Source organism: Mesorhizobium sp. M0894 (genome assembly GCF_040319725.1).
In the GTDB taxonomy this organism is placed as follows: domain Bacteria; phylum Pseudomonadota; class Alphaproteobacteria; order Rhizobiales; family Rhizobiaceae; genus Mesorhizobium.
Genome location: NZ_JAMYOG010000004.1, coordinates 1 through 113,379 on the forward strand (window position 1 = coordinate 1; position 113,379 = coordinate 113,379).

Annotated in this window: 105 protein-coding genes, 1 other RNA gene and 3 pseudogenes; 72 read left to right on the plus strand and 37 right to left on the minus strand. The window is 63.3% G+C overall.

The genetic code is table 11. The features are described from left to right. Positions 1–491, plus strand: a 491-nt coding sequence (locus NKH91_RS09195; RefSeq protein WP_352950966.1) for a FadR/GntR family transcriptional regulator, incomplete at its 5' end; no start/stop codon positions are given. 659 nt (positions 492–1,150) lie between these two features. On the opposite strand, the gene NKH91_RS09200 is transcribed toward NKH91_RS09195, so the two are convergent. Beyond that, positions 1,151–2,089, minus strand: a complete 939-nt coding sequence (locus NKH91_RS09200) for an NAD(P)-dependent oxidoreductase (protein WP_352844552.1) — start codon at positions 2,087–2,089, stop codon at positions 1,151–1,153. Positions 2,090–2,234: 145 nt separating this feature from the next. On the opposite strand from NKH91_RS09200, the gene NKH91_RS09205 reads away from it, so the two are divergent. After that, a complete protein-coding gene (locus NKH91_RS09205; RefSeq protein ID WP_352844551.1) occupies positions 2,235–3,131 on the plus strand; it encodes an NAD-dependent epimerase/dehydratase family protein in 897 nt (298 codons plus the stop codon). Positions 3,132–3,232: 101 nt separating this feature from the next. Here NKH91_RS09205 and NKH91_RS09210 read toward each other — a convergent pair whose 3' ends face one another. Next, a complete protein-coding gene (locus NKH91_RS09210) occupies positions 3,233–3,637 on the minus strand; it encodes a VOC family protein (protein WP_352815684.1) in 405 nt (134 codons plus the stop codon). 108 nt (positions 3,638–3,745) lie between these two features. Between NKH91_RS09210 and NKH91_RS09215 the strand changes: the two genes are divergently transcribed. Then, positions 3,746–4,228: a MarR family winged helix-turn-helix transcriptional regulator gene (locus tag NKH91_RS09215; RefSeq protein ID WP_352815686.1), complete on the plus strand. Its 483-nt coding sequence runs from the start codon at positions 3,746–3,748 to the stop codon at positions 4,226–4,228. Between the two features lie 61 nt (positions 4,229–4,289). Here the strand turns inward: NKH91_RS09215 and NKH91_RS09220 are convergent, their stop codons facing one another. Next, a complete protein-coding gene (locus NKH91_RS09220; protein WP_352815688.1) occupies positions 4,290–4,661 on the minus strand; it encodes a hypothetical protein in 372 nt (123 codons plus the stop codon). 58 nt (positions 4,662–4,719) lie between these two features. On the opposite strand from NKH91_RS09220, the pseudogene NKH91_RS09225 reads away from it, so the two are divergent. Next, positions 4,720–4,824: pseudogene (locus tag NKH91_RS09225) on the plus strand (IS5/IS1182 family transposase); the annotation flags it as partial. 74 nt (positions 4,825–4,898) lie between these two features. On the opposite strand, the gene NKH91_RS09230 reads toward NKH91_RS09225, so the two are convergent. From NKH91_RS09230 to NKH91_RS09240, 3 genes are all read right to left on the minus strand, one after another. After that, the gene (locus NKH91_RS09230) at positions 4,899–5,387 is read right to left on the minus strand and encodes a nucleoside deaminase (protein ID WP_352844550.1); all 489 of its coding nucleotides are present in this window, start codon (positions 5,385–5,387) and stop codon (positions 4,899–4,901) included. A 169-nt stretch (positions 5,388–5,556) separates the two neighbouring features. Further along, positions 5,557–6,414: an EamA family transporter gene (locus NKH91_RS09235; RefSeq protein ID WP_352844549.1), complete on the minus strand. Its 858-nt coding sequence runs from the start codon at positions 6,412–6,414 to the stop codon at positions 5,557–5,559. Beyond that, positions 6,411–7,025, minus strand: coding sequence for a nitroreductase family protein (locus NKH91_RS09240; protein WP_352844548.1), 615 nt, complete (start codon positions 7,023–7,025; stop codon positions 6,411–6,413). The genes NKH91_RS09235 and NKH91_RS09240 overlap by 4 nt, the downstream gene beginning before the upstream one ends. A gap of 110 nt (positions 7,026–7,135) precedes the next feature. Between NKH91_RS09240 and NKH91_RS09245 the strand changes: the two genes are divergently transcribed. After that, positions 7,136–8,137, plus strand: a complete 1,002-nt coding sequence (locus NKH91_RS09245; protein WP_352481571.1) for a LysR family transcriptional regulator — start codon at positions 7,136–7,138, stop codon at positions 8,135–8,137. Between the two features lie 30 nt (positions 8,138–8,167). Next, entirely contained in the window at positions 8,168–8,941 is a 774-nt protein-coding gene (locus tag NKH91_RS09250; protein WP_023721247.1) for a FadR/GntR family transcriptional regulator, read from the plus strand. A gap of 27 nt (positions 8,942–8,968) precedes the next feature. Here the strand turns inward: NKH91_RS09250 and NKH91_RS09255 are convergent, their stop codons facing one another. From NKH91_RS09255 to NKH91_RS09275, 5 genes are all read right to left on the minus strand, one after another. Beyond that, on the minus strand, positions 8,969–10,075 hold the full coding sequence (locus tag NKH91_RS09255; RefSeq protein WP_352844546.1) for a Gfo/Idh/MocA family protein: 1,107 nt from the start codon (positions 10,073–10,075) through the stop codon (positions 8,969–8,971). A gap of 31 nt (positions 10,076–10,106) precedes the next feature. Continuing rightward, on the minus strand, positions 10,107–10,919 hold the full coding sequence (locus NKH91_RS09260) for an ATP-binding cassette domain-containing protein (RefSeq protein WP_352844545.1): 813 nt from the start codon (positions 10,917–10,919) through the stop codon (positions 10,107–10,109). A 32-nt stretch (positions 10,920–10,951) separates the two neighbouring features. Then, on the minus strand, positions 10,952–12,067 hold the full coding sequence (locus NKH91_RS09265; protein ID WP_352547088.1) for an ABC transporter permease: 1,116 nt from the start codon (positions 12,065–12,067) through the stop codon (positions 10,952–10,954). 148 nt (positions 12,068–12,215) lie between these two features. Further along, the gene (locus NKH91_RS09270; protein ID WP_023721243.1) at positions 12,216–13,184 is read right to left on the minus strand and encodes a rhizopine catabolism ABC transporter substrate-binding protein; all 969 of its coding nucleotides are present in this window, start codon (positions 13,182–13,184) and stop codon (positions 12,216–12,218) included. A gap of 67 nt (positions 13,185–13,251) precedes the next feature. Further along, positions 13,252–14,226: a polysaccharide deacetylase family protein gene (locus tag NKH91_RS09275; RefSeq protein WP_352844544.1), complete on the minus strand. Its 975-nt coding sequence runs from the start codon at positions 14,224–14,226 to the stop codon at positions 13,252–13,254. Between the two features lie 364 nt (positions 14,227–14,590). Between NKH91_RS09275 and NKH91_RS09280 the strand changes: the two genes are divergently transcribed. Both NKH91_RS09280 and NKH91_RS09285 read left to right on the plus strand, forming a co-directional pair. After that, positions 14,591–15,835, plus strand: coding sequence for a DegT/DnrJ/EryC1/StrS family aminotransferase (locus NKH91_RS09280; protein ID WP_023721241.1), 1,245 nt, complete (start codon positions 14,591–14,593; stop codon positions 15,833–15,835). A gap of 170 nt (positions 15,836–16,005) precedes the next feature. Continuing rightward, on the plus strand, positions 16,006–16,449 hold the full coding sequence (locus NKH91_RS09285) for an SRPBCC family protein (RefSeq protein WP_352844543.1): 444 nt from the start codon (positions 16,006–16,008) through the stop codon (positions 16,447–16,449). 166 nt (positions 16,450–16,615) lie between these two features. Here NKH91_RS09285 and mocR read toward each other — a convergent pair whose 3' ends face one another. From mocR to NKH91_RS09305, 4 genes are all read right to left on the minus strand, one after another. Further along, positions 16,616–18,082 carry a rhizopine catabolism transcriptional regulator MocR gene (gene mocR, locus NKH91_RS09290; RefSeq protein ID WP_245274662.1) on the minus strand — a complete coding sequence of 489 codons (1,467 nt, stop codon included), beginning with the start codon at positions 18,080–18,082 and terminating at the stop codon, positions 16,616–16,618. Between the two features lie 4 nt (positions 18,083–18,086). Further along, positions 18,087–18,293 carry a LacI family DNA-binding transcriptional regulator gene (locus NKH91_RS09295; RefSeq protein WP_023721239.1) on the minus strand — a complete coding sequence of 69 codons (207 nt, stop codon included), beginning with the start codon at positions 18,291–18,293 and terminating at the stop codon, positions 18,087–18,089. Between the two features lie 200 nt (positions 18,294–18,493). Next, a complete protein-coding gene (gene iolE, locus NKH91_RS09300; RefSeq protein WP_352844542.1) occupies positions 18,494–19,405 on the minus strand; it encodes a myo-inosose-2 dehydratase in 912 nt (303 codons plus the stop codon). A 112-nt stretch (positions 19,406–19,517) separates the two neighbouring features. Continuing rightward, positions 19,518–19,805 (minus strand): DUF3175 domain-containing protein, encoded by a 288-nt coding sequence (locus NKH91_RS09305; RefSeq protein ID WP_352844541.1) that lies wholly within the window; start codon positions 19,803–19,805, stop codon positions 19,518–19,520. A gap of 175 nt (positions 19,806–19,980) precedes the next feature. Here NKH91_RS09305 and NKH91_RS09310 point away from each other — a divergent pair, with 175 nt between their 5' ends. The 7 genes from NKH91_RS09310 (at position 19,981) to NKH91_RS09340 (ending at position 27,974) form a co-directional block, all read left to right on the plus strand. Beyond that, positions 19,981–21,213, plus strand: a complete 1,233-nt coding sequence (locus NKH91_RS09310; protein WP_352844540.1) for an MFS transporter — start codon at positions 19,981–19,983, stop codon at positions 21,211–21,213. Between the two features lie 173 nt (positions 21,214–21,386). Next, the gene (gene gntR, locus NKH91_RS09315) at positions 21,387–22,415 is read left to right on the plus strand and encodes an HTH-type transcriptional regulator GntR (protein ID WP_352844539.1); all 1,029 of its coding nucleotides are present in this window, start codon (positions 21,387–21,389) and stop codon (positions 22,413–22,415) included. Positions 22,416–22,716: 301 nt separating this feature from the next. Then, positions 22,717–23,841 (plus strand): sugar ABC transporter substrate-binding protein, encoded by a 1,125-nt coding sequence (locus NKH91_RS09320; protein ID WP_352481560.1) that lies wholly within the window; start codon positions 22,717–22,719, stop codon positions 23,839–23,841. Between the two features lie 80 nt (positions 23,842–23,921). Beyond that, positions 23,922–25,463 (plus strand): sugar ABC transporter ATP-binding protein, encoded by a 1,542-nt coding sequence (locus NKH91_RS09325; protein WP_352844538.1) that lies wholly within the window; start codon positions 23,922–23,924, stop codon positions 25,461–25,463. Then, positions 25,460–26,440 carry an ABC transporter permease gene (locus NKH91_RS09330; protein ID WP_023721232.1) on the plus strand — a complete coding sequence of 327 codons (981 nt, stop codon included), beginning with the start codon at positions 25,460–25,462 and terminating at the stop codon, positions 26,438–26,440. The genes NKH91_RS09325 and NKH91_RS09330 overlap by 4 nt, the downstream gene beginning before the upstream one ends. After that, positions 26,437–27,423 (plus strand): ABC transporter permease, encoded by a 987-nt coding sequence (locus NKH91_RS09335; protein ID WP_023721231.1) that lies wholly within the window; start codon positions 26,437–26,439, stop codon positions 27,421–27,423. The genes NKH91_RS09330 and NKH91_RS09335 overlap by 4 nt, the downstream gene beginning before the upstream one ends. Positions 27,424–27,428: 5 nt before the next feature. Next, positions 27,429–27,974 (plus strand): gluconokinase, encoded by a 546-nt coding sequence (locus tag NKH91_RS09340; RefSeq protein WP_352844537.1) that lies wholly within the window; start codon positions 27,429–27,431, stop codon positions 27,972–27,974. A 108-nt stretch (positions 27,975–28,082) separates the two neighbouring features. Here the strand turns inward: NKH91_RS09340 and NKH91_RS09345 are convergent, their stop codons facing one another. Further along, the gene (locus tag NKH91_RS09345) at positions 28,083–28,394 is read right to left on the minus strand and encodes a DUF2293 domain-containing protein (protein ID WP_352844536.1); all 312 of its coding nucleotides are present in this window, start codon (positions 28,392–28,394) and stop codon (positions 28,083–28,085) included. Continuing rightward, positions 28,391–28,915: a tRNA (N6-threonylcarbamoyladenosine(37)-N6)-methyltransferase TrmO gene (tsaA, locus tag NKH91_RS09350; RefSeq protein WP_352844535.1), complete on the minus strand. Its 525-nt coding sequence runs from the start codon at positions 28,913–28,915 to the stop codon at positions 28,391–28,393. The genes NKH91_RS09345 and tsaA overlap by 4 nt, the downstream gene beginning before the upstream one ends. A 140-nt stretch (positions 28,916–29,055) precedes the next feature. Between tsaA and NKH91_RS09355 the strand changes: the two genes are divergently transcribed. From NKH91_RS09355 to NKH91_RS09370, 4 genes are all read left to right on the plus strand, one after another. Beyond that, positions 29,056–30,078: an ArsR/SmtB family transcription factor gene (locus NKH91_RS09355; protein WP_352844534.1), complete on the plus strand. Its 1,023-nt coding sequence runs from the start codon at positions 29,056–29,058 to the stop codon at positions 30,076–30,078. Next, positions 30,078–30,995: a methylenetetrahydrofolate reductase [NAD(P)H] gene (metF, locus tag NKH91_RS09360; RefSeq protein WP_023676795.1), complete on the plus strand. Its 918-nt coding sequence runs from the start codon at positions 30,078–30,080 to the stop codon at positions 30,993–30,995. The genes NKH91_RS09355 and metF overlap by 1 nt, the downstream gene beginning before the upstream one ends. Positions 30,996–31,584: 589 nt before the next feature. Next, the gene (locus NKH91_RS09365) at positions 31,585–32,022 is read left to right on the plus strand and encodes an MbcA/ParS/Xre antitoxin family protein (protein WP_023676794.1); all 438 of its coding nucleotides are present in this window, start codon (positions 31,585–31,587) and stop codon (positions 32,020–32,022) included. Continuing rightward, positions 32,023–32,712 (plus strand): RES family NAD+ phosphorylase, encoded by a 690-nt coding sequence (locus NKH91_RS09370; protein WP_352950967.1) that lies wholly within the window; start codon positions 32,023–32,025, stop codon positions 32,710–32,712. It begins immediately after the preceding gene. An 8-nt stretch (positions 32,713–32,720) separates the two neighbouring features. Here NKH91_RS09370 and NKH91_RS09375 read toward each other — a convergent pair. Next, positions 32,721–33,637: pseudogene (locus NKH91_RS09375) on the minus strand (DMT family transporter). A gap of 214 nt (positions 33,638–33,851) precedes the next feature. Between NKH91_RS09375 and NKH91_RS09380 the strand changes: the two are divergent. Next, on the plus strand, positions 33,852–35,072 hold the full coding sequence (locus tag NKH91_RS09380; RefSeq protein ID WP_352884882.1) for an alanine racemase: 1,221 nt from the start codon (positions 33,852–33,854) through the stop codon (positions 35,070–35,072). A 115-nt stretch (positions 35,073–35,187) separates the two neighbouring features. Here NKH91_RS09380 and NKH91_RS09385 read toward each other — a convergent pair whose 3' ends face one another. Next, entirely contained in the window at positions 35,188–35,919 is a 732-nt protein-coding gene (locus NKH91_RS09385) for an SDR family oxidoreductase (protein ID WP_352844532.1), read from the minus strand. 123 nt (positions 35,920–36,042) lie between these two features. On the opposite strand from NKH91_RS09385, the gene NKH91_RS09390 reads away from it, so the two are divergent. Next, the gene (locus NKH91_RS09390; RefSeq protein ID WP_023721221.1) at positions 36,043–36,936 is read left to right on the plus strand and encodes a LysR family transcriptional regulator; all 894 of its coding nucleotides are present in this window, start codon (positions 36,043–36,045) and stop codon (positions 36,934–36,936) included. 87 nt (positions 36,937–37,023) lie between these two features. Here the strand turns inward: NKH91_RS09390 and NKH91_RS09395 are convergent, their stop codons facing one another. Together NKH91_RS09395 and NKH91_RS09400 are read right to left on the minus strand one after the other, a co-directional pair. Next, entirely contained in the window at positions 37,024–38,196 is a 1,173-nt protein-coding gene (locus NKH91_RS09395; protein ID WP_352844531.1) for a lytic murein transglycosylase, read from the minus strand. 80 nt (positions 38,197–38,276) lie between these two features. After that, positions 38,277–39,074: a glycoside hydrolase family 25 protein gene (locus NKH91_RS09400; protein ID WP_352481550.1), complete on the minus strand. Its 798-nt coding sequence runs from the start codon at positions 39,072–39,074 to the stop codon at positions 38,277–38,279. Positions 39,075–39,392: 318 nt separating this feature from the next. On the opposite strand from NKH91_RS09400, the gene NKH91_RS09405 reads away from it, so the two are divergent. Continuing rightward, positions 39,393–40,772 (plus strand): serine hydrolase domain-containing protein, encoded by a 1,380-nt coding sequence (locus NKH91_RS09405; RefSeq protein WP_352844530.1) that lies wholly within the window; start codon positions 39,393–39,395, stop codon positions 40,770–40,772. A gap of 211 nt (positions 40,773–40,983) precedes the next feature. Here the strand turns inward: NKH91_RS09405 and NKH91_RS09410 are convergent, their stop codons facing one another. The 3 genes from NKH91_RS09410 to NKH91_RS09420 all read right to left on the minus strand — a co-directional run bounded on the left by NKH91_RS09410 (position 40,984) and on the right by NKH91_RS09420 (position 46,841). After that, a complete protein-coding gene (locus NKH91_RS09410) occupies positions 40,984–41,649 on the minus strand; it encodes a class I SAM-dependent methyltransferase (protein WP_352844529.1) in 666 nt (221 codons plus the stop codon). Continuing rightward, entirely contained in the window at positions 41,646–42,893 is a 1,248-nt protein-coding gene (locus NKH91_RS09415) for a BtaA family protein (RefSeq protein ID WP_352844528.1), read from the minus strand. The genes NKH91_RS09410 and NKH91_RS09415 overlap by 4 nt, the downstream gene beginning before the upstream one ends. Before the next feature lie 81 nt (positions 42,894–42,974). After that, positions 42,975–46,841 (minus strand): hydantoinase B/oxoprolinase family protein, encoded by a 3,867-nt coding sequence (locus NKH91_RS09420; RefSeq protein WP_352844527.1) that lies wholly within the window; start codon positions 46,839–46,841, stop codon positions 42,975–42,977. A 172-nt stretch (positions 46,842–47,013) separates the two neighbouring features. On the opposite strand from NKH91_RS09420, the gene NKH91_RS09425 reads away from it, so the two are divergent. From NKH91_RS09425 to NKH91_RS09455, 7 genes and pseudogenes are all read left to right on the plus strand, one after another. Continuing rightward, the gene (locus NKH91_RS09425) at positions 47,014–47,220 is read left to right on the plus strand and encodes a hypothetical protein (RefSeq protein ID WP_023721215.1); all 207 of its coding nucleotides are present in this window, start codon (positions 47,014–47,016) and stop codon (positions 47,218–47,220) included. A gap of 319 nt (positions 47,221–47,539) precedes the next feature. Next, positions 47,540–48,259 carry a J domain-containing protein gene (locus tag NKH91_RS09430; protein ID WP_023721214.1) on the plus strand — a complete coding sequence of 240 codons (720 nt, stop codon included), beginning with the start codon at positions 47,540–47,542 and terminating at the stop codon, positions 48,257–48,259. After that, the gene (locus NKH91_RS09435) at positions 48,256–49,023 is read left to right on the plus strand and encodes an N-acetylmuramoyl-L-alanine amidase (RefSeq protein WP_352844526.1); all 768 of its coding nucleotides are present in this window, start codon (positions 48,256–48,258) and stop codon (positions 49,021–49,023) included. The genes NKH91_RS09430 and NKH91_RS09435 overlap by 4 nt, the downstream gene beginning before the upstream one ends. A 185-nt stretch (positions 49,024–49,208) precedes the next feature. Beyond that, a complete protein-coding gene (locus tag NKH91_RS09440; protein WP_352844525.1) occupies positions 49,209–49,958 on the plus strand; it encodes a lytic transglycosylase domain-containing protein in 750 nt (249 codons plus the stop codon). Between the two features lie 59 nt (positions 49,959–50,017). Beyond that, an RNA gene (rnpB, locus tag NKH91_RS09445) (RNase P RNA component class A) lies at positions 50,018–50,416 on the plus strand. Positions 50,417–50,567: 151 nt separating this feature from the next. Beyond that, the gene (locus NKH91_RS09450) at positions 50,568–50,852 is read left to right on the plus strand and encodes a type II toxin-antitoxin system ParD family antitoxin (RefSeq protein ID WP_352481543.1); all 285 of its coding nucleotides are present in this window, start codon (positions 50,568–50,570) and stop codon (positions 50,850–50,852) included. Continuing rightward, a pseudogene (locus tag NKH91_RS09455) lies at positions 50,849–51,141 on the plus strand (type II toxin-antitoxin system RelE/ParE family toxin). Before NKH91_RS09450 ends, NKH91_RS09455 begins: the two are co-directional and overlap by 4 nt. A gap of 9 nt (positions 51,142–51,150) precedes the next feature. Here NKH91_RS09455 and NKH91_RS09460 read toward each other — a convergent pair. Next, positions 51,151–52,266 (minus strand): cystathionine gamma-lyase, encoded by a 1,116-nt coding sequence (locus NKH91_RS09460; RefSeq protein WP_352495118.1) that lies wholly within the window; start codon positions 52,264–52,266, stop codon positions 51,151–51,153. Positions 52,267–52,672: 406 nt separating this feature from the next. Between NKH91_RS09460 and mraZ the strand changes: the two genes are divergently transcribed. The 21 genes from mraZ (at position 52,673) to NKH91_RS09565 (ending at position 78,713) form a co-directional block, all read left to right on the plus strand. After that, complete coding sequence (gene mraZ / locus NKH91_RS09465; protein ID WP_352481541.1) at positions 52,673–53,131, plus strand: division/cell wall cluster transcriptional repressor MraZ; 459 nt, start codon at positions 52,673–52,675, stop codon at positions 53,129–53,131. Further along, a complete protein-coding gene (rsmH, locus tag NKH91_RS09470; protein ID WP_352884650.1) occupies positions 53,128–54,159 on the plus strand; it encodes a 16S rRNA (cytosine(1402)-N(4))-methyltransferase RsmH in 1,032 nt (343 codons plus the stop codon). The genes mraZ and rsmH overlap by 4 nt, the downstream gene beginning before the upstream one ends. Positions 54,160–54,163: 4 nt before the next feature. Beyond that, positions 54,164–54,541 carry a cell division protein FtsL gene (gene ftsL / locus NKH91_RS09475; RefSeq protein ID WP_023676771.1) on the plus strand — a complete coding sequence of 126 codons (378 nt, stop codon included), beginning with the start codon at positions 54,164–54,166 and terminating at the stop codon, positions 54,539–54,541. A 14-nt stretch (positions 54,542–54,555) separates the two neighbouring features. After that, positions 54,556–56,283, plus strand: coding sequence for a peptidoglycan D,D-transpeptidase FtsI family protein (locus NKH91_RS09480; RefSeq protein WP_352481539.1), 1,728 nt, complete (start codon positions 54,556–54,558; stop codon positions 56,281–56,283). Positions 56,284–56,337: 54 nt separating this feature from the next. Continuing rightward, on the plus strand, positions 56,338–57,792 hold the full coding sequence (locus NKH91_RS09485; protein ID WP_023721206.1) for a UDP-N-acetylmuramoyl-L-alanyl-D-glutamate--2,6-diaminopimelate ligase: 1,455 nt from the start codon (positions 56,338–56,340) through the stop codon (positions 57,790–57,792). Further along, complete coding sequence (locus NKH91_RS09490) at positions 57,789–59,222, plus strand: UDP-N-acetylmuramoylalanyl-D-glutamyl-2,6-diaminopimelate--D-alanyl-D-alanine ligase (protein WP_352844522.1); 1,434 nt, start codon at positions 57,789–57,791, stop codon at positions 59,220–59,222. The genes NKH91_RS09485 and NKH91_RS09490 overlap by 4 nt, the downstream gene beginning before the upstream one ends. 24 nt (positions 59,223–59,246) lie before the next feature. Beyond that, on the plus strand, positions 59,247–60,329 hold the full coding sequence (gene mraY / locus NKH91_RS09495; protein WP_023721204.1) for a phospho-N-acetylmuramoyl-pentapeptide-transferase: 1,083 nt from the start codon (positions 59,247–59,249) through the stop codon (positions 60,327–60,329). 8 nt (positions 60,330–60,337) lie between these two features. Continuing rightward, a complete protein-coding gene (gene murD, locus NKH91_RS09500) occupies positions 60,338–61,738 on the plus strand; it encodes a UDP-N-acetylmuramoyl-L-alanine--D-glutamate ligase (protein ID WP_023721203.1) in 1,401 nt (466 codons plus the stop codon). After that, positions 61,738–62,889 carry a putative lipid II flippase FtsW gene (gene ftsW / locus NKH91_RS09505; RefSeq protein ID WP_023721202.1) on the plus strand — a complete coding sequence of 384 codons (1,152 nt, stop codon included), beginning with the start codon at positions 61,738–61,740 and terminating at the stop codon, positions 62,887–62,889. Before murD ends, ftsW begins: the two co-directional genes overlap by 1 nt. A 1-nt stretch (position 62,890) precedes the next feature. Then, positions 62,891–64,015: an undecaprenyldiphospho-muramoylpentapeptide beta-N-acetylglucosaminyltransferase gene (gene murG, locus NKH91_RS09510; RefSeq protein ID WP_023721201.1), complete on the plus strand. Its 1,125-nt coding sequence runs from the start codon at positions 62,891–62,893 to the stop codon at positions 64,013–64,015. Beyond that, positions 64,015–65,421, plus strand: a complete 1,407-nt coding sequence (gene murC, locus NKH91_RS09515; protein ID WP_292664387.1) for a UDP-N-acetylmuramate--L-alanine ligase — start codon at positions 64,015–64,017, stop codon at positions 65,419–65,421. The genes murG and murC overlap by 1 nt, the downstream gene beginning before the upstream one ends. Further along, positions 65,418–66,383: a UDP-N-acetylmuramate dehydrogenase gene (gene murB / locus NKH91_RS09520; protein ID WP_352589864.1), complete on the plus strand. Its 966-nt coding sequence runs from the start codon at positions 65,418–65,420 to the stop codon at positions 66,381–66,383. Before murC ends, murB begins: the two co-directional genes overlap by 4 nt. Positions 66,384–66,698: 315 nt before the next feature. Then, positions 66,699–67,625 carry a D-alanine--D-alanine ligase gene (locus tag NKH91_RS09525; RefSeq protein ID WP_023721198.1) on the plus strand — a complete coding sequence of 309 codons (927 nt, stop codon included), beginning with the start codon at positions 66,699–66,701 and terminating at the stop codon, positions 67,623–67,625. After that, complete coding sequence (locus tag NKH91_RS09530; protein ID WP_023721197.1) at positions 67,613–68,554, plus strand: cell division protein FtsQ/DivIB; 942 nt, start codon at positions 67,613–67,615, stop codon at positions 68,552–68,554. Before NKH91_RS09525 ends, NKH91_RS09530 begins: the two co-directional genes overlap by 13 nt. Continuing rightward, positions 68,551–69,858 (plus strand): cell division protein FtsA, encoded by a 1,308-nt coding sequence (gene ftsA / locus NKH91_RS09535; RefSeq protein ID WP_023721196.1) that lies wholly within the window; start codon positions 68,551–68,553, stop codon positions 69,856–69,858. Before NKH91_RS09530 ends, ftsA begins: the two co-directional genes overlap by 4 nt. A 67-nt stretch (positions 69,859–69,925) precedes the next feature. Next, positions 69,926–71,596, plus strand: coding sequence for a cell division protein FtsZ (ftsZ, locus tag NKH91_RS09540; RefSeq protein ID WP_023721195.1), 1,671 nt, complete (start codon positions 69,926–69,928; stop codon positions 71,594–71,596). A 279-nt stretch (positions 71,597–71,875) separates the two neighbouring features. Further along, positions 71,876–72,823, plus strand: a complete 948-nt coding sequence (lpxC, locus tag NKH91_RS09545) for a UDP-3-O-acyl-N-acetylglucosamine deacetylase (RefSeq protein ID WP_352481535.1) — start codon at positions 71,876–71,878, stop codon at positions 72,821–72,823. A gap of 204 nt (positions 72,824–73,027) precedes the next feature. Further along, the gene (locus NKH91_RS09550) at positions 73,028–73,897 is read left to right on the plus strand and encodes an outer membrane protein assembly factor BamD (protein ID WP_352456160.1); all 870 of its coding nucleotides are present in this window, start codon (positions 73,028–73,030) and stop codon (positions 73,895–73,897) included. Positions 73,898–73,910: 13 nt separating this feature from the next. Then, positions 73,911–75,584 (plus strand): DNA repair protein RecN, encoded by a 1,674-nt coding sequence (recN, locus tag NKH91_RS09555; RefSeq protein ID WP_352547022.1) that lies wholly within the window; start codon positions 73,911–73,913, stop codon positions 75,582–75,584. A 229-nt stretch (positions 75,585–75,813) separates the two neighbouring features. Next, a complete protein-coding gene (gene ligA, locus NKH91_RS09560) occupies positions 75,814–78,021 on the plus strand; it encodes an NAD-dependent DNA ligase LigA (protein WP_352844520.1) in 2,208 nt (735 codons plus the stop codon). Then, a complete protein-coding gene (locus NKH91_RS09565) occupies positions 78,021–78,713 on the plus strand; it encodes a DUF2461 domain-containing protein (RefSeq protein ID WP_352844519.1) in 693 nt (230 codons plus the stop codon). Before ligA ends, NKH91_RS09565 begins: the two co-directional genes overlap by 1 nt. 16 nt (positions 78,714–78,729) lie before the next feature. Here the strand turns inward: NKH91_RS09565 and NKH91_RS09570 are convergent, their stop codons facing one another. Continuing rightward, positions 78,730–79,527, minus strand: coding sequence for a class I SAM-dependent methyltransferase (locus tag NKH91_RS09570; RefSeq protein WP_352481533.1), 798 nt, complete (start codon positions 79,525–79,527; stop codon positions 78,730–78,732). A 242-nt stretch (positions 79,528–79,769) separates the two neighbouring features. On the opposite strand from NKH91_RS09570, the gene NKH91_RS09575 reads away from it, so the two are divergent. Both NKH91_RS09575 and NKH91_RS09580 read left to right on the plus strand, forming a co-directional pair. Beyond that, on the plus strand, positions 79,770–80,498 hold the full coding sequence (locus NKH91_RS09575) for an AzlC family ABC transporter permease (RefSeq protein ID WP_023721188.1): 729 nt from the start codon (positions 79,770–79,772) through the stop codon (positions 80,496–80,498). Continuing rightward, complete coding sequence (locus tag NKH91_RS09580) at positions 80,495–80,791, plus strand: AzlD family protein (RefSeq protein WP_352699262.1); 297 nt, start codon at positions 80,495–80,497, stop codon at positions 80,789–80,791. The genes NKH91_RS09575 and NKH91_RS09580 overlap by 4 nt, the downstream gene beginning before the upstream one ends. 42 nt (positions 80,792–80,833) lie before the next feature. Here the strand turns inward: NKH91_RS09580 and NKH91_RS09585 are convergent, their stop codons facing one another. Beyond that, complete coding sequence (locus NKH91_RS09585; RefSeq protein WP_352844518.1) at positions 80,834–81,637, minus strand: winged helix-turn-helix domain-containing protein; 804 nt, start codon at positions 81,635–81,637, stop codon at positions 80,834–80,836. Positions 81,638–81,963: 326 nt separating this feature from the next. Between NKH91_RS09585 and NKH91_RS09590 the strand changes: the two genes are divergently transcribed. After that, complete coding sequence (locus tag NKH91_RS09590) at positions 81,964–82,926, plus strand: tetratricopeptide repeat protein (RefSeq protein WP_352884646.1); 963 nt, start codon at positions 81,964–81,966, stop codon at positions 82,924–82,926. 141 nt (positions 82,927–83,067) lie between these two features. Here the strand turns inward: NKH91_RS09590 and NKH91_RS09595 are convergent, their stop codons facing one another. Further along, positions 83,068–83,307, minus strand: coding sequence for a hypothetical protein (locus NKH91_RS09595; RefSeq protein WP_352481531.1), 240 nt, complete (start codon positions 83,305–83,307; stop codon positions 83,068–83,070). Positions 83,308–83,421: 114 nt separating this feature from the next. On the opposite strand from NKH91_RS09595, the gene NKH91_RS09600 reads away from it, so the two are divergent. Next, a complete protein-coding gene (locus NKH91_RS09600) occupies positions 83,422–84,312 on the plus strand; it encodes a LysR family transcriptional regulator (protein ID WP_352884644.1) in 891 nt (296 codons plus the stop codon). Here the strand turns inward: NKH91_RS09600 and NKH91_RS09605 are convergent. Continuing rightward, the gene (locus NKH91_RS09605; protein WP_352844515.1) at positions 84,302–86,146 is read right to left on the minus strand and encodes an aminopeptidase P family protein; all 1,845 of its coding nucleotides are present in this window, start codon (positions 86,144–86,146) and stop codon (positions 84,302–84,304) included. The two genes, NKH91_RS09600 and NKH91_RS09605, sit on opposite strands and share 11 nt — an antisense overlap. Positions 86,147–86,182: 36 nt before the next feature. Here NKH91_RS09605 and NKH91_RS09610 point away from each other — a divergent pair, with 36 nt between their 5' ends. After that, a complete protein-coding gene (locus NKH91_RS09610; protein ID WP_348633244.1) occupies positions 86,183–86,527 on the plus strand; it encodes a hypothetical protein in 345 nt (114 codons plus the stop codon). Positions 86,528–86,558: 31 nt separating this feature from the next. On the opposite strand, the gene NKH91_RS09615 is transcribed toward NKH91_RS09610, so the two are convergent. Further along, positions 86,559–87,431, minus strand: coding sequence for a 50S ribosomal protein L11 methyltransferase (locus NKH91_RS09615; RefSeq protein ID WP_023721180.1), 873 nt, complete (start codon positions 87,429–87,431; stop codon positions 86,559–86,561). Between the two features lie 11 nt (positions 87,432–87,442). Beyond that, complete coding sequence (locus NKH91_RS09620; RefSeq protein WP_352844514.1) at positions 87,443–88,021, minus strand: SCO family protein; 579 nt, start codon at positions 88,019–88,021, stop codon at positions 87,443–87,445. A gap of 207 nt (positions 88,022–88,228) precedes the next feature. Here NKH91_RS09620 and NKH91_RS09625 point away from each other — a divergent pair, with 207 nt between their 5' ends. From NKH91_RS09625 to NKH91_RS09635, 3 genes are all read left to right on the plus strand, one after another. Then, positions 88,229–88,717 (plus strand): CreA family protein, encoded by a 489-nt coding sequence (locus NKH91_RS09625; protein WP_023721178.1) that lies wholly within the window; start codon positions 88,229–88,231, stop codon positions 88,715–88,717. A gap of 96 nt (positions 88,718–88,813) precedes the next feature. Beyond that, entirely contained in the window at positions 88,814–89,455 is a 642-nt protein-coding gene (locus tag NKH91_RS09630) for a DapH/DapD/GlmU-related protein (protein WP_352481528.1), read from the plus strand. Positions 89,456–89,542: 87 nt separating this feature from the next. Beyond that, entirely contained in the window at positions 89,543–89,974 is a 432-nt protein-coding gene (locus NKH91_RS09635; RefSeq protein WP_031194582.1) for a low affinity iron permease family protein, read from the plus strand. Between the two features lie 40 nt (positions 89,975–90,014). Here the strand turns inward: NKH91_RS09635 and NKH91_RS09640 are convergent, their stop codons facing one another. Next, positions 90,015–90,878, minus strand: coding sequence for an SDR family NAD(P)-dependent oxidoreductase (locus NKH91_RS09640; RefSeq protein WP_023721175.1), 864 nt, complete (start codon positions 90,876–90,878; stop codon positions 90,015–90,017). 128 nt (positions 90,879–91,006) lie between these two features. Here NKH91_RS09640 and NKH91_RS09645 point away from each other — a divergent pair, with 128 nt between their 5' ends. Then, the gene (locus NKH91_RS09645) at positions 91,007–91,288 is read left to right on the plus strand and encodes a hypothetical protein (protein ID WP_023721174.1); all 282 of its coding nucleotides are present in this window, start codon (positions 91,007–91,009) and stop codon (positions 91,286–91,288) included. A gap of 122 nt (positions 91,289–91,410) precedes the next feature. On the opposite strand, the gene NKH91_RS09650 is transcribed toward NKH91_RS09645, so the two are convergent. Beyond that, on the minus strand, positions 91,411–91,986 hold the full coding sequence (locus NKH91_RS09650) for a TMEM175 family protein (RefSeq protein ID WP_023721173.1): 576 nt from the start codon (positions 91,984–91,986) through the stop codon (positions 91,411–91,413). Positions 91,987–92,140: 154 nt separating this feature from the next. On the opposite strand from NKH91_RS09650, the gene NKH91_RS09655 reads away from it, so the two are divergent. Continuing rightward, entirely contained in the window at positions 92,141–93,349 is a 1,209-nt protein-coding gene (locus tag NKH91_RS09655; protein WP_352844513.1) for an MFS transporter, read from the plus strand. Between the two features lie 9 nt (positions 93,350–93,358). On the opposite strand, the gene NKH91_RS09660 is transcribed toward NKH91_RS09655, so the two are convergent. Next, positions 93,359–94,831, minus strand: a complete 1,473-nt coding sequence (locus tag NKH91_RS09660) for an MATE family efflux transporter (RefSeq protein ID WP_352639763.1) — start codon at positions 94,829–94,831, stop codon at positions 93,359–93,361. Between the two features lie 199 nt (positions 94,832–95,030). Between NKH91_RS09660 and NKH91_RS09665 the strand changes: the two genes are divergently transcribed. Continuing rightward, positions 95,031–95,819 (plus strand): L,D-transpeptidase, encoded by a 789-nt coding sequence (locus tag NKH91_RS09665; protein WP_352481524.1) that lies wholly within the window; start codon positions 95,031–95,033, stop codon positions 95,817–95,819. Positions 95,820–95,966: 147 nt separating this feature from the next. On the opposite strand, the gene NKH91_RS09670 is transcribed toward NKH91_RS09665, so the two are convergent. After that, the gene (locus NKH91_RS09670; RefSeq protein WP_352844512.1) at positions 95,967–97,445 is read right to left on the minus strand and encodes an esterase-like activity of phytase family protein; all 1,479 of its coding nucleotides are present in this window, start codon (positions 97,443–97,445) and stop codon (positions 95,967–95,969) included. Positions 97,446–97,692: 247 nt separating this feature from the next. Between NKH91_RS09670 and NKH91_RS09675 the strand changes: the two genes are divergently transcribed. The 6 genes from NKH91_RS09675 to NKH91_RS09700 are packed head-to-tail and all read left to right on the plus strand — an operon-like array spanning position 97,693 to position 104,159. Next, positions 97,693–98,682 (plus strand): TIM barrel protein, encoded by a 990-nt coding sequence (locus NKH91_RS09675; RefSeq protein WP_352482898.1) that lies wholly within the window; start codon positions 97,693–97,695, stop codon positions 98,680–98,682. A gap of 41 nt (positions 98,683–98,723) precedes the next feature. After that, positions 98,724–99,782 (plus strand): sugar ABC transporter substrate-binding protein, encoded by a 1,059-nt coding sequence (locus NKH91_RS09680; protein WP_352482899.1) that lies wholly within the window; start codon positions 98,724–98,726, stop codon positions 99,780–99,782. A 56-nt stretch (positions 99,783–99,838) separates the two neighbouring features. After that, the gene (locus NKH91_RS09685) at positions 99,839–101,365 is read left to right on the plus strand and encodes a sugar ABC transporter ATP-binding protein (RefSeq protein WP_352844511.1); all 1,527 of its coding nucleotides are present in this window, start codon (positions 99,839–99,841) and stop codon (positions 101,363–101,365) included. A gap of 16 nt (positions 101,366–101,381) precedes the next feature. Next, a complete protein-coding gene (locus NKH91_RS09690; RefSeq protein WP_352844510.1) occupies positions 101,382–102,359 on the plus strand; it encodes an ABC transporter permease in 978 nt (325 codons plus the stop codon). Then, positions 102,356–103,231, plus strand: coding sequence for a MurR/RpiR family transcriptional regulator (locus tag NKH91_RS09695; protein WP_023721163.1), 876 nt, complete (start codon positions 102,356–102,358; stop codon positions 103,229–103,231). The genes NKH91_RS09690 and NKH91_RS09695 overlap by 4 nt, the downstream gene beginning before the upstream one ends. A 31-nt stretch (positions 103,232–103,262) precedes the next feature. Beyond that, complete coding sequence (locus NKH91_RS09700) at positions 103,263–104,159, plus strand: ribokinase (protein WP_352844509.1); 897 nt, start codon at positions 103,263–103,265, stop codon at positions 104,157–104,159. A 31-nt stretch (positions 104,160–104,190) separates the two neighbouring features. Here NKH91_RS09700 and NKH91_RS09705 read toward each other — a convergent pair whose 3' ends face one another. Next, the gene (locus NKH91_RS09705) at positions 104,191–105,216 is read right to left on the minus strand and encodes a LacI family DNA-binding transcriptional regulator (protein WP_352589918.1); all 1,026 of its coding nucleotides are present in this window, start codon (positions 105,214–105,216) and stop codon (positions 104,191–104,193) included. A 195-nt stretch (positions 105,217–105,411) separates the two neighbouring features. Here NKH91_RS09705 and NKH91_RS09710 point away from each other — a divergent pair, with 195 nt between their 5' ends. The 5 genes from NKH91_RS09710 to NKH91_RS09730 all read left to right on the plus strand — a co-directional run bounded on the left by NKH91_RS09710 (position 105,412) and on the right by NKH91_RS09730 (position 110,360). Continuing rightward, positions 105,412–106,446 carry a Gfo/Idh/MocA family protein gene (locus NKH91_RS09710; protein WP_352884638.1) on the plus strand — a complete coding sequence of 345 codons (1,035 nt, stop codon included), beginning with the start codon at positions 105,412–105,414 and terminating at the stop codon, positions 106,444–106,446. Then, positions 106,446–107,351, plus strand: coding sequence for a sugar phosphate isomerase/epimerase family protein (locus NKH91_RS09715; RefSeq protein WP_502898982.1), 906 nt, complete (start codon positions 106,446–106,448; stop codon positions 107,349–107,351). Before NKH91_RS09710 ends, NKH91_RS09715 begins: the two co-directional genes overlap by 1 nt. A 104-nt stretch (positions 107,352–107,455) precedes the next feature. After that, on the plus strand, positions 107,456–108,463 hold the full coding sequence (locus NKH91_RS09720) for a substrate-binding domain-containing protein (protein WP_352482909.1): 1,008 nt from the start codon (positions 107,456–107,458) through the stop codon (positions 108,461–108,463). A gap of 65 nt (positions 108,464–108,528) precedes the next feature. Further along, positions 108,529–109,320, plus strand: coding sequence for an ATP-binding cassette domain-containing protein (locus NKH91_RS09725; RefSeq protein WP_352482911.1), 792 nt, complete (start codon positions 108,529–108,531; stop codon positions 109,318–109,320). Continuing rightward, entirely contained in the window at positions 109,317–110,360 is a 1,044-nt protein-coding gene (locus NKH91_RS09730) for an ABC transporter permease (RefSeq protein ID WP_352844508.1), read from the plus strand. The genes NKH91_RS09725 and NKH91_RS09730 overlap by 4 nt, the downstream gene beginning before the upstream one ends. 9 nt (positions 110,361–110,369) lie before the next feature. Here the strand turns inward: NKH91_RS09730 and NKH91_RS09735 are convergent, their stop codons facing one another. Beyond that, positions 110,370–113,177, minus strand: a complete 2,808-nt coding sequence (locus NKH91_RS09735) for an ATP-dependent helicase (protein ID WP_352482914.1) — start codon at positions 113,175–113,177, stop codon at positions 110,370–110,372. Between the last annotated feature and the right edge of the window lie 202 nt (positions 113,178–113,379).

The following is a 113,379-nucleotide window of genomic DNA, read 5'->3' on the forward strand; positions in this document are numbered from 1 at the left end:
GCTGGGTCGAGCCGAAGGAGCGCTGGAACCTGCTCGATCGCGATGTGCTGGCCTGGTACGCGACCTCGCCGGACCGCGAGGTGTTTCTCAGGACGGTGCAGGAATTCCGCCACATCATCGAGCCGGAGGCCAGCGCCTTTGCCGCGATGCGGCGCACCGACGAGCAGATGGCCGAGATCAGCCAGGCCTGTCGCGAAATGGGCGAAGCGACCAACCTGCAGGAGCGAACGCGCGCCGACACGCGGTTCCACCTCGCCATCCTGCGCGCCTCGGGCAACGATCTGCTGGTGCCGCTCGGCGTGCTGATCGAATCGGCGCTCGATCACCTCTTTGTTTTCGTCACACGCGAAACCAGCGACCAGCGTCGGGCGCAGGCACTCCACGAGGCGATCGAGAAGAACATCCGCCTGCAGCGGCCCGCCGCAGCCCGTGCCGCGGTGCACAGGCTTCTCGCCAACACCGACGATGTTATCGGGCGGTCGCGGCGGTGATGGTTGCACCAGGGCTGGCATTGCTCCGAACGATTGCAAAACTCGGCATTCCTTCGCGCCCCTCTCTGTCCTGCCGGACATCTCCCCCACGAGGGGGGAGATTGGATGCCACTTCGGCTTTCGCTAATCATCAACGTTAGGCAATGAGGGCGGCGACCTCGGATGGGCCAGGGATTCGGACTTTTTTACCGCCGCAGCGTATTTTGTTCTTGCTTTGTGCCGGCAGCTATGCTACTAATTTGGCTATGGTGCTGATTGGCGCCGACGACCCGCCCACCGAGGCGGGTTTTTTGTTTCTGGCTTTGAAATTGCAGTGTTGCCGATCTGAGGTCTGAGGGACAGCACCCCCTCTGCCCTGCCGGGCATCTCCCCCGACAAGGCAGGGCAAATCGCGTAGGGAGTCCCCCTCATCCGGCCGCTTCGCGGCCACCTTCTCCCCGCTGGGGAGAAGAGGCTGACGCCGGCGCTGGCGACCTCCTCTCCCCTTGGGGAGAGGTCGGATTGCCCCGAATTGCCCTTCGCAATTCGGTTGGCTATCCAGGTGAGGGGGCGCTTGCCGGTGTGCGATTGCACTGTCTCAGGGAGGTCGGCAGCTTCGCCGGTGGCGCTTACGCCTCGGAATGAAGTGAGCTTGCGTGGCAGGGAGCTGATCGGCCGCCTCAGATCGTCTGCTTCTTGCCATCCCTGGTCGGCATCAGGTCGACGCCGTTGACCTTGCCGATATGCGTGGCCAGCATCGGCACATATTGGTCGGCGGGGCCGGCCGCGAAGGCGGCGGCGAAGGCGTTTTTGGTGGCGTTGCCGAGTGGGTTGGCGATGCCGGCAGCACCCGCCATCGATTCGAGATAGGTGAGATCCTTGAAGGCGTTGGCGATGCTGAATTTGTGCGCGTCGCGGTCGCCTTCCAGCGTCCAGCGCATGAAGGTCTGGTAGAAGCCGCAATCCATGCGGCCGTTGCGGATGACGCTGTCGAAGCGCGGCGGCGAGATGCCGACCTTCTGCGCCAGCGCCAGCGCCTCGGAATAGATCGCAGCGTAGCCGAGCGAAATGAAGTTGTTGAGCAGCTTCATGCGATGGCCGTCACCGGTGTCGCCGATATGGACGATGCGCCCGGCCCAGGTGTCGAGCACCGGCTTCAGCCGGGCAAAGACCGCGTCGGGCGCGCCGACCATGGCATCGAGCGTGCCTTCCCAGGCCTCCTTCGGGGTGCGGCTGAGCGGGGCATCGACATAGTCGACGCCGAGCGCCTTGAGTTCGGCGGCCAGCGCCACCGTCGAGACAGGATCCGAGGTCGAGCAGTCGACGGCGACCGATCCTGGCTTCAGGCCTTCCTTGAGGCCGCCTGGGCCGCGGATGATGGCTTCGACCTCGCGCGAGCCGGTGACGCAGATGAAGACGATATCGGATGCCGCGGCGACGTCGCGCGAGGTCGCCGCTTCCTTGGCGCCGCGGCCGAGCAGGTCTTCCGCCGGTGCGCGGTTCTTGCGGCCGAGAAACGTCAACGGATAGCCCTTGTCGACGATGTTCTTCGCTATGCCGTGCCCCATCAGGCCCAGCCCGATGAAGCCGATCTTTTCGCTCGCGGCGGTAGTGTTCATGTCGTTTCGTCCTATTTGCAGTGATGGATGACGGCGCTGCACCTTGCCGGCGAATTGTTGAAGCGGGTTTTTGCCGCATGCCGTGGCAGGCGATTGCAGAGTTCGATATTGTCTGACAATACACGTGAATTCCAGGGAGAGCAAAATGACGAAGCGGATCATGTTCACCGGCGGCAGCGGCAAGGCCGGGCGCCACGTCGTGCAGTATCTGGTCGAGCAGGGCTGCCAGGTGCTCAACATCGACACCAAGCCGCTCGACAATCCCAAGGTGCGCACGCTGATCACCGACATCACCGACAGCGGGCAGGTGTTCAACGCGCTGTCGAGCTATATCGGCCTGCATGAATTCGATCCGTCGCTGCGTTCGCAGCCGGTCGATGCCGTGGTGCATTTCGCGGCGATCCCGCGCATCATGATCACGCCCGACAACGAGGTGTTCCGCATCAACGCGCTCGGCACCTACAATGTCATCGAGGCCGCAGTGAAGCTCGGTATCCGCAAGGTGGTGATCGCCTCCAGCGAGACGACCTACGGCCTGGTCTTCGCCAACGAACCGCGCGATCCGACGCATTTTCCGCTCGACGAGGAGTACGACGTCGATCCGATGGACAGCTACGCGCTGTCCAAGGTCGTCAACGAGAAGACCGCGCGGGCGTTTGCACAACGCGATGGCTTCGACATCTATGCCTTGCGCATCGGCAACGTCATCGAGCCGCATGAATATTCGCTGTTTCCGAAATGGTTCGCCGATCCGGGTTTCCGCAAGCGCATTGCCTGGAGCTATATCGACGCGCGCGACCTCGGCCAGATCACGCTGCGCGCCATCGAAAAGGACGGGCTCGGCTATCAGGTGTTCAACGCCGCCAATGACGACACCTCGTCCGACCTGCCGACAGCCGAACTTTTGAAGCGGTTTTACCCCGATGTGCCGGTCAAGGGCGAACTTGGCGAATACGAGACGCTGCTCTCCAACCGCAAGGCGCGCAACATGCTCGGCTTCCGGCCGGAACACAGCTGGCGGAAATATGTCAAGACGAGCTGACGGAGGCAGCTGACGCGGAGCCGGCACTGGGCCAGCCCGCAATTGCTGGTCATGAGGCTGGGCTCAGGACCCGCTACGATCGATGCGCCCACACCCTACGTTCAGGCGTTCGCCGTCTGGTTCATCCAGACTATTTCCCAGACGTAGCCATCTGGGTCTTCAATGTGGCGGTTATACATGAAGCCAAGATCCTGCGCCGGGTTGGGATCGGCGCGACCGCCCGCCGCAACCGCGCTGGTCAGTGTTGCATCGACGGCGTCGCGGTTATCGACAGTGAGGACGATCATTGCCTGGCTGTCGCGCCGTGCGTCGCCGATTGGGCGTGTGGTGAATTCGCGGTAGTGGTCATGGGTCAGCAGCATCACCCCGATCGTGTCCGAGAACATGAGCGAGGTGGATTTTTCGCCAGAAAACTGCGGGTTCACAGTGCCGCCTAGCGCCACGTAGAACGCCGTCGACGCCGACAGGTCACGGACAGGCAGGTTCACGAAAATCATTTTGGGCATCGATTTCTCCTTCTCCAGGGGCGCGCGCTGAGTTATTATCTCGCTGCGATGTAAGTAGATGCAATGTATCTTGATTGCAAGATACATTTTGCCAAGGGAACATTTGCCATGGATCGCGCCGAGGCCGCAGCTAAGGAGTGGGCCCGCGAGCGCCCCGATCTTCCGTTGCTGCCTGTTGAAACGGTAGGTCGTCTGCTTGATGCCGCCGCGCGGGTTATCCGCGATCACATGAACCCGTTGCTCAAAGACGCAGGGCTGAATGTAGGTGAGTTTGATGTGCTCACGCCGCTCAGGCGCGCCGGTGAACCCTATATGCTCTCACCCACTCAGCTCTACGAATCGGCAATGATCTCCTCGGGCGGCATGACGAGCCGCCTGGACCGGCTGGAGCGCGCCGGGCTGGTTGAACGACGCCCCGATCCCGACGACCGGCGCGGCAAGCAAATTGCGCTGACGACTGGCGGCAAGCGCGCGATCGACGATTTGATTGGTCCAATGGTGGCGCTGGAAGAGCAATTAATCTCCGTGCTGACGCCGGCGGAGCAGGAAACTCTTAATGCTCTACTTAAGAAATTGCTCACCGGCCTCTAAGCCGTAAACTCATAAATGCGGTATGACCGTGATGGGTGGGAAGCAGAGTAAAGGGGTTGGCTTAGCCCTTCACGCCCCATTTTAGTTGGCTGGCATCGACGACGTCTGATCCCATATGCTCAACGAAAAAGTCTCGTATCCTCTGGCGATGCCGATCCCACCTGGGAGACATTCGTTCACTTTCATTCTCATATTCAGCTAGAAATACCCACTCCACGAATTGATCCGCTGTAACATCACCGGCTTGAGGAATAAAATCGGTGACATGCATGAACTTGTCGCCGTGCCTTCCTCCACAATAGCCATGACCAACACAGACCGCGTGCATGAGCGAGTCGAATCTATTCTTTGCTTTCATGGAACATGCGCGATGGTGAAGCGGGATGCCTACGCGCGCGGCGGCAACATATCCTTGTTGGGCGTAGGTCCGCAATGGGGTCGTTTTCCGACCGGGACTTTCATATTGCGGAGGAATCTGATTCAGGCTCAGCATGAGCCGATATGATCTGACCGACATCGGATGGCCCGTGATCGAGCCGCTGTTGCCCAACAAGCCGCGAGGGGTGCCGCGCGTCGATGATCGGCGGGTGCTAAACGACATGAGTCTACGTCCTAGGTCGTAGTCCACGTCAGCAGTCGCCTCTGCCTCTGCATCAACGAGTCCTGAACCCTAATTGTCTTTCCAGAATTCGGCCTGGAGTTGCGCCGCTTCATCGGCAAGCAGCGGACCGACGACTTCAGTCGGACGCTGCCCGGCTTCGAAGACGATCCTGCAGGGCAGGTCGAGTGTAGGATTCTCGACATGTGCACCCGTCGATGCCTTGAGGTCATGTTCGCTCTGGCCAAAGACGACCCGTCCGATGCCCGCCCAATAGATTGTGCCGGAGCACATCGCGCAAGGTTCGGCCGAAGTATAGAGTGTGCAGGAGGCCAGCTTTTCGAGACTGAAATTCATCCCTGCCCATGAGGCCAGCAGCCTTTCGGCATGAGCGGTGCGGTCGCCCCCGCCGGCTTTGTAAGCGTTGGGCTGCTCGCGCAAAACATTGCCGTCCTTGTCAGCGAGGAGCGAACCAAAGGGATGTTCGCCGGCATCGCGGGCCTTGCGCGCGACTTCGAACGCCTGACGGAGCAGGCGCCCATCATAGGGGCGTTGTGGCATCGGCGGATCCTCCGGCTATGCCGCTGGACCATAGTGCCGAACAATCCGCCGACACAAGTCGGCGGCCTAAAACGCGTGGCGTTCGACCGGCCTCATGCTACGCGCTTCAGGTTCTTGTTTTGATGCATGTCGTATCGCAAAACCGCTGCACACTTTTGCGCGACATGCATCAGGACTCGTTGCGATTCGGGCGTTGAGCCAGCCAGATGCTGCCGATGACGAAAACGACGCCGGCGATTTGAGGCAAGGTCAGTGTCTGATCCAGGAATACCCATCCAAGCAGCACGGCGGTCACCGGGCTGAGGAAAAGCAGCGATGACACCACTGCGGATTCCAGTCGCGCAATGCCCCGGAACCAGAGGACATAGGTCAGCGCCGCGCCGATCAGGCCGAGCCACGTCAGTCCAAGCAGGTTGGTGCCGGTCGGGAGCGGGATGGAAGGCTCGAAAAGCAGCGCCACCGGAACGAGAAGCAGACCACCGGCAGTCAGCTGCCATGCCGTAAAGGTAAGCAGCGATACTGGCGGTTGCCACCTACGGGCCAATACGCTTCCGAAGGCCATGGAGGCCGCCCCGGCGAGGCCGGCGGCAACGCCGACCGCATCGAGCGTCGCGTTCGGGGTCAGCACCAGCAATGCAACACCGGCGATCCCGACAAGGGCAGCGACGATCGCTAACGGTCGGACAGGGCTGGCAAGCAGGGCAGCGGCAAGGAAAATCACGATCAACGGCTGGACCGACAGCACCGTCGCGGCGACCCCGCCCGGAAGCCGGTAGGCGGCGACAAACAACATGCTCAGGAAGATCGAGATGTTGAGGGCTCCGAGGACGAAACTGCGCAGCCACCAGATGCCCGTTGGCAGTTGCCGAACGATCGCCAGCAGCAGCAATCCGGCGGGCAAGGCACGCAGCATTGCGACCGTCATCGGCGAAAAGTTGGGCAGGAACTGGGTGGTGACGATATAGGTGCTGCCCCATATCGCGGGTGCAATGGCTGTCAGCAACAGATCGAAACGGCGCGTTTTCATAAGATTTCCAGTACTTCGGCAAGAGGGCGGCGCGGCTTTTGCGGCCAGTTGCCGGGCGCGGCGCGGCCGACCGCGATGAGCATCACCGGCACTTCATTCAGTCCAAGGCCAAACTCGCGGGCCACGCCTTCGGCATCGAAGCCTCCCATCGGACCAGCGACGAGCCCCAGCGCTTCGGCTGCAAAAATCAGCGTTGCAGCGCCAAGCGTTGCCGAGCGCACCGCTTCGTCGCGGGCTGCCCGAGGATCGGCATATTGTGCGCGGGCGCCTTCCTGCCAGCCCGAAGCCATATCCGCCGGCATGAAGCCGGCTTGCACGAAAGGATGCAGCCTTGCTGTGAGGGCAGCGTGGTCGGGCAATACGCCGCAGACGATGAAGGTGACCGCTGCTTCCTGCACCTTGGCCTGGCCATGGGCCACGCTGCGCAACCGCGCCTTTGCTTCCGGCGTCCGCACGGCGATGAACCACCAGTTCTGAAGGTTGTAGGCGGTTGGCGCGCGGGTTGCGAGACGTGCCAGTTCCTCGACCTCGGCATCCGTCAATGCGTACGAGGCATCGAACCGATTGGCCGACATGCGTCGCTCGATAAGGGAGATTGTGGGGTTGGTCATCATATCATTCCGAAATTGAGAAAGTTGTTCGGGAAGCAGATATGGAATTTACCAACAGACGATAATATGTGACAATTGAAAGACATTGTTTACTGGGAGAGAATGGTGCAGTGGATCGCCTGACTGCGTTGCAGGTTTTCCGTCATGTGGCGGAACTGAACAGCTTTGCCGAAGCCGGACGGCGGCTCGGTCTCTCGCCTCCCGCGATCAGCAAGAACATCGCCGAGCTGGAGGCGCATCTGGGGGTGCGGCTCATCAACCGGACGACGCGGCGGATGGCCCTGACCGAAGAAGGCAGGATCTATCTGGAGCATGTCACGCAGGGGCTCGATGCGCTGGCCAGGGCCGACCAGGTCCTCGGCCCGATCAAGACGGCGCCGAGCGGCACGTTGCGGGTCAGCGCGCCGATGACTGTCACGTTGACGCGGCTTTCGGCTGCCATTCCCGCGTTTCTATCGCGCTATCCCGATTTGAAACTCGACCTGCATCTTGATGACAGGCGCGTCGATATCGTGCGGGAGGGATTTGACCTTGCCATTCGCGGCAGCGACAATCTCGAGGATTCCAGCCTGGTCGCCAGAAAGCTTGCGGTCATGCCGCACGTGCTTTGTGCAGCTCCTGCCTACTTCGAGCAGCACGGCCGGCCTCAAACGCCTGCCGATTTGAAGGCGGCCAATTGCATCCGGTTCAGCCTCTCGGGGCATGCGGACATATGGGAATTCCGCAAGGACGGCCGCAGCGAGCGGATCGCCATCGACGGACGATATTCGGTCTCCTCGAGCCTTGCCGTGCGCGATGCGCTGCGCGCCGGCTTCGGCGTCAGCCTGATCCCCTATCCCTATGTCGAAAGCGACCTGAAAGCAGGCCGGCTGCAATCGGCTCTGGATGACTGGGACAAGGTCGAAACCACACTCTACGCGGTCTATCCGGCACGGCAGCATCTTGCCCCGAAAATCCGCGTCTTCCTTGATTTCCTGATCGAGGAATTCAGTCGGGACAAAGAGAAGCCGTTCGTGCCTCCCCGGCGTGAACGCCCGGCAAAGCGCGGTGTCGGCGAGGCGACGGATACGGAAAATCAAACCGAGATATTGCCGTCGATTTCATCTCCTTGACACGCCTCCAAATCCGGACTTTGTGGAGCCATGCAGGACGCGAAGCCGAATAAGGGAAAGACAGCGGCCGAGGCGTTCGCCGAACGCACGAGCGGTATTCGCCGCGCCGATGCGGCGCGCATGCCGGGGTCGAGCGTGCATGCGTCGCTGGCCAACGAAATCGGGCTGAGGATCGTGCGCGGCGACTATCCGCCGGGAACCATCCTGCCCAACGAAGCCAAATGGTCCGAGACCTTCGACGTCAGCCGCTCGGCGGTGCGCGAAGCCATCAAGATGCTGATGGCGAAGAGCCTTTTGTCGTCACGTCCCAAAATCGGCAGCTGGGTCGAGCCGAAGGAGCGCTGGAACCTGCTCGATCGCGATGTGCTGGCCTGGTACGCGACCTCGCCGGACCGCGAGGTGTTCCTCAGGACGGTGCAGGAATTCCGCCACATCATCGAGCCGGAGGCCAGCGCCTTTGCCGCCATGCGGCGCACCGACGAGCAGATGGCCGAGATCAGCCAGGCCTGCCGCGAGATGGGCGAGGCGACCAACCTGCAGGAGCGCACCCGCGCCGACACGCGGTTTCATCTCGCCATCCTGCGCGCCTCGGGCAACGATCTGCTGGTGCCGCTCGGCGTGCTGATCGAATCGGCGTTCGATCATCTGTTCGCTTTTACGACCCGGGAACTCGACGATTTGCAGCATGCGCAGAGGCTGCATGAGGCAATCGAGAAGAGCATCCGCCTGCAGCGGCCGGACGCGGCACGCAATGCAGTGCGCAAGCTGCTGGCCAATACCGACGGCGTCATCAAGTCCAGATAGCCGCCGTTCGGCTCCCGGTTTGAGTGCTCAGTCGAACGGTCCGGTCGCGAGATGCCGCCGGGTCAGCCCGAGCAGCAAGGCCTGATCGCGGGCGGCGTGTTCGGGCGGGTTGACGACGGGGTCGCCATTGACGATCGCCGCCCAGAAGCCACGCATCTCCTCGACGAAGGCTTCCGCGTAGCCGGCGCGCAAATCTTTCTTCGACAGCGTGTGACCGTGCGAGGTCGTCACCGTCAGCCGGGTCGGATGATGGTTGAGCCAGGGCGAGGGGAATTCGAGTTCCAGGCTGGCATCGTCGAAGAACAGCGTGATCCGCTCCTTGTAGTCGGCGAGCTTAGGTACGGTAAGATGGGTCATGGTCCACAGCGCCTGTCCGTCCAGCAGCTTGACGGCGCCCTGGCCGCCGTCGCCATTGGCAAAGATCTGCGCGCCGACGATCTCGCCGTCCGGCACGCCGAGCGCATCGAGCAGGCCGTGAACGGCATTGACATCGTGAATCAAGGCCGAGCTGTAAGCGCCGGTAAATCCACGGAAAGCGAGATCAGTGAAAGGCACGCCAATGGCTTGTTCGACCTGGCGCTTCTGCTTGGCGGCGACAGCGGCGACCATGTCCTTCGGGATATCGGTGCCGCGCCTGTAGGGCAGGTGGGCGATGAACGGCCAGGCGTCGGGATCGTTCACTTCCACCGAGACCGAGCGCAGCGTGCTCGATGTCCCCGGCAGCGAAGCGAGCGCCAGCCGGTAGCTCGGATCGAAGCGCTTCATGTAGCCGACTTGCATGATTTTCCTGGCGGCATCGCGCGCGGCGACGATCTCGGCGATTTCCGCCAGGGAATAGCAGAGCGGCTTTTCGCAAAAGACATGCAGGCCGCGCGCCAGCGCCGCCAGCACCTGTTCGTGATGCAATGGGTCCGGCGAGCCGATCACTACCGCGTCGAGGCGCTGGTCGACGAGCTGGTCGATCGTTTCGAAATTGGCGATGCCATGGGTGTCGGTGACGAACTGCCGCGAAATCCTGGACGGATCGGCGACGCCGACCAGCTCGAACAACTCACCGAGGCGCAGCAGATTGGGAATATGCTCGACCTGCGAGATCATGCCGGCGCCGACGACCCCGACGCGTAACCTGCTCATGCCATCATCCCCGCGATGTCCGATTGTCAGCTCAAGCCGCCGCAGGCGGCCGGTTGCCGATCTGGGCGAGCAGGCCGGCAATCTCCGCCTCGACCGCCTTCAGATCCTCGCCACCCGACATGATCGAGATGACCTCGTCGCGCGAGATGTCCGATTTGGCGTAGGTACCGCGATTGCGGCCGCGGTTGAGCAGCGTGAAGGTGTCGCCGACCGGATAGGCATGGTGGATGTTGTGGCTGATGAAGATCACGGCCAGGCCCCGCATGCGTGCTTCGATGATGAACTTCAGCACCATCGCCGCCTGGTGGACGCCGAGTGCCGAGGTCGGCTCGTCAAGGATCAGCACGCGCGCGCCAAAATGCACGGCGCGGGCGATCGCCACCGACTGGCGCTCGCCGCCCGACAGCGTGCCGACGGCTTGCGTCGGGTCGCGCACATCGATGCCGATATCGGCCATTGCCTGTCTGGCGATGGTGTTGGCGCGCTCCTTGTCGATGCGCGAGAAGGGCAGGCTGCTTTTGGTCGGTTCGCGGCCGAGGAAGAAGTTGCGGGTGATCGACATCAGCGAGATCATGCCGAGATCCTGGAACACCGTTGCCACGCCGAGTTCCTGCGCGTCGCGCGGGCTGCGGAAGGTGACCGGTCTGCCGTCGACCAGGATTTCGCCTTTGCTCGGCCGGTAGACGCCGGACAGAACCTTGATCAGCGTCGACTTGCCGGCGCCGTTGTCGCCGAGCAGGCAGTGGACCTCGCCCGGATAGACCTTGATGTCGATGTCCTGGAGCGCGCGCACCGAGCCGAAATTGACGCTGACGCCGCGCAGTTCCATTGCGGGTTCGGTCATTTGGGCCGGTTCGCTCATTTGGGCCCGCTCGGTCATTTGCCACCTCCGCGGCCGAGCGCCTTCAGCCTGATGTAGTTGTTGACCAGCACGGCCATCAGGATGACGATGCCGAGGAAGACCTTGAACCAGTCGGTGTCGATGCCGGTGTAGAAGATGCCCATCTGCACCAGCCCGAAGATCAGCGCGCCGAACAGCACACCATAGACTGTGCCGTAGCCGCCGGTGAGCAGCACGCCGCCGATGACGGCGGCGATGATCGCCTCGAACTCCTTGAGCAGGCCGCGCGTGGTGTCGGCGGAGCCCGCCTCCATCACCTGGATGGTGGCAAGCAGCGTCGCCGCGCAAGCGGTGTAGACGAACAGGCTGATCTTGACGCGATCGACCGGCACGCCGACGTTGCGAGCTGCGATCAGGTCGCCACCGGTGGCGAAGATCCAGTTGCCGTATTTCGTCTGGGTGAGCACGTAGCCGGCCAGCGCCGTCAGGCCAAGCCACCAGACGATCGACATCGGAATGCCGGCGACGAAGGGAATGCCGTCGCTGCGGGTGCCGATCCAGCCTTGCGCGCCCATCCAGTGGAACAGGCCGGTGAGCAGATGGCCGTTGAAAATGCCGGCCGTCGCCGGGTCTGGTACGCCTTCGAGGATGTAGGGAATTTGGGTGCGGCCGGTGACGGCGCGGGTGATGCCGATCGACAGTCCGCGCAGGATATAGAGCGTGGCGAGCGTGACGATGAAGGAGGGCAGGCGCGTCTTCACCACGATCAGGCCGTTGAGATAGCCGGTGAGGATGGCAACGGCGAAGGCACAGGCGATGCCGCCCCATAGCGGCAGGCCCCAGTACTTCACAGTTAGCCCGATGACGACACCGGCAAAGCCGACCATGGAGCCAACCGAAAGGTCGAACTCGCCGGCGATGATGAGAAGTGCTGCTGCCGTGGCGACGATGCCGAGCTCCGCCGACAGCGTCAGGAAGGTCATCGACCCCTGCAGCGAATAGAGGTTCGCCGCGCCCGGCAGCAGCGCAAAGATGATGATCGTCGCAAGCAGCCCGCCGGCAGCACCGGCTTCCGGCCGGCGCAGCCACTGGGTCAGCTTGCCGGTGCTGGCCAGCCGCTCGTCGGCGCCGGCGGCCCGCTTCGACGTCATGCCGAAGCGGTCGGTCGCCTTCAGTTCGCCCGGAGGTATCGCCTTGTCTTCCACGACCGCCATTAGGCTCTCCAATCGCTCAATTCGCAATCTTCGAACGGATCGGGAGAGCGCCTGGCGCATTCTCCCGTTCCGTCGGAGTGCTGGCCTAGCGGATGCCCTCTTTGGCGAGGGCCAGGATCGCCTTGGCTTTTTCGGGCGAGTCGATGAACAGCGGCCCGGTATAGGCGTTGTTCTGCGGCCAGAAGCCGTGCGTCGCCTGCTCGACCAGATAGATCACCGGCAGATAGCCCATCAGATATTGCTGGGCATCCATACCGAAGCCCATTTCGCCGGCGACGACAGAGTCGAGGACCTCCGGGCTGATGTCGAAAGTGTAGAGCTTGAGCTTGCCGAACAGTTCCTTGTCGCGGAACATCGGGATCAGCGGATTGGCGGCGGTGGCACCAAGCGCAAAGACGGCTTGGGTGTCGGGATGCGCCGACAGATAGGCTTCGGTGCGGCGCTGGATGTCGGCCGGATCGGGCGCCACGGCCAGAACCTCGGTGCCGCCGCCGGATGGCTTCAGCCCGTCATTGAGGCCCTGGCAGCGCTGGTCGAGGCTGACATTGCCGACCTCGTGGTTGATGCAGACGACCTTGAGCGTGCCTTCCTTGGCCAGCCGCTCGCCGGCCTTCTTGCCGGAATCATATTCGGAAACGGTGCCGACATAGAGCGTGGTGCCGAGCTCGGCGCCTTCCTTCTCGCCGGAATCCAGAACCACCATCGGAATATTGGCGGCAAGCCCGGATTTGACGGATTTGCCGAGTGCATTGGCGTCGGCGATGGAGACCGCGATGCCGTCCGGCTTGGTGGCGATGGCGGCGTCCAGAAGCCGGGCCTGCTCGACCACGTCGAAGACCTGCGGCGCGTAATATTCGACCTTGGCGCCGGTGAGGGCGGCCGCGTCATCGACGCCGCGCTTGACCACCGACCAATAGGGATCGGACGCCGACCCATGCACGACGAACGTGATGTGGACGTCCTTCGGATCCTTGAGGCCCGCGGCATATGCAATGCCTGTCATCAGGCCCGCTGTGACGAAGGCGCCCAATGCCGCTTTCAGAAGAGTTTTCATCTTATTCTCCCATTTGTCGTTGCAGTTCCAATCCCTCTGGCGCCGTTTTCCGGCCGCGACGATCGGCTCACGTCGCGGATCGGGTGGCCGCTTTGCGGGCCTTTGCCGACGTCAATCGCTGTTCGCCCGCGTTGTTGCCGCGGGCTGATGTTGACGATCGCCCGGCCGAGAGTGCTGCGCGAAGCTCCTCGCGCAACGGCTTCATGCCGATGACATCGATCGGCTGTGCGGCGAGCCAGTCGCGAAAGCCCTGGTCGCAGAACAGCTCGTACTCTTCGGTGCGGATATAGGCGGAGCGCGGCTCGATCAGCTCGAGTTCACCGGGCGCGTTGCAATGCAGGCAAAAGAAAGTCAGGCCCTCGCGCACACCCTCGATGAGCGCTTTGTAAACGGGCTCGATCGGCCTGGAGCGCGGCCGGCCCCAGGTCGTCTGGATGGCGGCGTCGAAAATGGCAAAGCCGCCGGCGCGGGCCAGCGCCACGCCGCGCTGGAACGCCTCCTCGGTGACGCCGACCAGATTGTCGTTGGGGGAATAAGCGGACAGGGTCTTGGTCAGCAGCACGGGCAGCTGATATTCGAGCCCGAGCTTGATGTAGATGTCGCAAAATTCGGGCGACAATGCTGCGCCCATATGCGCGTCGAGGTGGGTGACGTCGATGCCGGCGCGATAGGCGGTGTCGATCTGGGCGCGAAGCTCGGCCTCGACCGCCTGCGGCACCGCCTTGCGGCGCGTGGTCGCCACGTCGGGCCATAAGAAGCCGAACTCGTCGGTCAGGCCGGCCGCCCGCGACGGCGCGGTCAGCGGCCGCCATTTGTAGTGCTGTTTCTCGCTGTTCAGCGTCAGGTGGACGCCAAGGTCAAGGCCAGGGTTGGCTGCGGCGCTTTCGGCCATTTCGAGGAACCACGGGCACGGCACCATCACCGCGCCGGAACTGCAGACACCTAGCCCGTTCAATTCGAGAAAGGCGCTGTTGGCGCCGTGGCACATGCCGACATCGTCCTCGTGGAGCACGATCCGTTTGCTGGAGCCGGCGGCGTTCACGAATGTCGGCCTTTCCGCCGGCGCGCCGGTCTCGAGGGTCTTCCAAAGTGTGTCCCGTATTTCATGGAACCAACCGTTTGCCCAACTGGCCGGAATGGAACGCCGAAAGCTGGCTTTCCGACAGGGCCACTTTGGCGAATTCGGATGGGTACGATTTGCCTGCCGGCTGAGACACTTAGCTGCCGATTTCCCCAATCAGGGTTCAAAACCACTCATAGGAACCGTCTTCCGGGCGCAGATGGCTTGGTCGAATAGCGGCGGAGTGGTTCTTCCAAACTGTGCCCACAAGCCTACAGCTGTCCACACCATCAAGCGACCCACATTACCAAGTGACCCAAACTACCAAGTAACTTGGAGGCCTGCCATGTACACCGCCGGCGAAGAGGAAATCGAAGCCATTGCCAGGGTGATCCGCTCGGGCGCGCTGTTTCGTTACGGCAAGGACAGCGAATGCGACCGCTTCGAGGCCCGCTATGCGCAGCATCTTGGCGTCGAGCATTTCGCACTGGCCGCCAGCGGCACCTATGGGCTCGCGGCCGGCCTGATCGGGCTCGGCATCGGTCCGGGGGACGAGGTCCTGGTGCCCGCGCACACCTATATGGCGACAGCGACCGCGGTGCTGTCGGTCGGGGCCATTCCCGTCATCGTCGACATCGACGAGAGCCTGACCATCGATCCCGTCGCCTTGCGCGATGCCATCGGGCCGCGCACCAGGGCGGTCATCCCGGTGCATATGTGGGGCGCGGCCTGCAACATGAATGCGATCATGGACATTGCTGCCAAGCGCGGCTTGCTGGTGCTCGAGGATGTCTGCCAAGGCATCGGCGGCGGCTATGAGGGCCGCAAGCTCGGCTCGATCGGCCATGCCGGCGCCTATTCCTTCAACTACTTCAAGAACATGACCTCGGGCGAGGGCGGCGGCATTGCCACCAGCGACCCGAAAGTGGCGGAGCGGGCGCGCTGCGCCATCGACCCTTGCCATTTCTACTGGCAGGGCAGAAGCGACAGCATCAAACCCTTCGCCGGCATCGGCGCGCGTGCTTCCGAACTGATGGGGGCGATGCTCAACGTCCAACTCGATCGACTGGACGGCATCATCGAGGCGATGCGCGCCGAGAAGAAGATGGTGCTGGCCGGCACCCGCCATCTCGGCAATCTCGGTCTGACACCGTCGCCGATGAACAGCCCGGACGACGATTGCGCCGCACAGGTGATGTACCTACTGCCGAGCGAGCAGGCGGCGCAGACTTTTTCGAAGACCATTCCGAGCGTCGTTGCCGGCAAGACCGGCCGTCACAATTTCACCCAGTGGGACCAGGTGCTGATGCATGAAGGGGCGCATCATCCGGCGCTCAATCCTTATGCATTGCCCGAGAACCAGGGCCTGCGGCTGGATTACGCCGACGACCTCGGCAAGCGCTCGCTCGACATCCTCAATCGCACGGTGATGATCGCCATGAACCCGGCGCATGACGATACCGATATTCAGGACATGATCCACAACATCGACGCGGCGGCGCGGGTGGCGCTGGAAAATGCTTCGCTGGATGATGTCGAATTGCGCAAAGCGGCACCGGTTGATCTGCAGAAGTTCGACAGTGTGAACTAGACCAGTTCCGACGCGGTTTGCTACCCTGCGGCCGAGTTCCTTGTCCGGCGGCCGGGCGGGGATTCCGGCCGGCATAACCGGTCGTCAAAAAATCCGCAGGCCCGTGTCGGATAGGCCGGGCTCCCGCTCGTCCTAGGGGCATCGATCACCAACCACGGAGGATTAACGATATGCCCGGCACCGTACGTCTGCACCGCGTTCTGACAACCAGGCCGGAGAAAGTCTACCGCGCGTTCCTCGAAGCGGATGCACTTGCGAAATGGCTGCCGCCGAACGGCTTCACCTGCACGGTTCATCACTTCGAGGCGAAAGTCGGCGGTACGTTCAAAATGTCCTTCCGCAACTTCACCACCGGCGACAGCCACTCGTTCGGGGGCGAATATGTCGAGCTCGTGCCCAATGAGCAGCTGCGCTACACCGACCGGTTCGACGACCCCAACCTGCCCGGCGAGATCGAGGTGACCGTGACATTGAAGAAAGTGTCGGTCGGCACCGAAGTGAATATCACGCAGGCCGGTATTCCAGATGCCATCCCGGTTGAGGCCTGCTATCTCGGCTGGCAGGAGTCGCTGCGAAATCTGGCGAAACTCGTCGAACCCGAGATCAAGCAGTAGGGTAAGCGCGCGCGGCTGATCCGTGGGGGCGATCTCTTCGCGCCAAGAGAGCGAAGCGGGCGCTGCCTTGGCTGCATCGGCGTCGCTAGCCGGGATCCTAGGGATTCCCGATCTTGCCAGGCAACATGCGCCGGCGCCGGAAAGCCCGGATTGGGGAAGCCTGGCTCTAGCTTCTGTCCAACCTTAGGAACGCGGCGCGCAGCGCCAGCACCGCGCGCAGGATCTGGCGTTCGTCCATTGCCGCATAGCCGAGCAGCAGGCCGTGCTCGGGTTCTGTGGAATGGTAGTTGATCGAGATGCCCTGGACGTCGAGCCCCTCCTTGACGGCGGCGGCGACCACGTCGCTGTCCTTGTAGGGCCTGACGAAGCTCGCCAGCAGCTGCATGCCGGAATCGTTTTCCGTGACGGTCAGCCATTCCGCCAGATGCTCCTGGCACAGCTTGACGAAGTTCGCCTGCCGGCGCGCGTAGAGCCGGCGCATGCGTTTGAGGTGCGTGGCGAAATAGCCCTGCGTGATGAAATCGTTGACCGTTGCCTGCAGGATCAGCGGCGCGAACTGGCCGGTGATGCTCACCGCCCGGTCGAACGGCACCGACAGTTCGCGCGGCACGATCAGATAGCCGATGCGCAGCGCCGGGATCAGCGTCTTGCCGAAGCTGCCGATATAGACGACGCGGTCGGCATGATCGAGCCCGCGCAGCGCCGGCACCGGCCGGCCGCGGAACCGGTATTCGCCGTCATAGTCATCCTCGACGATCCAGGCGCCGTTGCGTTCGGCGATGTCGAGCAACTGCAATCGCTCCTCGATGCGCATGATGGTGCCGAACGGCCATTGGCAGGATGGCGTCACATAGATCAGCCGCGGCGGCGGCAGCTCCGGATCGGCAAGATGCCAGCCACGCCGGTCGACCTTCAACGGTGCCAGCCTGGCGCCGCTGGCGAGAAAGGCGCTCTTGGCGCCGAGATAGCCGGGCTCCTCCATCCAGACATGGTCGCCTTCGTCCATCAGCACGCGCGAGACGAGATCGAGTGCTGCTTGTGCACCGGTGACGATGATCACCTGGTCGGCGGTGCAGCTGATGCCGCGCGACAGGCCGATGGTCGAGGCAATGGCCTGACGCAGGCCGGGGTGGCCGGCAAAGGAGAGATAGCCAAGCAGGCTCTCGTCGCGGCTGCGTGCATTACGCACCAGAAGGCTTGACCAGATGGTGAACGGAAACGACGCCGTTTCAGGCACGCCGGGATGGAAATTGATGACGCCGGCATTACGCGGCGGTTGCGGGCCGTTGACGATGGTCTGGCCGCGCCGCGACAGTTTTTGCGGCGCTGCCAGTCCGGCGCGCAGCGATGCCAAGGGACGGTTCTGCTGGATCGGCGCTACCCAGGTGCCCGATCCGGCGCGCGCCTCGATAAAACCTTCGGCAAGGAGCTGGTCATAGGCGGCGATGACCGTGTTGCGCCCGACCTTGAGGTCTTCGGCCAGCGAGCGCGTCGACGGCAGCAGCGTGTTCTGCGGGATTTGGCCGTCAAGGATGAAGCGTCGCAAGGCGCCGTAGATCTGACGATGCATCGGTTCTTCCGAAGCGCGGTCGACCGACATGATGTCGAGGGAAAGGCGCATGTGGTCGGCCAAGGCACTATCCCCCGACGAACCGGGCGGCGCGGGCGATCTTTTCCTCGTTGAGCCGACAGACGGTATCAAGCACCAGTCGCCTGGTTTCGGGGTGGACCTCGCGGCTGTTCTTCAGCGCGCGATGAACGGTGGCGGCGCCAAGTTCCGCCTTCTCGGCAATCTCCCGGATGGTGCAAAGCCGTTCCATGCCAAGCGCAGCTTCGAAAGCCATGTCGCTCCTCCTCGGTTGCATCAAGGCACGGCTTCCGGCCGGCCTCAAGCTCGAACGTCGGGGTTTGAAATCCAGAGCCGGGATTCTGCGATACGCGCCGCGCCGGGCGCAAGGCGGGGCGGACCGCCGGGCGCATTCGCGTCGCTAACCCCATCGAGGCGCGCGCCCATTGTGTTCCTCCGGCTCGCAATGCGGGCCGGTCAGTTTGCCTGCCGCGTCGCCACTTCGAAGCCGGCCTGCCGGGCGGTGGCGAGCAGCGAGAAATAGCCCTTGCTGGCATAGGTCAGCGGATGCGCCTTGGCCGGATCCTGCTCAGCCTCGACAACGATCCAACCTTCATAGCCGCGCGCGGCGAGGGGTTTCAGCAATGACAGGAAATCGACCGAGCCATCGCCGGGCACGGTAAAAATGCCGTCCACTACCGCCGCCATGAAGCTCATGTCCTCGCGGCGTGCCTTTTCCAGCACCGCCGTGCGAACATCCTTGCAATGGAAATGCACGATACGGTCGAGATGCCGCTGCAACAGCGATTGCGGGTCGCCGCCCGAAAACAGGCAGTGGCCGGTATCGAACAAAAGGCCGACGCTTCGGCCCGTCGCCGCCATCAGCCTGTCGACTTCATCGTCCGTCTCGACGAAGGTACCCATGTGGTGGTGGAAGGCCATGCCGACCCCGAATGCGGCCATGCTGTCGGCGAGGGCGGTCAGTTTCTCGCCATAGGCCCGCCAGTCGCCGTCGCCGAGGCGCGGACGCTCGGAGATCGGTGCGAAAATGCCGTCATGGCGACCGCGTGAGGTGTCGGCGTAGACGACGATCTTGGCGCCGAGGTCGCGCAGCAACGCCAGATGCGGGGTAATCGCCGCGAATTCCTCTTCGACCGTGCGGTCGAGGATGCGGCCATCATACCAGCCGGAGACGAGTTCCAGGCCATAGGATGACAGGAGCGGGCCAAGCACTTCAGCCTGGCGCGGAAATTTCCCGCCGAGCTCGGTGCCGCGATAACCGGCCTGTGCGGTTTCCGCCAGGCAGGTCTCCAAGGGCGTATCGCCGCCAAGCGCCGGAACGTCGTCATTGCTCCAGGTGATGGGATTGATGCCGATCTTGACCGTCATGGCGCCAGGCTTTTGCGGGCTTGAGAATACAAGCCGAACCTGCAGACTGGCGGCAAAGAGGACCCGTCACTAGGTCCAGTTCAGCCGAATTTGGCAGAACCAATGTTGGCCCCTAGTCCTCTTTGGGGCGTCCGAAGAGGGCCCGCAGTTCGTCCTTTGCGTCTTCCAGCACTTTCTTCTGCGCCGCCGGCAGGTTCTTGCCGGCGCGGTTGATGTAGAAATTCAGCATCGACATGGCGGACTGAAACGGCCCCACCTTGCGCCGGTCGCTGTGCTCGGCCGACCGCTTCAGCGAGGCGGCGATCTTCCTCGGATCGTGGGACTCGAAGATGTGCTCTTCGAGATCCAGCGCATCGCTATGCTCGGTGACGTCGGCAGACCATTTCCGTTGCGCGGTCATGGCAAACTCCTTTCACAAGGTCGTTGCCGGGAAAACGTCTGGTGGCGCACCCCTGTTCCACTTCGGCCCAAATCCCTGGAGCCACGGATTGGCCTGTCGTGGCGCTGCTCCGCGATGCGAATGCCCTGATAGTGGTCAGAACCGCCGATTTAAGAACTGCGGACAGGAAACGTTCTTGACCCCAATCGTCTCAAACCAGGCAGGAAGTTCCGGCATCGACAGCGCCTATGCCTGGATACGGCTCGGCGTCTCGATGCTGCTGGCAACCATAGGCGGGGTCGGCATGTGGGCGGTGGTCGTGGTGCTGCCCGCCGTGCAGGCAGAATTCGGCGTCGATCGCGCCGCTGCCTCGATGCCCTATACCGCGACCATGGTCGGCTTTGCCGCCGGCAATGTGCTGTTCGGCCGCGCCATCGACCGCGTGGGGTATTGGGTTCCGGCGCTGATTGCCGCGATTACGCTTGGCGCCGGGTTCCTGCTGGCGTCGCTGACCAGTTCTATCCTGCAGTTCACCCTTGTCCAGGGCCTGTTGATCGGCGTCGGCTCGTCGGCGATCTTCGGGCCGCTGATTGCCGACATCTCGCACTGGTTCAACCGGCGCCGCGGCGTTGCGGTGACGGCCGCCGCGTCCGGCAACTATCTCGCCGGAGCGATCTGGCCGACGGCGATGCCCTATGTCATGCAGACCGAAGGCTGGCGCTTCACCTATGCCGCGATCGGCATCGTCTGCCTGGTCACCATGGTGCCGCTGATCCTGCTGCTCCGGCGCGGCGCACCGCCCCAGGCGGCTCCCGGATCGCCGGGCAGCCGCGTGGTCCAGCCGATCTCGCTGTCGCCGGCGGCCTTGCAGGCGCTGCTCATCGTCGCCGGACTCGGCTGCTGCGTGGCGATGTCGATGCCGCAAGTCCATATCGTCGCCTACTGCATGGATCTCGGCTACGGCGTGGCGCATGGCGCCGATATGCTGTCGATCATGCTGGCGGCGGGCGTCGTCAGCCGGCTTGGCTCGGGCTTCCTTGCCGATCGCATCGGCGGCGTGAAAACCCTGCTGATCGGCTCGGTGCTGCAATGCCTGTCGCTGTTGTTCTACATCCCGTTCGACGGGCTTGCCTCGCTCTATGTCGTCTCGCTGGTCTTCGGCCTGTCGCAGGGCGGCATCGTGCCCTGTTATGCGATCATCGTGCGCGAATATATGCCTGCCAAAGAGGCTGGCCAGCGCGTCGGCATCGTCATGATGGCGACCATCTTCGGCATGGCAATCGGCGGCTGGATGTCGGGCTGGATCTACGATTTGACCGGTTCGTATGCCGCCGCGTTCCTCAACGGCATTGCCTGGAACCTGCTGAACATTTTGGCCATGGCGCTGCTGCTGTGGAAGGCCCGCCGCAGCGCTGCTGTGACGGCCTGAAGCACGGCGATACGGGCACAGTCTCTCCGGCCGTCGCTTGACAATAGCCGAAGGCTGCGCGACGCCAGACAAGGTGTGGCAACGGGCCAGGTTGGCAAGGCGGCAGTGGCAAAGACCCTGAACATCGTCTCACGGTCGCGTCTGGGCGGTTGCCCGGCTTCGGGACCAATACGGTGATCAAGCCGCGCTCGCGCCGCGGCGGCGGCCGCCCGACCATCGCCGATGTCGCCCGCAAGGCCGGCGTCGGCGCCATTACCGTATCGCGCGCCTTGCGTGAGCCGGGGCGTGTCTCGGAAGATCTGCGCCGCCAGATCGAGTCTGCGGTGAACGAGCTCGGCTATGTGCCCGACCCGAACGCGCGGGCGCTGGCTTCGGCGCGCGCCGAGGTGTTTGGCGTCCTGGTACCGTCGCTTACCAACAACGTCTTTGCCGAAGTGGTGCGCGGCATCTACGACAGCCTGTCGGACGGCCCTTTCCGCATCCAGCTCGGCAACACCCACTATTCCGGCCTCGAGGAAGAGCGGCTGCTGCAGGTGTTTGGCCCGCAACGCCCGGCCGCGCTGATCGTGGCCGGCATCGACCAGACGCCGGCCTCGCGAAAACTGCTGGAAACGGCAGGCTGTCCGGTGGTGCAGGTGATGGAGACCGGGCCCGATCCGGTCGACATGATGGTCGGTTTCTCACATTTCGAGGGCGGCAAGGCGGCGGCGGAACATCTGATCGAGGCGGGCTATCGCCGGATCGGCTTCATCGGCGCGCGCATGGATCCGCGTTCGCAGCGGCGGCTTGCCGGCTATCGCGCGGCGATGGAGGCGGCCGGCCTGTTCGATCCGAGGCTCACGACCACGACGCCGGTGCCCTCCAGCGTGACACTCGGCCGCGAATTGTTCCGCGACGCGCTGGCCAAGGTGCCGAGCCTCGACGCGGTATTCTGCAACAATGACGATATCGCGCTTGGCGTGCTGTTCCAATGCCATCGCGCTTCGATCGCCGTGCCGAAGACGATCGGCATCGTCGGCTTCAACGATCTGGACATGATGGAGGTTGCTTTCCCGTCGGTCACCAGCGTTCGGACCTATCGCTACGAGATCGGCCGGCGGGCTGTCGCTATGGCGCTTGCGGCTATCGAGGGCAACAGGCCGGAGCAGCGGGTCGTCGACCTCGGCTTCGAACTCAAGCGACGTGAAAGCACGGCGCGCTGAAGCGAGCTCAACGCAATGTAAATGGCGCTTTACATAACGTCATGGTAGCGCTACCACTTTCCACGGTCGGAATTTCGCCTCGAAGAGCGGAGTCTGTTTATTATACATAAGCGACAGCTCATGCTTGTTTATTATGTATAATATGATAGTTTTTTGCGGGATTAGCCGGGCAATAAAGGAGGAAATCGGGTCGGCATTCGGCCACCTGAACGCGCAACGGGTAAGGCGGGAGGTGCCGGGCCGGGAACACGCAAATTCATCGACGTAACAACAAACAAAACTGCAACTGGGAGGAATATCGATGATCAAGTCACTCGTTGGCGGTATCGTTGCCGCCACTGCTTTTGTCATGCTGAGCTCGTCGGCGATCGCCGATCCTGAAATCGTCAAGGGGCCATCGGCCGAGCCTGAGTGCTTCGCGCCCTGGTCTGCCGATACGCAGTTCTTCAAGTTCCCCAAAAAAGACGGCCCGTACCGCATCGCTCTGGCCAACGGCTACATCGCCAACACGTGGCGCATCCAGATGGTGCAGACGGCGAAGGCCTATGCGGCGCAGCCGGAGGTCGCGGCCAAGCTCAAGGAATTCAAGGTGGTCTCGACCGGCGAAGACGTGCCGGCCCAGATTTCGGCAATCAACAATTTCATCGATTCCGGCTATGACGCGATTGTCGTCAACGCCCAGAACCCGACCGCATTCGGCCCTGTCATCAAGCGGGCCAAGGAAGCCGGCGTCGTGCTGGTCGCTTTCGACAACATCCTCGACACCAAGGATGCCATCAACGTCAATGTCGACCAGAAAGGCCTTGGCGAATTGTGGGGCAACTGGCTGGTCAAGCATGTGCCGAACGGCGGCAAGGTGCTGGAAGTGCGCGGCGTCGCCGGCACGTCCGTCGACACCGACCGTCACAACGGCATCCACGAGGTTCTCGACGCGTCCGGCAAGAAGTGGGATGTCACCGAGGTCGTTGGCAAATGGGATGACGGCGTTGCGCAAAAGGCTTCGGCCGACGCCATTGCCACCAATGGTCCCTTCGACGGCGTTACCGGGCAGGGCGGCGATACCGGCATCGTGCAGGCGATGATCGATGCCAAGCATCCGTTCGTGCCGTTCGGCGGCGAGACGGAGAATGGCTTCCGCAAATTCTGCGCCAAGTTCGCCGCTGACGGCCTGAAATGCTCGTCGGCCGGTACCGGCCCGGCCCAGGTTGCGGTTGCCATCAAGACAGCGATTGCGGCACTTGAAGGCCAGGTCGTGCCGCAAGCGGTCAAGCTGCCGCTGGCGATCGTCGAGGATCCGAACTTCAAGGCAGGCCAGGATTACTTCCCCGACCAGTCCGACAATTTCTTCGTCGGCAATTCCTTCCCGACCTGCGGCATCAATTTCACGGCGCAGGAAATCATGGGCCAGAGCAAGGAAAACCAGTAAGCTCCAACAGCCCGACGCCGCGGGAAATCCCGCGGCGTCGGCGCTCGACATCCTGATTGCCAAGCGCCTGGGGAGGGCCGATGGACGGTGCGGTTCCGCTCTTCCGCATGGAAGGCATATCCAAGCGCTATGGCGGCGTGCGGGCGCTGGAAAAGGCCGAGCTGTCGGTCACTCCAGGCAGCATCCACGCCATTCTCGGCGAGAACGGCGCCGGCAAATCGACGCTGATCAAGGTCATGGCGGGGGTCGTCGCGCCCGACGAAGGCCGCATGATGCTGGACGGAAGCGAAGTGAAATTCGCTTCGCCGGCCGCCGCCAACCAGGCCGGCATCGTGTGCATCTTCCAGGAACTGTCGCTCGTCCCCGAACTCAGCGTGGCTGACAACATCGCCATTTCCGATCCGCCCAAGCGTTTCGGCATGATCGACCGCAAGGCACAGCGCCGCGTTGCGGAAGAAGCCCTGGCTCGCGCCGGCGCCTCCGATATCCATCCACTGGCGCTGGTCAAGGATCTTCCTCTTTCAAGAAGGCAGATGGTCGAGATCGCCAAGGCACTGGCGCGCAAGCCACGCATCCTGATCCTCGACGAGGCGACCTCGGCTCTGACCGCCGCTGACGTCGCCAGGGTTTTTGCCGTGTTGAAGCGGTTGCGTTCGGAAGGGCTGGCGCTGCTCTACATATCGCACCGCATGAACGAGATCGCCGAGCTGGCCGACCAGTGCACGGTGTTCCGCAATGGCCGCAATGTCGCCAGCTATGCGGCCGGCACCAAGAGCGACAATGAGGTCGTCGAACTGATGATCGGGCGCGAATACAGCCACATCTTTCCGCCCAAGCCCGCGCGGGCGGCTGCTACAGCCGCGCCGGTTCTCGAGGCGCGCAGCCTGTCATGGACGGATCGGCTGCACGATGTCTCGCTGTCGGTCGGGGCGGGCGAGGTGGTAGGGCTTGGCGGCCTCGACGGCCAGGGCCAGCGCGAATTGCTGCTCGCCTTCTTCGGTGTGCTGCGCGGCCTGTCGGGCCAAATCCTGATCGACGGCAGGCCGGTGGCGATCGCCAGCCCGGCCGCCGCGCGCGATGACCGGATCGGCATGGCGCTGATCCCGGAGGACCGCAAGACCGAAGGCTTGATGCTGCCGATGACGGTGCGCGAAAACCTCTCCTTCGCCGCCCTTGACCGGCTGTCCAGGGCCGGCATCATCGATCGCGCCGCCGAGCAGCGGCTGATCGACGACATGGTCGGTCTTCTGGCGATCAAGACGGCCGGCCTCGACATTCCGGTCGGCGCGCTGTCCGGCGGCAACCAGCAGAAGGTCGTCATCGCCAAATGGCTGATGCGGCAGCCGCGGATCATCCTGCTCAACGACCCGACACGCGGCATCGATGTCGGGACCAAGCAGGAGCTTTACCAGTTGATGCGCAAGCTTGCCGACCAGGGCGCGGCAATTCTGTTCTATTCGACCGACTATGACGAACTGATCGGCTGCTGCGACCGGGTGCTGGTGCTCTATGACGGGGCGGTGAAGCGTGAACTGGTCGGCGCCGAAATCACCGAGCGGGCGCTGATCGCCAGCGCGCTCAACATTCACGAAGAGATGCCAAAGCAAGGAGCGGACGCGTGAAGGATTGGCGCTACTGGCTTGCCGAACAGCGCGGAACGCTGCTGGCGTTCGGCATCTTCGTCGTCATGTTCGTCATCTACACCTCGAACCATCCGGCGGGCTTCACCGCCAACGTCGTACAGACGGCTTCGAACAAGGGCGTGCTGCTCGCCTTCGTCGCCATGGCGCAGACGCTGGTGGTGATCACCGCCGGCATCGACCTCTCCGTCGGCATGATCTTCACGCTGACCAACTGCCTGGCGTCGTGGCTGGTCGTCGGCACCGGCATCGAGACCGCCTTCGGCGTCATCGCCGTGCTCGGCACCGGGCTGCTGTGCGGGGCAATCAACGGCGCCATCGTTATCTATGGGCGCCTGCAGCCGATCGTCGCCACCATCGCCACCGGCGCGGTCTATTTCGGCATCGCGCTGCTGCTGCGGCCGTTTCCGGGCGGCTCGGTCAATGAGGGGCTCGCCGACGCGCTGACCGGGCGCCTGTTTGGTATTGTGCCGGCGAGCCTGGTGGCGCTGGTGGCGGTCGTGCTTGTCGTCTGGGTGCCGTTCAGCCGGTCGGTGCTCGGCCGCGCCGCTTATGCAGCCGGCTCCTCGGAGATGGCGGCCTACATGTCCGGCGTGCCGATCCGGCGTGGAAAGTTCGCCGCCTATGCGCTTGCCGGGCTGCTTGCCGCGATCGGCGGGCTGTTCCTGACGTTCTTCACCTATACCGGCGATGCGGCCTATGCGAGCGGCAACGCCTATACGCTGTTTTCAATCGCCGCGGTCGTGCTCGGCGGCGTGTCGCTGTTCGGCGGCAAGGGCAGCGCCATCGGCGCGATCTTCGGCGCGCTCGCCTTCCGCACCATCGGCGACCTGCTGTTCGTCTTCGATTTCGATCCGCTCTGGCAGCCGCTGTTCCAGGGCGTGATCCTGCTGATCGCGGTCAGCCTCGGCGCCTTCGCCCTGTTTCGGGTCCGCAACCGGCTGGAGTGGTTCCTGTGAGCGAAACGACTGTAAGTGGTCTCGCCGGCCGCATGCCGAAATTCCTTCGCCGCGCCGACCCGGCGGTGCTGACGGCGTTCGCTTGTATCGTGCTGCTGCTGTTGCTCGGCAGCCTCTATTCGCGCAGCTTCCTGTCGCCTGAATACCTGCTGCAGCAGCTCAAGGTGGCCTCGTTTCTCGGCGTCATCGCCACCGGCATGATGCTGGTCATCCTGCTCGGCCAGATCGACCTGTCGGTGCCATGGTCGGTGGCGGTCGGCGCCATGATGGCCTGTGCCGCAGCCGCGTACGGCCCTGTCGGCGTGGCGCTTGCCATTCCGTTCGGCATCTTCTGCGGTGTCCTGATCGGCATCGTCAACGGCATTGGCGTCGCCTATCTGCGCATTCCCTCGATGATCATCACGCTCGCCACCAACGCGGTCGCGCAGGGGCTGATGGTGGTCTATACGGGCGGTTTCTCGCCGCAGGATTCGGCAACCGGTGCGATGCGCTATCTGGCGACCGGCTTTGCCGTTCCTGGCGTGCCGAACGCAGTTCTCATCTGGGCGCTGATCGGCGCCGCAATGGTGTTCGTGCTGACCCGCACCGGCTTCGGCCGCACTGTCTACGGCATCGGCAACCGCGAGCGTGCCGCCTATCTTTCCGGCATCGACACACGGCGCGTGGTGATGATCGCCTTTGCGGTTTCGGGTGGGCTCTCGGCCTTCGGCGGCGTGCTGTTGGCCGGCTATGCCTCCAAGGCGGCACAGTCGATGGGCGATGCCTATCTGCTGCCGTCGATCGCCGCCGTGGTGCTCGGCGGCACCTCGATCCTCGGCGGGCGGGGCTCCTATCTCGGTACCGTCGCCGGCGTCATCCTGATCACGCTCCTGCAATCAATTCTCTCCGTCATGCAGATGCCGGAGGCGGGGCGGCAGATCATCTACGGCGTCGTCATCGTCGCTATGCTGCTGCTCTATGGCCGCGCGCCGGCAAGCCGCTGACCTGCATGACCGGGAACGACGTGTCATATAAGCCGGCGAGCACTGTTCGAACGATACCCGCCATCGTGGTGATGGGCGTTGCCGGATGCGGCAAGTCGGTCGTCGGCGACGCGCTTGCAGCAGCATTGGGCGCCCCCTTTATCGAAGGCGACAGGCTGCATCCGCCCGAAAACGTCGCGCGCATGGCGAGCGGACAACCGCTTACCGACGCGCTGCGCGAGGGCTGGCTCGACGCGATCGGCCAGCGCATGGCCGCGTCGATCGCAAGCGGGCACGGTGTGGTCGCTGCCTGCTCGGCGCTGAAGCGCAGCTATCGCGATCGCCTACGCGGCTTTTGCCCGGATATCGTTTTCGTCTATTTGGAGATCGACCCGGCAACGGCGATGCGGCGCGTCGGCAATCGCAAGGGCCACTTCATGCCGGCAAGCCTGGTCGACAGCCAGTTCGCCACGCTTGAGGCGCCAGCGGCGGATGAGGCGGCAATAACCTTGGATGGCACGCGTCCGGTCGCCGACATCGTCGCGACTGCCTTGAGCTTGCTGGCACGCTAGTTAGCGCCTCGTTCAGTCCTGCAACTTTCGAGATTGGCTGTCACCCCTCGATTTCGCCAATCACAATGGTGAAGAGCGTAGAACTCGACGCGTGTGCTTGCCATCGCTCTACGCCTCATCCTCATCGTCGAGCAGCCGGGTGGCGCGCCAGCGGGTTAGTACGATGTTGGTCTGTTCGATGACGAAGAAGCGCGCGGAATCGCGGTCATAGCCTTCGGCCAGCAGCTTTTCGTAGTCGGTGTGCATATGGCGGATGTGGGCTATTGTCGCCAGCCATACGGCGATTGTCGGCGGCAAGGTCTTCATATGCACGGCGCCGGCATCGGCACGGATTTTTTCCATGTCGGCATAGGGCGCCAGCGGCAGGATCGCTGTCAGTGCCTTGGCGATAGCGCGGCGGCGGCCGGTCGGGGCGCTCACTGCTCATCCGATCTGGGTGACTCGTCCCGCCCGGCCATGGTCGCCTCGGCGAAGGCATCGGTCGAAGCGAAATAGGGCTTGATGTCGATGACCGGCGTGCCGTCGAGCACGTCGATGGCGTCGAGATCGACGCGGCCGGTGTTGATGTCGACGGCAACCAGCCTGGCGACATGCAGGCCAATTGGGTTCGGCCGGGCAGGGGAGCGCAGCGAAAAGACACCCTTCGGTTCAACTGCATGGCGGGGTTTCTGGACAATCAGTTGCCGCGGCGCATGGTGCAGCCAGGACAGGACGATGATGTGGCTGGCGCGTTCCAGCCCAAGCAGGCCATCCCGATAGAGCGGATCGATCGTGAGAACCGCCGGTTGTCCCGTCTCCCGCGCGGCCCTCATGTTTTTGGGGCAGGTTTCCCGTGTAGTCCACGGCGAGGCGATACGGCCGATGAAGACGATATGGCCATCCGGTGGCATCGTTGCCGGGTCGGTTTCCAGAAGCTTTTCGCCGCTGCGCGTTTCGAACATGGTTCTCGCCTCGATGCTTGCGGCTTTGCGCGATCCGCCACGCATGCGTCATTTTCTTGTCCGGAAGCGACATAGCGCTTGCAAGCCTATCAAAATCGACATAAACATATGTTTATATCTTTTTCAAAGAGAATGCTCGCATGCATGTCGCTCTCGACACGATGGTAGATACATTGAAGGCGGCGGCCGAATCCAGCCGGCTGCGCATATTGGCACTGCTGTCGCGCGGCGACCTGACCGTTTCCGATCTCACCGAAATCCTCGGCCAGTCGCAGCCGCGCGTCTCGCGCCACTTGAAACTGCTGCTGGAGGCCGGGTTGATCGGCCGCTACCAGGAGGGCTCGTGGGCCTTCTTCCGGCTTTCGGATTCCGACACCTCGCGCGATTTCGTGCTTAGGCTGGTCTCCGGCATCCGCGGCGCCGATCCGCAGGTCGAGCGTGATCTCGAACGGCTGGCCGCGGTCAAGCGCAAGCGGCAGGACCGGGCTGCCGAATATTTCTCGGTAAACGCCGCAAGCTGGGACCATATCCGCTCGCTGCACGTGCCGGACCGCGCGGTCGAAGCAGCGCTCGTCAAGCTCGTCGGCAAGCGGCCGTTCCAGTCAATGCTCGATCTCGGCACCGGCACCGGGCGGCTGCTCGAGATCTTTTCGCCGCTCTATCGGCGCGGTGTCGGCATCGACATGTCGCGCGAGATGCTGACGGTGGCGCGCGCCAATCTCGACAAGGCCGGCGTTTCGAATGCGCAGGTGCGGCAGGGCGATATTTTTGCGCCGCCGGTCGAGCGCGACGCCTTCGATCTCGTTACCATCCATCAGGTGCTGCATTATCTCGACGATCCTGCCCGCGCCATCCGCGAGGCGGCACGGCTGTTGCGCCCGGCCGGCCGGCTGGTGATCGTCGATTTCGCGCCGCACACGCTGGAGTTCTTGCGCGAGGAGCACGCGCATATGCGTCTCGGCTTTTCCGACCGGCAAATCGGCGACTGGTTTTCCGAGGCTGGCCTCGATCTCGAGGACAGCCAGGAATTCGAGCCGCGCGGCGGCAACGAGGCCAAGCTCACCGTCAAACTCTGGCTCGGCCGCGATCGGCGCATGCTGATTGCCGAGCCTTCCAACGACAGACAACCGGCCAATGCGTATCCGATAGGGGAAACCGCCTGATGAACCAGTTCCGCTTCTCCCGCCGCCCCGACATCGGCGACAAGGTCAGGGTTTCGTTCGAGTTCTTTCCGCCGAAAAACGACGAGATGGAAGCAAGGCTGTGGGATACGGTCACCCGGCTGGAGCCGCTCAAGCCCAAATTCGTCTCCGTCACTTATGGCGCCGGTGGTTCGACCCGCGAGCGCACGGCCCGCACCGTCAAGCGCATCCTCAACGAAACGACGCTGACGCCGGCGGCGCACATGACTTGCGTCGATGCGGCGCGTCACGAGGTCGATGCGGTGATCCGAGAGTTCGCCGATATGGGCGTCAAGCGTTTCGTCGCCCTGCGCGGCGATCCGGCCGAGGGCGTCGGCGCGGCCTACCGGCCGCATCCGGAAGGCTATGCCAATGGCGCCGAGCTGGTCGACGCGTTGAAGGGCGCCGGCGATTTCGACATATCGGTCTCGGCCTATCCGGAAAAGCATCCGGAAAGCCCGGATTTCGCCACCGACTTCGACATGCTGAAGCGCAAGGCCGACAATGGAGCGACGCGGGCGATCACCCAGTTCTTCTTCGACAACGATCTTTATGAACGCTATGTCGAGCGGGCACGGCGGGCCGGCATCTACATACCGATCGTGCCGGGCATATTGCCGGTGCACAATTTCACCCAGGTCGCCAACTTCTCGGCGCGTTGCGGCGCCTTGGTGCCGGCATGGCTGGCCGAGCGCTTCGATGGGCTGCAGAACGACCCGCAAACGCATGCGCTGGTGGCGTCCGCGGTTGCGGCCGAGCAGGTGCTGGACCTTGTCGAGCGCGGCGTCGGCGATTTCCACTTCTACACGATGAACCGGGCCGATCTGGTCTTTGCCATCTGCCACATGATCGGCATCAGGTCGCACGAAGTCGAGGCAGCTGGATCGGCCGCGGCGTAAAGCGAAATGTCAAAGATCGGGGGAATGCAAAAGGCCGGGCAAAATGCCCGGCCCTTTCAATGGTTTGTAGTATTCGGTGCTGGTCTTCCCCCGCTTAGCGGCCTTATGGAAGGACGCCCATAATGAGGGCGCCGATGAATGCAAACGCAGCACAAATCATCAATGCGTTGATCGGCCTCGTCAGTCCCATGTCATAGCCTCCTCTTAAAGAGCTATGGCGAGAGTCTAGGGTCATTTGTGCCACAGGCAAGCAGAAACTTTGCTGCAATGCGACGAGATTGTGGAATTTGCGACCTGCCGTTTGCCGTTAGGCATTGAAACTCTTTGTCAAAAGCCGGCTCGGGACCTGTGAATAATTTGTGGCAAAGCCGGGGCAGTAACGAGAATGGCAGCGCTACCGCTCCAGAAATCGGATTCGATTTTCGGACCGACTGAAGGTTCGGAGCGTCAGAGCGTCCTTTGCATGTCCAACCGGGTGCTGCACGCCATACGAATGCGATGGGCAACCAGCAGCGCGTTGTGAGGATAGCCGGGACTTGCATATCCTGCCAATTGGCAGTATATTGTCTGCCAAGTGATGGAGGTTGGAATGAGTGTCGCTTATGCGGTTCGCGATCCTGCAAATCAGGCTTTGCCGGCAAATCTGGCGGATGCATCGGCACGGGCGCGGCTCACGCCAGCGGCTGTTGCCGGCATCGTCAGGCTCGCAGACATCTGGCATCTGACCAGCACCGAGATCTGCACCTTGATCGGCGACGTATCGGAGAGAACCTGGTTCCGTATGAAGAAAGGCGAGTGGGAGGGCGTTCTCTCCCAGGATTCGCTGACACGCATCAGCGCCCTGATCGGCATCTTCAAGGGACTGCGGCTTCTGTTTTCCGAAGCGCTTGCCGATGAATGGGTGCGGTTGCCGAACAAAGGACCTCTGTATGGTGGCCGGCGCCCCCTGGACGTGATGATCGAGGGCGGCATTCCGAAGCTGCTGCAGGTTCGCCAACACATCGACGCTTTGCGTGGCGGACTTTGAATGCAGATCCCGCCGCGCGCCGACATTTCCCAGCGCGACACGATCCGGCTGATTTCGACAGGCAGGCTCAAGGAGCCGGTCCTGATGCCGTTGGCCAGGAATCATGGAGATATGGAGGACCTTGCGGAGCTTGAAGGAGCCACCAGCGGCCGTCTTCAGGCGCAGCAAGGGGGATTGCCCGACCTCGATCCGCGCGAACTGGTTTTCGGGAGGCCGGGCTACACCTTCATCAATGCGGCGTTCGCTTACACCCGTCCGGGCGGCAATCGTTTCAACGATGATGCCAGGGGCGTCTGGTACTGTGCGTTCGATGCGGAAACCGCGCTCGGCGAGGTCTCGTTTCATCTGACGCGCGAGCTTGCTGCGATCGAACGGTTCGAAAACGTTACCGACTATGCGGAGCTCGTTGCCGACTTCATAGGCTCGTTTCACGATCTGCGCGGCGCTGAGTTCAGCAAGGACCCGGTGCTCGATCCGGATACAGCCTTAGCCTATCCTGCCGGTCAGGCGCTGGCGAAGCAACTCCGCAAGCAAGACGCCGCGACCGGTTTTGTCTATCCTTCCGTGAGACATGTTGGCGGGACCTGCCTCGCCGCCTTCCATCCCGATCTCGTTCAGAATCTCCGGCAAGGCGGTCTCTGGCGTCTGGAATGGCAGGGTTCATCTGTTCCGGCGATCACGCCCATATAGCGCCATCTCTAACGCCGCCCGAACAGGCGACCGTCGATGGTGACGAGGCCAAGCGCAATCAGCGCCATGCCGCCCAATTCGAACAGTTCGAGCCGCTCGCCCAGGAACAGGAAGCCGAGCAGGATGGCACTGGCCGGCACGATGAGCGTGACCAGCGAGGCGTTGGTGGCGCCGGCCGAGGCGACAAGGTTGAAATAGAGGATATAGGCGAAGGCGGTCGACAGCAGCGCCAGCGCCAGCACCGCCGCCCAGACCGGCGGCGAAGCCGAGAACAGATTGGCGGTCCGGTAGGTGAACAGAACGACCGGGATCATGATGATGGTCGAGCAAGTCAATTGTCCGGTGGCAATGACCGGTGACGGCACACCCTTGAAGCGGCGGGCAATCATCAGCGCAACCGCATAGGATAGTGACGCTCCGATGAGCGCGAATTTCGCCCAGACCGGGCCGCCGAGCCCGGCGACGAGGCCGGGACCGATCATCACCGCCGTTCCCGCGATACCGAGGGCGATGCCGGCAAGCTTGTTCCAAGACAGCTTTTCGTCGCTGGTCAGGGCGTTGGCGAGGATCAGCGTCCAGAACGGCGTCGTCGAATTGAGCACCGAGGCGACGCCGGCGCCAAGCTCGGTCTGGCCGGCAAAGATCAGCGAGAAAGGGATGACATTGTTGGCGAGCGCCAGCAGGAAGAACAGGCCGGCATGCGGCAAAGCGAGGCGAAAGGATGGGCCGCGAACCGCAAGATAGAGCTGAAGTGCCGCCGCCGCGATGGTGACGCGGAACAGCACCAGCACCAGCGGAGGAAGTTCCGCCACCGCAATGCGGGCAAAGAAGAACGAACCGCCCCAGATGGCGCCGAGCAGCAGAAGCTGCGCCAGTCCTTGGGCACCATCGGCCCGCGCATCGTGGTGGTGGCAGCTATCGCCATTGGTCGTCCTCCCAGACGAGATGCCTTGCTCTTCAGGCGTCTGTTCACGCCATACCCGATCCGGCCGCAAGGGCCACCCGAAACCTGAGCGATGGCCTAGCTCGCCCATAACCGGCGCGTAGCGCCGCGAAGCCGGGGCGGCGAGACATAGAATTGTTTTCATTAGCCGCTAGCTTGGATTAATTGTGCGCAGCCTCAGTCAAGGGATTCGTCCATGCAGCGATTCGAAAATGCCCGCAAGGCAGCGCTGGCGCTGCGCCCGGACGATCCGATCTATTGCTTCCGCCCGCAGGTGCTGAAGGCGGACGCCAAACAGTTCATGGGCATGTTTCCCGGCAAGACCGCCTATGCGGTCAAGACCAATGGCGAGCAGATCGTGCTCAACGCACTGGTCGAGGCCGGCGTCAGCGCCTTCGATGTGGCCTCGCCCGGCGAATTCGCTGCCGTGCGCGCCGTCTCGCCGGACTCCGAGATGCTCTACATGCACCCGGTCAAGGCGCAGTCGGACATCAGGCTGGCGCTGGAAAAGTACGCCATTCGCGTCATTTCGCTCGACCATGAGGACGAAATCACCAAGCTGACCAGGGTGGTGCGGGCGCTCGACATCGATCCGGGCGCGATCACCGTGTTCGTGCGCATCCAGACGAAAGGCTCGGCGGCCTACGAACTGTCGAAGAAGTTCGGCGCCGGACCGGCCAATGCGGTGGAACTCGCCGAACGGCTGAACCGGACCGGCTACAAGGTCGGGCTGTGCTTTCATGTCGGCAGCCAGATCGAGGATCCCGACACCTATGAGCGGGCGCTGGCTTCGGCCGACTGGGTGCGCAACCGCGTCGGTTTCGACATTGCCGGGCTGGATGTCGGCGGCGGCTTTCCGGCCGAATATGGCCACGACCCGAACAGCCGCAAGCCGGAGATGCCGTCGCTCGGCCAGATCATGTCGCGATTATCGGGCGACCTCCAAGAGTACCAATTCGATCAGATGCCGCTGGTGGCCGAGCCCGGCCGAGTGATCGTGGCGCGCTGCCTGTCGCTGATCGTGCGCGTGCTGCTGCGCAAGGGCAAAAGGCTCTACATCAATGACGGCATCTGGGCGTCGCTGTCGGATTCATGGACCGGCAAGATCACGCTGCCGGCGCGCTTCATCCCCGATCCGGCGATCCGCTCGCGCAATGGCGAGGACAAGACCATCGTGCCGTTCAAGGTCTGCGGCGCGACCTGCGATTCCGTCGATATATTGTCGCGGCCGTTCTGGCTGCCCGAAACCGTCGATACCGGCGACTGGATAGAGATCGGCCATATCGGCGCCTACTCGCTGTCGCTCAGGACACGGTTCAACGGCTTCTATCCCGACACCTTCGTCGAGGTGGCAACGCCATTCGACGAAGGCGACGCGCCGCAAGGGTTCGCCAGCCTCGAGACGATGGCGGATTAGTGAATAGTGAATAGTGAATAGTAGTAGCTCTTGTGCTCTGCGCGGCTCAGGTGTTGTTCTTTTCACCATTCACCATTCACCATTCACCATTCACCATTCACCATTCACCATTCAGTCAGGCTACTCCGCCGCCGGCCTGGATGTTCTCGCCGGTCAGCCAGCGAGCTTCGTCCGAAGCCAGGAAAACCGCGACATCGGCGACGTCGCGCGGCGCTCCGATCCGGCCGAAGGGCGACATGCCGGCGGCCACGGCCCGGTCCCGCTCCGGAAGCAGGTCGGTGTCGGTGAAGCCTGGCGAAAGCGCATTCACGGTAACGGCGCGCGGGCCGAGTTCGCGCGAGAGGACGCGGACGAACTGCTCGACGGCTCCCTTACTGCCGAGATAAAGCGCCGTGTGCGTGAAGAACATCTTCGTTCCACCGGTGGAGACGGCAATGATGCGGCCACCGTCGCGAACGCGGCGCGCCGCTTCCTGAAGCGTGAAGAAGGTGCCCTTGGCATTGGCCCCGAACACATGATCGAAGTCCGCTTCGGTGGCCTCGACGAGCGGCTTTATGACGGCGACGCCGACATTGGCTACGACGATGTCAATCGGCCCCATCTGCCGTTCGGTTTCGTCGAACAACTTGCGAATGTCGGGGATGCTGGAGACGTCCGCATGGATGGCGACGGCTTTTCCGCCAATCCCTTCAATGGCGGCAACGACTTCCCTGGCTGCTTTCTCGTTGCCGACATAGTTGACGACCACGGCAGCACCCTTGGCCGCGAGCCCCTCGGCGATGGCGCGTCCGATGCCGCGCGAGCTGCCGGTCACAAGTGCGGTCTTGCCTTCGAGTGGACGATGCATGGCTGTTCCTTCGTCTGGCTACGGCCGCCTCGATCGAGCGGCGTTCAGGGGAAAAGCTAGGGGCATGCTATTGCTCAGAGAATAGCCTATTATCTGACTGACTTGTTAAGCCTGAGGTACATAATGCGAGGAAGCGAGTTTTCCGAACTCACGGCATTTGCAGCAATCATCGAAGAGGGCAGCTTTGTCCGCGCCGCGGCCAAGCTCAGGATTTCGCCTCCAGCACTCAGCCAGACGATACGTGGGCTGGAAGAGCGTCTCGGTGTCCGCCTGCTTAACCGCACCACGCGCAGCATGTCGCCGACCGCTGAGGGCGAGAAGCTGTTTGCCCGCATCGCACCGGCATTCGGCGAACTGGAAGGCGCCGTCGCGGACGCGCATGCATCACGCGGCCGGCCAGCAGGCTCGCTGCGCATCAATGTTCCGCGCATCGCCGCCACGCGTTTCATCGCGCCGATCCTCGGCGATTTCCGCCGCGCCTATCCCGATATCGCCCTCACAATCATTGTCGACGACATGCTCACCGACATCGTCGAGGGCCGCTTCGATGCTGGAATCAGACTGGGTGAGCGGCTGCACAAGGATATGGTGGCTGTGAAGCTCAGCGAGGAGCTCGAGATGGCTGCAGTGGCGGCGCCGAGGTATCTGCAGCATCACCCGATACCCCGTCACCCCGCGGACCTGCATCAGCACCAGTGCATCAATTTCCAGTGGCCGAGCGGCGGCAATCTCTACCGGTGGGAGTTCGCCCGAGGCCAACGTGCCCTGGAAGTGGCCGTCAGCGGTGGCCTGACGGTCAACGATACGGACCTGATGATCGGGGCGGTTCTGGATGGGGTCGGCGTGGCGTACATGCTGGAATACCAGGTCCGGCCGTGGATCGAAGCGGGAAAGCTCATCCGCTTTCTCGAAGCCTGGTCGCCGAGATTTCCGGGTTTTTATCTATATCACGCAAGTTCCCGGCAGGTTCCCGCGCCGCTGCGAGCCTTCATCGATTTCTTGCTTGCCAGGCGGTGATGTGAATAGTGAATAGTGAATAGTAGTAGCTCTGGTGTTCAGTGCGGCTCCGGTGCTATTCTTTTCACCATTCACCATTCACCGCCCTCACAGCCTCGCCAGCAGCTCGAGCGTCGGCCAGCCGTCGACCGGCAGGCCCAGCCGCATCTGCTCCTTGCGGATCGCTTCGCGGGTGTTGGTGCCTAGAATGCCGTCGACGGTGCCGACGTCATAGCCTTTCGCCTCGAGCTTGGTCTGTAGCGCCTTCATCTGGTCGCCGTTGAGGCCGGGGTCGGGGTTGCGCGGATCGAATCGCGGCGCGCCCCCCAGCCGGGCGGCAAGATTTGCCGCGGTCAGGGCATAGGTGAAGGATTGGTTCCACTCGAGATAGACGTCGAAATTGTCGTAGGTCAGGAAGGCTGGCCCCTTGCGACCCATGGGCAGCGCCAGGCCGGCCTTCAGGCCGTTGTCGAGAAGCGGCGTACCGTCGGGCCTGGTAACGCCCCACTGGGTCCATTGCATCAACGGCAGCTTGTTGGTGCGTCCCGTCTGCTCCCACGGCAAATCGTCGGGCACACGGACTTCCTCGATCCAGGGCTGGTCGCGCTTCCAGCCGCGCGACTGGATCTTGCTGGCCGTGCTCATGATCACATCAGGCGCGCTTCCGCGCAGGTCGACCAGGCCATTGCCGTCGCCGTCCACGCCGTGGCCGAGATAGTCGGAAGGCAACATCTGCGTCTGGCCGATCTCGCCGGCCCAGGCACCGGTCACGTCGGCCGGCACCACGCCGCGATCGATCAGCATCAGCAGCGGCACGATCTGCGGCCGGAACAACCGCGGGCGGCGGCAGTCATGCGAGAGGCTGACCAGTGCGTTCAGTGTATGAAAATCGCCTTGCACGGCGCCAAAATCGGTTTCCAGGGCCCAGAAAGCGGCGATGACGGGCGCCTGGACGCCGAATTCGCGATCGGCGCGGGCAAAGATCTCGGCATATTTTTGCAGATTGGCCGCACCTTGCTTCAGCCGGTGGGACGAGATCATGCGGTTCGAGAATTCGATGAAGGTCTGGGTGAAGACGCCCTGGGCGCGGTCGCGTGCCAGCGCCTTCTCATCGAGGGTGGCGTTTTCCAGCGCATCAAGGCCGGCAGCGCCGACGCCGGCCGCCCTGGCCTCCGCCGCCACGCCCTGCTTCCATGCCTCGAAATCGCCGCCGCATTGCTGTGCCGCGGCCGGCACGGCGGTCAGGAGCAGCGCCGCGAGAATTCCAAAGCGCGATCGCATCGCCATCCTTCCGAGAAGATTACCAGCGGTTGCGGGTATTCGTCATTGGCTGTGTCGAAAAGCAGGCGGCAGGCCTGGTGTCAACGGGTGTTCTGCCGCAACCACTTCTTCCAGGCGGCTTCGGAGCCGTTGAAGACGTTGATGTCGGCGTTTCCGGCCATGCCCGGCACGACGCCCGTTCCGGTATACTGCCAGAAGGTGAATGGATGGCTGCCGTATTTCTGGCGCGGGTGCCCGGCGACGGAGCGCAGCCAGTAGGGGTAGCCCCGGAAACCCGATAGACCATTGTCTTCGAAGAAGTCGACCGACGTGTAGATGATCGGCTTCTTGCCGTAGTGTTTTTCGACGATTTTGAGGAATGTGCTCATCTCGCTGCGTACCGTGGCGGAATCTGGCCGCAGCTTGCAGGTCGGCGATTTCGGGTTCCATTCCATGTCGAGAACGGGCGGCATCGCCGAACTGTCTTTGGGCACGTTCTGGATGAACCAGCGCGCCTGGGTAGCGGCCGGCGTGCAAAAGTAGAAGAAATGATAGGCGGCACGGGGGATACCCGAGGCCTTCGTGCGGCTCCAATGCTCGTTGAAAGCTTCATCGAACCGGTCTCCGCCTTCGGTAGCCTTGATAAAGGCAAAGGAGATGCCGCTGGCCCTGGCCGCCGGCCAGTCGATCGATGTCTGGTATTTGGAGACGTCGGTGCCGTGGACGGCGTAGCTCCACGGTGCGCCGCTATCCCATTCATGCGGGTCGGAATCGGCAAAACGGGGCGCGCGTACCGCAACCGTCGGGGCGCTGGACGACGACAGCGATGGCGTCAGATCATCGACCGTCGAGCAGGCACCAAGCAGCATCAGCGTGATGAGGACCGCGAAACGGCGCATCGCTACTTCCCGAGCCGGTTTCAGCCGGCCGCTGATGGGTCTTTCCGCGGGTGGCCCCTCGACCGGGCGCGACGCGTTTGAAACTGACTTACGCGAAGCGCCTGGATCTTCGTTTCATGCATTCCCAAACCGTTGCGCAGTTTGGGACACATGCATGCAAGCCCAGCCGGACGATCACCCCACAGAATCGCCCAGTCCCTCGTGATCGCCGATCATGGTTGATATTCGGTTGACGGCGCTCGACAAGAGCCGCGATTTTGCCGAAACAATGGCGGCAAATCGATGACATAGATCGCGCTCGGGGGGAATTCGAAAAAAATGCAGATCCTTCTGAAGTTCGTCAAATGGCAGCTGGGCCTGGCTGTGCTGGCCGCTGCGATGCTCGCCGGCTGGCTGTATTTCGCGCCGCCGGAACTGATCCGCGTCGGTTCCGGCTATTCGGCCAAGATCGTCTGTTCGAATGTCTTCATCGCAGGGCGAGACGCCGACGACGTGCTCGCCGTCGATGTGCAGGCGCCGGGCCATCCGCTGCTGAAGCTGATGAGAGTGTCGGTGGACAAGGAGAAGGGAACGGTTTCGGCGGGCCTGTTCGGCGGGCTCGGCAAGAGTGTCGCGGTCGCCCGCGACGGGCTCGGCTGCGCCTCGGTTCCCGACAGCGATATTGCCGCCGCCAAGGCTGTCGCGGGAGTTGCACCGACGCCGGCGCCGCTGCCCGATGCGATCTGGCCGGAGGGCGACAAGGCCGATGCCTCGCAGGATCCCGAGGTCACGGCAATCCTCGACGATCCGGCATTGACCGGTGCTGGCATGCGGGCGGTGGTGGTGGTCAAGAACGGCCGCATCGTCGCAGAGCGCTATGGCGACGGCTTTTCCGAAAAGACCCCGCTACTGGGCTGGTCAATGACCAAGACGGTGAATGCGGCGATCGTCGGCACGCTGACGAAGGACGGCAAGCTGGCGATCACCAACCAGGGCCTGTTTCGACCCTGGCAAGCAGATGGCCGTGCCGTGATCAGCCTCGCCGACATGATGGCAATGTCGAGCGGACTGGAATTTAACGAGGATTATGGCGACGTCACCGATGTGACGCGCATGCTCTATCTCGAACCGGACATGGCGGGCTTTGCCGGATCCAAGCCGCTGACCGGCGAGGTCGGCAAGGTGTTTTCCTATTCGAGCGGCACGGCGGTGATGCTGTCCCGATTGTGGCAGGACGCGATCGGCGACAAGGACAAGGCGCTGGCGTGGCCGAGGACCGCGCTGTTCGATCCGCTCGGCATGCAGAGCGCGGTGCTAGAGGCCGACGAGCACGGCACCTTCGTCGGGTCGTCCTATCTCTATGCCACGGCACGCGACTGGGCGCGCTTCGGCCAGTTCCTGCTGCAGGGCGGTGTCTGGAACGGCAAGGAGATCCTGCCTGCCGGTTTCGTCGGCTGGATGCGGGAACCGGCAACTGCCTCGAAGGTCTACGGCAAGGGGCAATTATGGATCGAAGGGCCCGGCGACGAGGAAAACCCCGGCGCCGGCATTGCCGCCGGCCTGCCCAAGGACACCTACTGGATGGAGGGGCATGATGGGCAAACGGCTGCCATCATCACCTCTGAGCAGCTGGTTGTGGTGCGGCTCGGGCTGACGCCGGCCAGGCTCGGCTACCGGCCGCAGGTAATGGTGGCGGCGCTGGTCAAGGCGCTGCATTAGGCTGTATCGATATTCAGGTGATACCGGCCTGCAAACGGCGGTTTCCTGCGCTTCCGGCCTTCGCCGGCCAAAGCACTCATGAGCGGTCGTGGCAGTTAAGGCTACGGCCGGCGTAGGCCGGTGCTCACGTACCCAAAAGTACGCCCCGCGCCGGTTCTCGGAGCCCACCCCGTTTTCGACTCGGCCTGACCTGAATCTCAACACACCCTGGCTATCGACCTAGGCCGATCACAGCGAGCCACGCATAGCCGCGGTAAAGCGCTTGGAAACGGAAGCTTGCACCGGTTCTTGCAGATTCCGAATCCAGAACCGCGCGCAGCGATTGACGTGGCTCGACATGGAATTTTTTCAGCCAGCCGCGCAGCAGCGTGCGGAACCAGCGGGGCAGGGCCTCCTGCTGGCCGAAATCGACGATATGCAGCGAGCCGCCAGATGACAGGGCAGCAAGAGCCGCGGATACCGTCTTCTCCCAGCCGGGGATCATCGACAGCGAATACGAGACAAAGACGCGGTCGAAATTTTCGACGCCGAACAGCGCCTTTGCGTCGAAATCCGTCGCATCGCCGCGCGCCAGCGTGACGCGGCCGGAGAGGCCTTCGCGGGCAAGGGCGGCGGTGGCCGTCTCCAGCATCTCGGCCGAAATATCGAGGCCGAAGAAGCGCGCGCCGGGATAGCGGCGGGCGGCAAGGATGATGTTGCGGCCGGTGCCGCAGCCGAGCTCGAGCACGGTGCCGCCGGCCGGCACATCCAGGCCGGCGATAAGCCGGTCGCGGCCGAGCAAATAATATTTGCGTGTCAGGTCGTAGATATGACGCTGCCAGCGGTAGACGCCGTCCATCAGCTCGGCATGGCTGGCAGGCAATTCGGTCGCGCTCATGCGCCCTGCTTCAAGTAGAGATGAAAGCCGCCATAGATGGCCGAGCGGTCGCGGGCCGAAAACTCGCGCGAGGCGTCGTTCTCGTAACGCCACTGGTCGAGCAGCGAATTCGAGACGCGGCCGGACAGCAGGCTGGGTTCCGCTGCGGTGCGGAAGATGACGCGGGCGCCGGCGGAGGCGGTTCGGGTGATCTCGGCCCACAACCCGTTGAGCTGGTCGTCCGTCATCCAGTCCTGTGCGTCGAGCAGCACGAAGCGGTCGACCGAACCGGCATCCTTGCCGGCAAGGAACTCGATCAGATTGGCATGGTGGATTGCCACGCGATCGACATTGTTGCGGATCGTCTTGTAGTTGCGCTTTTCGAGATAGGCGGGCAGGGCGGCCTCGCCGGGATTGGGATAGCGGCGGGCAAAAGCCTGCCAGGCGAAATAGTTGGTCTTCAGCGGAAAATCGCAGGCGAGCTTTTCCAGCCGCGCCTTGAGCACGCTGGCCATGGTGCCGTCACCCGAGGTGATCAGCGAATCGTACTGGGCCGGCGGAATGCCGAGGCCGAACAGCGAAGCTTTTCGCGAAGTCGCCCATTTCAGCAGCGGTTTTTCGAAGACCGGCGCCAGCTCTTCGTCGAAGAAGCGGCGCTGATCGGCGATGCTCTTGGCGTCCATGATGTCGGCCGGGTCGACGCCGAAGAATTTTGCGGTGCGATGGCCCATGGCGATGAACAGGCCAAGCAGGCCGGTCTGGTAGAAATTGCGGTCGAAGACAGCGATGCGGCGACGGCCGCGCCAGCTGCGGCGCTCCCAATAATGGCGGCTGACCGGGTCGAGATGCGGTGCGATGAAGCGGTCGTAGGCCTGCGAATTGTGCCCGGTCTCAGCCGCGCCGAAGAAACGGAACAGGTCGCCCTGCGACGGCAGGTGACGGACGGCTTCGAGCTTCATACGGTTCAGCGCGATGTGGGCGGTGTTGAGGTCGACGGCATCGATCCTTTCCGGCGACCGGGTGAGATAGGCGAGGATGTTGCAGCCGCCCGAGGCAATGGTGACGATGCGGTGACCCTTGCCGAGCTGCATCGCGTCCATGTCGATTTCGGGGTCTTCCCAGATCTGCGGGTAGACAAGGCCGGAGAACAGGAACGCGAACAAGCGCTCGGAGATGCCGGCTTTCGACAGCGGGCGGTTCTGGTAGACGGCTTTGCCAACTTCCTTGCCGCGGCGAAAAACCAGTTCTCCAGAAATGTCCGTCATGGCAAGGCGATTCCCGTTTGCTTTGCCGCAAGCGGGTAGCGCAGGGTCATGACAGGCCGGTGACAGCCTGTTGACGCGAGTTCAGGCCTTGCCAAATCCACCAGGCGTCGGCGTCGTCACGATGACTGCCTCGCCGGCGTCGAGGATGGTCTGATCGCAGGCCTTCAGGACCTCGACGCGGCCATCCTTGCGCCGGACCTTGGTCGAGCCGGCCTCGCCATCGCCGCCTCCGTCCAGTCCCTGCGGCGGGCGGTTGCGATGCGAGGACAGGATCGCGCATTCCATCTTTTCAAGAAAGCGGATGGTGCGCTTGGTGCCGTCGCCGGCGCTCCATTTGCCTTTGCCGCCGGAACCTTCGCGGATATGAAAGTCCTCGAGCAATACCGGGAAACGCAGTTCCAGCACTTCCGGGTCGGTCAGGCGCGAATTGGTCATATGGGTGTGGACGCCGGAGGTGCCGTCAAAGCCGCGACCGTTGTTCATGCGGCCGGCCGGCGAACCGGAGCAGATCGTCTCATAATACTGGTACTGCTTGTTGCCGAAGGTGAGATTATTCATCGTGCCTTGCGCATTGGCCATTGCCCTCATCGCGCCGAACAGCGCGTTGGTGACGTGCTGCGAGGTCTCGACATTACCGGCGACGACTGCCGCGGGATAGGCGGGCTTCAGCATCGAGCCGTCGGGAATGATGATGTTGATCGGCCGGAGACATCCGGCATTCATCGGGATGTTGTCTTCGACCATGACGCGGAAGGCATAAAGCACCGCGGCACGGGCGACCGGCTCTGGCGCGTTGAAATTGTTCTTCATCACTGGCGACGTGCCGGTGAAGTCGACGGTCGCTTCGCGCTTGTGCCGGTCGACCGATATCTTCACCTTGATCATTTGGCCGGTGTCGGTCGGATATTCGTATTCGGAACTGTCGGGCAGCCGCTCCAGTACGCGACGCACGCTTTCGGCGGCATTGTCCTGGACATGGCCCATATAGGCTTCGACGACGCCAAGGCCGAAATGCGCGACCATCTTGCGCAGCTCGGCGACGCCCTTTTCGTTCGCGGCGATCTGCGCCTTGAGGTCGGCGATGTTCTGGTGCGGATTGCGCGCCGGGTAGGGGTGGTCGGTCAGCAGCGCCTCCAGGTCCTTCTCGCGGAACCTGCCGCGATCGACGATGCGGAAATTGTCAAACAGCACACCTTCCTCATCGACGGTAGTGGCAAGCGGCGTCATCGAGCCGGGCGCGGTGCCGCCGATGTCGGCATGGTGGCCACGCGAGGCTACGTAGAAGAGGATCTCCTCCCCCCTCGAGGGGGAGGTGGCGGCGAAGCCGCCGGAGGGGGTCGTTGCGGCAGTGCTCGACGCATTTGTGGTGCCTTCTGAGAGGACCCCACCCGGCCGCTTCGCGGCCACCCTCCCCTCGAGGGGGAGGGAAAACACCGGTGTCACCACGGTGATATCAGGCAGATGCGTGCCGCCATTGTAAGGGGCGTTCAGGGCAAAGACGTCGCCGGGGTGAATGTCGCCGGAATTGAGCCGGATGATGGTCTCCACCGAGCGGTCCATCGAGCCGAGATGCACCGGCATATGCGGCGCGTTGGCGACCAGCGCGCCATTCCGGTCGAAAACGGCACAGGAGAAGTCGAGCCGCTCCTTGATATTGACCGAATAGGCGGTGTTCTGCAGCGTTACGCCCATCTGCTCGGCGATCGACATGAACAGATTGTTGAAGACCTCCAGCATCACCGGATCGGCTTCGGTGCCGAGTGCGGCCTGCCGGTGCTTCTTCTCGATGCGGCGCATCAGTACATGGTCCTTGGCGGTGATCTCGGCCTGCCAGCCGGGCTCGACGACGATGGTCTGGTTCGGCTCGATGATCAAAGCGGGGCCGGCGATCTTGTTACCGGGCTTCAGCGTTTCGCGAGGGAAGATGCCAGCGTCGCGCCAGATGCCGTCGACGAAAATTTTCCGCGTCCCGGAAGGACTTGCGGCCTTGTGTTCAAGAAATGAATCGCTTTCGTCGCGGCCGGTGCTGCCGGTATCGGTACCTTCGACGCCGACCGATTCGACGATCATCGGCTTGTCGTCATAGACGAAGCCGAACTGCGCCTTGTGCGCCAGTTCGAAGTCCGCCTTGGCCTGCGCAATCGAGCCGTGCCCAAAGTTCACAGGCAGCGCGGTATCGGTGCCGTCATAGCGGATCTGCAGCACCGGCTTCGAGGCGACCGCGTCTTCGGTGATGCCTTGCGCGGCGAGTTCGTCGATGACGGCTTTGCGCAGCGTTGCGATGAGCTCGTTGATCGCCGGCCCGGAATCGTCCGCCAGCGGCTTCAGCAGCGCCTGCTGGCGTGACGCAAACACCGAGGACAGGCCGATGCCGTATGCCGAGAGCAGGCCGGAAAAGGGATGGATCAGCACAGCCTCCATGCCGAGCGCATCGGCGACGAGGCAAGCGTGCTGGCCGCCGGCGCCGCCGAAACAATTCAGCAGGTATTCGGTGACGTCGTAGCCGCGCTGCACCGAAATCTTCTTGATGGCATTGGCCATGTTTTCGACGGCGATGGTGACGAACCCTTCGGCAACGGCTTCCGGCGAGCGGCCGTCGCCGATTTCGGCGGCAAGTGCGGTGAACGTCTCGCGAACTGTCCGCACGTCGAGCGGTTCGTCCTGGCCCGGCCCAAAAATGGCCGGAAAGAAGTCGGGCTGCAGCTTTCCCAGCATGACATTGGCGTCGGTGACCGCAAGCGGACCGCCGCGCCGGTAGGCGGCCGGGCCGGGATTGGCGCCGGCCGAATCCGGCCCGGCGCGAAAGCGGCCGGCCTCATAGTGCAGGATCGAGCCGCCGCCGGCGGCGACGGTGTGGATGCGCATCATCGGCGCGCGGATGCGCACGCCGGCGACCTCGGTGTCGAAGGCGCGCTCGTAGTCGCCATCATAGTGGGCGACATCGGTGGAGGTGCCGCCCATGTCGAAGCCGATGACTTTGCCGAAACCGGCGAGTTTTGCCGTCTCGACCATGCCGACGACGCCGCCGGCCGGGCCGGACAACAGCGCATCCTTGCCCTGGAACATGTCGGCGGCGGTGAGGCCGCCCGACGACATCATGAACATAAGGCGGGGGGATTGGCCAATCTCCCCCGTTGTGGGGGAGATGCCCGGCAGGGCAGAGGGGGGCGTGACAGACTGAGATGTTGGCGGGACAGCGCCCCCCTCTGTCGGCTTCGCCGACATCTCCCCCACCAGGGGGGAGATTGGCGCGGCACCCAGTTCCGCCGCAACCCTTTGCACATACCTTGCCAGGATCGGCGACAGATACGCGTCGACCACCGTGGTGTCGCCGCGGCCGACCAGCTTGATCAGCGGCGAGACCTCGTGGCTGACCGAGACCTGCGAGAATCCGAGCTTTCGACAGACTTTGGCGACCGCCTTTTCGTGATCGGGATGTTTCCAGGCATGCATGAAGACGATCGCGACCGCATCGATACCGTCAGCCTTGGCCTGTTCGATGGCAGGACGCACGTCGGCGATGTCGAGCAGGCGTTCGACACGACCGTCGGCGCGCACGCGTTCGTCGATCTCGACGACGCGCTCGTAGAGCTGTTCGGGAAGGATGATCTGCTTGGCAAAGATATCGGGCCTGGCCTGGTAGGCAATCCTCAGCGCATCGCGGAAGCCCTTGGTGATGAGCAGCAGCACGCGGTCGCCCTTGCGCTCGAGAAGCGCATTGGTGGCGACCGTGGTGCCCATTTTGACGTCGCCGATCAGCGCGGAAGGGATTGGGGTGCCGGGCTGGACGCCGAGCAGTTCGCGAATGCCCTGGATGGCAGCGTCGGCATAGGCTTCGGGATTTTCCGAAAGGAGTTTCCTGGGATGCAGCCCGCCTTCCGGGTCCCGGCCGATGATGTCGGTGAAGGTACCGCCGCGGTCGATCCAGAAATCCCATCTTGCGGTCATGGCAGCGCCTCCGGCATTTTCACTTTACGCATCCTGTTAGTGCTCAACGCTTTGTACGGCCAAGCGCTTGATGTTACACGCGGAAACGCAACGTTACGAAACTCATCATGACCTGATGCATTGTGTTCTCGATCGTCGCCGGTAACGGTGGCGTGATTAGAGGAGAGATATCATGAAGAAACTCATTCTTGCGTCGGTCTCGGCGCTTGCCTTGCTTGGCGTTGCGGCCTGCAGCGATAGCGGCACCGACAACACTACGACGCAGAGCACTAACCCGCCGGCATCCGACCAGACGATGAAGCCGGCTGCTCCTGACGCTAACAAACCGGCCGAGCCGGCCCCGGCCCCCGCTCCTGCGCCGGCTGCCCCTGCGCAGTAATTGATGTGACAACCAAGAGAGGCCGGCCTCACACGCCGGCCTTTCTGCTGCTTACGATACCCGCGCCTTGCGGCCGAGTGCGCCGACGCAGGTAACCGCAACGCGAAAAGTACGCCTCGCCCCTTACTTGCGCCGAAACGACGACCCAAGGCGCCAATCGCCAGGCTCGCCGTTTGCGCGGCGAGGCTGCCGTCTGCGGATTTTCCATGGGTGAGCGCTAGCGCCAGCCGCCTCAGGCATTCCGCCAAATCGATTGGGCCAGCCCCTGCGGCACTGTCTTGGCTTGATAGCGATGGGCGGTTGGCCCTATGAAACCCTCATGTCGATTTGGGACCGCCTCGGCGACTTCGTCACACGCGTTTCATCTTCAGCGTCGTCAGGCGTCGCCGAAGTGGTCGAAGCCGTGCGCACGGTTTTCTCCGGCGATGCCGATCTGCGCCGGCGCGTCGCCTTCTCGGTGGCGATGATCGCGCTGTCGGCCAAGATGGCCAAGGCAGACGGCATCGTCACCCAAGACGAGGTGCGCGCCTTCCAGGAAATATTCGAGGTGCCGAAGGAACAGAGGCGCAATGTGGCGCGGCTCTACGATTTGGCCAAACGCGACATTGCCGGTTTCGAAACCTATGCCGAGCGGATGGCGCAGCTTTGCGGTTCGGGCCATTCGAATTGCCTGATGCTGGAGGACATACTCGACGGGCTGTTCCACATCGCCAAGGCCGACGGGCTGGTGCATGAGCGCGAGCGCCAATTCCTGCATCGCATCGCCGAGATCTTCCGCATCGATGAGGCGCACTACCAGAGCATCCTGGCGCGGCATGTCGATCTGGGCGCCGCCGATCCTTATGTTGTGCTCGGCATCGAGCGTGGGAAGCCGTTCGAGGAGGTCCGCAGGCGCTACCGCAAGTTGGTCTCCGACAATCATCCGGACCGGCTGATCGCACGCGGCCTGCCGCAGGAATTCATCAAGATCGCGACGACCAGGCTGGCGGCGATCAACGCGGCCTATGAGATGATCGAGCGAGGCCTGCGGCACGCATGAGCGGCTTTCCGCCCGACGAGCCGAGCGCCGAGGTTAGGGTATCGCCGAATTTCGGACCGCGGCGCGGCACGCTTAGACCCGATATGATCGTGCTGCACTACACCGGCATGGCGACCGGCGCCGGCGCCGAGGCATGGTTGTGCGATCCGGCAAGCGAGGTCTCGTCGCACTATCTGGTCCATGAGGACGGCCGCATTGTTCAGATGGTAAGGGAAAGCGATCGCGCCTGGCATGCCGGCAAGAGCTCGTGGTTCGGACAGAGCGACATCAACTCCTGTTCGATCGGCATCGAGATCGTCAATCCGGGGCATACTCTCGGCTATCGCAATTTTCCAAAACCGCAGATCGACGCGGTGATCGGCCTGTGCGTCGGCATTGTCGAGCGCCATTCCATTCTGGCGCAGCGGGTGCTCGCCCATTCCGACGTGGCACCGGGGCGCAAGGTCGATCCGGGCGAGAAATTTCCATGGAAAGCCTTGTTTGCCGCCGGTGTCGGCCATGTTGTGCCGGCAGCACCGATCCGGCGCGGCGCCGTACTGAAGCCAGATGATACCGGCGCCGAGGTCGAGGCGCTGCAGTCGATGCTGTCGCTCTATGGTTATGGCGTCGAGATCACCGGCGCTTTCGACCGGCAGACCGAAATCGTGGTCGAGGCATTTCAGCGGCATTTCCGGCAGCGCCTGGTCGACGGCATGGCTGACGGATCGACGATCCGCACGCTGGAAAGGCTGCTCGCTTCCGCAAGGATAGCCTCTCTCAAATAATCTTTTCCCAGATTAAAAGTTACAATCTGTTACCTAAAGTGAATTGCGCCGCCTTCTTTGGCGCCAATTCCGTCGTCAAAGGCGATCCGTACAGATTGTCGGACCTCTACCCCCCCAGATGTTCCGATGTTGATTGAGGGTATCTGCGCGAAGTTCTTTGTGCAGATCAAACAGAACAGGATCACATGCAGAAATTGACCGTTTTAACGGCAGCCATTGCTGCCGGCGTAATGACTTTTGCCTTCAGCGCGGCGAACAGCGCGCCGCTGAGCCAGCGGGCCGATCAAGGCTTCAGTGCCGCAGCCGGCAAAACCGCCATGCCGAAAGCCACCCGTGGTACAAAAATAGAGAAGACCACCACCGCAAAAGTGGAAAAAGCGGCCGCGGTAAGGACGAAAAAGCCAGTCTCCGCGAAAAGGCCAACCGCTGCGAGAAAGACAATCGCCAAACAGCATGTGAAGCGTAACCGCAAACGTATCGACCACATGGCAACGGCGTCAGTCGCTCCGAAGAGCAGGCCAGCGCCCCAGGCGGCGGTTGTCGGCGGCAGCGGACAGTATTCGGCGATCATTGCGCGATATGCCGCCAGCTACGGCGTGCCGGTATCGCTCGCCAATGCCGTCATCAAGATCGAGAGCAACTACCAGCCGAACCAGGTCGGCAGCGCCGGCGAGATCGGCCTGATGCAGATCAAGCCGGCGACGGCAAGAATGATGGGCTATAGCGGTTCGGTTCAGGGTCTCTACGATCCCGATACCAACATCAAATACGGCATGAAGTACCTTGCCATGGCGCGGGATCTCGGCGGCGGCACGACCTGCGGCACGATCCTGAAATACAATGCCGGCCACGGCGCCACACGGATGAACCCGGTGTCCGCAGCCTATTGCGGCAAGGTCAAGGTGCAACTGGCAGCACTTGGAGCGCCCGCCTGACAAGCGATAGCTTGCTTTTTCGTTTGCGTTTTCGGGCCTGAACCCCTTTATACGCCTTGCCAGCTGGCCGGGCGGCCGCACCCGCGAAGCCGAAAGGCTGCGGGTGAGGAAAGTCCGGGCTCCATGGAGACACGGTGCCGGTTAATGGCCGGCGGGGGCGACCCCAGGGAAAGTGCCACAGAAAGCAAACCGCCACGATCTAATCGTGGCAAGGGTGAAAGGGTGGGGTAAGAGCCCACCGCGCGACTGGCAACAGGAGCGGCACGGTAAACCCCACCGGGAGCAAGACCGAATAGGGGCGGTGCGAGGGGAAACCCTCGAGGGCTGTTTCCGGCTCACCGTCCGGGTAGGTTGCGTGAGGCGCATGGCAACATGCGCCCAAGATGAATGGCCGCCACGTTCTCGCCCCGTAAGGGGCGAGGGCCATACAGAACCCGGCTTACAGGCCAGCTGGCAGTTTCCCCGATAAAAGGAAATCTCCTGATATCAGCAGGTTACGTCTTCGGGCGCAGCCGTTGATTCACTTTTCGACCCGCAATCGAGCGCGACATTCCTTGAAAATGGTGCGATTAAATCGTACCAGTTGATGACGATATTCAGGAGCGCGTCATGGGACAGGTCGATAAACGCAGCATCACGCTGTCGCCGGAGTTGGCCGCGGCAGTCGACGACGTGGTCGCCGCCGGCGAATATGCCTCGGCGAGCGAGGTGATCCGCGACGCACTGAGGCAATGGAAGGACAGGCGCGACCTGCTCGGCTACACGGTCGAGGAATTGCGCAAGATGGCGCAGGAAGGGATCGACAGCGGACCGGCGCTGGACGGGCCGCCAATCATGGAACGGCTGCGCGCCAAATATCTGAAAATGGCCGAGGCCAAAGGCCTTGAGGAGTGAAATATCGCCTGCTTCCTCAGGCATTGATCGACCTCGAAGCCATCGTCGACTACATTGCCGAACAGAATCCAAATGCGGCGGTTCGCCTCGTGGATCTCTTGCAAAGGCGGTGGATTTGCTGACCCTGCATCCCTTCTCAGGTGCACCGCGCGAAGACATTGCGCCCGGCATCCGTCACCTGATCGTCGGCGAATACCTCACTTTGTATCGTGTCCGCGAAGAGGCGATCGAAATCGTTCGCGTTCTCCACGGCCGGCGCAAGATCGACGCCGGCGATCTGAATTCGTAGTCGCGCTGCTCAGGTGCCGATGCGGTCTAGCGACGTCTCGATCGCCTGCCAAAGCTCTTCCACCGGCTCGCAGCCGATCGACAAGCGAACGAAGCCGGGCGGAACGGCATCTCCCCTTTTTGATCGCCGTTCGGCCGAAGTGTGTACGCCGCCGAACGATGTCGCTGCCTGCATCAACGCGCAGTTGTTGATGAAATCCTCGGCCTTGTCCTCCGAGGCGAGCACGAACGAGATGAGAAATCCGAAGCGCTCCATCTGGGCGCGGGCAAGATTGTGTGATGGGTCGCTCTCCAGTCCCGGAAAGCGCAAGCCGCTGATTGCGCGATGGTCTTTCAGCCGTCGCGCTATCATTTCGGCCGAAGCGCACATGCGGTCGAAGCGCACGTCCAGCGTTTCGAGGCCGCGATGTACCAGCCATGCCTCGAACGGCCCGGGGATGGCGCCCGACGTCTCGCGCCAGTCGGTCACCCTCGAGATAATATCTGCGTTGCGGCTGGCGACATGGCCGAACAGCACATCGGAATGGCCGTTCGGCGCCTTGGTGTCGGCAGCAATGACGATATCGGCGCCGAGATCGAGCGGGCGCTGGCCGAAAGGCGTCATCGTCGTGTTGTCGACCACAAGCATCGCACCCGCTTTGTGCACGGCTTCGGCGACGGCTGCGATGTCGCATATGTCCAGTCCTGGATTGGCGGGCGTTTCGACGAAGGCAAGCCGGTATCCGTCAAAGCCGCCGTCGAGGAAGCTCGATGTCGGCCGGACGTCGTACGCGACGCCGAAGGACTTCAGGAAACGGTCTGCCAGCGCTCTCGTCGTATGGTAGCCGTCGGACGGCAGCAGGATACGGTCGCCGGCTTTGAGCAGGCCGAAAAACACCGCCGAGATGGCAGCCATTCCCGAGGGAAAGGCGACGCATGGGGCGTCTTCCAGATGCGCCAGCATGTGCTCGACTGCATCCCAGGTCGGATTGCTGAAGCGGCCATATTGATCGTAGCCGGTGGCGTCACCCGGCGCGTGGAAAATGGCGGCCATGGTCAAGGGCAAGGGAATTGGGTCGCCCTTGGCCAGCCCGGCGCGACGCAGATGAGGAAGTGCCGCGGCGCGCGACTTGGCTGTTTCAGACATGGCTTCAAACCTCGTTACTGACCGGAAAAGGAGATGCCGAGGCTATGCGCGGCAACGATCCGCAGCAAGCCGCGTCCGGTTGGACCACACGGCTCTAAACCCTTCGTTAGGCTTAATGGAGGATAAAGACCGGAGTGCCGTCAAAGCTGCTCTCCCCAGCCGTGGCAGGCGCGTTTTGAAGACTGTTCCCGTTGACGCCCATAACACCCCATGATATCCCATTCCGATACTCAAGCCTTCGTTCCGTGTCAGGGTGAAGCGTACGCCAATCGGGCAGCCGCGGCGGCTGCGCGTTTGCCTGCGTTCGCCCGTCATAATGAAGTGGGTTTTGGACGGCGACCGGGCCGGGGCGGCGCGGACAGGAAGATGCAGAGGGGTGCGGCGGCGCAAGCGGCCGTAAGGCGTAATGGACCGGTTTCTGTCGAACGCGGTGAACAGGATCGATGCGAAGGGACGGGTGTCCGTGCCGGCGCATTTCCGTGCCGTTGTGCAGAAACGCGGCTATTCGGAACTTTATGCGCTACGCTGCCTGGATCGCCCGGCGATGGATGTCGGTGGGCTCGACCTGCTCGATCGCTACGAGCAGCGCATCGCGCAGGAAGACCCGTTCCTGCAGGCGGCGGACGACATGTCGTTCTTCTGCCATGGCGATGGAACGTTTCTGAAGCTCGACCAGGACGGCCGTATCACGATGAGCGATTTCATTCGCGAGCATACCGGCATTTCAGCGGAAGTGGCCTTCGTTGGCCGCGGCAATTTCTTTCAGATCTGGGAGCCGGGACGGCTCAGCGCCTATGGGACGGAAGCTCGCGCCCGGCTTTTGCAGCTTCGGCAGGGGACGAAGCCCGGGGAGCGGCCGGAATGATGGCGGGCGACGGCGATGAAGTTCATGCCGTTGGCGGACCAGCCCGTCACATTCCGGTCCTCCTTGCCGAAGTTCTGGAGGCGCTGGCGCCGACAAAAGGCGAGGTGCTCGTCGACGGCACGTTCGGTGCTGGCGGCTACACGAAGGCCATTCTGGCAAGCGGAGCCTCGGTCGTCGCCATCGACCGCGATCCGGATGCGATCGCGGCGGGGCGGACCCTTGAACAGCAGTCCGGCGGCAGGCTCAGGCTTGTCCAGGCACCGTTCTCAACGCTCGACGAGCAGGTTGAAAGTGCCGATGGCGTCGTGCTCGACATCGGCATCTCCTCCATGCAGATCGACCAGCCGGAGCGCGGCTTTTCATTCCGCGCCGATGGACCGCTCGACATGCGCATGGCGCAGGCGGGCCTGAGCGCCGCCGACGTCGTCAACACTTTCAAGGTGGGCGATCTTGCCCGCATCTTCGGTTTTCTCGGCGAAGAACGCCATGCTGGGCGCATCGCCCGTATGATCGAGAGCCGTCGCGAAAAACGCCCCTTTGAGCGCACGGTCGACCTTGCCGATGCCATCGAGACGCATATCGGCCGCGCGCCGAAAGACAAGATCCATCCAGCCACTCGGGTTTTCCAGGCGCTGCGCATCTTCGTCAACGACGAGCTCGGCGAGCTGGCAAAGGCGCTGTTTGCCGCCGAGCGCGTGCTGAAACCGGGCGGGCGGCTTGCCGTGGTGACCTTCCATTCGTTGGAGGACCGCATGGTCAAGCGCTTTATCGCCGACAGAGCTGATTCAGCGACCGGATCGCGGCACCTGCCCGAGGCGCAGGCGCGCACCGCCACCTTCACCAAGAAGGGCAGCGGCGTGACGCCTGGCGATGCCGAGATTTCGGCCAATCCGCGGGCGCGCTCGGCAAGGCTGCGCGCTGCGATCCGTACAGAGGTGCCGGCGCGCGCTGGTGATTTTTCGATTTTCGGCCTGCCAAAACTGCCTGGCCCAAAGCTTCCCGGTGCCGATCGACCGGGAGAGAGGTGAACACGTGTTTCGTACCAGCGACATAGTCCTGATCGCCGTCATGGTTTCGGCGGCTGCCTTGACCTACAAGACCAAGCGCGAGGCCGAGGAGCAACTGGCGGCAGTGCACAAGATCCAGGCGCAGATCCGTTATGAAGAGGACACGATCGACCTGCTCAAGGCGGACTGGAGCCTGCTTACCCAGCCGTCGCGCCTGCAGAAGCTCACCGAAATCTACAAATCGCAACTCGGACTCGAGCCGGTCAATGCGCGCCAGATCGTCGGGCTGGACGATCTGCCGGCCAAACCCGTCAACATCGAGGACCTTTCATCGCAGCGGCTGGGCGGCATGGCTGATATTGGCGGCAAGGATCCGGTGGTGACCGGAGGCATCGTCCAATGATCACCGGATTTCCAATGGCCGCCAGATTTCCACAGGTTGGCAGGCTGCTGAAGCGCGGTTCGAAGCCCGGCGCGGGCGGATCGATCGTGGTCGAAGGTGCCCGCAAGGCAACCGGTGGCAAGGGCAGGACCCGCATTGTCATGACGATGGCGGTGTTCTTCGGTATCTATTCGACCATTGCCGGGCGGCTGGTCTATCTGGGTTTCCAGAACCCCGACCTGTCGGGCGGGCCGCAGAGCCGGGTGACGGCATCGCGGCCCGACATCGTCGACCGTAACGGCGAAGTGCTGGCGACCGACATCAAGACCGCGTCGCTGTTTGCCGAACCGCGCCGCATCGTCGATGCCGACGAGGCGATCGAAAAGCTGTCGACGGTGCTTCCCGAGATCGACTACGAGCAGACATACAACAAGCTGAAGAGCGGCGCCGGCTTCGTCTGGCTGCAGCGGCAACTGACGCCGAAGCAGCAGGCCGATATCATGCAGCTCGGCATCCCCGGCTTCGGCTTCCGCACCGAAAAGCGCCGGTTCTATCCGGCCGGCGAAACCTCGTCCTACATTGTCGGCCTCACCAACATCGACAATCAGGGCATCTCCGGCATGGAGAAATACATCGACGAACAGGGCTTGAGCGATCTTCAGGCGTCGGGCCTGGCGGTGGCCAAGGATTTGAAGCCGGTCCAGCTCTCGATCGATCTGCGCGTCCAGCATATCGTACGTGACGAGGTCGCCACCGGCATGGAAAAGTACCATGCGATCGCGGCGGGTGCCGTCGTGCTCAACGTCAAGACCGGTGAGGTGCTGGCGATGGCGTCGGTTCCAGATTTCGATCCGAACAACCCCTATAACGCGCAGGACAAGGACCGGCTCAACCGTATGTCCGCCGGCCTGTACGAAATGGGGTCGACCTTCAAGAGCTTCACCACCGCCATGGCGCTCGATTCCGGCAAGATAACGCTGCAAAGCCGCTTCGACGCATCGCGCCCGATCAGGATCGGCCATCAGACCATCCATGATTTCCATGGCAAGGGCCGGGTGCTGTCGGTGCCGGAAGTGTTCATCTACTCATCCAATATCGGCTCTGCCAAGGAAGCCGAAGCGGTTGGCATTGACGGACACCGCGAATTCCTGCATCGCCTGGGAATCCTCGAGAAGATGCAGACCGAACTGCCGGAAGTCGCCCGGCCGACCGAGCCCAAGGTCTGGAAGCAGGTCAATTCGATTACCATCGCCTTCGGCCACGGCGTGTCGACGACCCCGCTGCAGACGGCGGTCGGCTGCGCCGCGCTGATGAATGGCGGCTATCTGATGGACCCGACCTTCCTGCCGCGCACCCAGGAGCAGGCGATGGCGGTGGCCAAGAAAGTGGTCAGCGACAAGACCGTCGAGGGCATGCGCTATCTCTATGCCCTCAATGCCGAAAAGGGATCCGGCCGCAATGCCCGGGTGCCAGGATACCGGGTGGGCGGCAAGACGGGAACGGCGGAGAAGGTCGTCAACGGCCGCTACTCGAAGGAAAAGAATTTCAACGCTTTCGTTGCGGCTTTCCCAATGGACGATCCGCAATACATAGTGCTTACGATCGCCGACGAACCGAAGCCGGAAAAGCCCGGCATGGGTGCCACGGCTGCCTCGAATGCGGGCATCATGGCTGCAAACATCATCCGACGTGCGGCTTCCATGCTTGGCGTGAAGCCAGATTTCAGCCATGAAAATGGTGCAACGCTGGTTTCCTATCAGTGATTCTTGGGGCGCGCCGGCAACTGCGCGCTATTTTGTTGCGATGAACGGGGTTCGATGAAGCTGAAAAATCTAGCCGGTATCCTGCCTGTCGAGGGGACAGCTTCCTTCGACATGGAGGTTACAGGGATTTCGTCGGACTCCCGCCAGGTAACACCGGGTGTTGTCTTTTTCGCGCTCACCGGCTCCAAGGCGGATGGCGCAGCCTATGCCGCCGATGCCGCGAGCCGCGGCGCTGCCGCGATTGTTGTCGGCAAGGGCAGTGCGGTCGCCGGGCTGCCAGTTCCGGTTCTTGTCGTAGACGATCCGCGCCTTGCGCTGGCGCTGAGTGCTGCCCGTATTTTCGGCAAGCAACCGCAAACCATGGTCGCGGTGACCGGCACCAGCGGCAAGACCTCCGTCGCCGCATTCACCCGACAGATATGGGAGCAGGCGGGTTTGGTCGCCGCTTCGATCGGCACGACCGGCGTGGTGGCGCCGGGCCGCAATGAATATGGCTCGCTGACCACGCCGGATCCGGTGGCACTGCACAGGCTGCTCAAGGAGTTGGCGGAGGCCGGCGTCACCCACGCCTCGATGGAAGCGTCCAGCCATGGCCTCGACCAGCGCCGGCTCGATGGCGTCAGGCTTGCGGCCGGCGGCTTCACCAATCTCGGCCGCGACCATATGGACTATCATCCGACGGTCGAGGACTATCATCGCGCCAAATTGCGTCTGTTCGATGCGCTGCTGCCGAAGGGCGCGCCGGCCGTCATCTTTGCCGACGACCCGTGGTCGGAGCCGACAATCAAGGCGGCGCGGGCAGCGGGACTGAACGTGCTGACGGTCGGCCGCCACGGCGATTTCCTGCGGCTGAAGCGGGTCGAGCACGAGCGCCACCGCCAACGCGCCGAGGTCGAAGTTGACGGCGTTCTCCATGAAGTCGACCTGCCGTTGGCGGGCGACTTCCAGATCGCCAATGCGCTGGTGTCGGCGGGCCTCGCCATTTCGACTGGAACATCTGTTGCCAAGGCGTTGATGGCGCTAGAGAAATTGAAGGGTGCGCCGGGGCGGCTCGACCTCGTTGGGACGGCCGCCAATGGCGCACCGGTCTATGTCGACTACGCGCACAAGCCGGACGCGCTGGAAAACGTGCTGGCTTCGGTGCGTCCCTTTACCACCGGCCGCGTCATCGTCGTATTCGGTTGCGGCGGCGACCGTGACCGGGGCAAGCGGCCGATCATGGGCGAGATCGCCACAAGGCTGGCCGATGTCGTCATCGTCACCGACGACAATCCCCGCTCGGAAGTTCCCGAGACGATCCGCGCCGCGATCCTGGAGGCCGCACCTGGCGCCATCGAGATCGGCGACCGGCGCAAGGCTATCCACGAGGCAGTCGGGATGCTTCACGCTGGCGACACGCTGATCGTGGCCGGCAAGGGCCATGAGGAAGGCCAGACCATCGGCACCGAGACGCTGCATTTTTCCGATCATGAGGAAGTTCGCTCGGCGCTCAGGGAGCAAGCGGCGTGAGCTATCTGTGGACCTCCGAGGCGCTGGTTGCCGCCATGGATGGCCGGCCGCTCGGTCCGATGCCTGAAGGCATCGCCGGCATTTCCATCGACAGCCGCAGCCTGCAGCCGGGAGACGCCTTCTTCGCCATCAAGGGCGAGGTGATGGACGGCCATGATTTCGTCACCGCCGCCATCAAGGCGGGCGCCGGCGTGCTTGTCGTCGCCGAGGGCAAGCTGCCGTCGCTGGGGCGGCTGACGGCACCGATGATCGTCGTGGAGGACGTGCTCGTCGCGCTGGAAAAGCTCGGCGTTGCGGCGCGCGCACGCTCGAAGGCGAGGGTGATTGCCGTGACCGGTTCGGCGGGCAAAACCACCACCAAGGAAGCACTGCGCCACGCTCTGTCCGCGGTCGGTACGGTGCATGCATCGGCTCAGTCGTTCAACAATCACTGGGGCGTGCCGCTGACACTGGCGCGCATGCCGCAGGATTGCGACTATGCCGTCTTCGAGATCGGCATGAACCATCCGGACGAGATCCGGCCCCTCGTCAAAATGGTCCGGCCGCATGTCGCCATCATTACGCTGATCGCGGCCGCTCATCTCGGCTTCTTCCGCAACCTGGACGAGATCGCCAAGGCCAAGGCAGAGGTTTTCGAGGGACTGGAGCCCGGTGGCGCCGCCCTTCTCAACCGCGACGACCAGCGCTGGAAGCTGCTGGAGAAGATGGCGAAAGAAGCGGGCGTCGAGCATGTCTACGGGTTCGGCGAGAATGCACGGGCGACCTTCAAACTGATCAAATGCGAGCTCAATGCCGATCACTCCGTGATAGCCGCCAAGATTGGCGGACACGAGATTGTCGCCAGGATCGGCGCGCCGGGCCGCCATATGGTGCAGAATGTGCTGGCCGTGCTGGGTGCCGCGCATCTGGTCGGCGCCGACGTCACCAGGGTTGCGCAGGCGCTGGCCGATCTTTCGCCCGAACGCGGACGCGGCAAACGCTATGTGTTGCGCCATCCCAAGGGGCCGATCACACTGATCGACGAGAGCTACAACGCCAATCCGGCGTCGATGACCGCTGCAATGGCACTGCTCAACACCACACCGGTGTCGGGCGAGGGCAGGCGCATTGCCGTGCTTGGCGACATGCTCGAGCTCGGCAGCCATTCGGCGAAATTGCATGCCGCGCTTGCCGACCTGATCGTCGGCACCGATACGCGCACGGTTTTCCTCGGCGGCCCGGAAATGCGGGCGCTGGCCGACGTGCTGCCGGGCGACATCAAGACGGAATACCGCGCCGGCGCGGAAGATCTGAAACCGGTGCTTCTGTCGGAATTGAAGCCCGGCGACGTGGTCATGATCAAATCGTCGAAGGGCATAGGCTTTTCAAAGCTGGTCGAGGCGTTGCTCGGCAAGTTTCCGGCGGAAGCCACAACCAGCAGACAGACCTAAGATCGGTCCGGGGGACGCAAGCGCATGCTAACACTGCTCGTCGAATTTGCGGACAAGATCTCGGTCTTCAACGTCTTCCGCTACATAACTTTCCGCACCGGCGGAGCGCTGATCACAGCGGCGCTGATCGTGTTCATCTTCGGACCGACCATCATCAATTCGCTGAGGCTGCGGCAAGGCAAGGGCCAGCCGATCCGCGCCGACGGGCCGCAGACGCATTTCAAGAAGGCGGGAACGCCGACAATGGGCGGACTGATGATCCTGTCCGGCATCGTCGGTTCGTCGCTGCTGTGGGCGAACCTGTCGAGCATCTACGTCTGGGTGGTGCTGCTGGTGACGCTGGGGTTCGGCTCGATCGGCTTCTACGACGATTATCTCAAGGTGACGAAGCAATCGCATCTCGGCTTTTCCGGCAAGGCGCGGCTCGGGCTCGAATTCGTCATTGCCGGCATCGCCGCCTGGGTGATCATGCATAACGGCCAGGTGCCGTTCTCGTCATCGTTGACATTCCCTTTCGCCAAGGAGTTTCTCGTCAATCTCGGCTGGTTTTTCATCCCGTTCTCGTGCTTCGTCATCGTCGGCGCCGGCAATGCGGTGAACCTGACCGACGGCCTCGACGGGCTGGCGATCGTGCCGATCATGATCGCGGCGGCGTCCTTCGGCGTCATCGCCTATCTCTCCGGCAATGCCGTGTTCGCTGAATATCTGCAGATCCATTTCGTTCCCGGCACCGGTGAGCTTGCCGTGGTCCTCGGAGCGGTGATCGGTGCCGGTCTCGGTTTCCTGTGGTTCAATGCGCCGCCGGCGGCAATCTTCATGGGCGATACCGGCTCGCTGGCGCTGGGTGGGCTGATCGGCACGGTCGCGGTGGCGACCAAGCACGAGATCGTGCTGGTCATCGTCGGCGGCCTGTTCGTCGTCGAGATATTCTCGGTCATCATCCAGGTCGGCTATTTCAAGATGACCGGCAAGCGCGTCTTTCTGATGGCGCCGATCCACCATCATTTCGAAAAGCTCGGCTGGACCGAAAGCCAGGTGGTGATCCGCTTCTGGATTATCGCCGTCATTCTGGCGCTGGTCGGGCTGTCGACCCTGAAGCTCAGATAGGAGGCCGCTTGATCCCCGCCGCATCCTTTTCAGGCAAGCGCGTTTCGCTCTTCGGGCTCGGCGGCTCGGGGATTGCCACGGCGCGCGCGCTGATCGAGGGCGGCGCGGACGTCCTCGCCTGGGACGACAATCCCGACAGCGTTGCCAAGGCCGGCGCGGTCGGCATCGCCACCGCAGACCTGCGCGGCGCGGACTGGGCGAGGTTTTCCGCCTTCGTGCTGTCGCCCGGCGTGCCGCTGACGCATCCCAAGCCACACTGGACCGTCGAGCTCGCGCGGGGCTCAGGCGTGGAGATCATCGGCGATATCGAGCTTTTCTGCCGCGAGCGGACGGCGCGGGCGCCGGCAGCAGCCTTCATCGCCATCACCGGCACCAACGGCAAGTCGACGACCACGGCATTGACGGCGCACATCCTCAAATCGGCCGGGCGCGACACGCAGATGGGCGGCAATATCGGCCGCGCGGTGATGACGCTCGATCCGCCGCAGCCCGAGCGGCACTATGTGGTTGAGTGCTCGTCCTATCAGATCGATCTTGCCCCTTCGATCAATCCGACGGCCGGCATCCTGCTCAACCTGACGCCGGACCATCTCGATCGCCATGGCACGATGCAACACTACGCCTCGATCAAGGAGCGGCTGGTGGCCGGCAGCGAGACGGCAATCATCGGTGTCGACGATTCCTGGTGCGCCCAGATCGCCGACCGGCTGGAGCGAGCGGGCCGGCAGATCATTCGCATCTCCAAGCGCCTGCCGCTGACCGACGGCTATTTCGCCGAAGGCACCAACCTGATGGAAGCCGTGCACGGCCGCTACAGCCGGGTCGCCTTTCTCGAAGGCATCGGCTCGTTACGCGGCCAGCACAACGCGCAGAATGCGCTGGCCGCCGCCGCCGCCTGCCTCAAGGTCGGGCTCGAGCTCGGCGAGATCCAATCCGGACTGGAGAGTTTCCCGGGGCTGGCGCACCGCATGGAGCAGGTCGGCCGCAAAGGGCATGTGCTGTTCGTCAACGATTCCAAGGCGACCAATGCCGATGCCGCGGCACCGGCGCTGTCGAGCTTTGCGCGTATCTACTGGATTGCCGGAGGTCTGCCGAAAGAGGGTGGCATCGAGCCGTTGCGCGGCTTCTTCCCGCGTATCGCCAAGGCCTATCTGATCGGCGAAGCCGCACCGGCCTTTTCGGCGACGCTGGGCGAAGCGGTGCCCTACGAGATATCAGGCACGTTGGCTGCGGCGGTCGAACACGCCGCCCGCGATGCGGCCAAGGATAGTAGCGGCGAGGCGGTGGTGCTGCTGTCGCCGGCCTGCGCCAGTTTCGACCAGTTCAAGAATTTCGAAGTCCGCGGTGAGGCGTTCAGGCAAGCCGCAACCGCCATTGATGGCGTGAAGCCCATCGGAGGGACACGATAATGCAAAGCCGTCTCGACAAAAGCCCCGTGGCGACCTGGTGGTGGACGATCGATCGCTGGTTCCTGGCGGCGTTCCTGTCGCTGATGGGCCTCGGCATCGTTTTGTCCTTCGCCGCAAGCCCGGCGGTGGCCGAACGCATCGGACTAGACAGTTTCCACTTCGCCACACGCCAGATCATCTTCACCATTCCGGCACTTGGAGTGATGCTTGCCGTCTCGTTCCTTGAATCCAGGCAGATCCGGCGCATGGCGCTGGTCATGCTGTGCATCACGCTGTTTTTGATGGTGGCGGTGCTCTATATCGGCGTCGAGGTGAAAGGCGCGCGGCGCTGGGTATCGCTTGCCGGCCTGTCGATACAGCCGTCCGAGTTCCTGAAACCGGGCTTCGTCATCATCTGCGCCTGGCTGTTCGCCGAGCACAAGCGCCAGCCCGACATTCCGGGCAATCTGTTCGCCATGTTGCTGCTTGCGCTGGTCATCTCGCTGCTAGTGGCGCAGCCTGACCTGGGGCAGACCATGCTGGTGCTCGGCACCTGGGGGGTGATGTTCTTCATGGCCGGGCTGCCGTGGCTGTGGATCGTCGCGCTGGGTGCTGCCGGCGTCGGCGGCGTGTTCGCCGCCTATGCGGTGTTCCCGCACGTTGCCGGCCGCATCGACCGCTTCATGACCGGCGAGGGCGACACGTTCCAGGTCGACATGGGCCGCGAGGCGCTGATCAATGGCGGCTGGTTCGGCGTCGGGCCGGGCGAGGGCACCGTCAAGCGGGTCATCCCCGACAGCCATGCCGATTTCGTCTTCTCGGTCGCTGGCGAGGAATTCGGGCTGATCATGTGTTTCTTCATCATGTCCATCTTCGGCTTCATCGTGCTGCGCGGCCTCAACACGGCACTCAAGGAGCAGGACGATTTCACGCGCTACGCGGTTGGCGGCCTGGTCACCGTCTTCGGCCTGCAGTCGGTCATCAACATGGCCGTCAATCTGCAACTGATGCCGGCCAAGGGCATGACGCTGCCGTTCATCTCCTATGGCGGTTCCTCCCAGATCGCGATCGCCATCTCGATGGGCATGGTGCTGGCGCTGACGCGCAAGCGCCCGGAAAAGCGCAAGCAGCTGGGCTTCATGCCGTCGCCGCGTGCGATGCCGGCGGAGTGAGATGGCGAAGGGGGTCATCCTTCTAGCTGCTGGCGGAACGGGCGGACATCTGTTCCCGGCCGAGGCGCTGGCACATGAGCTCAAGGCGCGCGGCTGGGCGGTACATCTGGCCACCGACGACCGCGCCGAGCGCTTTGCCGGGCAGTTCCCGGCGACCGCCATCCATCCGATCCAGTCGGCGACGATGGGGTCGAAGAATCCTTTTGCCATGCTCGCCGCGTTTTGGAAAATCTGGCGCGGGGTGCGGCAGGCGTCGGCCGTCATCGCCAGCATCAAGCCCGCCATCGTGGTCGGCTTCGGCGGCTATCCGACACTGCCGCCGCTTTACGCGGCGACCCGGCGCAAGGTGCCGACGCTGATCCACGAGCAGAATGCGGTGATGGGCCGCGCCAATCGGGCGCTCGCCGGCCGCGTCGACGCCGTTGCCGGCGGGTTCCTGCCGGAAGACATCAGTGCCACTGGCGCCAAGACGGTGACCACCGGCAATCCGGTCAGGCCGCAAGTGTTGGAAGCAGCGAATACACCCTATGCTGCATCGGCCGGCGAAGAGCCGTTCCGGTTTCTGGTGTTTGGCGGCAGCCAGGGCGCGCAGTTCTTTTCCGATGCGGTGCCGGCGGCGATCGCCCGGTTTTCCGATGCACAGCGTAGGCGACTGGCGATCACGCAGCAGGCCCGCGCCGACGATGTGGCGCGGGTGGAAGCCGCCTATGCCGCGCTTGGCATCGAGGCCGAGGTGTCGCCCTTCTTCACCGACATGGCGGCGCGGCTCGCGGCGGCGCATCTGGTGATGTCGCGCTCCGGCGCGTCGACCGTATCGGAAATCGCGGTGATCGGCAGGCCGGCGCTGCTGGTGCCTTATCCGCACGCGCTCGACCACGACCAGGCGGCGAATGCGGCCGCCCTTGCCGCAGCGGGTGGCGCCGAGGTGCATCCGCAATCCACGCTTTCGGCGGAGCGGATCGCTGCGCTTGTCGGCGGGCTAATGGATGATCCAGGCAGGGCGGCGACAATGGCTGCGGCGGCGAAATCGTCCGGTAAACCGGATGCCGCGCGGTTGCTCGCCGATCTGACAGAGGCTATTGCGTCCAGGAAATCCGTTTCGGAATTCAGGAAGGAGACGCATTGATGAAGATGCCACAGACGATCGGCCTCGTGCATTTCATCGGCATTGGCGGCATCGGCATGAGCGGCATCGCCGAGGTGCTGCACAATCTCGGCTACAAGGTGCAGGGATCCGATCAGGCCGACAGCGCCAATGTGCAGCGGCTGCGCGACAAGGGCATCGAATGCTTCGTCGGCCACCAGGCCGAGAACCTCGGCGAGGCCGAAGTGGTCGTCGTCTCCACCGCAATCAAGAAATCCAACCCGGAGCTGAAGGCGGCGAGAGAGAAGTTGCTGCCGATCGTGCGGCGCGCCGAAATGCTAGCCGAGCTGATGCGCTTCCGGCAGGCGGTCGCGATCGGCGGCACGCACGGCAAGACAACGACGACTTCGATGGTGGCGACGCTACTCGATGCCGGCGGGCTCGACCCGACGGTGATCAATGGCGGCATCATCAATGCCTATGGCACCAACGCCCGCATGGGCGACGGCGAATGGATGGTGGTCGAGGCCGACGAGAGCGACGGCACCTTCCTCAAGCTGCCGGCCGAGATTGCCGTCGTCACCAATATCGACCCCGAACATCTCGACCATTACGGCTCCTTCGACAAAGTGCGCGAGGCGTTTCGCCAGTTCGTCGAGAACGTGCCGTTCTACGGCTTTGGCGTGATGTGCACCGACCATCCCGAGGTGCAGGCGCTGGTCGGCCGCATCGAGGACCGGCGCGTCATCACCTATGGCGAAAATGCGCAGGCCGACGTGCGCTTCACCAATCACCGCATGGACGGCCCGACCTCGGAATTCGACGTGGTGATCCGCGACCGCAAGACGCACGGCCAGATAACGATATCAGGTCTGCGGCTACCCATGCCCGGGCGCCACAATGTCTCCAATGCGACGGCGGCGATTGCCGTCGCGCATGAGCTCGGCCTTTCGGCTGAGGCAATCAAGAAGGGTCTGTCGTCCTTCGCCGGCGTCAAGCGGCGCTTCACCCATACCGGTTCGTGGAACGGTGTCGATGTGTTCGACGATTACGGTCATCATCCGGTCGAGATCACGGCGGTACTGAAGGCCGCGCGCAGCGCCACCAAGGGCCGCATCATCGCCGTTACCCAACCGCATCGCTTCACTCGGCTGCGCGATCTGTTCGACGAGTTTTCCGTCTGCTTCAACGACGCCGATACGGTAATGGTGGCGCCCGTCTATGCGGCCGGCGAGGAACCGATCGACGGCGTTACGTCCGACGCACTGGTGTCGCGCATCCGCTCCGGCGGCCATCGCGACGCACGCTACATCGAAGGTCCGGCGGCGATTGCGCCGATCGTGCGCGAGGTGGCGAAGCCGGGCGATTTCGTCGTCTTCCTCGGCGCTGGCAACATCACCCAATGGGCCTATGCGCTGCCCAAAGAACTCGGCGGGACTATCTCATGATGCGCGGCCAGGCGTTGATCGACAAGCTTGGCGACCGGCTTGCCGGACTGCGCGGCCGCATCACGCCCAATGCCGAGATGGACAAGATCACCTGGTTTCGAGCCGGCGGGCTCGCGGAGGCATTGTTCCAGCCGGCCGACGAGGACGATCTTGCCGCGTTCCTGAAGGCGGTGCCCGAGGAAATACCGCTGACCATCGTCGGCGTCGGCTCAAACCTGCTTGTCCGTGACGGCGGCATTGCGGGCTTCGTCATCCGGCTTTCGGCCAAAGGCTTTGGCGAGACCGAAGTGATAGCGCCGACCACGATCAAGGCGGGTGCCGCGACACCCGACAAGCGCGTTGCGGCCGTTGCCTACGAGGCCGGCATCGGCGGCTTTCATTTCTACCACGGCATTCCCGGCGCCATCGGCGGAGCGCTGAGGATGAACGCCGGCGCCAACGGTGTCGAGACGCGCGAGCGCGTGGTCGAGATGCGGGCGCTCGACCGCAAGGGCAATGTGCATGTGCTGAGCAACGCCGACATGGGCTATGCCTATCGCCATTCAGCTGCGCCGTCCGGGCTGATCTTCACGTCGGCGCTGTTCGAAGGCGTTCCGGAGGACAAGGCGGCGATCAAGGCCGCGATGGATGCTGTCCAGAACCATCGCGAGACCGTGCAGCCGATCCGCGAAAAGACCGGTGGCTCGACCTTCAAGAATCCCGAGGGCACCTCGGCCTGGAAGGAAATCGACAAGGCCGGCTGCCGCGGCCTGATGGTCGGCGGGGCACAGATGTCGCCGATGCATTGCAACTTCATGATCAACACCGGGACCGCCACAGGCTACGAGCTTGAATATCTCGGTGAGACGGTGCGTGCGCGCGTGCTCGAAAGATCGGGCATCCGGCTGCAGTGGGAGATCAAGCGCATCGGCAATTTTCGGCCGGGCCATGCCGTCCAGGAATTTCTCGGGCAGCTGCTTTAGCGCAAGCCGAAGACCGTTGCCTCCGGACCTCATGAATTCACATTTTGCTGCCGTTTTTGCGGAAAGTGAATCCATCGGAATCGTAAGCACTTGCCAGCGAATCAACTCTCTGATTCTCTGCCCTGAAGCGTTTCCTGATTTGAGTCGTTTCGACGCGTTACTCGCGTTTCCGTCTGGGGGGGCAACCTGCCGGGAGACTCGGACTCAATGTTGCGGAAACACGGGAGCAAAGCTGCTCGGCGTATTTGAGTGCGCGCGATGCTTTTCGGGCCATGCACGATGGTGCAGGCCTGCTGTGAGAGGAAATGACGGGGAATGACAAGCAAGCACGTGGCCGTCCTTCTGGGGGGATTCTCGTCCGAGCGGCCCGTGTCCCTGTCGTCGGGCAAAGCCTGCGCCGATACACTCGAGGGGGAGGGCTACCAGGTCACCCGGGTCGACGTCTCGCGCGACATCAGCTCGGTGCTCGTCGAGCTCAAGCCCGACGTCGTCTTCAACGCGCTGCACGGCCCCTTCGGCGAGGACGGCACCATCCAGGGCATCCTCGAGTATCTGGCCATTCCGTACACCCATTCCGGCGTGCTTGCCTCGGCGCTCGCGATGAACAAGGAACAGGCCAAGAAGGTCGCCAAAGCGGCCGGCATTCCGGTAGCGGAATCGAAGGTGGCCAATCGCTTCGCCATCCAGAACAAGCACCCGATGAAGCCGCCCTATGTGGTCAAGCCGGTCAACGAAGGATCGAGCTTCGGCGTCGTCATCGTGCATGAAGGCCAGTCGCATCCACCGCAGATCATCGGCTCGTCCGAGTGGAGATATGGCGATACGGTGATGGTCGAGCGTTATGTGCACGGGCGAGAATTGACGTGCGCGGTGATGGGCGATGTGGCGCTCGGTGTCTGCGAGATCATCCCGACCGGCCATTCCTTCTACGACTATGATTCAAAATACGTCGCGGGCGGATCAAAACACGAATGCCCGGCAAAACTTTCACCGAATATTTACCAAAAAATACAGACACTGACGCTCAAGGCTCACCAAGCTATCGGCTGTCGGGGCGTTTCCCGGTCGGACTTCCGTTATGACGATCGTCACTCCGAAAACGGTGAAATTGTCTGGCTCGAGGTCAACACCCAGCCGGGTATGACGCCGACGTCTTTGGTGCCGGAAATCGCCGCGCAAGCGGGACACTCGTTCGGCGATTTGTTGAGTTGGATGGTGGAGGACGCTTCGTGTCTGCGTTGAAGTGGGGACAGGGCAAGGGGAAGGGCGCGGCCGGGCCGGTGCTGTTCGGCATGCCGTTGTCGTTCGACCATTTCGTGCTGCCACGCCTGCTCCGCCGGCCGGTGCGTGTGCTGGCGCGCCTCGGCGAGGGCGATTTCGAAGCGCCGCCCTATTGCGCTGCCATCCTGTCGGCGGCACTGCTTATTTCGAGCAGCGCCTATGGCGCCTATCTCGGCGGGCATGCCGACGCCATCGTCCAGAGTGTCACCGCCCGCACCGGTTTTGCCGTCGACCAAGTCAAGGTCGTCGGCAACCGCGAAACCTCCGAGATCGATATTCTCGACAGGCTGGAACTCGACGGCTGGACCTCGCTGATCGGTTTCGATGCCGAAGCTGCGCGCGAACGCATCACCACGCTGCCCTGGGTCGAAGCCGCGGCAGTGCGCAAAGTCTACCCGCATACGCTGGAAGTGCGCGTCGAGGAGCGCGAGCCGTTCGCGCTGTGGCAGCAAGGGAGCGCGCTTTCGGTCATCGAGAAATCCGGCACCGTGATCGCGCCGTTCTCCGGCGGCAAGCAGATATTGCTGCCGCTGATCATCGGCACCGGCGCACCGGCCAAGGCGCCGGATTTCCTGGCCAGGATCAAGAATTATCCGGAGCTTGCCGCGCGGATCAAAGGCTATATCCGCATCGGCGAACGGCGCTGGGATCTCAAGCTTGAGAATGGCATCACCGTCAAGCTTCCCGAAGACGGTGAGGACCAGGCGATTGCCGACCTGGTCAGGATGGACCACGAGAACGGGCTTTTGACGCGCGACATCGCAGCCGTCGACATGCGCCTTTCCGACCGTCTGGTCGTCCAGTTGACGCCGGAAGCGGCGACGCAGCGCGAGGCTGCGCTTAACGAAAAGCCCAAGATGCTGAAGCGCAAGCCGGAGACGAAGATATGAGCTGGCTTGGCGGCAACAGCGATGCCTCGTCGCGCCGGTCCGGCATCCTGACGGTGCTGGATGTCGGTTCCAGCAAGGTCTGCTGCGTGGTGGCCAAGCTCAAGCCGCGCGACGATGGCAAGCTGCTGCGCGGACGCTCGCATCGCATCCAGGTGATCGGCATCGGCCACCAGAAATCGCAAGGCGTGAAATCGGGCGTCGTCATCGATCTCGACCGTGCCGAGCACGCCATCCGTCTTGCCGTCGACGCCGCCGAACGCATGGCGGGACTGACGGTCGATTCGCTGATCGTCAACATGACCGCCGGCCGGCTGAAGAGCGAGGCTTTTTCGGCCACCATCAATCTCGGCGGTCATGAAGCAGACGAGGCCGACATCAAACGCGTGCTTGCCGCCGGCGCCAAGCAGGCGCTGCGGGCTGAGCGCGAGGTGATCCATTCGCTTCCCGTGGCCTTTTCGCTGGATGCCGAGCGCGGTGTGCGCGATCCGCGCGGCATGGTTGGCGACCAGCTTGGCGTCGACATGCACGTGCTGACAGGCGACGCGGCGCCTCTGCGCAATCTGGAGCTCTGCATCAACCGCTCGCATCTCTCGGTCGAGCGCATGGTGGCGACACCCTATGCCAGCGGGCTAGCCGCCCTGGTCGACGACGAGCTCGAAATGGGCGCGGCCTGCATCGACATGGGCGGCGGCACGACGACGATCTCGGTATTTTCGGAAGGCAAGTTCGTCCACGGCGACGCCATCGCGATTGGCGGCAACCACGTCACGCTGGATATGGCCAAGGGCCTGTCGACCTCGCTCGATGCCGCTGAAAGGCTGAAAGTGATGCATGGCTCGGCGCTGCCAGGAAGCGCCGACGACCGCGACCTGGTCTCGATCCATCCGATCGGCGAAGACGGCGAGGTGCCGTTGCAGATTCCGCGCTCGGTGATGACGCGCATCATCCGCGCCCGCATCGACGAGACGCTGGAACTGCTGCGCGACCGGCTGAACAAGTCCGGCTACGGCAATGCCGTCGGCAAGCGGGTGGTGCTGACCGGCGGCGCCAGCCAGCTTGCCGGCCTGCCCGAAGCCGCACGCCGCATTCTCGGCCGCAATGTGCGCATTGGCCGCCCGCTCGGCGTGGCAGGCCTGCCCGAGGCGGCCAAGGGGCCGGCTTTCTCGACCCCGGTCGGACTTCTGATCTACCCGCAGATGGCGAGCTTCGAGAGCCGCCCGGCGAAGGGAATTTCCGGTCTTCGGATGACCGGAACAGGCGGAAAACTGCATCGAATGAGTCAGTGGTTGAGAGACAGTTTTTAATTTGACGGGGACAGCCCCATAGGCGGCCGCGGCGGCGAAGCGGCGGGAAAGGCAAAGGACGAAGACAATGACCATCAATCTGCAGAAGCCGGACATCACCGAGCTCAAGCCGCGCATCACCGTGTTTGGTGTCGGCGGCGGCGGCGGCAATGCCGTCAACAACATGATCACCGCCGGCTTGCGCGGCGTCGAGTTCGTGGTGGCCAACACCGACGCGCAGGCACTGACGATGTCGAAGGCCGAGCGGCTGATCCAGCTCGGTGCGCATGTCACCGAGGGTCTCGGCGCCGGATCGCAGCCTGAAGTCGGGCGCGCGGCGGCGGAAGAGTGCATCGACGAGATCATCGATCATCTCTCGAACACGCATATGTGCTTCGTTACCGCCGGCATGGGCGGCGGCACCGGCACCGGGGCGGCGCCCGTGGTCGCGCGCGCTGCCCGCGAAAAGGGCATCCTTACCGTCGGCGTCGTCACCAAGCCGTTCCACTTCGAAGGCCAGCGCCGCATGAAGACGGCCGACATGGGTATCGAGGAACTGCAGAAATGTGTCGATACGCTGATCGTCATTCCCAACCAGAACCTGTTCCGGCTGGCCAATGACAAGACGACCTTCGCCGACGCCTTCGCCATGGCCGACCAGGTGCTCTATTCGGGTGTCGCCTGCATCACCGACCTGATGGTCAAGGAAGGCCTGATCAATCTCGACTTCGCCGACGTCCGCTCGGTCATGCGCGAAATGGGCAAGGCGATGATGGGAACCGGCGAGGCTTCGGGCGAGGGCCGCGCAATGGCCGCCGCGGAAGCCGCCATCGCCAACCCGCTGCTCGACGAGACCTCGATGAAGGGCGCCAAGGGCCTGCTGATCTCGATCACCGGCGGCCGCGACCTGACACTGTTCGAAGTCGACGAGGCCGCAACCCGCATTCGCGAAGAGGTCGACCAGGACGCCAACATCATTCTGGGCGCCACCTTCGATGAGGAACTCGAAGGCGTTATCCGCGTGTCGGTGGTCGCCACCGGCATCGACAAATCGGCGGCCGAAATCGCTGCAGCGCCGATCGCCATCCGCACGGCTCCGCCGAAGCCGGTCAGCCGCCCGGCGGCTCAGGTCACGGAAATGCGCCCGGCGCCTGTCCAGCAGCCGATCTATGAACCACGTGCTGCCGATCCGGTCGCCGAGGCCATTCAGCTCGCCGAGGCGAATGCGGCAGCGATGGCGCAGGCCCGCCCGGCACCGGTCGCGCATTCGGAAGACTTCCGTCCGCAGAGCAAGATCTTCCAGGCGCCTCCCGCTCAGCCGCAGCCGATGATGCAGCCAGTGGTTCAGCAAGCGATGCAGCCGGCTCCGCATCGTGAAATGCCGCAGCCGATTGCCGCGGCACCCCAGCGCATGCCGCGGGTAGAGGATTTCCCGCCGCAGGTGAAGGCTGAAGTGGAAGCCAAGGCCCGCCCGGCCGACCACGAGAACAGCGGCCCGATGGGCTTGCTCAAGCGCCTGACCAACGGCCTAACCCGCCGCGAAGAGGAACCTGCACGGCTGCAGCCGGCGCAGCCGCGCGAACCGAAACTGCGCCAGGCGCCGGCGGAAGTGCGCCGCCTAGCCAGCCAGGATCCGCAGCTTTACGCGCCGCGCCGCGGCCAGCTGGACGAGCAGGGCCGACTGACGCCGCAGAGCCGGGCTGTCCAGGAAGACGATCAGCTGGAGATTCCCGCCTTCCTGCGCCGGCAGGCCAATTGATCTGTTGACGGTTCGTAACAGTTGTTAACAGGCGAGCAGGAAACTGTTCGCCTGTTAATATTAAAAGCGATTTTAAAACAAGGACTTATGGGGCAATCCCGCGCTGGACCGCAGTTACAAAGAGTAAGAAACCGTGATTTGGAGTCTCCCTGTGGGACCATTATCTTCGCCACCGACCAAAGTCGGTTTGCTGGGAGTCTCGGGGAAGTGGCCCTGCCTGCCGATCAATCAAGAGCCGCGCCCTCAGGGCAGATGAAGCGGACCTAGGCAGTACGGGCTATGGGGATTGTTTTGCACGACTATCAGACGACACTTAAATCGCGTGCGACGCTGACTGGTATCGGCGTCCATAGCGGCAATCCGGTCACCGTCCATTTCCTGCCGGCAGATGCCGATACGGGTATCGTCTTCCAGCTTTCGAATGCAAGCGGAAGCCACGAATTTCGCGCGCTCGTTTCCGAGGTCGGTGCCACCGACCTCTGCACCATGCTTGGCGATCCGCAAGGCGAGCACATTGCCACGGTCGAGCATCTGATGGCGACGCTCTTTGGGCTTGGGATCGACAATCTCGTCATTGAAATCGACGGCCGTGAGGTGCCTATCCTCGACGGCAGCGCGGTCATGTTCATCGAGGCCATGGACCAGGCAGGCATCGAAACGCTGCCGGTCAAGCGTCGCTACATCAGGGTGGTCAAGCCGGTTCGCATCGAGAACGGCGCCTGCTGGGCGGAGTTCAGGCCCTATGATGGCACGCGCTTCGAGATCGAGATCGATTTCGAAAGCCCGGCGATCGGCCGCCAGCTTTTCGCATCCGATATGAATGCCGACATTTTCCGCCGCGACGTCGCGCGGGCCCGCACTTTCGGGTTCATGAAGGACGTCGAGCGGCTATGGGCAGCTGGCTACGCGCTCGGCTCCTCGCTGGAGAACTCGCTGGTGATCGGCGATGACAACCGCGTGATCAACATGGGAGGCCTGCGCTATCCCAACGAGTTCGCGCGGCACAAGACGATGGATGCAATGGGCGACCTGGCGCTCGCCGGTGCCCGGTTTATCGGCTGCTTCCGCTCCTATCGTGGTGGCCACAGGCTGAACGCCGCGGCGCTGCGCCGTCTCTTGTCCGACCGTTCGGCTTTCGAGATCGTCGAGACGACGCGCCGCGAGCGCGGCCGTGCCGCCGAGATGAGCGCTGTCAATGCCCCCCTCTTTGCGCCCTGGATGATCTGATTCTTAACGTTTTTGCGGCTCTTATTGCGATCAGCTGTGTTGCAAGGATGCATCACTGGCCGGCCAAATCGCACAGCTTTCCAGGTGGCGCCAAACCGCCACAAAAATGTGCGATTGGCCGGGGATAGCGTTGCCGGGCAAGGCGGTTATGGTTTATGGCTGCTGCCGTCGACTGAAATGACGCCGAAAGGGCGGAATCCAATCATGTTTTTCAAGCGAGTTGGTCAATCGAAGGCGCCGCGGCGGGCTGTTTTCCTGGCGCTTTCGGTCGTCGTTCCATCGCTGTTTCTGTCGGCCTGCATGTCGTCCGAGAAGGACGTCGATCTATCGACCTATGTCGATCAGACCGAGCCGGCCGACGTGCTCTATAATCAGGGTCTCGCCAATCTGAATGCCGGGCGCCTGCAGGAGGCAAGCCGCAAATTCGATGCCGTCGACCGCCAGCATCCGTATTCGGAATTCGCCCGCAAATCGATGGTGATGGGCGCCTTTGCCGACTACCGTCAGGGCAATTACGACGAGGCGATCGGTTCGGCCAAGCGCTACCTGACCCTTTACCCGTCGACCGACGATGCAGCCTATGCCCAATATATTATCGGGCTGAGCTACTACCGCCAGATCAAGGACGTCACCCAGGACCAGAAGGAAGCGCGTCTTACCGTGCAGACGATGCAGGACCTGGTGACGCGCTGGCCCACGTCCGAATATGCCGACGACGCCAAGGAGAAGATCCGCTTCGCCAACGATCAGCTCGCCGGCAAAGAGATGCAGATCGGCCGCTATTATCTCGAGCGCCGCGAGTACATCGCAGCCGTCAAACGATTCCGCAACGTGGTGGAGAACTATTCCAACACACGCCATGTCGAGGAGGCGCTGGCGCGTCTGACCGAGAGCTACTACGCGATGGGGCTGACGTCGGAAGCGCAGACCGCCGCGGCCGTGCTCGGCACCAACTATCCCGACAGCCAGTGGTACAAGGACTCCTATAAGCTCCTGCAGAGTGGTGGGCTCGAGCCGCGCGAGAATGCCGGATCGTGGATCTCCAAGGCCGGGAAGCTGATCACCGGCGCCTGAGCGGCGCGTCACCATGCTCTCCAGGCTGTCGATCCGCGATATCGTTCTGATCGAGAAGCTGGACATCGACTTCTCGTCCGGCCTTTCGGTGCTGACCGGCGAAACCGGCGCCGGAAAGTCCATCCTGCTCGACGCCTTGTCGCTGGCGCTTGGCGCCCGCGGCGACGCCTCGCTGGTGCGGCATGGCGCGGCACAAGGCCAGGTCATCGCTGTGTTCGACGTGCCGCGCAACCACCCGGCCCGTATGCTGCTCGCCGAGAACGCCATCGAGGACGACGGCGACATCATCCTGCGCCGCGTCCAGACGGCGGACGGCCGCACGCGCGTTTTCGTCAACGACCAGCCGTCCAGCGTGACGCTGATGCGCGACGTCGGCCATGCGCTGGTCGAGATCCACGGCCAGCACGACGAGCGCGCTTTGGTCGATCCCGGTGCGCATCGGGAATTGCTGGACAGCTTCGGCGGTCATCTGGGCGCCGCGCGTGCAACAGGCGAGGCGTGGCGGCACTGGCGCGCCTGCGAGCAGGAATTTTCACGGCACCGGGCCAAAGTCGAGGCGGCTTCCCGCGAGGCCGATTATCTGCGTGCGGCGGTCGCCGAATTGACCAGGCTCGATCCGCAACCGGGTGAAGAGACCGAGCTCGCCGAACTGCGCGCCTCGATGATGCGTGCCGAAAAGATCGCCTCGGAAATCCACGATGCGCAGGATGTGCTCTCGGGCCCGTCCTCACCCTTGCCGCAGTTGGCCAGCCTGCTCAGGCGGCTGCAGCGCAAGGTGACGGAAGCGCCCGGCTTGCTTGAAGAGGTCGTCAAATCGCTCGACGAGGCGATGCTGTCGCTCGACGCGGCGCAGTCGGGCGTGGAAGCAGCACTTCGCGCCACTGAATATGATCCGCAGCGGCTGGAGAAGGCCGAGGAGCGGCTGTTTGCGCTGCGTGCCGCCTCGCGCAAGCACAGCGTCGCTGTCGACGATCTGGCGCAACTGCGCGACACCATGGCGGCCGACCTTACCGATCTCGACGCTGGCGAAGAGCGCCTGCATGCGCTGGAGAGACAGGCTGCAGCTGCGCGTCAGGCCTATGACATTACGGCGGCCCAGCTGTCGTCGCTTCGCCATGCGGCGGCCGCAGGGCTGACCAAGGCGGTAATGGCCGAACTGCCGGCGCTGAAGCTCGAACGGGCTGAGTTCATCGTCGAGATCGCAAGCGATGCCGGGAGCCGCATGGAAGAAGGCATCGACCAGGTCGAGTTCTGGGTGCACACCAACCCCGGCACCCGGCCCGGCCCAATGATGAAGGTCGCTTCCGGCGGCGAGCTTTCGCGCTTTCTGCTGGCACTCAAGGTGGCGCTGGCCGATCGCGGCTCGGCGCCGACCCTGGTCTTCGACGAAATCGACACCGGGGTAGGCGGCGCGGTTGCCGACGCCATCGGCCAGCGGCTGGCGCGGCTGGCAAAGCGCGTGCAGGTGCTTTCGGTCACGCACGCGCCGCAAGTGGCGGCGCGCGCCGCGACGCATTTCCTGATCTCCAAGTCAGGCGGGGCCGACCGGGTGTCGACCGGCATCGCCGAGATGGACCGGGCGGCGCGGCAGGAGGAGATCGCGCGCATGCTCGCCGGCGCCACCATCACCGACGAGGCGCGCGCGGCGGCCGAGCGCTTGCTGCGGGAGAACATCGCGGCAGCGTAGAGCGGTTCATCACGCCGAACCGCTCTACCTCTTTGTTTTGCGCGATTCCGGACGGAAAACCGTTTCACACTTTTCCTGGAATTGCTCTAGACGAGTTCGTTTCCGGCGCTCGTGACCTGAGTCAGGGTCTGGCTCCATCCTGCTGTTCAGGAATGATTTCCGTGTCTGATCTCTCCCTCATGAGAGAATCCTGTTCTATTGTGTCGCGCCACCGTGGAGGGAGCAGTGTATGGACGAAAAACCAGTCGATTCGCTCAGCGAAAGCGAGGCGGCAAGCGAGTTGAAGCGGTTGGCGCAGGAGATCGCCGAGCACGACCGGCGCTACCATGGCGAGGACGCGCCGATAATCACGGACGCGGAATATGACGCGCTGACGCGGCGCAATCTCGCCATCGAACAGCGCTTCCCTGCTTTGCTGCGTGAGGATTCCCCCTCACGCAGGGTCGGCGCGCCACCGGCGGAAGGCTTTGCCAAGGTGCGTCATGCGGTGCCGATGCTCAGCCTCGCCAAGGCCTATACCGACCAGGATGTCGCCGATTTCATCGTACGTGGCCGGCGGTTCTTTGATCGCGACAAGGATCTGGACATCGCCTTCACGGCTGAGCCGAAGATCGACGGGCTGTCGGCTTCGCTGCGTTATGAAGGTGGTGTGTTCGTGCAGGGGGCAACGCGCGGCGACGGCGCCGTTGGCGAGGACATCACCGCCAATCTGAGGACCATCGCCGACATTCCCAAGACCTTGAAGGGATCGGGCTGGCCCGAGGTCATCGAAATACGCGGTGAGGTCTATATGACCTACGCGGAATTCGAGGCGTTGAAGCAGCGCTCGGCGGCGATCGGCGGCCAGGATTACGTCAATCCGCGCAATACCGCGGCCGGGTCGCTCCGTCAGAAGGACCCGTCTATTACCGCCAGCCGCAACCTCAAGTTCTTTGCCTACGCCTGGGGCTTTACCACAAAGGATCCGGCTCCGACCCAGTACGATTCCGTGCAGAAATTCGCGGAGTGGGGGTTCAAGGTCAGCCCGCTGATGGTCCGGGCAAGATCGGTCGAGGAACTGGTCGCGCATTATCACCTGATCGAGACCCAGCGCTCATCACTGGGCTACGACATCGACGGCGTCGTCTACAAGGTCGACCAGCTGGAATTGCAGCGCAGATGGGGTTTCGTCACTGGCGAACCACGCTGGGCCATCGCCCACAAATTTCCGGCCGAACAGGCCATGACAACCGTGCTGAGGATCGACATTCAGGTCGGCCGTACCGGTACGCTGGCGCCCGTTGCCCGGCTTGCACCCGTCACGGTCGGCGGCGTCGTGGTCGAAAACGTCACGCTTCACAACGAAGATTACATCAAGGGTCTGGATAGCAACGGCCAGCCGATCCGCGACGGCTATGACGTGCGTATCGGCGACACAGTGGTCATCCAGCGGGCAGGGGACGTCATTCCGCAGATCGTCAGCGTCGTAGCCGATAAGCGTCCGCCAGATGCCGTGCCCTACGAATTCCCGCACAAATGTCCGATCTGTGGCTCACCCGCAACGCGCGAGATCAACGAGAAGACCGGCAAGGAGGATTCCCGCCGACGTTGCACCGGCGAGCTGATCTGCCCTGCGCAGGCCGTGGAAGGATTGCGCCACTTTGTGTCGCGCGGCGCCATGGATATCGAAGGCCTGGGCGCTGAAAACATAGACCTGTTCTTCAATGCCGGGTTGATCAAGACAGCTGCCGATATCTTCACGCTCAGGGACCGCCGTCCCGCCGTCACCAAGGCGCTGGCGGAACGGCGGGAGGAGCAGGCCAGGCAGCGTGAGGCCGCATCGGGCAAGACGCGCAAGAATGTACGCAGTGTCGAGGAACGCAACTACGACGGCCTCGACAAGCTCTTCGCTGCCATCGACGCTCGCCGCGAACCCGAACTCGATCGCTTCATCTTTGCGCTGGGCATCCGCCATATCGGCGAAACGACGGCCGCTGTGCTTGCCCGAACCTTCTCGACGATCGAGGAGTTGATCCGCATTGGCAAGGAGACGGCGGCGGCGGCCGATCCACACACCGTTTTTCCTTCGATCAACGGCATCGGCGATACGGTGATAGGTGCGCTTCGCGATTTCTTCGGCAATGAACGCAACGACGCCGTGCTTGAAGCGCTGCTCACACAGGTCCACCCGAAGCCATACATTGTGAACGTCTCAGCCGATAGTGCGGTCGCCGGCAAGACAATCGTGTTTACAGGCACGCTGGAAAAGATGACGCGCCCCGAGGCCAAGGCGATGGCTGAACGTCTCGGCGCGAAGGTCGCCGGCTCGGTTTCTGCGAAGACCGATCTCCTGGTAGCGGGGCCGGGCGCCGGTTCCAAGCTGAAGGACGCGACCAAATTCGGCATCGAGGTGATCGACGAGGACACCTGGCTGCAGCGGATCGGCAAGGGCGGGTGATGGCGGCTGTGTTCTACGGTTTTGGGCAAAAGGCCATTCCCTTCCTCAAGGCGCTCGATTTTCATCAGAGCCGGGAGTGGTTTTTGGAAAACCGCCACCTTTTCGAACGCGACCTGCGTGATCCCTTCGGCGATCTGGTCGAGACGCTCTCCGAGCGCTTCACGGCCGCGGGGCTCGGCCTGCGCGGCGACCGCAAGAAGTCGCTGTTCCGGATTAACCGCGATGTGCGTTTCGCCAAGGACAAACGGCCCTATAACCGGCATTTGTCGGCGATCCTTTCGCCTGACGGCACCAAGATGGAACAGGGCGTGTTTTACGTCCATATCGGGCTCGAGCGCTGCTTTGCCGCCGTTGCCTGGTGGCAGCCCGGACCGGAGCTATTGCTGGCACTGCGCAACGCGATCGCGAAGCGGCCGGCTGAATTCCGCACCCTCGTCGCGGCGCTGAAAAAGAACGGCCTTGAGCTCGACCCGGACGGCTGCATGAAGCGCACGCCGCGCGGCTTCGAGCATATCGCCGAGCCCGATCTCGCCGCCGCGATCCGCAACCGGCATTTTGCCGTCCGGCACGCAGTCGAGCCGGCGGATATTTATGGAGCTGGATTGGTCGACGAACTCGTCGACTTCGTCATGCGGGCAAAACCGCTGCTCGACTGGGGCAGGGCGATCGAAGGCAAGGCTTCGCCGCGCTAGCGGATAAATCAGACAGTCAAATGCGCCGCGCAGTGTAGAGGCTGGTGGTCATGTTGCGGGTTATGGAGCCTTGGAACTCGTCGCGGACGATGCGACCCAGCTCCGCCAGGATTGCTTCGCGGTCGCTGCGGATGTTGATGTTGGAAAAAGTGGCATAGAGGGCGACCGTCTGGTCAGGATCGAGGACGAGCGACCAGACACTTGTCCGATGTTCGATGGAATCGAACGCGCCGGTTCGCTCCAGCGCCGCCACGCGGGCCTCGGCATCAAGGGCGAACGGAATACCATTTGAGCCCGCCGAAGGGCTCGAAGGCCCTTCAAGCAGTGCCTTCGTCGCATCATGAAAGGGATCGGGGCGACTGTTGTCGCCGAATACATTCCAGACCATTGCCCACCAGCCGCCCGGCCGAAGCAGCTCGGCGACCTTGACCAGCGCGGTGTCCTCATCCAGCCAATGAAAGGCAGTGGCGCTGACGCCGAGATCAAAACCGGCCTTCTCAAGGACGGCATCCTCAAACGCAGAGACGCTCACCGAGAGCGCCTTGTCCTGAATAGTCTCGCAAAGGAAAGTCGCGAGGCGAGAATCCGGCTCGATGGCGAGCATCGGGCTCGCGCCCAGTTCGAGTAAGCGGCGCGTAGCAGTTCCTGTACCTGCGCCAATCTCGAACGTCGCCGTGCCAGGGGCGAGACGGCACCGTTCACATAGAATTTCGAATACCCAATCAGGATAGCCAGGCCGCGTCGCGTGATAGCTGCCGGGATCGGCGCCGAAGGCCAGGCGGCCGAATTTTGGATCGATGAAAAATTCGCTCATTGCAACCACCTCTGGGGAACCACCTCTGGCCTTGGGTCTGTGGCCGCCACTTTTGGCAAGGACCGATGGGCGCCAACGGATATGCCCTCCCAGGTGCCAAGCGTCTGATTTTTATCCACTGGGCACTGGAGCGCCTTGCCGCCCGCCTCAGCCATCACTTCCGCTGATCATTTGCCTCAAGCGAATTGGTGTGACAAGCAGGGCGGCCCTCCCTACATACGACCGTCCCGAGGAGGCGATTGATGTCGGCGGAAGCAATCTCCGAAAACAGTGCGAAAAGCGATTTCTGGGACGGCGTGCGGCTCAGCATGCCCGTCGTGGTGGCATCGGCGCCGTTTGCATTGCTGTTCGGGGCGCTCGCAGTCGACAACGGGTTTTCCGTGCTCGAAGCGTTCCTGATGAGCGCAACGGTGTTCGGCGGCGCCAGCCAGATGGTCGGCATCGAGCTGTTCGGCCAGCATGTCGCGCCGTGGCTGATCGTGCTGTCGATCTTCGCGGTGAATTTTCGCCACGTGCTCTATTCGGCCGGTATCGGCCGGCGCATCGCGCATTGGCCACTGATCCAGCAGGCGATAGGCTATTTCGTGCTCACTGATCCGCAGTTCGCGATGGCCGAGCGCAAGGCGGAGGCCGGCGAAACCGTCGGGTTTACCTGGTATATGGGGCTTGGGCTGCCGGTCTATGTGTTCTGGGTCATCGAAAGCGCGCTCGGCGCGATGTTCGGCAAGCTTATTCCCGACACCCATGTGCTGGGCATCGACTTCCTGCTGCCGATCTATTTTCTCGGCCTGGTCATGAGCTTCCGCAAGCGGCCGCTGTGGCTGCCGGTGGTCATCGCCAGCGCTGCCGCCTCCATCATTGCGTACAAAACCGTCGGCTCGCCCTGGCATGTCTCCATAGGTGCGCTGGCCGGCGTGCTGCTCGCCGTCATCCTGCCGCCCCGCCACAGCGGCGTAGAGACACGGCCATGAGCACGACCTTGTGGATCATCGTCGCCGCTTCGATCGCGACCTATCTGACCCGCATCGGCGGTCATCTGGTGATCTCGCGCTTCGACCAGATCCATCCGCGCGTCGAGGCCGGGCTGAGCGCCGTGCCGGCGGCGGTGCTGACCACGCTGGTGGCGCCGGCGGCGCTCAGCGCCGGACCGGCGGAATGGGCAGCCTTGATCGTTGCCGGCCTTGTCTCACTGCGCGGCGGCCTGATGGCGATGTTCCTGGCGGGTGCTGCCGTGCTGATCCTCGCGCGGCAGCTCGTCGGGTAGTGGACCGACGGAGTACGCCTGTCTTCCTGCCAGATCGCCGCTTCACGGTATTTTGCCGTCCATCTTCGGGAACAGAATGACACTCTCCTGTGCGGTCGGTTCGTTGCGGGCGCCAATAAAGGCGGCCGGCGTGCTTGCCCGGTTCACGGCAACGTGAAGCACGTTGGCGGGAATGTAGAGATAGTCGCCGGGATGCACGAGGTCGCGAAACTGCAGTTCGTCCCCGCTCCACATCTCCAACTCGTCTCCGCTCAGCATATAGAATGCTGTTTCGTGGCGCGCATGAACATGGGCTTTGGTCCGCTTGCCCGGCGGGATTGAGGCGACGCCCACCTGTTTGGAGTCGACCGACTTGTCCTTATAGACGAAGCTGGAATTGCGCCCGATCACCCGGAACCATCGGAACCTTGTCAGCGCGGTGATGATGTCCTCGGTGATGCCGTCAGCCAGATAGGCCTGTTCCCTGTCGCCGCTGACATTGGCGAACGGCAACACCGCAATGGACGCCCTTTCGGAGAGACCCGCCAGTTGGCTCGGAAGCGCATCGTCTGCAGCGGGGTCAAGCACATGAACACTGCCGGCGAAGCGATATCCGGTGCGGGGGACGGTGGCGATCCATTCGCTGCCGTCCGGCTGCGGGCCGAGTAGCTTGCGCAGGGCGGCAATCTGCACCGAAAGATTGCTTTCCTCGACGACGGCATCGGACCAGGCGGCCTCCATGAGGGCCGTCCTGCTCAGCGCCTGCGTCGGTGCCTCCACCAGGGCCTGAAGCAACGACAAGCCTTTTTGCCCGACCGCAACTGGCTTGCCCTCGCGAACAAGCGTCCCGCGCAGCAGGTCGAGCACGAACGGCCCGAACGCGAAGCGTCGCGGTGCTGAAGCATCTCGCTTTCCGGCTTCGGAAGAATTCGGAACTTTTCGCCTCCTGTTAAGGACTTCGGACGGGGGACTGATCATTCTGGCCGTCCTTCGCACAGACTAACACAAATGGAGGTTCAAGATGATGATGTTGAAACAGCCGGCCGCAATGGACAGTGCTGCGCCCAGCGAGGGAAAGGCTTTGGTTGTTAGGGGCGGCGAGGCTTATCGGGCCGAACAGGGGTCGGACTATCTGCCGGGAATAAGTGCTGAGACCGTCGGAGCGTGGCGCCCGTTATGTCTTGGAAGGAAGTGTGCGCCGGTCCGGCCAGCAGATCCGGGTCTCGACGCAACTGGTCGATGCCGCCTCGGCCAATCAGATCTGGGCCGAACGATACGAGATGGAACTGACGGAGGCGTTCGCCGTCCAGGATGCCATAGCCGAGCGGGTGGCTGGTGCGATCGAACCCGAACTGCTCAAGACGGAGTCGCTCCCAGCCGTTGGACGCAACAGCGGAAATGCGACGGCCTGGGACCTGGTGCGGCAAGGTACCTGGCATTTTCACCACGTCGGCCGTCAAACTCACTTGCGTGGCCGCGAGTTATTTCGGCTGGCGTGCAAGCTCGATCCTGAACTCGCAGAGGCCCATCTCTGGCTCGGTCGGGTGAGCGCCGGCATCGTCGCTTACGGCTGGAGCGACAAGCCGGCACAGGATATCCGAGAAGGCCTGGATGCAGCCCTGAAGGCGGTTCGGCTCGACGAGAAAAATCCCTATTCGCATTATGCGCTCGCCATCTGCAGCATCTATGCCAATGCGCAGGAACAAGCCGTTCTTGCTGCGGAAAGAGCGATCGAGATCAGCCCAAGTTTCGCCCTTGGTCATCTGGCTATGGGAATGGGGCAGCTTTTCCGCGGCAGCGCATCCGAAGCGATAGCGCCGCTCGAACACGGCCTTATGTTGAACCGGTACGATCCGCAGAACTTCGTCTGGTTTAATGTCCTGGCGCTCGCTTATCTATTTGCGGGGCAGGCAAACGAGGGGCTCGTCGCGACGATTGAGGCTCGCAAGGTCGGTCCCACGTGGCGACCCACCTATGAAACACTCGCCTGCTGCTACGTCTCGCTTGGCCGTCTGCCGGAGGCAAGATCTTGCGTCGAACTGATGCGGGAGATGGAGAACCCTACAGGCGATGCCTTGGCGCCGCTCAGGCTGCGCAATCCACATTGGGCAGACCAGATGGCGGATCTGTTGAAGAAAGCCGGTTGGCAGCAGTAAGGCTGCGGTCAATCCCCTGCAGATTGGCGTCGTCTGTGTGATGTCGGTCACGCAGTTGTTGGGCAGCACAAGCCAGGTCGGCTTCGCACTCAGGGTGATGCTGGGGTCCGGTCGATAGCCGACCCACCGCCATTGCGAAAATCACCACTTCTGATCGTGCGGCTTCGCCGCAGCGCTCATCTGCGCTGCAAACCATGTAATAGCTCCTGCCCAGCCAGCAGGTTTCTTGAATATCGACGCGACCTGCGACAGGCTCAGCCGGATCGCCTCCGCTCTCTCCTGGTGGGCGCGCCGCACGGCGCCGCTATAGAGCGCTTCACGCTGCTTTGGCGTCAATGCGCTTAGATCGATCGGCTGGATGCCGAAGGGCTCGGGCGACATTTCCATCTCCCCCTGGTTTGCCGTGTTGATAGGCAGCTACACCGACGATTTACGGGAAAGGGCTAATCAGCTAAAATGAATAATTAAGATTGTTACGTTCTCCAGGAGAGATGTATGGATTTGGCCGATCTGCGCATCTTCCGCACGGTGGTGCGCGAGGGCGGAATCACCAGGGCAGCGGAAAAACTGTTTCGCGTGCAATCGAACGTGACCACACGCATCCGGCAGCTCGAGGAGGATCTCGGCGTGCAGCTGTTTATCCGGGAGGGCAAGCGCCTGCACGTATCGCCGGCCGGTCACAAATTGGTCGGCTATGCGGATCGGCTGCTGGCGCTTGCGGAGGAGGCGCGAACAGCGATGCTCGATCCACGCCCGCGCGGCACGCTTCGCCTAGGTGCCATGGAGAGCACCGCCGCGGCCCGGCTTCCAAGTCTGCTCGCCGACTATCATGCACGTTATCCCGGAGTGGAAATCCAGTTGCGCACCGGCAATCCTCAGGTTCTCGCGACCGCCATGCTTGCCGGCGAGCTCGATGCGGCGTTCGCCGCCGAGCCCATCGCCGACGCTCCGTTCGAAAAGCTGCCCGCATTCCAGGAGCAGCTGATCATTGTCTCGGCGGCATCGCGCGTTTCGATCGACGACCGCCTGGACGTGCCCAAAACCATGATAGCCTTCGAGCACGGCTGCCCGCACCGCAAGCGGCTGGAACAATGGTACGCGCGCAGAGGGTTCATGGCCGAGAAAACCATCGAGCTTGGTTCATACCATGCCATCCTTGGTTGCGTGGTGGCTGGCATGGGCATAGCGCTGATGCCGAAAAGTGTGCTTTCGGGTTTCCCGGAGAGCCGCTGGCTAAAGCTGCACGAACTGCCCTCTGACGAAGACAACGCCGTCACGGTGTTGTTCTGGCGCAAGGGAGCCGGTTCTCCCAACGTTACGGCTTTGCAAGAACTGCTTGCGGAGCAAAGCCTGTCAACCGGCGTTGCCGCCGCCGCTATTGCTTGAAGTCGTGCGGCAGCGGGGCGGTTGCCTTTTCCAGCCAGGCCAGCGTCTCGCCGTCGAGCATCGGTCCGATCTCGGCCAGCACCCGCGCGTGGTATTCGTCGAGCCAATGCAACTCGTCACGCGTCAACAGATCCGACCGGATCAGCCGCTTGTCGATCGGCGCCAGCGTCAGCGTCTCGAAGCCATGCATGGCGATGTCACCGCCTTCGACCATCTCAGCCGGAGTGACCAGGACGAGATTTTCGATGCGGATGCCGTAAGAACCTTCCTTGTAATAGCCGGGCTCATTGGAGACGATCATGCCGGCCAGCAACTTTTCGGTGCCGGTCTTGGCGATACGCTGCGGGCCCTCATGTACGGCAAGATAGGAGCCGACACCGTGCCCGGTGCCATGGGCGAAATCGCAGCCGTGTCTCCATAGCGCCAGGCGCGCTACGGCATCGAGTTCGGAGCCGCGCGTGCCCAGTGGAAAGCGCAGCATGGAGATGCCGATCATGCCTTTCAGCACCAGCGTGAAGCGCTCGCGCATCTCTTCCGTCGGCGCGCCAATCGGCACTGTGCGGGTGATGTCGGTGGTGCCGTCCTGGTACTGTCCGCCGGAATCGAGCAGGAACAGCTCGCCATGCTCCAGTTTGCGATTGGTGGCGCGGGAGACGCGATAGTGCATGATGGCGCCGTTGGGACCAGCGCCGGAGATTGTGTCGAACGAGACGTCGCGCAGCGGCATCTGTGTTTCGTCGCCGGTTTGCCGGCGCGTCTCCTCGAGCCTGGTGACAACGGTGATCTCGTCGAGCGTGCCGGGTTCTTGACGGTCGAGCCAGCACAGCAGCTTGGCGACGGCGGCTCCGTCACGGCGATGCGCGGCGCGGGCGCCGGCGATCTCGGCTTTGTTCTTCGTTGCGCGTGGGATGCGGGCCGGATCCGGTGCGGCAGTGACGGTGCCGCCATTGTCCTCGACCAGCATGCTGAGCTTCTCCGCCGCCAGAGCGGGGTCCAGCGCGATTTTTGCACCGCCCTTGGCCAAGGTGACGATCGCCGTTTCGAATTCACCGGGTTCGTGCAATTCGGCGAGCTGCGTCAGATAGGCTGCGACGATGCGTGAGAACTTGCGCTGGTCCATGAAAAGCAGATGCGATCCGTCGGCGGCGAGCACGGCAAAGCCGAGCGCCAGCGGTGTGTGCGGCACGTCGCCACCACGGATGTCGAAGGCCCAGGCGATGGAGGAGGGGTCGGTCAATACGGCATGGGTGGCGCCCTCCTTCTCGATGGCTGCCGCCAGCCAGACCAACTTGTCCTTGGCCAGTTCGCCGGCAAAGCCGATCGGGTGGATCTCGACCGGCGCCAGTGGCGGCCCGGGCTGGTCCTGCCAAATGGCGTCGATCGGATTTTGTTCGAGCGGCACCAGTATCGCGCCGGACTTCACGGCCGAGGCCCTCAGCGCCTTGACGTCGCTGATCGTATGCAGCCATGGATCGAAGCCCAACCGCACGCCCTTGCCGAGATTGTCCTTGATCCAGTTGGCCGGCGGGTTGTCGACAAGGCTCTCGATCGAAAAGATGTCGAGATCGACCTCCTGGCACACCTGCAGCGTGTAGCGCCCGTCGACAAACATGGCGGCGCGCTCGCCAAGCACAATGGCGACGCCGGCCGAGCCGCTGAAGCCGGTCAGCCATTTCAGCCGTGCCGAGCGGTCGGCGACATATTCGCCCTGGTGCTCATCGGCGCGGGGCACGATGAAGCCGTCCAGCCCATTCGCCGCCAACCATTGGCGTAGCATTGCCACGCGCGGCTTGCCAACGGCCGGATCGCCGGCGGAATCGAAGGTCTGGAACATGTGGGCTCTCCTCGAATGCTGGCGCGACCGTAGCGCATGACCTCGAAAATCGGAATCGATTTTCGGAACGATCATGCCTGGTCGCGACAGCCTCTTTTTGCGCATGGAGGCCATGCAGAATCGGCGATTTCAAAAAGCGTCAGCAAGGCTTACCTTCTTAACGTGGAGGAACGTGTCTTATTGCCTGCAAAGGAGACCATCATGTCCACGATTTCAGCCAGACGCGGATTTTTCAGAAGCGCTGTGAACGCGCTGATCGAAGCTCGCCAGCGCGAAGCGAGCCGGTATGTGAGCGGCGTTTTGCTTGGCTTTGATGACGAAACGCTGAAAGCTCACGGCTACGATCGCGAAGAGCTGAAGAAAGCGGCGAACTCTCGCTAGGTCCGAGCGGATGCGTTGAAGGCGCGGCGCCTCAGCGCTTGAGATGGATCGTCACCCAGCCTTCGCGGTGCAAGGTGCGGACGTGCCGGAATTTCTGGCCGACATAGGCCGCGATCACCGCGTCGCGCTGGCGCTCGAGAATGCCTGACAAAACGATCGAGCCACCGCGCGCGATATGCCCGGCCATTTGCGGCGCCAGCCGCATCAGCGGCCGCGCCAATATATTGGCAATTATCAGGTCGAAGGGCGCACGCGCGGCAAAGATCGGATGATGAAAACCGGGTGCAGCCACCGTTTCAATGAGCGCCTTGACATGGTTCAGCCGCGCATTGGCGGCGGCCACCTTGACGGCGACCGGGTCGATGTCGGTCGCCAGCACTGGAATATGAGCGAGCTTGGCCACCGCGATGGCGAGCACCGCGCTGCCGGTGCCAAGGTCGAGCGCGTTGCGCGGATGCTCGCGCTCTATGACCTGCTCCAGCATTTCGAGGCAGCCGGCGGTGGTGCCGTGATGGCCGGTGCCGAAGGCAAGGCCGGCCTCGATCTCGATGGCGAGCTCACCGCTGTGGCGCTTCCTGCGGTCATGCGCGCCATGGACGAAGAAGCGCCCGGCCCGCACCGGCTTCAACCCCTCCAGCGAGCGCGCCACCCAGTCGATGTCGGGCAGCGCTTCGCGCTCTATCGATTTCGACAGCGACAGTCCGGCAAGGATGTCCCTAAGCCGCGCCTCGACCGCATCGACGTTGTCGTCCGCATAGAGCGATACTTCGTGGATGTCGCGGTCCTCGTCGACCTCGAGCACCGCAACCGGCAGGCCCTCATCGTCGAACGCCGCACCGAGCGCCGCGAAGATGCGATCAGCCTCGATCTTGCCCGCGGTGAAATACAAACGCGTCTGCGTCATTACCGGATACGTCAACCTTCCGCCACCAGCCGTTTGAGCTTGGCGATGGCGGCGTCCGGGCTTTCGCCATAGGCAATGGTGCCGGCGAAATCGCCCTTGGCATTGAGCAGCAGCACCGAAGCGGTGTGGTCCATCGTGTAGTCGCCGTCGTTCGTGTCGACTTTCTTCCAGTAGATACCGAAGGACTTGGCCATGGCGTGGACCTTGTCGGGATCGCCGGTGATGCCGAGGATGCGATCGGAGAAATTGCTGACATAGGTGTTCATGATTTCGGGCGTGTCGCGCTCCGGGTCGACCGTAACGAAATAGGCGCGCAGATTCTTGCCGTCGTCGCCCATCGTCTTCAGCCAGCCGGCCAACTCGAAAAGCGTGGTCGGGCAGACTTCCGGACAATGCGTGAAGCCGAAGAAAACGACGCTGGGGTGGCCGCGAAAGGCGGCTTCGGTGACCGGCGCGCCCTTCTGGTCGACCAGCGTAAACGGCGCTCCGAACGGCTCGCCGCCATAATGTCCGCGGTACCAGTCGAAGGTGAGCCAGCCGATGCCTGCGGCCATCAGGACCAGAATGCCGACCAGAATTGAACGCATCATCAGTGAAAGTCCGTCGTGATTTCCATCGGCCGCCATATTGGCGCCGTGAAGGCCCCAGCTTGGCGATCACTCTTAGCGGTTCAGTCGCACCGACGCAAAGATGTCGCGTTGCCGCAACCGGCAATGCTGTGGGAAGGCGATCTGCTTGCAAAGCGCCGCCGTTCGTCCCACCTGAGGTCGGCAAAATTCGAACCGCAGGAGGCCTCTTTGCGAAAATTGATTGGCGGCGCGTTGGCTGCATGCCTGGTCATTGGTGCCGGCGCGGCCGTCGCCGAGGAAGTCGGCAAGGTCGGCGTCGATTGGCTCGGCAACGACATCATCGTCGAGGCGATCAAGGATCCGAAGGTCGAGGGCGTGACCTGCCACGTCTCCTATTTCGACCGTGGCATGATCGACCGCCTGCAGAAAGGCAACTGGTTCGAGGACCCGTCCGATTCTTCGATCTCCTGCCGCCAGACCGGGCCGATCACCATTGGCGACATCGACATGAGCGAGGCCGGCGAGGAGGTGTTCAAGCAAGGCATCAGCCTGATCTGGAAAAAGCAGGTGGTGAACCGCATCTACGACAAGGCCAACGAGACGCTGATCTACCTATCGCATTCGCGCCAGGTGCAGGATGGCTCGGCAAAGATGTCGGTCACCACCGTGCCGCTCTACGGCCAGAACGTGGTGTGGACCAGCGGCAAGCCGAAATAGAGACTGAAGGTGCTACAGGGTCCTTGGCGCATCCAAACGGATGCGCGGCGCTGCACTCGGCTTGCGAGACTATGCGTGCCGGCGTAAAGCGCGCGCATGGACCGTCCCGAACACCTTGTCTTGAAAGATCCCGAGCCGCGCATCCATCCGACGGCGGAGCTGAAGGCGTGCAAGCTTGGACGCTATGCGTCGATCGGCGAGCGGGTCATCCTACGCGAGGTGACGGTCGGCGATTTCTCCTACTTCGAGCGCCACGCTGAAGCGATCTATACGACGATCGGCAAATTCTGCTCGATTGCCGCCAACAGCCGCATCAATGCGCTGGAACATCCGGTCGAGCGGCTGACGCAACACAAGATCAGCTACCGGCCCAACGAGTACTTCCGCTGGCTGGGTGTCGATCAGGCGTTCCGCAACCGACGGCGGGCGAAAGCCGTCAGCATCGGCCATGATGTCTGGATCGGCCATGGCGCGGTGATCATGCCTGGCATAGTGATCGGCAACGGCGCGATCGTCGGTGCCAACGCGGTGGTGACGCGCGACGTGCCGGCCTATGCAATCGTCGCTGGCGTTCCGGCCAGGCCATTGTACCAGCGCTTCAGCGCGGAAACTGCGGCACGGATCGAACGTCTTGCCTGGTGGGACTGGCCGGTCGAGAAACTGGCCAGGGCAGTCCCCGACATGCAGGCCTTGCCTATCGAGGCTTTCCTCGACCGCTGGGAAAACGACGCCGCCTGATCGTTGCGAGCGCGGCGCGTGCGCTGTTTGACCGTGAATTCCTCCTCGCAGGGAACTCGAAGCAGTTGCCGATTGTTTCTCCCTGCCATGATCGAAAAGCTGTTCACCAGGATCGCCAACCATATCGCCCATCTTGCCGGTCTGCCGCCGACGTTTGCCGTCTGTTTCCTGATCATTGTGGTCTGGGCGGCAAGCGGTCCGGTCTTCGGCTTTTCCGACACGTGGCAGCTCGTCATCAATACCGGCACCACGATCGTCACCTTCCTGATGGTGTTTCTCATCCAGAACACCCAGAACCGCGACAGTGCAGCGATCCAGGCCAAGCTCGACGAGTTGATCCGCGTCAGCAAAGCCAAGAATACCTTTATCGGCATCGAGCACCTGACCGAATCCGAAGTCGAGGAAATCCGGGCCAAATGTGAACGCGCGGCGAAGCGGCACGACGAACAGGTTGCCGACATGGCCGCACCCAAAGCCGTGGCCAAGAAGCGCAACGCGAAGAAGCACGCTTCGGCGTGAGGGAGCCTGTTGTCCGGGTTCCTGCGCGACGTTCGCTGGATCATTTCATGAATGCTGCAAAGGCTTCCTTGTAGTCCGGGTGCCAGCGCGACAGGGCAGGGCGGTTCTCGATGATGTCGCCAATCGCCCAAGCCATGCGCTTTTCGTCCATGGACCGGGTCGCCTCGTTATCGGGACACAGGATGTAGAAATCGCCACGCAGCACCGAGGCCAGCATGAAGTCGATGACCTGCTCGCCGGTCCAGGCGCCGGCCGGCTTTTCGGTCGCACCTTCGGTCAGGCCGGTAAAGGTAAACCCGGGAATGAGCAAATGCGCCGCGACATTGGCGCCGGGCTCGTTGCGCAGCGCGTGTGCAAGGCCCTCGGTATAGGTCTTCACGCCAGCCTTGGAGACGTTGTAGGCGAGGTTGCCGGGCGGCGTGGTGATGCCTTGCTTGGAGCCGGTGTTGACGATCAGACCCGGCTTTCCCGCCGCCAGCATGCGCGGCGCAAAGGCCTCGACGCCATGGATGACACCCCAGAAATTGATGTCCAGCAACTGCTTCCAGGCCTCGCGGTTCTCCCAGGGCTTGCCGGGGTTGTTGCCGACGCCGGCATTGTTCATCAGCAGCGAGACGTCGCCGAAGGCGCCGAATGTCCGTTCGGCCAGTCGGTCGAGCTCGTCGGCTTTCGAGACGTCAGTTGCAACGGCAAGCACGGCGCTCTCGCCGGCGATGGCGGCGACGGCGTGTCGGGCCTCATCGAGGCGTGCGCCGCCGATGTCGGCCAGCACGATCTTCATGCCCATCGCCGCTAGCCGTTTGGCCGCGGCAAGGCCGATGCCGCTGGCCGCGCCGGTGATGACGGCGACATTACCGGAGGCAAGTGCGGGCAGGGCGGTCTGGATCTCGGCGTTGGTGGTCATGATTTTCTCCTGTTCTGGCCGCGGCGAACTTAGCGCGGAACGAGGCTCGCGCAAGCCGATGCCGGTATCTTCGGGTTGACCGCGTCGGCGGGCGCTGCGCATGCTGATATGGAAAAGGAGACTGACGATTGACCGACTGGATCGAGATCCTGAAAGAACAGACCGCAACCGGCGACCAGATGAGCCGCGAAGTGCCGCAAATGCTTGCCAATCCCGACATCAGCGAAGCGCAAGTGAAAACGCTTTTTTCGGCGCTCGAAAAACAGGCGGAGTTCGTCGAAAAGCTGCGTATGGCGCTGGAAAAGTTCGGCCATGATTTTTCAGTGATCAAGGCGGCCGAGCGGCTGGAGGAGCGCTACGCCGACCTTGCCGCCTCGGTAGCGGAAAAGCTGAAGGAAATGCGAGGCTAGAGCCTGTTCCATCCCGATAAAATTCGAGATGGGCTCTATCTTCTCGTTGGACCATGATCTTTTCCGAAAACCGGCATCCACTTTTCGCTGACGCGGTCCTTCGGTTCGGGATCATGGTCTGTCTATTTCTCGATTAACCGCTCGAAGCGCCTGTCCGGCACTAACCAGATCAGCGCTACCAGGACATAGATCGAGACACCGATCCAGTGATTGACGAAGGTCAGTGCGACGGCGGCGATATAGAGGGCCAGCGAGATCTTTCCCTTGAGGTCATTGCCCAATGCCCTGGCGAAAAGGGTTTCGCTGCTGTGCAGTCGATGCAGGGCCATGGTGAGGATGTTGAAGCCGATGGCGCAGAGCGCCAGGTCGACGCCATAGACGGCGACCGGCACGGGCGCGAAATGGTTCTCACCCATGAAGGCTGTCGTCGCCGGCATCAGCGATAGCCAGAACAGCAGGTTGAGGTTCGCCCACAGCACGCGGCCGTCAACCCGCTGCACGGTATGGAACATGTTGTGCAAATTGTTCCAGTAGATGCCGACATTGATAAAGGACAGCACATAGCTGAGGAATATCGGCCAGAGTGGTGCCAGCGCGGAAAAATCCTCGCCATGCGGCACCTTCAATTCCAGCACCATGATGGTGATGATGATGGCGACCACGCCATCGGTGAATGCCTCGACCCGTCCTTTGCCCATGAATCTCCCCTGACAATCCGCTGAGGTTAAAAGAGGATCTCGCTCAGCGCCATCGGCAAAGCTGCCAAACTTGTCAGGAGCAAGTCGGGAAGGGGGAACGGCTGACGCGAAAAAGGCGTTTGGTGTCAGATCCCGAACAGCAAAAGGTCGAAAAATGACAGCTCACGCTCAAGTCATGACGCGCGATCACGAACTCGGCGGCAGCGCCGCAGCGGCTGCCGTGGCTGCCATGATCGCGGCTCTTTTCGCCGGCAGCACGGCGCTGACGCCGCTTTACATCATCTACAAGCAGGTCTTCGGCTTCTCGCAGATCACTTTGACGCTGGTCTACGCCGTCTATGTCATCGGCAATCTGGCAGCGCTGCTGATGTTGGGCCGTGTGTCCGATGTTATCGGGCGCCGTCCGATGGCATTGGCCGGGATGGCGGTGGCCGTCGTCAGCGCGGTGTTTTTCCTGTTCGCAGAAAATGTCGCGTGGCTCGACATCGCCCGGATTTTGAGCGGATTGGGAATTGGCGTCGGCGCCGGGACTGGGACGGCCTGGCTCGCCGAATTGCTCTCGGCCAACGACAAGTCACAGGCGGCGACGATTGCCACCAGCACCAATTTTCTCGGCCTCGGCCTTGGTGCGCTGGGGGCCGGGTTGCTCGCAGAATACGCACCTTGGCCGCTCAGGCTGATATTCGTCGTCCACCTGGCGATGCTAGCGATCGTAACCCTGCTGATCTGGCGTACGCAGGAAACCGTTTCGCGGCCGGGAAAACTGGCTGACGTCTCGATGCGGCCGCGGCTTTCCGTGCCTGATGACATCCGCGCAAATTTCGTTGCGCCGGCGGTGACCGGCTTTGGCGCGATGGCGCTCGTCGGCTTTTATGCGGCACTCGCGCCGAGCATCCTGGCGCAGCAACTGCAGGTAGCCAACCATGCGGTAGCCGGCGCTCTGTTCTTTGAATTGTCGATCGTGGCGGCCGCCACCATTGTGGCGACGACGCGTCTTTCGAGCCGGGCCGCGATGTTTGCGGCACTTGCGCTGATGATCCCCAGCGTCGCACTGATCGTTGCGGCGCAGGTCTTCGCCTCGATGGCCATCATGGTCGCCGCAACTGCCTTGTGCGGGGTGGCGTCAGCGCTCGGCTATCGCGGTGGTTTGCAGGTGGTGAACGAGATCGCGCCGGGGGACCGCCGTGCCGAAGTGGTCTCGGCCTTCTTCATCTGCTGTTTTTGCGGCAACGCGCTGCCGGTCATCGGCATCGGCATCCTGTCGACCGTGGCAAGCGCGACCGTGGCGAGCCTGGCCTTTGCCGGCATGATTGTCGTCTTTTCGCTGGTGGCGCTCGGGTTTGGCGCGAAATACGCGCGCTGAGCCGGCCTTTCAGCCGTTCGGCGTCTCGGGCGAAAGATGCGCGCGCTGGCGCGGCACGCCGAGGCCGGTATCCGGCGGTTCGCCGGCAGCCGGCCGGCTCTCGATCATGTGCACGCTGCGCCAACGGCCGAAGCGATAATAGGCCGTGGCCAGCACGAGCGAGGTTATCGAGCCGGCCGGAAAGCTCCACCACAACGCTTCCTCACCGATCGCACTTCGAAAGAAATAGGCGAAGCTGGTGCGCACGAGAAGTACCGAGATCACCAGGATGATCAGCGGCGGCATCACCGCGCCCGTGGCACGCACAGTGGCGAAGAGCACGATGGTGATGCCGAACAGGATGAAGGACCAGGATGCGACCTTGTTGATGTGAGTGGCGATGTCGATCGCTGCACTGTCGCTGCTGAGGAAGAGGCTGAGCACCGCGCGATCGAATACGAACAGCAGCGCGACAAGCACGCCGGTAAGCACAAGGTTGAAGCCGACGCCGGACGCGGCGATGCGGCCGATCCGGTCCCAGCGCCCGGCGCCGACATTTTGCGCCGCCATGGACGAGACCGCGGCGCCGATGGCGAGCGCCGGCATCTGGATATAGGTCCAGAGCTGGGCGGCTATGCCGTAGGCAGCCGCGACCTGCGAGCCGTAGGCATTGACCATGCCCATCACAGTCAGCGCCGCGGACGAGACGACGATCATCTGCAGGCCCATCGGCACGCCCTTGAAGACGACAATGCGCAGCAGCGCCGGGTCCGGCCGCAGCAGAGCAAGATTGGCGCCGGCCAGCCGCAGCGGGTGCTTGCGCGCATAAAGCACGATCAGGATGGCAAGCACGCTTACCGTCTGGCCGATCAGCGTCGAGGTGGCCGAGCCGGCGATGCCGAGTTCGGGGAACGGGCCGATGCCGAGAATAAGCAACGGGTTCAAAATGACGTCGAGCACGACGGCCAGCGCCATGAATAGGAAAGGCGTGCGCGAATCGCCGGCGCCGCGCAGCACCGTCATGACGAAGGACAGCAGGTTCATCATCGGTACGGCGAGAAAAATGATACGCAGATAGGAGCGCGCCAGCGGCAACGCATCGGCCGGCGTGCCGAGCGCATTGAGGATTGTATCGACCCAGATCCAGCCGCAGACCGCGAACACCACCGAGACAAGGAAGAAGAAGGTGGCGCTGGTGCCGACAATGCGGCGGGCTTCGGGCAGATCGCGGGCGCCGACCGATTGCGCGACCAGGATGGTCGCCGCCATGCCGATGCCGAAGACGGTGCCGAGGATGAGAAACAGCACGAGGTTGGCATTGGACGTGGCGGTCAGCGCCGCTTCGCCGAGGAAACGACCGACCCAGACGGCATTGATTGAGCCGTTGAGCGACTGCAGAACATTGGAGCCGAGCACCGGCAGGGCGAACAGCAGCAATGTTCGCGGGATAGGTCCACTGGTGAGGTCGCTGGTCCGCCGGCGTGCGGGCATCTTGTCGTCCATGGCAGGCAACTCGGCGAAGGCTTATCTTGAGTCCGGTCCGCAATGATTGCCGATTTAACGAGACAGGTCGACGCAGCGTTGCGAATTCCGCCTGGCGTGCCTTGATCCAATCATGTTCTCAAAGCTTCCGGAATCGTATATTGATCCTGCACGCGTGGGGCCGCATCTTTCCTGGATCTCATGGGCAAGCCGGGGGTTCATGTCCGATATTCCGCTGTTTTTTGAGCGCCTGAACCGGCGTGCGTTTCTTGGTGCATCCGCTTTGGGCGCGGCCTCCGTGGCTCTTTCGGCGTGCACCACGACGGACGTAGCGGCGCCGCCAGTGACCGCGGCGCCAAGCGATCCGGCTTTCGGCGATGCCGCAAGTATGTATGCGGCGCGCGTCGACGAGGGCTATCAACTGCCGGCAATCCCGGTAGCCAAGGTCGATCCGAAATTCGTGCGCCAAATCGTGTCCGATCCGACCGGAGAAAAACCCGGCACGATCGTCGTCGATACCTCCGAGCACTTCCTCTATCTGGTGCGCGATGGCGGCAAGGCAATTCGCTATGGCGTCAGCCTCGGCAAGGCCGGTTTCGGATGGACCGGCAGCGCCGTGGTTCAGGCGAGGAAGAAGTGGCCGGTCTGGACGCCGCCGCCGGAGATGATCCAGCGCCGGCCGGAACTGGCGAAATACAAGGACGGCATGCCGCCCGGCCCGCACAGCCCGCTGGGCGCACGCGCGCTATATCTCTTCCGCGACGGCAAGGACACGATGTACCGGCTGCACGGCACGCCGGAGTGGGATTCCATCGGGAAGAACGCTTCCTCCGGCTGTGTGCGCTTCATGAATCAGGACATTATCGACCTCTACAGCCGCGTCGACGGCGTCGCGCCGGTCTTCGTGCGCCCGAACCTGTCGGCCGCCGGGAAGATCGCCGCCGTGTCGGACAGGACGGCCGAGCCGATCGATGCGGGCGTGCCAAAGGACGCGGAGATGTTGAGGTAAGTGCCTTCGACGGGTCATCAGTCTTAGGTTTTGCAAACCCACTAGAACACAATCCTTGTGCCGGCGAGCCGCAACTGAAGGGCCCGACCGTTCGATCGTGCCAGGCAGGCGGACGCGTTAGGCGCGTCCGCCTGCCTAGGGGTGTCGCTACTTCCCGGCGAGGCCTGGAAGCGTGACCTGATAGACCAGGAACATCGTGTCGACATCGGGGCCATCTTCGGCCTTGTAGGCCGCGCCGACCTGGAAGCCGTCCTGGGTGAGAAAGTCATTGTCGTTGGCGACGAACAGGAAATAGTCGTCGGGCCGTGTTGGATCGAGGACGCTCACCACCGACATCGCCTCCCACTTCTCCGAAAGGTTGTTGCGGTCATTGGGCGCGCCATTGTGCAGCCCGAAGCGGCCGAGCTCGGTCTTGTCGTTGATGTCGATGAACGGCGTCAGCTTGGCCGGCGTCACCGAGGGATCGAGCTCACCTTTGGGCGCAACCGGCTTGTCCTTGTCGAACTCGGTGCCGGCGATGTCGGTTGCCGCCGACACATCGACGACGCTGATCTCGCGATAGAGCGAGGTGTCGCCCTTCACCCCCTGGCCGTTGCCGCTGTCGCGCGCCAGCATCAGGAAGGTCTTGTCCGACAGAGCCACGATTTCGCTCTGCGCGGCAATCTTGGTCTTGCCCTTGGCATCGGTGAACACCGGCAGCGGCACAACATATTCATGCGCAAGCTTGAGTTGGGCCGGATCCGAGGCATCGTAGACCAGCGCGCGCGTGTTCTGGCGCGTCGAAGCGGAATCGCCGCCATCCTGTCTGGGGGCCGATTGCAGCACAGCGATCAGGAACTTCCCGTCCGGCGTCAGTGCCATGCCTTCGAGGCCCTGGTTGTTCTGACGGCCGGTTTCGGGATCCGTCGGATCTGGGTCTGCCGCGCCCGGTCCCGGATTGTTGGACGCGAAGTTCGGCGTTCCATGACGCATCGGGACAAGCGCCGCCGGTGACTGCGTTGCCGACATCAGACGCCCATCGGCGGAGAAGTGGTAGATGTTCGGACCATATTCGTCCGAGATGAACATGGTGCCGTCGGGCAGCCGCACGATCGCCTCGTTATCGAGCGCGAGCTTGCCGTTGGCTTCGGGCAGGATCGGCATGTCGTCGGTCGCGGCGCGCACGCCGTTGAGCGGATCGAGGCCGGTTGCGTCGGCGCCCTTGTCGTCGGTCAAAAGCATGGTGTCGGCAAGGGTTGCCTTGAGGCCCGACTGTTCCTGGCCGGCGGCTGGTGCCGCACCCGGTGCGATCGGGGCGAATTCGATGGCAATCGTGTTGATGCGCGGACGGTAATCGGTGGTGCCGACGACATTGTAGCCACGATCCGGCAGCAGCCACAGCGAGCCCTTATAGCCATCGGCGCCATGCGTCCAGCCGGCAGCGTCGATCGCCATGCCCGAGCCGGAGCCAAACGTCTCGCCGAACTTGTCCCTTTGGCTGGCCGGGATGCGACCGACACCGACCAGGCCCTTGTTGACGAAGCTGACGCCGCCGACGGTCGCTGCCTTTTCAGCCAAGGCCGGAGTCAAGGCGGTGAACATCGCCAGCGCGACTGCGAGGGACGCGTTTCGGTGCAGGTTTTTCATGGAAATCCTCTTTGTGACAAAACAGCCGGGATCTGAAAAAGCGCCGCGTCGCATCGAGAATGCCGCGAAAGCCTTCGGAGAAGCGATCTAGGACGCGAACATGATACTTGCGTGACAGTGCTGCGCTTGCCTGGGCCTCATGTGGTCGCAACTAGCCCGGGCATGGCGAATCCGTCGCCACCGAGAGCAATTAACAACTTTACAAATAATCATTCTTATGTGAAGTTATGACAATGAAAGGTCACCGATGACAGTCTGTCGTTTCGCTACCCGCCTCAATTCCTTTGCCTCGCGGCCACAGGCCGAGTGGCCTGATCTTGTTGGTAAACCGTCCATGCTGCAAATGGCGGCGCGTGCGGCGAAGGTTGCGGAATTGACCGATCTCGACCTCAACTTCCCCGACCATGTCGATGAAAAACCTGCGGAAATGGCGCGCAAACTCAGCGATCTCGGGCTTTCCATCAATGGCTTCGCCATGCGCTACTACTCTAATCCGGCCTTCAAGCTCGGCGCCTTCACCAATCCGGATCCTTCCGTTCGCCGGGAGGCCATCGACCTGACCAAGGCCGGCATCGACGCCGCGCGCGAGGCCGGCGCCAGCCTGATGACATTGTGGCTCGGGCAGGATGGCTTCGACTACGCCTTCCAGGCTGACTACGCAACACTCTGGCAACACGAAATCGATGGCATTCGTGAAGTAGCGGCGCATGATCCGGGCTGCCAGATTAGCCTTGAATATAAACCCAACGAGCCGCGCTCCTACAGCCTGATGCCCGATGCGGCGACGACATTGCTGGCGATCCGCGAGATCGGCCTGCCCAATCTCGGCGTGACGCTCGATTTCGCTCACGTGCTCTATGCCGACGAGCAGCCGGCTTTCGCTGCCGCCCTCATAGCACGGCACAGCAAGCTGCTCGGCGTGCACCTCAACGACGGCTACGCCAAGCGCGACGACGGCCTGATGGTCGGTGCCGTGCACACGCTGCAGACGATCGAGCTGCTCAGGCAGATCCGCCGCGACGGCTATGCCGGGGCCATCTACTTCGACACGTTCCCCGACATGACCGGGCTCGATCCCGTCCACGAATGCGAAGTCAACATCGCCACCGTCAAGCGCATGCTGCGCGTCGTCGAGCGGCTGGAAAAGGACAACCGCCTGTCAGCCGCCGTCGATCGTCAGGACGCGGTCGCGTCGCAGGCCATCATCCAGGAAGCCATGCTCGGGCCGGACAGCTGAGGCCGGCGCCATCACCGTTTTTCAACAAGGGAGGAAAGACCATGAAATTTCTGCTCGTCACCGCTACCGCTGCCCTGATGACGCTGTCCATCGGCTCTGTGTTTTCCGCGGATCTCGCGCCGCTCAATTCCGACACCGAGAAGGATCGCATCGACTGGTCGCAGCTCGAGGCCAAGTTCGGGGCTTTCCCCAAGCTGCCCGAGGGCACCAAGGCGGGTGCGGTCTCCAAGACGCTGACCAACGAATACTGGCGCTCGCTGGGTGAGGGCTACAAGTCGTTCGGCGACCGCATCGGCGTGCCCGTCGTCTACCAGGCGGCGCAGAGCGAGGGCGACCAGCTCGGCCAGCTCACCATCGCCGAAGGCCTGGTCACGCAAGGCTACAACGTGCTGCTCGTTTCACCGCAGACCGACTCCAATTTGCAGCCGATCATGGAACAGGCCAGGGCCGCCAACGTGCCGGTGGTCAACGTCAATGACGCGGTCATCCCGCAGGCCGAGTACTATGTCGGCAATGTCCAGCGCGACAATGGTGTGCGTGTCGCCAAATGGTTCATCAAGAACCGGCCGGATGGCGGCAAGGTTGCCATCGTCGAAGGCCAGGCCGGCGTCTACGCCGCCGTCCAGCGCACCGACGGCTTCAAGAGCACGATCACTGAAGGCGGCAAGTTCGAGGTCGTCGCCAGCGTGCCGGGCAACTGGGATCGCCAGACCTCCTACGACGCGGCCACCAATATCCTGCAGCAGCACCCCGACCTGATCGGCTTCTATGCCAATAATGACGGCATGGCGCTGGGCATCGTCGAAGCGGTCAAGGCGGCCGGTCTGCAGGACAAGGTGGCCGTCTTCGGCACCGACGGGATTTCCGACGCTTATGCCTCGATCCGGGCCGGCGAGCTGACCGGTACCGTCGACAGCTTCCCGGTGCTGACCGGCGAGGTGGCGCTGGAATCGGCGCTGCGACTGGTGGCTGGGCAGAAGCTGCCGCGTGTTGTTGCCACCCCGCAGGCGCTGATCACCAAGGACAATGCCGACCGTTACTCGGGCGGCGGCGACGCCGTGCGCAAAGCGCTGCTCGAGGACGCGGCAGCAGGCCAATAGAGCAGGGCGGCGGGTGCCGGCCTTGGGTCGGCACCCTTGCTTGGAGAACCGAAGCAATGTCAGCGCGGCTGCAATTCGAGGGCATTTCCAAGCTGTTTCCGGCCGTGCGGGCGCTGAGCGACGTGTCCTTTTCGGTCGGCGCCGGCGAAATCCATGGCCTGCTTGGCGAGAACGGCGCCGGCAAGTCGACGCTGCTGCGCATCCTGTCGGGCGTCTACCGGCCGACAGCGGGAAGCGTTTTCATCGACGGCAGGCCGGTGACGCTGAACAACCCGGTCCAGGCGCGGGCCGCGGGCGTCGCGATGATCCATCAGGAATTACAGCAGGTGCCACGTCTCAGCGTTGCCCAGAACATGTTCCTGGGCCATCCGCTGACGCGCGGCGGCGTCTTCGTCGCACGGCGCGAGCAGGAGCGCCGCGCTGCGGAAGCCCTGGCCGCCATCGACCCGACCATCGATCCGGCAGCCCCGCTTGGCTCGCTGAAGGTGGCGCAGCGGCAAATCGTCGAGATTGCCCGGGCGCTGCTCGACCGCGCCAGGATCGTGGCGATGGACGAGCCGACATCGAGCCTCACGCCGAGCGAGTTCGAACGGCTGGCCGAAGTGATTGCGGGCCTGGCGCGCGACGGTGTCACGGTCGTCTATGTCTCGCACAAGCTGGATGAGGTGTTCGGCATCTGCCAGCGCGCCACCATCATGCGCGACGGTGTCGTGGTCGAAACCGTTGATCTCGCGCAGGTGTCGGAAAAGGCCGTCGTTTCGATGATGGTCGGCCGCGAACTTGCGCAGGAACAGCACCGCTCGCATGCTTCCAGCGAGATCAGGCTGAGCGTGCGTGGCCTGGCCTCGGCGACCAAGGTCCATGACGTTTCGTTCGACCTGCATCGCGGCGAGGTGCTGGGCATTGCCGGCCTGGTCGGCTCGGGCCGCACCGAGCTGCTGCGGCTGCTGGCCGGCGCCGACCGGGTCTCATCAGGCACAATGGAGATCGACGGCAAGGCGACAAAACTTTCCAGTCCGCGCGACGGCATCGCCGCCGGCATCGGCCTGGTGCCGGAGGAGCGCAAGCGCGAAGGCATCGTGCCGTTGCGGTCGATCTCCAGCAACATCGCGCTGGCGTCGATGGGCGTGTTCGCGCCGCGCGGCGTCATCGACCACCGCCGGCTGAAGCGCGTGGCAGCCGAGAAGATGAAACGCGTCAATCTCAGACCGTTCCTGCTCGACCGGCCGATCCGCCTATTCAGCGGCGGCAACCAGCAGAAGGCGATCATCGGCCGCTGGCTGGCGGCGGGAACGCGGATCCTTCTGTTCGACGAGCCGACGCGCGGCATCGATGTCGGCGCCAAGGCGGAGATCTACCACCTGATCGAGGAGCTCGCCGCCGAAGGCCATTCGGTAATCGTCGTTTCGTCCGAGTTGCCCGAGGTGATCCGGCTCGCCGACCGGGTGCTGGTCATGCGTGACGGCACGGTCGCCGCCGAACTGGGCCGCGCAAGTCTCAGCGAACAGGCGATCGCCGCGCACGCCATACCCCAAACGGAGATTGAGGCCGGCAAGGCGCAAGGCCGCCGGGCCGGTGCATAACGGACAGGACCAGCGGATGACCGATATAACCCAACACACAGCAGCGCGCCCAAGCGCAGATTTCCTGCACCGGTTTTCGGTGCGCGACGCTGGCACGCTGATCGGCCTGGTGGTGATCCTCGCTGTCTTCCGGGCGCTGGTCCCCGGCTTCTTTGCCGAGCGCAATTTGATCAACATCCTGCAGCAGTCGAGCATCAATGCCTGCCTGGCGTTGGGCATGACGCTGGTCATCATCTCGGGCGGCATCGACCTGTCCGTCGGGCCGACGGCAGCTCTTTCGGCAGTCATCTCGGCCTCGATGCTGGTTGCCGGCGTGCCGTTTCCGCTGGCCATCGCCGCCGGCTTCGCCATCGGCCTTGCCTGCGGCCTGCTCAACGGCGTGCTGGTCGCCTATGTCGGGCTGCAGCCCTTCATCGTCACGCTGGGAACGCTCAGCACCTACCGGGCGCTGGCGCTGATCTATACCGGCGGCAATCCGGTGCTCGGCCTGCCTGCCGGCTTCCGTGCCATCTTCAATGGCTCGCTGTTCGGATTGCCGTTGGCGGTCATTATCGTGGCCGTGGTCGCGCTGATTGCCTGGATCATCCTCAAGAAGACGCCGTTCGGCGAATATCTGCTCGCCGTCGGCGGCAATGAGGAAGCGGCCTATATAGCCGGCGTGCCGATCGCCCGCACCAAGATCGCCGCGTATATGATCTCGGGCCTGCTGGCGGCGCTTGCCGCACAGATCCTGATCGGCCGGTTGGGTGCGGCCGAACCCATTCTCGGCAATCTCTGGGAGCTCGACGCCATAGCAGCGGCGGCGATCGGCGGTGCCTCGCTGATGGGCGGCAAGGGCAGCGTCGTCGGCACAATCCTGGGTGCCGTCATCCTTGGCAGCATGCGCAATGGCCTGACGCTGATGAACGTGCAGTCCTTCTATCAGCTCTTGGCAACTGGCCTTATAATCCTCGCCGCGATGCTTATCGATCGCGTGACGAGGGGACGTGGATGACATTGACCGGGCTGGATCTGAAAGCAGTAGGGCCGCGCATCCGCATGATGATGCCGCATCTGACGCCGCTCGAGGCGAAGGTGGTGGAAACCGTCTTCGGCAGGCGCGGCTTCGACGAGACTATCCCGCTCAAGCAGATCGCAGAGGAGGCCGGCGTCTCAGAGGCGATGGTGGTCAAGATCGCGAAGAAGCTGGGTTTTTCCGGCTATCGTGACTTTCGCACGGCGGTCTATGAATACAGCCGCCTGCCGACCGCCGAGATGCATCAGGAACTGTCGGTGGACGACAGTTCGGCGGAAATCGTGCAGAAGGTGTTCCGCACCTCCATCCAGGCGCTGGAGGAGACGCTCGCCATCCTCGACATGGACGATTTCGACCGCGCCGCCGATCTGCTTTACCGCGCCAGGAACCGCGATTTCTACGGCGTCGGCGGTTCGGCGCAGATCGCACGCGATGTCTCGCACAAATTCCTGCGCATCGGCATCCGCACCTCCGTTTACGACGATTCGCACATGATGCTGATGTCGGCCTCGCTGCTCGGCGCCGACGACATTGCTGTCGGCTTCTCGCATTCCGGCAACACGAGCGCCGTCATCGACGCCATCCAACTTGCGCGCAAAAGCGGCGCGCGCACGCTGGCCATCACCAATTACGACAACTCACCATTGGCAGCCGTCGCCGACATCGTGCTCTGCTCGACCGCGCAAGGCTCGCCGCTGATGGGCGAGAACGCGGCGGCGCGCATTGCCCAACTCAACATCCTCGACGCGCTGTTCGTGGCGGTCGCGCAACGCGACTACCAGGCGGCGGAGCGCAATCTCGGCCGCACCATGTCCGCGGTGACGTCGAAACGGAAAGACAAGAACTCATGAAAGGCAAGCCGCTCCTGAAAGTCAGAGGCACATGACGGCTTCCCCGCCGCTGGTCACCGTATTCGGCAGCCTGCATTACGACATCATGGTCGAAGCCCCCGATCGCCCACGCAAGGGCGAAACGGTGACCGGCCATGCCTGGCATCCAAAATGCGGCGGCAAGGGCGGCAACCAGGCGGTATCGGCAGCGCGGGCCGGCGTGCGTGCGGCAATGATCGGAGCTGTCGGCGATGACGATTTCGGCCGCGCGCTTCTCGACAATCTCGATCGCTGGGGCGTTGACCGGCGCTCCGTGCGGGAGGCTTCCGGCGCCGGCTCGGGCATGAGCGTAGCGATTTTCGACGACAGCGGCGACTATGGCGCGGTGATCGTCTCGGGCAGCAATCTCACTCTCGGCGAAAAGGACATTGCGGAGGCGGCCGAGCTGATCGCGCAAACGGCGGTGCTGCTGCTGCAAAACGAGGTGCCAGAAGCCGCCAATATCGCCGCGGCGCGGGCGGTGAAGGCGCATGGCGGCCGCGTCCTCCTCAACGCCGCACCCGCCCGGAAACTGTCCGCCGAGCTGATCGCGCTCACCGACATCGTCATCGTCAACGCCATCGAGGCGGAATTCCTGGCCGGTGTTCCGGTCGTCGACACACTCGAGGGTGCTGCGAAGGCGGCCGGTATGCTCGTCGGCTCCTACCCGGCTGCCATCGTCACCGCCGGCGGGGAGGGGGTCGCCTATCGCGACCGCGACGGCCAGGCGTTCGCCTTGCCTGCGATGCCGGTGAAGGTCATCAGCACCCACGGTGCCGGCGACGAATTCGTTGGCGCCTTCGCGGCGGGGCTTGCGCGTGGGCAGCCTGTCGAGGCGGCACTTGCCGCCGCCAATGCCGCAGCGGCCTTGCTGGTTGCAACGCCGGAGCGCGAGCGCGGCGGGCCTTGATCAATCTGAACCTGCTCGGTGACCGCCGCGCTCAATCGCTGTCGCGCGCGATAAGCTCCAGCGGCCAGACTTCGCGGATGATGCGGGCGCCTTCGGTGCCGGCGAAGGCCGGAATCGATGCCAGCAGCATTTCGGCCAGCCGCTCGCCCATCGGCTCCAGCGCCGGGCGGAAGCCGGTCAGCGCCGGCGAAAAATAGCGGCAGAGCGGCGTGTCGACGATGACGATCACCGCGATGTCGTGGCCGGGCTTGATTCCCGCCTCGGCCAGAGCCTTGCAGCCGCCAAGCGCCATCGCGTCGTTGTTGAAGATGATGGCGCTCGGCGGGTCCTTGGAGCGCATGACCTTCGGTGTCACCGCGTAGCCGCCGGCCTCGTTGATGAAGCCGTCGGCGATCAACTCGGGGTCGAATTCGATGCCGTGCCGCCGCAACGCCTTGCGATAGCCGGCGAGGAACAGATAGCCGAAATTGAGGTCGAGCGACGGGCGGATGGCGGCGATGCGCCGGTGGCCGCGCGCGACGAGACGATCGACGGCGTCAGCTCCGGCTTTTTCGAAGTCGAGGTCGAGCGAGGGGTAGGCATCGCCGCCGGAACGGCTGCGGCCGAGCGTCGCGAACGGGAAACCGGCCTGGGTCAAATAGTCGATGCGCTCGTCTTCGCGCCGCGTCCAGGCCAGCACCACGGCATCGGCCCGGCGGGTCTCGACGACACGGCGCAGGCGCTCCTGCTGATAGTCGCCCGGCGCGCCCATCACCACGATCAGGTCGAGCCCGCTTTCGGCGAGCTTGGCCTGCAGCCCGGTCAGGAATGGAATGAAGAACGGCTCGCCATACTCCTGGTCGCCCGGATGCGGCTGCAGCATGAAGGCGATCGAATGGGTGGCGCCGCGCCGCAGGCTGCGGCCGGACTGGTTCGGTGAATAGTTCAGTTTCTTGGCCGCATCGAGCACGCGCTGGCGTGTGTCGGCATTGACGTCGGCGCGACCGTTGAGCGCGCGCGACACCGTGCCGATCGAAATGTTCAGGTGACGCGCAAGGTCGTGAATGCTGGACGCCAAAGGACAGTTCTCCCCTTGCTTGGCTAGCACCGGCTGCTCTCCGGGCCAAGCCGACACCACGATTTTTCGCAACCGGCCAATTGACATTCTACGCCATCGGGTGTGTTCTCGTAAACGTTTACGGAAAAACATTCACGGCCCTGCCGTGAATGCCGTGAGGATCGGTCTGGAGGGGCCGAGAGGGAGGAACACTGGATGATCAATGTCGTCCTGGTCGGCTGCGGAGCGATGAGCAAGGCCTGGCTCGATGCGGCCAGGCAGATCGACGGGCTCGCCATTGTAGGCCTGGTTGATATCGACGCCGAAAGGGCGCGGGCGAGGGCGCGCGAATACGAGCTTTCCGGCGCTGTCATCGGAACCGACCTCGACGCCGTGCTCGACCAGACCAGGCCCGACGCGGTATTCGACGTGGTGGTTCCCGCCGCCCGCCGCGAGGTCGCGTTTTCCGCCTTTGCCCATCATTGCCACCTCTTGACCGAAAAGCCGCTGGCCGACAGCCCGGGCAATGCGCGTGCCATTGTCGAGGCCGCCCGCAGCGCCGGGCGCATCCATGCCGTCGTGCAGAACCGCCGCTATGTCGCCAATGTCAGGCGCATCCGGCGCTTTCTCGCTTCCGGCGTCATTGGTGCTGCGACCAGCATCCACGCCGATTTCTTCGTTGCGCCGCATTTCGGCGGTTTTCGCGAAGAGATGCGCCATGTGCTGCTGCTCGACATGGCGATCCACACATTCGACGCGGCCCGCTACATGGTGGCCGGCGAACCGACCGGTGTCTATTGCCAGGAGTGGGAGCCGGCCAATTCCTGGTATCGGCAAGGGTCGTCGGCAACCGCAAGCTTCGACCTCGGCGGCGGCAAGCTGTTCACCTATGCCGGCAGCTGGTGCGCGGCCGGCTTCCGTACCAGTTGGGACAGTACATGGCGTATTGTCGCCGAGCGCGGCAGCATTGTCTGGGACGGCGAGGACGGGCTGAAGGCGGAAATCGTGCAGCCGGTCCGTGAAGGCCTGTTCCACCGCACCGAATCGATAGCCGTGCCGCCGCTCGACCCGGCCGATCGCGTCGGCGGCCATCTCGGCATCATCCAGGATTTCGTCCGCGCCGTCGAAACCGGCACCGAGCCGGAGACGCGCGGCGCCGACAACATCAAGAGCCTGGCCATGGTTTTCGCTGCGATCGAGAGCGCCGAGACCGGGCGCCGGGTCGCCATCGCTGCACAGGAAGGATCATGATGCCAAACCCGCTGCTCGACATCAGGATCGGCACAATGGTGCGGGCCAATCTCGACGACCCGGCCGCCTATGTCAGGCAGATCCTGCCGCTCGGCTTCGAGAGCATCCAGCCGTTCTTCTGGCAGACGCTGGGCGGCAAGGACATTCCACGGCTGGCGGGCGAGATCCGCGAGGCGATCGGCGATGCCGATGTCGTCATCTCGTCGATCGGGGTGTTCGGCAATCCGCTGGAGAGCGGTGAAGTTGATCGCGGCGTGCTCCAGGCGTGGGAAACGATCATCGACAACGCGCATCTATTCGGCACCAACATGGTCAGCGGCTTCACCGGCCGCATTCGCGGCAAGCCGCTGCCAGACAGCCTGCCGCGTTTCCGCGAGGTATGGGGGAAGTTGGCAAAACGGGCTGCCGACAAGGGCGTGCGCATCGCCTTCGAGAACTGCGCCATGGACGGCAACTGGGCCAGCGGCGACTGGAACATCGCCCACAATCCAGACGCCTGGGAGCTGATGTTCAACGAACTGCCGGACGACAATCTCGGCCTGGAGTGGGAGCCCTGCCACCAGCTGGTCTACCTGATCGACCCGATCCCGCAGATCCGCAAATGGGCGCCGCGCATCTTCCACGTCCACGGCAAGGACGCGACGGTGCGCTGGGACGTGATCCGCGAACATGGCGTGTTCGGTCGCCTGCCGTTCGTGCAGATGCGCACGCCGGGGTTCGGCGACAGCGACTGGACGCGAGTGATCAGCGAGCTGCGGCTGGCCGGCTACAAAGGCGCCATCGACATCGAGGGCTGGCACGACCCGGTCTATCGCGGCGATCTCGAGATCACCGGCCAGGCGCGTGCGCTGGATTATCTCCAACAATGCCGGGGAGGCGCGAGCTACCTGCCGAACCCGGTGTGAGAACTCGGCCGGCGGGAGGTGCCGGCCAGCGAAAGATTGCGGCGCGTTGCCGAAGCGATCGTCAAAACCCCTCGGCTAGCGAGGGAACAAAGGGAGGAACGTGCATGAGCATTACGATGAGAAGGACAGTTCTGCGCTCGACCGTCGCGGCGGCCGCGATGGCGTTCGCCGCCGCACTCTCGACCTTGCCGGCGCAGGCGCTCGATGCCCAGTGGTGCAAGGATGTCCATATCCGTTTCTTCGCCGGCGGGGCGGAGGGCGATGCGTTCGGCACCATCGTCTATAATGGCGCCAAGCAGGCGGCCGCCGATCTCGGGCCCAAGGTCGACTATATCTTCTCTGGGTGGGACGTGGAGAAGATGGTCCAGCAATTGCGCGAGGCTGTTGCGGTCAAGCCCCAAGGCATCGCCATGATGGGCCACCCGGGCGACGCCGCCATCATGCCGCTGGCCGAACAGGCGCACAAGGACGGCATCAAGATGATGTACCAGAACGTGCCGGTGCCGACGGTCACGGCGGCGTTCGGCGGCGGCTATGTCGGCGCCCAGCAGGAGCAGCAGGGCCGGGCGCTCGGCGCCGAGGCGTTCAAGCTGGCCGGGCTGAAGGCCGGCGACAAGGCGATCATGATCGGCCCGTTCGAGAACGAGAGCCGCGGCGCGCGCGAACGCGGCACGGTCGCCGCACTGAAAGAGGCCGGCATCGACGTCGTTCAAATCAATTCTCAAACCGAGTGGGCAGCCGATCCCAATCTGGCCATTCCGGTGATCACGGCAGCACTGCTCAACAATCCCGACGTCAAGGCGGTCGGCTATCCCGGCGGGCAGCTGCTAGGCAATGTGCCGACTTACATGCAGGCGGCGGGCAGGAAGCCGGGCGACATCTTCAACTTCGGCTTCGACACCAGCCCGCAGATCGTCGAGGGCTTCAAGGGCGGCTGGGTGCAGCTGACGGCCGACCAGCAGCCGTTCATGCAAGGCTACCTACCAATCCTCAGCCTCTGCCAGCAGGTGGTGCTGGGTCTGGCGCCGATGAATGTCGACACCGGTGCCGGCTTCGTCACGCCGCAGAATTATGAGATCGTTTCCGAACTCGCCAAGCAGGCGTTGCGCTGATCGCCCGATCTGCCGGCCGGGTTGAATCCCGGCCGGCGACGACCGACAAACAAGCGAGGACCGCCATGGCCGAACGCCTCATCGAACTGCGTGAAATCAGCAAGTCCTACGGCCAGGTCTATGCGCTTGGCGGCGTCAATCTCAGCGTCGACCGCGGCGAGGTCGTCGGCCTGATCGGCGACAACGGCGCCGGCAAATCGACGCTGATCAAGATCCTTTCCGGCGTGGTCAAGCCGACCAGCGGCGAAATCCTCATTCGCGGCAAACCGGTGACCGGGTGGAGTGCTGCGCGCTCGCGCGACGCCGGCATCGAAACGGTGTTCCAGGACCGGGCGCTCGCCGTGCAGCAGACGATCGTGCGCAACATCTTCATGGGCCGCGAGCTCACCGGCTGGCTTGGATGGCTGAAGGTCAACAAGGAGATCGCGGAGGCGAGCCGGCTGATGCGCGAGATCGGCTTCACCTCGAAGGTGTTCACGCCGCAGTCGATCGTCGGCCAGCTGTCGGGCGGCGAACGCCAGGGCGTGGCGATCGCCCGCGCCATCTACAAGCAGGCCGACCTGATCATCCTCGACGAGCCGACGACGGCGCTGTCGCTGACCGAAACCGCGAAGGTTTTTCATTTCGTGCGCCAGGTGCGGGCGAGCGGCCGGTCGATCCTGTTCATCGGCCACAACATCCACCACGTCTTCGATATCGCCGACCGCTTCGTGGTGCTCGACCGCGGCAAGGTCGCGCTCAGCGCCGACCGCAGCGAGGTCAAGTCGGCCGAAGACCTCATCAATTTCATGGAAGACGTGGCACATCCCGGCGGATTGCCGGGACTTCGCGACGCCGGGGAGCAGATAGCGCGATGAGCAAGACCATGGATCCCGATCTGCAGACCCCTCTAGGCAGCAGCGATGCCGCCCGAAAGGCATGGAAACACCCGTCCGATAACTGGCTGCGCGGCTTTGTCCTCGACAACCGCGCCGCACTCGGCACGCTTGCCGTGTTCATCGTGATGATGGCGGTGTTCATGATCGCCAATCCGGCGGTCTTCACCAGCTGGTATCTCTATAGTTCCGTGCTGACCACGCTGCCTGTGGCGCTGTTCGTGGTGGTGCCGCTCGTCTTCGTCGTCACCTGTGGCGAGATCGACCTGTCGTTTCCGGCGACGATGGGCTTCGCCTCGTGGGTCTTCGCGCTGGTCGTGCAGGCCGGCTACGACCCGTTCGTCGGCATCGCCGCCGCAATCGTCACCGGCATGCTGCTCGGCTTCCTGGTCGGCTCGCTGGTCGTCTATGGCGGGCTGTCGTCGCTGATCGCCACGCTCGGCATGAATTTCCTGCTGCGCGGCCTGATCCAGATCATCAACGAGGGCAGGTCGACCGCGCTGACCGGCCTTGCCGACAGCTGGGCCTACAAGATCTTCTCCAGCCAGCTTTACGGCATCCCGGTGCAGATATTCTGGGCCATCGCCTTCGTCGTGCTGTCGGCGCTGCTCTACAACCGCCATCGCTTCGGTGCCCAGGTCAAGGTGGTCGGCGACAATCCCGACAGCGCCCAGCAGATGGGCATCGATGTCAAGCGCGTCAGGGTGAAAGTGTTCGTCTTCGTCGGTATCGGCGCGGCGATCGCCGGCACGTTCTCGGTAATGATCAACTTCACCTGGTGGCCGACGGCGGGCGACGGATACCTGCTGCCGGTGCTGGCATCGGTATTCGTCGGAGGCACGCCGACCTGGGGCGGCATCGGCACCGTCGTCGGCGGCGCGATCGGCGCGGTTACGGTGTCCTTCATCCAGACCGGCGTCGTCGCGGCGGGACTGAGCGGCTTCTACGTCCAGTTCTTCAACGGGCTGATCATCATCCTGTCGCTGCTCGGCCATAAGTGGAACCAAGCGCGGTATCGGTGACCGGCGGCCTCAAACCCCCGTGACAAACCCGTCCAGCACGCGTTTCTGGCCGGCCTTGTCGAAGTCGATGGTCAGCTTGTTGCCTTCGATGGCCGAGATGTTGCCGTTGCCGAATTTCTGGTGGAAGACGCGGTCGCCAACGCTGAAGGGGGAGGGCGTGTCGGCGACGGATTTGGCGACCAGCTCGCCGTCGATGGTGCGGCCCTTGATCGAGGTGCGGCCGGCACCGTAGCCCGAGTCGGTTTCGCCATAGCCGATGCGCTCGACCTGGTGGCCGGAGCGCGTGCCCCAATTGCGGTCGGTCGCTTCGGTGCGGTTGGCCTGAGCACGTTGCCAGCCCGGTGTCGCATAGGTGCTGGAGAAGGCGCCGGATTTCTCGGCGCCGTTGTTGCCACCGATGTTATCGAAGCGCGACGCCCCATAAGGATTCTGTCTTCCAGCCCCCTGGCCGCCACGACCGGGAGCGAACGAGCCGCCACCATAGGCATTGCCGTAGCCGCCATAGGAGTTGCCGCTCTCGGCGACCTCGACATGGGCTTCCGGCAGCTCGTCGAGGAAGCGCGACGGGATGGTCGATTGCCAGAGGCCGTGGATGCGGCGGTTGGAGACAAACCAGAGATGCAGGTTCTTCTTGGCGCGGGTCAGGCCGACATAGGCAAGGCGGCGCTCCTCCTCGAGCCCGGACCGGCCACCCTCGTCGAGGGAACGCTGGTGCGGGAACAGGCCTTCCTCCCAGCCGGGCAGGAACACGGTTTCGAATTCGAGGCCCTTGGCCGAATGCAGCGTCATGATGTTGACGGCGTCGAGCTCAGCGTTCTGCTCGGCGTCCATCACCAGCGCGACATGTTCGAGGAAGGAGCGCAGCGATTCATACTCCTCCATGGAGCGTATCAGCTCCTTTAGGTTCTCCAGCCGGCCGGGCGCTTCGACCGAGCGGTCGTTCTTCCACATGTCGGTGTAGCCGCTCTCCTCCAAAATGGTCTCGGCGAGTTCGGTGTGCGGGGTGGTTTCGAGAGCCTTTTGCCAGCGCTCGAAATTGGCTGATACCTCGCGAAGTGCGGCACGCGGCTTCGGCTTCAGCTCGTCGCTTTCGGCCAGTTTTGCCGCCGCCTCCAGCATCGGGATGCGCAGCGCGCGTGCGGTGTCGTGGACCTGGCGGATGGTGGCCTCGCCCAACCCGCGTTTCGGCACGTTGACGATGCGCTCGAAGGCGAGGTCGTCGGCGCCTTGTGCGACGACGCGGAAGAAGGCCAATGCGTCGCGAATCTCGAGCCGCTCATAGAAGCGCGGGCCGCCGATGACGCGGTAATTGAGCCCGAGCGTGACGAAGCGGTCCTCGAATTCGCGCATCTGGAAAGACGCGCGGACGAGAATCGCCATATCGTTCAAATTGTGCTTCTGGCGCTGGTAGGCCTCGATGGTCTCGCCGACGGCGCGGGCCTCCTCCTCGGAATCCCAGGCGGCGTGGACATGCACCTTCTCGTCGTCCTCGGCGATCTTCTCGGTAAACAGCGTCTTGCCGAAGCGGCCCTCATTGTGGGCGATGAGATGCGAGGCGGTGCCGAGGATGTGCGCGGTCGAGCGGTAGTTGCGCTCCAGCCGGATGATGGTGGCGCCGGGGAAATCCTTGTCGAAGCGCAGGATGTTGTCGACTTCGGCGCCGCGCCAGCCATAGATCGACTGGTCGTCGTCGCCGACGCAGCAGATGTTAACTTTGCTTTCGCTCACGGCCGCGCGCGAGCTTCGCTCGCTGGCCTCCGCGGGGGCGGCCTGGCCGGCCGACGCCCGGTCGGGCTTGCGGCCTTCGGCCGAAGAGCGCCCAATCTCCCCCCTCGTGGGGGAGATGTCGGCGGAGCCGACAGAGGGGGGCGCTGTCCCGCCAGCGTTTCCGCCAGGACCATTGGAAGCGTCGCGATCCTTCGCGCCCCCCTCTGTCCTGCCGGACATCTCCCCCGCGAGGGGGGAGATTGGCTTGCCTTGAGGCCGCTGGGCCAGCAGGCGCAGCCACATGTACTGTGCGGTGTTGGTGTCCTGGTACTCGTCGACGAGGATGTAGCGGAAGCGCTTGTGGTATTCCTTCAGCACGTCCGGATTGGCGCGGAAGATGCGGATCGGGTGACATAGGAGATCGCCGAAGTCACAGGCATTCAGCGTCTGCAGCCGCTCCTGATAGGCCTTGTAGAGTTCGCGGCCCTTGCCGTTGGCGAAGGCACGGGCATCGCCCTCGGGGATGTCGGCGGGACCGAGGCCCTTGTTCTTCCAGCCGTCGATCATCTGGGCGAACTGCTTGGCCGGCCAGCGCTTGTCGTCCAGCCCTTCCGCCTGGATGAGCTGTTTGATCAGCCGCACGACATCGTCGGTGTCGAGAATGGTGAAGTCGGATTTGAGCCCGGCCAGCTCGGCATGTCGGCGCAGCAGCTTCACGCCAATCGAGTGGAAGGTGCCGAGCCACGGCATGCCCTCGACATTGCCTTCGCCGATCAACAGGCCGATGCGCTGCTTCATCTCGCGCGCCGCCTTGTTGGTGAAGGTGACGGCGAGGATCTGCGAAGGGAAGGCCTTGCCGGTGGCAAGGATGTGGGCGATGCGGGTGGTCAAGACGCGCGTCTTGCCGGTGCCGGCGCCGGCCAGCACCAGCACCGGGCCTTCGGTGGTTTCCACCGCCAGCCGCTGCTCGGGGTTGAGGCCGTTGAGATAATCGGGCGCGTTGTTTTGATTGCTGCGGGCAGCCATGGCGCGCGCGGCGATGCCCGACGGGGCCACGGGCCGCGCGTTCGGTTCGTCAAAAAAGGGCATGTCTTCCGAAAAGCCGGACATCTCTCCCCGAATGTAGTGATTCGGCAGCGAAAGGCCAGAAGTGTCTCCGTTTTGTTCTGTCCAGTCGGTAGACTCACAATCTGAATGGGTCCGCTAACCAAAACGCCGAGCTTGCCGTGGGTCGACGCCGTAAAACGCCGAGCTTGCTTGACAGGGGAAGCGGGCCGGAGAAAGTTGCGTGGGGGCAGGCACGCAATGCGGG

What these genes read in the sequence shown, in the direction of transcription:
- NKH91_RS09200 (WP_352844552.1), bottom strand. Translation starts at nt 2,089, where the DNA reads ATGAACACTACCGCCGCGAGCGAAAAGATCGGCTTCATCGGGCTGGGC.
- NKH91_RS09205 (WP_352844551.1), top strand. Translation starts at nt 2,235, where the DNA reads ATGACGAAGCGGATCATGTTCACCGGCGGCAGCGGCAAGGCCGGGCGC.
- NKH91_RS09210 (WP_352815684.1), bottom strand. Translation starts at nt 3,637, where the DNA reads ATGCCCAAAATGATTTTCGTGAACCTGCCTGTCCGTGACCTGTCGGCG.
- NKH91_RS09215 (WP_352815686.1), top strand. Translation starts at nt 3,746, where the DNA reads ATGGATCGCGCCGAGGCCGCAGCTAAGGAGTGGGCCCGCGAGCGCCCC.
- NKH91_RS09230 (WP_352844550.1), bottom strand. Translation starts at nt 5,387, where the DNA reads ATGCCACAACGCCCCTATGATGGGCGCCTGCTCCGTCAGGCGTTCGAA.
- NKH91_RS09235 (WP_352844549.1), bottom strand. Translation starts at nt 6,414, where the DNA reads ATGAAAACGCGCCGTTTCGATCTGTTGCTGACAGCCATTGCACCCGCG.
- NKH91_RS09240 (WP_352844548.1), bottom strand. Translation starts at nt 7,025, where the DNA reads ATGACCAACCCCACAATCTCCCTTATCGAGCGACGCATGTCGGCCAAT.
- NKH91_RS09250 (WP_023721247.1), top strand. Translation starts at nt 8,168, where the DNA reads ATGCAGGACGCGAAGCCGAATAAGGGAAAGACAGCGGCCGAGGCGTTC.
- NKH91_RS09255 (WP_352844546.1), bottom strand. Translation starts at nt 10,075, where the DNA reads ATGAGCAGGTTACGCGTCGGGGTCGTCGGCGCCGGCATGATCTCGCAG.
- NKH91_RS09260 (WP_352844545.1), bottom strand. Translation starts at nt 10,919, where the DNA reads ATGACCGAACCCGCAATGGAACTGCGCGGCGTCAGCGTCAATTTCGGC.
- NKH91_RS09265 (WP_352547088.1), bottom strand. Translation starts at nt 12,067, where the DNA reads ATGACGTCGAAGCGGGCCGCCGGCGCCGACGAGCGGCTGGCCAGCACC.
- NKH91_RS09270 (WP_023721243.1), bottom strand. Translation starts at nt 13,184, where the DNA reads ATGAAAACTCTTCTGAAAGCGGCATTGGGCGCCTTCGTCACAGCGGGC.
- NKH91_RS09280 (WP_023721241.1), top strand. Translation starts at nt 14,591, where the DNA reads ATGTACACCGCCGGCGAAGAGGAAATCGAAGCCATTGCCAGGGTGATC.
- NKH91_RS09285 (WP_352844543.1), top strand. Translation starts at nt 16,006, where the DNA reads ATGCCCGGCACCGTACGTCTGCACCGCGTTCTGACAACCAGGCCGGAG.
- NKH91_RS09295 (WP_023721239.1), bottom strand. Translation starts at nt 18,293, where the DNA reads ATGGCTTTCGAAGCTGCGCTTGGCATGGAACGGCTTTGCACCATCCGG.
- iolE (WP_352844542.1), bottom strand. Translation starts at nt 19,405, where the DNA reads ATGACGGTCAAGATCGGCATCAATCCCATCACCTGGAGCAATGACGAC.
- NKH91_RS09305 (WP_352844541.1), bottom strand. Translation starts at nt 19,805, where the DNA reads ATGACCGCGCAACGGAAATGGTCTGCCGACGTCACCGAGCATAGCGAT.
- NKH91_RS09320 (WP_352481560.1), top strand. Translation starts at nt 22,717, where the DNA reads ATGATCAAGTCACTCGTTGGCGGTATCGTTGCCGCCACTGCTTTTGTC.
- NKH91_RS09325 (WP_352844538.1), top strand. Translation starts at nt 23,922, where the DNA reads ATGGACGGTGCGGTTCCGCTCTTCCGCATGGAAGGCATATCCAAGCGC.
- NKH91_RS09340 (WP_352844537.1), top strand. Translation starts at nt 27,429, where the DNA reads ATGACCGGGAACGACGTGTCATATAAGCCGGCGAGCACTGTTCGAACG.
- tsaA (WP_352844535.1), bottom strand. Translation starts at nt 28,915, where the DNA reads ATGTTCGAAACGCGCAGCGGCGAAAAGCTTCTGGAAACCGACCCGGCA.
- NKH91_RS09355 (WP_352844534.1), top strand. Translation starts at nt 29,056, where the DNA reads ATGCATGTCGCTCTCGACACGATGGTAGATACATTGAAGGCGGCGGCC.
- metF (WP_023676795.1), top strand. Translation starts at nt 30,078, where the DNA reads ATGAACCAGTTCCGCTTCTCCCGCCGCCCCGACATCGGCGACAAGGTC.
- NKH91_RS09365 (WP_023676794.1), top strand. Translation starts at nt 31,585, where the DNA reads ATGAGTGTCGCTTATGCGGTTCGCGATCCTGCAAATCAGGCTTTGCCG.
- NKH91_RS09370 (WP_352950967.1), top strand. Translation starts at nt 32,023, where the DNA reads ATGCAGATCCCGCCGCGCGCCGACATTTCCCAGCGCGACACGATCCGG.
- NKH91_RS09380 (WP_352884882.1), top strand. Translation starts at nt 33,852, where the DNA reads ATGCAGCGATTCGAAAATGCCCGCAAGGCAGCGCTGGCGCTGCGCCCG.
- NKH91_RS09385 (WP_352844532.1), bottom strand. Translation starts at nt 35,919, where the DNA reads ATGCATCGTCCACTCGAAGGCAAGACCGCACTTGTGACCGGCAGCTCG.
- NKH91_RS09390 (WP_023721221.1), top strand. Translation starts at nt 36,043, where the DNA reads ATGCGAGGAAGCGAGTTTTCCGAACTCACGGCATTTGCAGCAATCATC.
- NKH91_RS09395 (WP_352844531.1), bottom strand. Translation starts at nt 38,196, where the DNA reads ATGCGATCGCGCTTTGGAATTCTCGCGGCGCTGCTCCTGACCGCCGTG.
- NKH91_RS09400 (WP_352481550.1), bottom strand. Translation starts at nt 39,074, where the DNA reads ATGCGCCGTTTCGCGGTCCTCATCACGCTGATGCTGCTTGGTGCCTGC.
- NKH91_RS09405 (WP_352844530.1), top strand. Translation starts at nt 39,393, where the DNA reads ATGCAGATCCTTCTGAAGTTCGTCAAATGGCAGCTGGGCCTGGCTGTG.
- NKH91_RS09410 (WP_352844529.1), bottom strand. Translation starts at nt 41,649, where the DNA reads ATGAGCGCGACCGAATTGCCTGCCAGCCATGCCGAGCTGATGGACGGC.
- NKH91_RS09415 (WP_352844528.1), bottom strand. Translation starts at nt 42,893, where the DNA reads ATGACGGACATTTCTGGAGAACTGGTTTTTCGCCGCGGCAAGGAAGTT.
- NKH91_RS09420 (WP_352844527.1), bottom strand. Translation starts at nt 46,841, where the DNA reads ATGACCGCAAGATGGGATTTCTGGATCGACCGCGGCGGTACCTTCACC.
- NKH91_RS09425 (WP_023721215.1), top strand. Translation starts at nt 47,014, where the DNA reads ATGAAGAAACTCATTCTTGCGTCGGTCTCGGCGCTTGCCTTGCTTGGC.
- NKH91_RS09430 (WP_023721214.1), top strand. Translation starts at nt 47,540, where the DNA reads ATGTCGATTTGGGACCGCCTCGGCGACTTCGTCACACGCGTTTCATCT.
- NKH91_RS09435 (WP_352844526.1), top strand. Translation starts at nt 48,256, where the DNA reads ATGAGCGGCTTTCCGCCCGACGAGCCGAGCGCCGAGGTTAGGGTATCG.
- NKH91_RS09440 (WP_352844525.1), top strand. Translation starts at nt 49,209, where the DNA reads ATGCAGAAATTGACCGTTTTAACGGCAGCCATTGCTGCCGGCGTAATG.
- NKH91_RS09450 (WP_352481543.1), top strand. Translation starts at nt 50,568, where the DNA reads ATGGGACAGGTCGATAAACGCAGCATCACGCTGTCGCCGGAGTTGGCC.
- NKH91_RS09460 (WP_352495118.1), bottom strand. Translation starts at nt 52,266, where the DNA reads ATGTCTGAAACAGCCAAGTCGCGCGCCGCGGCACTTCCTCATCTGCGT.
- mraZ (WP_352481541.1), top strand. Translation starts at nt 52,673, where the DNA reads ATGGACCGGTTTCTGTCGAACGCGGTGAACAGGATCGATGCGAAGGGA.
- rsmH (WP_352884650.1), top strand. Translation starts at nt 53,128, where the DNA reads ATGATGGCGGGCGACGGCGATGAAGTTCATGCCGTTGGCGGACCAGCC.
- NKH91_RS09480 (WP_352481539.1), top strand. Translation starts at nt 54,556, where the DNA reads ATGGCCGCCAGATTTCCACAGGTTGGCAGGCTGCTGAAGCGCGGTTCG.
- NKH91_RS09485 (WP_023721206.1), top strand. Translation starts at nt 56,338, where the DNA reads ATGAAGCTGAAAAATCTAGCCGGTATCCTGCCTGTCGAGGGGACAGCT.
- mraY (WP_023721204.1), top strand. Translation starts at nt 59,247, where the DNA reads ATGCTAACACTGCTCGTCGAATTTGCGGACAAGATCTCGGTCTTCAAC.
- ftsW (WP_023721202.1), top strand. Translation starts at nt 61,738, where the DNA reads ATGCAAAGCCGTCTCGACAAAAGCCCCGTGGCGACCTGGTGGTGGACG.
- murG (WP_023721201.1), top strand. Translation starts at nt 62,891, where the DNA reads ATGGCGAAGGGGGTCATCCTTCTAGCTGCTGGCGGAACGGGCGGACAT.
- murC (WP_292664387.1), top strand. Translation starts at nt 64,015, where the DNA reads ATGAAGATGCCACAGACGATCGGCCTCGTGCATTTCATCGGCATTGGC.
- murB (WP_352589864.1), top strand. Translation starts at nt 65,418, where the DNA reads ATGATGCGCGGCCAGGCGTTGATCGACAAGCTTGGCGACCGGCTTGCC.
- NKH91_RS09525 (WP_023721198.1), top strand. Translation starts at nt 66,699, where the DNA reads ATGACAAGCAAGCACGTGGCCGTCCTTCTGGGGGGATTCTCGTCCGAG.
- ftsA (WP_023721196.1), top strand. Translation starts at nt 68,551, where the DNA reads ATGAGCTGGCTTGGCGGCAACAGCGATGCCTCGTCGCGCCGGTCCGGC.
- ftsZ (WP_023721195.1), top strand. Translation starts at nt 69,926, where the DNA reads ATGACCATCAATCTGCAGAAGCCGGACATCACCGAGCTCAAGCCGCGC.
- lpxC (WP_352481535.1), top strand. Translation starts at nt 71,876, where the DNA reads ATGGGGATTGTTTTGCACGACTATCAGACGACACTTAAATCGCGTGCG.
- NKH91_RS09550 (WP_352456160.1), top strand. Translation starts at nt 73,028, where the DNA reads ATGTTTTTCAAGCGAGTTGGTCAATCGAAGGCGCCGCGGCGGGCTGTT.
- recN (WP_352547022.1), top strand. Translation starts at nt 73,911, where the DNA reads ATGCTCTCCAGGCTGTCGATCCGCGATATCGTTCTGATCGAGAAGCTG.
- ligA (WP_352844520.1), top strand. Translation starts at nt 75,814, where the DNA reads ATGGACGAAAAACCAGTCGATTCGCTCAGCGAAAGCGAGGCGGCAAGC.
- NKH91_RS09565 (WP_352844519.1), top strand. Translation starts at nt 78,021, where the DNA reads ATGGCGGCTGTGTTCTACGGTTTTGGGCAAAAGGCCATTCCCTTCCTC.
- NKH91_RS09570 (WP_352481533.1), bottom strand. Translation starts at nt 79,527, where the DNA reads ATGAGCGAATTTTTCATCGATCCAAAATTCGGCCGCCTGGCCTTCGGC.
- NKH91_RS09575 (WP_023721188.1), top strand. Translation starts at nt 79,770, where the DNA reads ATGTCGGCGGAAGCAATCTCCGAAAACAGTGCGAAAAGCGATTTCTGG.
- NKH91_RS09580 (WP_352699262.1), top strand. Translation starts at nt 80,495, where the DNA reads ATGAGCACGACCTTGTGGATCATCGTCGCCGCTTCGATCGCGACCTAT.
- NKH91_RS09595 (WP_352481531.1), bottom strand. Translation starts at nt 83,307, where the DNA reads ATGTCGCCCGAGCCCTTCGGCATCCAGCCGATCGATCTAAGCGCATTG.
- NKH91_RS09600 (WP_352884644.1), top strand. Translation starts at nt 83,422, where the DNA reads ATGGATTTGGCCGATCTGCGCATCTTCCGCACGGTGGTGCGCGAGGGC.
- NKH91_RS09605 (WP_352844515.1), bottom strand. Translation starts at nt 86,146, where the DNA reads ATGTTCCAGACCTTCGATTCCGCCGGCGATCCGGCCGTTGGCAAGCCG.
- NKH91_RS09610 (WP_348633244.1), top strand. Translation starts at nt 86,183, where the DNA reads ATGACCTCGAAAATCGGAATCGATTTTCGGAACGATCATGCCTGGTCG.
- NKH91_RS09615 (WP_023721180.1), bottom strand. Translation starts at nt 87,431, where the DNA reads ATGACGCAGACGCGTTTGTATTTCACCGCGGGCAAGATCGAGGCTGAT.
- NKH91_RS09620 (WP_352844514.1), bottom strand. Translation starts at nt 88,021, where the DNA reads ATGATGCGTTCAATTCTGGTCGGCATTCTGGTCCTGATGGCCGCAGGC.
- NKH91_RS09630 (WP_352481528.1), top strand. Translation starts at nt 88,814, where the DNA reads ATGGACCGTCCCGAACACCTTGTCTTGAAAGATCCCGAGCCGCGCATC.
- NKH91_RS09635 (WP_031194582.1), top strand. Translation starts at nt 89,543, where the DNA reads ATGATCGAAAAGCTGTTCACCAGGATCGCCAACCATATCGCCCATCTT.
- NKH91_RS09640 (WP_023721175.1), bottom strand. Translation starts at nt 90,878, where the DNA reads ATGACCACCAACGCCGAGATCCAGACCGCCCTGCCCGCACTTGCCTCC.
- NKH91_RS09650 (WP_023721173.1), bottom strand. Translation starts at nt 91,986, where the DNA reads ATGGGCAAAGGACGGGTCGAGGCATTCACCGATGGCGTGGTCGCCATC.
- NKH91_RS09655 (WP_352844513.1), top strand. Translation starts at nt 92,141, where the DNA reads ATGACAGCTCACGCTCAAGTCATGACGCGCGATCACGAACTCGGCGGC.
- NKH91_RS09660 (WP_352639763.1), bottom strand. Translation starts at nt 94,831, where the DNA reads ATGGACGACAAGATGCCCGCACGCCGGCGGACCAGCGACCTCACCAGT.
- NKH91_RS09665 (WP_352481524.1), top strand. Translation starts at nt 95,031, where the DNA reads ATGTCCGATATTCCGCTGTTTTTTGAGCGCCTGAACCGGCGTGCGTTT.
- NKH91_RS09670 (WP_352844512.1), bottom strand. Translation starts at nt 97,445, where the DNA reads ATGAAAAACCTGCACCGAAACGCGTCCCTCGCAGTCGCGCTGGCGATG.
- NKH91_RS09675 (WP_352482898.1), top strand. Translation starts at nt 97,693, where the DNA reads ATGACAGTCTGTCGTTTCGCTACCCGCCTCAATTCCTTTGCCTCGCGG.
- NKH91_RS09680 (WP_352482899.1), top strand. Translation starts at nt 98,724, where the DNA reads ATGAAATTTCTGCTCGTCACCGCTACCGCTGCCCTGATGACGCTGTCC.
- NKH91_RS09685 (WP_352844511.1), top strand. Translation starts at nt 99,839, where the DNA reads ATGTCAGCGCGGCTGCAATTCGAGGGCATTTCCAAGCTGTTTCCGGCC.
- NKH91_RS09690 (WP_352844510.1), top strand. Translation starts at nt 101,382, where the DNA reads ATGACCGATATAACCCAACACACAGCAGCGCGCCCAAGCGCAGATTTC.
- NKH91_RS09695 (WP_023721163.1), top strand. Translation starts at nt 102,356, where the DNA reads ATGACATTGACCGGGCTGGATCTGAAAGCAGTAGGGCCGCGCATCCGC.
- NKH91_RS09700 (WP_352844509.1), top strand. Translation starts at nt 103,263, where the DNA reads ATGACGGCTTCCCCGCCGCTGGTCACCGTATTCGGCAGCCTGCATTAC.
- NKH91_RS09710 (WP_352884638.1), top strand. Translation starts at nt 105,412, where the DNA reads ATGATCAATGTCGTCCTGGTCGGCTGCGGAGCGATGAGCAAGGCCTGG.
- NKH91_RS09715 (WP_502898982.1), top strand. Translation starts at nt 106,446, where the DNA reads ATGCCAAACCCGCTGCTCGACATCAGGATCGGCACAATGGTGCGGGCC.
- NKH91_RS09720 (WP_352482909.1), top strand. Translation starts at nt 107,456, where the DNA reads ATGAGCATTACGATGAGAAGGACAGTTCTGCGCTCGACCGTCGCGGCG.
- NKH91_RS09725 (WP_352482911.1), top strand. Translation starts at nt 108,529, where the DNA reads ATGGCCGAACGCCTCATCGAACTGCGTGAAATCAGCAAGTCCTACGGC.
- NKH91_RS09730 (WP_352844508.1), top strand. Translation starts at nt 109,317, where the DNA reads ATGAGCAAGACCATGGATCCCGATCTGCAGACCCCTCTAGGCAGCAGC.
- NKH91_RS09735 (WP_352482914.1), bottom strand. Translation starts at nt 113,177, where the DNA reads ATGTCCGGCTTTTCGGAAGACATGCCCTTTTTTGACGAACCGAACGCG.